Below are 115,343 nucleotides of genomic sequence, written 5' to 3'. Positions count from 1 at the left end.
CGGAATTTTCCCTTCTGCTCCAGTAAATTTTATTCAGAGTACGTTGCATACGCCGTCATCGTCAGGAAATTCTGTCAACCACGGCGGAATGTTGGCTTCATCGGATATTACCGCCAATTATCATATTTATTCGATGAACTGGTCGCCCAATCAAATTACGTTTTTGCTGGACGGTGTAGCTTATTATACTTACAATCCAGCCATTAAAAATGCATCAACCTGGCCTTTTGATAAAGAACAGTACTTGTTACTCAATATTGCAATGGGCGGTGTTGCAGGAACTATTCCTTCCACATTTACCGATGCTTCGATGATTTTTGATTATGTAAGAGTCTATCAGAATACCACTCCAGACACTGTTGCACCTACTAATTTTACCGCAACTGTTGGAGCAGTAACCAGCGATTCCGTAGAATTATTACTAAATGCAACCGATAATTTTGGAGCAATTACCTATCAGATTTCGGGTGGAGCGACGCAAACGGTTTACGGTACATCAGGAATACCGAAATCTGTGATAATTTCAGGTTTGAGTCCAACAACCAGCTATACATTTACGGTTTCAGCAAGCGATGCTGCGGGAAATACCGCTGCCAATAATCCCATCACGGTAAATGCGACCACTCTTTCCAATATCAATACCGCTTGCAGCGGAACATCTACTTTAGCTTCGCAGGGAGCGTTTTCTACCGGATACAAATACGACTTCCAAACCATCGGAACCGATGTGAAAATTACGTTTGAACTTTTAGATGCTGATAAGACAGGTGTTGTAGCTTATTTATGGAAACAAACTCCTTTTACAGAAACTCCAATGACCAATGTTTCCGGAAAGAAGTTTACGCACACGATTGCCGGACAAACCTTGGGTTCTACGATTAATTATGCAGTGAAATTTGCCTACGCAGGAGGAATGTCCGTAACCAAATATTATTCTTACGTAGTTGGCGATGCGTGTATGTCTCTGGGAGTTACAGATTCCTTTAAAGCCAAAGAACTGTTTTATCCCAATCCTGTTGAAAATGTTCTGAGTCTGAAATTACCTGAAAACAAAAATACGGTTACACTTTATGATTTTTCAGGAAAGAAACTTTTTGAAAAAAATGTGGGGACTTCTTTGGAGTTAGATTTTAGCTCCTTTACAGCAGGTACTTATTTAATCAGAATTGAAAATCAGAAAGGAACTAATACTTATAAAATCATAAAAAAATAAAACAAAAAACGATTCGTGATTTTTAAGAACATTATTTCTGAAAATTAACGGTCAGCCATAATACTAATTTTTAAACTTTATAAAGATGAAAAATTTATCTCTTTTTTTAATGCTTTTGGCATTTAGTTTTGGCTTTTCTCAGCCAACAACTAACGCACCGACTCCTACTCAGGCAGCGGCAGATGTAATTTCTATATTCAGTGATGCTTATACGAATGTTGCTACGAACTATAATCCGAACTGGGGACAGTCCGGAAGTGTGAACACTTCTTTTCAGGCGGTTTCTGGATCTGGAAATAATATTTTGGTATATTCTAATTTCAATTATCAGGGAACAGATCTTACCACTCAGAATGCTGCTGCGATGGAATATCTTCATATTGACGTCTGGACAAATACTGCAGGTGCTGTTCTTAAAGTTTCACCCATCAATAACGGAACAGGATCCAGTGAATTTTTGGTGAATGTTCCTCTCACGAATGCGGGATGGAGCAGTGTAGATCTTCCTAAATCTGCATTTACGGGAATGACTTGGAATTCTGTTTTTCAGATAAAATTTGACGGACAGTCTGGAGCAAATCCTTCGACAATTTACCTGGATAATATCTATTTCTGGAAAAATCCCGTGAATCCTGCTGCAGATGCTACTTTAAGCGATTTAAAAGTAAACGGAACCACTGTTTCAGGGTTCAGTTCTGCGATTCTTTCCTATACTTTGGAATATCCGCAAGGTACAACGGCTGTTCCGCAAATTACTGCGGCTACAACCACCAATGCAAGCGCAACAAAAGTCATTACTCAGTCATCGGCAATTCCGGGTACGGCAACTGTTTTGGTAACCTCACAAAACGGATTGGTAACCAAAACATACACGGTAAATTATGTAGTTTCAGGACCTAATGTTGCTGCGCCAACTCCTCCTGCGAGAGCAGCGACGGATGTGATTTCCATGTTCAGTAATGCTTATGCCAATATTCCGATTGATGCATGGTCTGCGGTTTGGGACGATTCTAGTATTTCTGATATTCAGGTAGCGGGAAATGATACTAAAAAAATTATTTTCACCAATTTCCTGGGAGTGGATTTCAGCGGAGCCGGACATCATATTAATGCAACTAATTTTACCCATTTCCATATGGATATCTGGATCGACAATAGTGTGGATCTGGTAGGAAAAGTGTTCAATCTCAAACTTTCACAATGGGGAGGAACTTCGGGAGAGGTTTCTGCACTGGAACTTCCGCTCAATACAGGAAGTACACCGGCTTTGGTAAAAGGGCAATGGCTTTCTATCGATGTTCCGTTGAGCAGCTGGACGAATAATGCTGCAAGAAATGATATAGCCCAGTTTGTGATTACTTCCAATATCGGAACGGTTTATTTTGATAATCTCTATTTTCATAAAGCTACAGTATTGGGAACCAACGAAGCTACCGTTTCCAAAAGCTTGAGAGTTTATCCTAATCCTGCGAATGTCGGTGAAACAATTACGGCAGAAAGTAAAGTGAAAGCCATCGAAGTGTATACTTTATCGGGACAAAAAGTAAAGAGTGAGAACTCAAATACCATATCCACACAAGGATTTGCTAAAGGAATGTATATTTTGAAAACCATGACAGATAAAGGGGAAGTTCAGTCTTCTAAAGTTATTGTGAAATAATTAAAACCATAAATAAATAATTAGACGTCCGTTGAAAAAAACGGACGTTTTTTTCTTAAATTTTATCTATATTTGAGTAGAATGCTGAAATACTTTTTTGTTTACTTTTTACTGTTCCTGAGTTTTTTTTCTAATGCACAGAGCATTTTGGAAAAAGGGATGCCCTTTGTGCAGAATTATCTGCCCGAAAGCTATGGAAATCACGGTAAAATCTGGGATATTAAATCGGCAAAAAACGGCATGATCTACATGGCTTCCGAAGACGGGCTTCTGGAGTTTGATGGTAAAACATGGGGACATTTTAAAAGTTACCGTGGCTATACAAGATCTTTATATGTTGCCAATGATTCTACCATTTACGCTGGAGCAGATATGGATTTCGGTGTCTGGAAAAAAGACAAATTCAGAAAATTCAGCTTTACTTCAATGTATCCTTTCAGAAAGAAAATAGGAGGAGTAAATGAAGAATTTTGGGGAACATATCAGATTAAAAATCAGATGGTTTTTGTATCTCATCAAAACATCTATATACGTTCTGAAAAAAAACTCACCAAATTTTCCGCAAAATCCAGATTTTCCAATAGTTTCTTCGTCAACGGAAGATTGTTTCTTGCTGATGAAAAAAAAGGACTTTTTGAGTACGACGGAGTACAACTGAAACTTCTGTTTTCTTATCCCGATAACAGTTCTCTGGATGTAAGCGGTGTTTTTTTTAACGGAAATTCTCTACGCATCATTACTAAAGATAAAGGAATTTTTGAATGGAATAACGGCAGACTTACCCCGCTTCAGCTTGAAGTTTCTTCAGTGCTTATCAAAAATAAAGTTTTCAGTTTCATTACTTTGGGGAAACAGTATTACGCTTTTGGAACCATATTGGACGGAATATACATTACGGATCTGAACGGAAAAATCATTCAGCATATTAACAAAAGCAAAGGCTTACCTAATAATACCGTTTTGTGCATGAATTACCAGAAAAGCGGTAAACTGTGGCTCGGTCTGGATTATGGGATCTCTTCTGTAGATATTAAAAATGATATTACGTATTTCTACAGTCAGGATGATGATTTCGGGACGGGTTACACAGCAGCTTTTAAAGACGATACTTTCTTTTTAGGTTCTAATCAGGGGCTGTATTTTGCAGACTGGAATGAAATGGGAAATCCCGGTTCCGGCAATTTTTTACGAATGGTAGAGGGATCCGAAGGACAGGTTTGGACGCTTAAAAATATTGACGGAAATCTGTATTGCGGTCACGATAAAGGACTTTTTATTCTGGAGAAAAACAGTTTAAAAAAAATCAACAACGAATATGGCGTTTCTGCAATTACCCCTTTCAGGAAAGATTATATTTTAACAGGAAACTATTCGGGAATTTTCGTTTACAAAAAAGAAAACAATACACTCAAATTCATTAAAAAAATGAATTTAATTGTAGGAGCGGTAAGCCAGATTGAAGTGGAAAATGATCATACGATATGGATTAACATCCCTAATTACGGTATTCTGCGGACAACCGTCGATGCCAATTTTAATGCGGTTAACCGTCAGATCTTTCCCGACAGTAATTTTAAAGGAAACTTGCCGCATCTTTACAAAATCAAGGAGAAAATAAAAATATTCACTTCATCAGAACAGTATGATTTCAATCATCAGAACAATAAATTTTTTCCTGCTTTTGAAAAAGTACAGCTTCCGGTTATTAACGGTAAGCTTCCCGGATTTTATATTCCCCAAAAATTATCTGCGGAATATAACTTTTTCCCTATATACAACGGTTTTGCGTTGGAAAAACTGAATTTTCAGGATAAGAACATGTTCAGTTCCCGGCTTATCTTAACAAAGGCACAAATGTTTAACAATATGGGAAATTTTGATCTGGAAGAAAACCAAAAGCTTCCTTACCGGTTCAATAATCTACGTTTTGTATTTTCGCTTCCCAATGAAGGTGGAGTAGAATATCAGTACTTTCTGGACGGATTTTCAAAAGACTGGTCTGTCTGGAATTCTGAAAATAAAATAGAGTTTCTTGGTCTCAAAGAAGGAACATACAGTTTTTTGGTAAAAGCTAAAATCGGAAACCAGATATCTGACATAAAAACATTTACCTTTAGAATCAATCCGCCTTGGTACAGAAGCCTGTATAGTTATGCAGCTTATCTTCTTATGATAGCGGGCTTTTTTTACTTCCTTAAAAAATATCAGGAAAATAAACTGAAAAAACAAAAACTGGAACTTCTGAAAAAAGAGCAGAATGCACTTCGCGAACAGGCAGAAAAGCACAGACAGGAAATGTTTTTTGAAAAACAGCGACAGCTTGAAAATGAGAAAAATAACCTCAAAGAAGAGATCAAAAACAAAACGATAGAACTTGCCACCAAAGCCAAAGAAGATGAAGATAAAAACCGACTTCTTTCTACCATTAACGAGAAAATACTTGAAATAGAGAATAACCCGAATATTTCTAAAATAAGACTCGGGGAAATCCGCAGAACCCTGAAAACCTATCTGGAAACAGACGATCACACCTTCGAAATCCAGATGGATGAGCTGCATCAGGAATTCTTTAAGGCAATGAGGAAGAAATTTCCCAATCTTTCCATATACGATCTGCGTTTATGCGCTTACCTTAAAATTGGGCTGAATTCTAAAGAAATGGCAGATATTTTTCAGGTATTGCCTTCCAGTATCAATGTAAGCCGATCCAGACTGAGAAAAAAACTCGGGCTGAAACCGGAAGATGATCTGTTTGATTTTCTGAATAATTTTGAATAGATTTCTAAAAATCTGCTTACCTAAATTCTGTCAATTATTAAATTATCTTCTGAATATCACTCAGAGCTTACTTTCTTGTAATAATTTTTGAAATTTTAATGATCTTAAAATCAATTGTTTATAATTTATTTTACAAAATTTAATACTTTTTACAAAAACTTTTCCAACGCTTTTCCTCTTTTCTGCATCTATATAAATAGACATGTTAAAAATATTTCGGATATACCGATAAAATTAAATTAGGCAACCAACAAATTCAGGTGATTGTGGTTTTAAGAATTTGTTCAGGTTTTTTCCGCAGGCGAAGCAGATCGGTATATTTAATTAAGCCTTATAAAACGAATGATCTGAGATTTTAATCAATTAATTGGATAGAAGAATAAACTGTCAGTCTGCGGAATTTTTAGAAAAAAAAGAGGGTAAAGCACAATAAAATGGTATGTGGAGAAGTTAAAATAGTGGTCGATGTATGATGAAGAAGATTGAGTTTGGAGCGTCTGCAGAAATGCGGACGCTTTTTTATTTAACTTTAAAATTAAAAATTAAAAAATCGGCTACTTTCATAAACCAGTCAGAATCTGAAACTAAAAGTCACAATTTTTTGTTAAATCATTAAAATTTTCTCTTCCTGAACAAAAATTATTTTTACTTTTGGAGAATTAACTCAACGGTACAGAATATGTTTACGGTTAAAAAATCAATTCTTGGATTCATTTGCGCAATCGGTTGCATTAATTCATCTTTATTCAACGCACAAACATCTGTTCAGGTGAAAAATAATCTGAATTTTGAAAGAAATGAAGTGGTTGCAGTTCCCGTTTCACAGCTAAGATCTTTTTTAGACAAAAATAAAGAAGAAGAGATAAGGATAAAAAACAGCAAAGGACAATTAATAACCATTCAGTGGATCGACAACGATGGAGACGGAAACAATGATGAATTGCTTTTCATGGCGCACATTGCCGGAAAATCCTCTGAAAAATACACCATTACAGCCGATGGAAAATCTCCGGTTCCTGAAAGTACATTAACCACCTATTCCAGACTGGTTCCTGAAAGAGTGGACGATTATGCATGGGAAAATGAAAAAATTGCATTCAGAATGTACGGTCCGAAAGGGCAGAAAGAAGCTTTAGCCGGAGTAAAAGGAAGTACCCTTTCCAGCGGAGTGGATATTTGGCTGAAAAGAACAGAACAGCCGGTTATCAATAAATGGTATAAAGGCTATTTAACCGATCCGATGTATTACCACAGAGATTCGAGAGGAGAAGGCTACGATCCCTATCACGTCGGAGACAGCCGAGGAACAGGAGGAATCGGAATCTGGAAAGACGGAAAACTACAGGTTTCGCAGAATTTTGTTACCTCTAAAACCATTGCTGAAGGACCTTTAAGAACAGTTTTTGAGCTTACATACAATCCCTGGAGCGATTTTGGAGTAAAAGAAACCAAAAGAATTTCTTTAGATTTAGGTTCAAACTTTTCAAAATTCGAATCCACTTTTGAAGCGGAAAAAAAGGTTCCGAATTATACCATCGGAATTACCCTTCACAAAAACGAAGGAGAAGCAAAGCTTAATGACAAAGAAGGGTATTATCTTCATTGGGAAAAAATTGATGACGCCTTTGTTGGAGAGGGAATTGTGGTAAACCCTGAAACTATTGAAAAATCAATGACTTTTAAATCTGAAACTCCGGATCAGAGCAATTTACTGGTCATCACAAAACCTCAGAGAAAACTTACTTATTACGCAGGATTTGCATGGCAGAAAAGCGGACAGATTCATACTCTGAAGGATTGGGAAGATCTGTTGAAAAAACAGGCGCAGATCATCGCAAACCCTTTGCAGATAACGATTAAATAAGCATCATAAGGATGAAAACAAAACTCTATTTACTGACTTTAGGTTTAGCTGCCGTCAATTTTTCCGCTCAGACAAAAGACACCTTAGCTGAAAAAATGCTGATTTATCAGCTTCCAATCGGAGGTTGGGGAAAACAGCTCGAAGATAAATCTGTCGTAAACTACAATCTTCCTCTCAGCAAAGAACTTTTAAGAAAGATAAAAGCAACAGGAGACGATCATGCAACCATTGACAATAATGCGACCTCAAGAGAGATTAATGCGCTCATCAAAGCATATGCTGCTACCAAAAATCCCGAATATTTAAAATCGGCAGAAAAAGGAATCAATTATCTTTTGCTGATGCAGTATAAAAACAATGGAGGTTTTCCACAGTATTATCCCAACAAAGGACTGTACAGAAAGCAGATTACGTATAACGACAATGCAATGATTAATGCATTAACGGTTTTATATAATGTTTCCGAAGGAAAAAATGGTTTCGATGTGGTGGATGCAAAGCTGAAAGAAAAATCAAAAACCGCCGTTCATAAAGGAATAGAATGTATTTTAAAAACGCAGGTACTGCAAAAAAATATTCCTGCCATCTGGGGCGATCAGTACAACGAAGAAACGTTACAGCCGGATAAAGCAAGAGCTTTTGAACCTGTCTCTTTAGCTACCGCAGAATCTGTGGGAATCGTAAGGTTTTTAATGATGCAGCCTGTAACTCCGGAAATCGAAAAATCTGTAAAATCTGCCATAAAATGGTTCAGGCAAAATAAAATTGAAGGCTACAGCTATGAAGTGGCAAAAGTAAACGGAAAGGCGGTACGAACTTTAGCCGAAGATAAAAATTCTGTGATCTGGGCAAGATTTTATGATATCAACAACAATAAACCCCTTTTCGGAGATCGCGACGGAAGCGTAAAATACAATTATTACGAAGTTTCCGAAGAAAGAAGAAACGGCTATAGTTGGTACGGAGATTATGCCGAAAAACTGCTTGGGAAAGAATATCCGAAGTGGCTTGAAAAAAACAGTATTTCTGATTTATAGTTAGGTGTGGTTCATGGAAAGTTAGATCAGTTTTTATTCCGTGTTCTGCAGAAAAAAGCGGCTGTCCCAATCGGGACAGCCGCTCATTTATATGAATAGTATTAAAAAGTATTACAGATATTTCCGGATAAGGTTGCTCCTGCATTTGCCGTAACATCAGATTTTACGGATGAAAGAGAAAGCGTAGAAATGGTGTAAGGTGGCGTGAAAGCTGTTGAACCGCCTCCCTGCTTATTACCGGTAACGTTGGTGAAAGTATTGTTAGAAGTAACCGTTACTCCTGTATATCCGCTCATTAAGTTAATCGGCTCGTTTACATTTTCAAAAACATTTCCGTCCACACGGATATTAGCCTGAACTCCTGCTGCAATACATTTGTTGCTTACAGAACTGTTAAAATAGCTGTTCAGGATATGGATTTTTCCGTAACGAACTCTTGGCATACGCTCTCTGCATCCCGGAGCCCACCAGCAACGAACAAAAGTTACATTCAGTTTTCCTGCATCTGCTGTTGCGCCATCGCTGGAACCGATCAGGTTGGAGAATCTGTGATCGTCTGTTCCTCCCGATCCTCCTGCTTTCGGAGGTTTCAGATAATGAAATTTCGTGTAGGATACCGTTACAAAATCAGATTTATTTTTAATATCAAAATTTCCGTCTACTCCGTCTCTGAATTCGCAATGATCGATCCATACATTTCGGCAGTCGTCCAGAATAGCATTGTCCCAACCGTCTGTATCGTATGCTCCGGGACCTTCAAAAATCAGGTTTCGGATGACGATATTATTACATCTTTTAACATTAAGAATTCCGGAACCGTCTTTCGTCTGATCTGTAGAAACCAGTTTCGCACCGCTTGTTCCGTAAATTGTTTTCCCTGTCTGATCCTGTAGTGAAAGGCGTGCTGAAACGGTAATCGTTCCGGTTACTTTAATCACTTTTACAGAAGTATTTTCAATAGCAGATTTTAGCTGTGCGTAAGTGGTAACAGTAGTTTCAGCAGCAGTTCCGCCTCCTGTAGTTCCTCCGTTTTGTGAAGCCCATCCCGGTGCAGTACAATTTGCTAACGGAACTACGGCTTTGGAAGCCAGTGCACTTCTCATATTAAGGTCACTGTTGTTTTCAGATAGGTCTGATTTAATGTCTTCCTGTCCGCATCCGGTGAAGGCAAAAACAGAACATAGAGCTACTGTCGCAAAAGCAGCTTTAAATGTTTTTTTCATAGTAAGTATGGTTTTAATTATGATTAGATTGTAAAATTACAAATACGCTAAACAAATAATTTATATTTTAACATATCTATATTTATATAATTATAATGTTATTTATTTTATTTGGTTAATCGGTTGCATTTTATTTAATGTTTAAAATATATTTGATGCTGAATTGTAAATTAAAAATCCCAAAGATGATCCGGTGTAAGAAATTTAAATCTCCTGAACCGGAAAATCTTCGGGAAAAAATATTAGCTGTTTGGTATATGTATTATTTAACTGATAAACAGTTTGTTGTGTTATTTTTAAAAATGGGATTTAAAAAATAAAATGGAGCCTTAAAACTTATCTTTGATGAAATCTTCTCTGAAAGGAGTGAACACATCAATCAGTTTTCCTGCTTCGAGACATTTTACCCCGTGAAAAATATTGGGCTGGGCAAAAAATCCGTCGCCTTTCTGTAAAATTTTCATTTCACCATCAACCGTAACTTCAAATTTTCCTTCTGCAACATAGGTGATCTGAGAATGAAAATGATTATGTAATGCACCGATAGCATTTTTCTCAAATTGTACAATCACCATCATGACCTGAGAGTTATACCCGACAAACTGTCTGGAAACGCCGTCTCCCAAATCTTCCCATTCAGAATTTCCATCGAAGAAAGCCTCTTTTTTGAATTTCATCTTATTACTTTACTTTTTCAATTTTTATTAAACTAATTTTTACATCAAACCTGTCATTTCGACGGAGGAGAAATCTAATGTATTGATTGATTTTATGTTATTCTCGCGCAGATTTTGCTGATTGAGCAGATCTTTAAAATGATTTTAATCTGCAAAATCAACGGGATCTCTATTATTTGATATACTTTTCCAACCCTATTTTTAATGCCTTTAAATTTTTCGCGGCTAATTTAGCAACCGTTTCCGCTCCCAATTTCGATAAATGCGTGTCATCTTCTTTTCCTTTAGGATAATACGGATCTTCGCCTTCTTTGTAATACAGATGAAGTTTTTTTGAATTTTCAGGGCCGTAAGAAATTTCCATCTGTTCCGTTAATAACTGCATATCCACAAAAGGAACTTTCAGATCATTGGCGACCATTCTTACAACCAGAGGATATTCCTTATGTGTATCGATCAACACTCCGTTTTCGTTGAAGTTTCTTCTTACAATGGAAGTCATGAGAACAGGAGTTGCCCCTTTCGCTCTGGCTTCATTCACATATCGTTCAAGATTCGCTCTGTACTGTGTGTAAGGATTGGTAAACTTTGTAGAGTCTTTGATTTTCTGATCGTTATGACCAAACTGTATAATGACGAAATCTCCTTTTTTCAGTTGCTTTTCCACTTTATCCCATCGTCCTTCCGTTCTGAAACTTTTGGAACTTCTTCCGTTCACCGCATGATTCTGTATTTCAATTCCGTTGGTTAAAAACTGAGGCAAAACCTGTCCCCATCCGTGTTCCGGATTTCTGTCCGGATTTTCTTTAGTTGCCATGGTAGAATCCCCGATTAAGAAAAGGGTTGGCTTTTGCTGAGCCAGAAGTAAAGTTGAAACGGCTAGGCTAAAGATTAAAAGTATTTTCTTCATTTTAAATAAATTTTTTAATTTATATTCTTTTGTCTTGGAAACAAAAGAATCAAAAGTTCAAGACCTGGAAACTTCCGCTAAAAATTATTTCTATTCACTAAAAATCCTAGAACTCGCGCGAATTTGATGTTTGTCTTTTTATTCAGTATTTTGGTCGCGCTCAAACAATAGAATTTTCTTAACGTTCACAGAATTAATTTTCTTAACGCTCCATTTTCCTATGTCGATTTAGCGAATGGTAATCATTACTCATTATTAATTACTCATTACTTATGTTGAGGATTCCAGCCATCAAAAATTTTTTCCGGCGTATAATTTTTCAGATCTTTTTTTGTGAGCTGATGCGACCAGTTTACGCGCTTCGAAGTATTTCCGCCTTTTCCTTTGCTTCTGAATTCTGCGTAATAGGCTGTTTTTTCTTTATCAGGAAACATTTTGTCGCCTTTCCACGGATTCCAGCCTTCGGGAAGAATATGTTTTCCCATTTCAGTATTGATGAAAACCGTTTTTGCGTAAGGTCTCCAAGGTCTCCCTAAATACACTTTGGTAATGCCTTCTTTCGCAGTTAATGTACAGTCGAAGAACACGAAACCGTACTTTCTGTCCGCTTCTGTTGCGGCTGCCGTGATGAACGAATCGGCTAAACTTTTAATCGTACAGTTCTTAAAAACAACGGTAGCCTGTCCGAAAATAAAATCAGTGGTTCCTTCGATCAAACAGTTTTCAAAATATTGTCTGCTGTGATTGGTTGCGGCATAAACGGTGTCCTGACAACCTGAAATGATCGAATTTTTAATGATAAAACGGTCACCTTCCACATGAAGTGAAACCGCCTGTCCTTCATTACAGGACGTATTCTGAATCGTTATATTGCTGATTTTTATGTCATCTCCCATCACCAGTAACGTATAAGAATTAAACGTGGTCATCTTTTCATTGAAAGAATCCCGTTTTCCTGAAAAATCATTGTTGGTAATTATGGTATTGTCTTTATTTTCGCCTTCCAACGTAATTTTATGTTTTGAAGAAGGAATCACCACTTTTTCATGGTACGTTCCGGATTTTATCAAGATCAAAGCTTCTTCCGGTCCTAAATCTCGAATGGAATTAATAGCTTTCTGAATTGAGGTGAAATCTCCGCTTCCGTCTTTTGCAACAGTAATTTTGATGTACGGATCATTTGCTGCAAACATAAAATTTGCCATCGAAATGAGAAAGATTAAAAATAATTTTTTCATAGTTTGAATTATTTTTTTGACGCAAAGATTTTTATAAAGCCTCATAATTTTTAGGGAGCAAAGGCAAATAAAATTTGCTTCGCGAAGCTATGACGATAACTTCATCAAATCAACTTGTTGATTCATCTTTGCTCCTTAAAATTTAACATATCTATTAATAAAAACTTTGCGTTTAAGATCACTATTTCAAAACTTTATCTAAAAAATCCAATGTCAAATTCAGTGTTTCCGTAAACCATGGTTCTGCCGACCAAAAGGAGTGTGGCGTATCTTTAATCTCATGAAACTCTGTCGGAATTTTATAACTCTTCAGTTTTTTCATCATATCGTCTCTTCCGGCATGAAATCTTGTCTGCGAACTGTTGATGAAAAGAGTAGGAGGGGTATTTTTATCCACAAATTCCAAGGGAGAAGCGGCTGTCCAGTTTTTTAAATTGCTTTCTCTGTCTCCGTTCAGCCAATACGAGGCGTAAGTGCTTTCTTCCGCTTCGGGATGAATAAAAGAAACAATGCCGTCTACATTTACAATTGCCTGAACTTTATTTTTTGATTTTACACCGACCAAAGTGGCGATCTGCGCTCCGGCAGATTCTCCCAGAACCGCTATTTTCTTTCGGTCTAAAGAATATTTTTTACTGTTTTTCTTCAGCCATTGAATTCCGGTTTCGATGTCTTCCACTCCGGCAGGAAATTTCGCAACATCAGCCAGACGATAACCGATGGCAATTACCACATAACCCTTTGAAGCGAGTTCCATAGCCATGAATTTTTCGTTTTCCTTACTTCCTGAAATCCATCCGCCACCGTGAACCATCGCAATTCCGGGATATTTTTTGTTCTGATCTAAAGGATAATACACATCCGCTTTCAGAGAAATTCCGTTGATGTTTTTATATTCTGCGTCTTTATCTATTCTGATATTTTGAGGAACCGGACGGTCAATCGGAGTTACAAACGAATATTTTTTTTTGAATTTTTCCAATGTTCCTTCGTTGGTATAGGGAGTAGCATTCGGTCGATTTATTTGTCCGAATGCCATTGTCCCCATAAAAAAAATAGAAATATAAGTATGTTTTCTGTTAAAAATCATGTTGTCAAATTTTAAATTTTAAACCATTAAGGAGATTGAAGAGGTTAAGTTTTATTAAGAAAATCAGTATGATTTTATCTTAAAATAAAGCGATCTTACCTGTCTTAACAGCTTAATTGATCTTAATGGTTTAAATTATTGATACACTATTTAACTGCATTTTTCGATACATCCGTTCCGATAGAAAGTGCATTTTTATCAGACGTAATTTCTTTTGGTAATAAGACTGCACCTGTTTTATTTCCTAACACTTTTATAACAGGTTTATTTGCAGAATCAAACTTCACGGTTGAAAGATTGATGTTTTTACTGTTGTAGATCGTTGCTCCCGTTCCTTCGGAATATTTCAGCTTTACATTTTTTAACTGAATTCCGTCTGCATCTACTATGGTTAAAGCTTTTCTGGTATTAAACTGAGAATCTTCAATCACAATATTTTTAAGATTCATTTCAGCTAAACCGAATAAAGTAATCGCTTCATCGGAATTGGCTGCTGTAATGTTTTTAAAGAAAATATTTCTGAAAACTGGTGTTTCTTCCGTTACGGGATATATTTTTTCCGGAGCTTCGTTGCCTTCCTGTTTCTGCCCGTCTTCCAGAACCGGAGATGCACCTTCGTAGAACATATTGAAACCGATTACCTGAGTCGGAATATTAATCATATCAATATTTTTAATGTAAATATTTTCCACAATTCCTCCTCTTCCGCGCGTGGTTTTGAAACGGAGCCCGATATCTGTTCCGATGAAAGTACAGTCTGAAACGTGGATATTTCTTGCTCCACCCGACATTTCACTGCCAATAACGAAACCTCCATGACCGTGGTACACAATATTGTTTTTAATGATGACATTTTCAGTCGGCATTCCTCTTTTTCTTCCGTCTTTGTCTTTTCCGGATTTTATACAGATGGCATCGTCTCCCACATCAAACGTATTGTCGTAGATCAGAACATTTTTGCAGGATTCCAGATCCAGACCGTCTCCATTTTGAGAAAACCATGGGTTTCGGATGGTAAGATTCCTTAAAATGACATTGGAACACATCAAAGGATGAAGATTCCATGCCGGAGAATTCTGAAATGTAGGTCCGTCCAGCAAAACTTTGTCGCATTCCACCAGACTTACCATTACCGGACGGAGAAAATCTTTCACTGTAATCAGTTCCTCTTTGGAAATCTTGTCGGGAACATTGAAGTGGGAGCTGCTTTCCAATCCTTTTTTATAGCTTTCCGAAGGATACCAGTTTTTGCCGTCCGAAGATACAATTCCGCCGGATTTTACAATTTCTTTCCATTCAGATTCAGACACTTTGCTTTTTTTGATGGCTCTCCATGCTTCGCCACTTCCGTCGATTATTCCTTTTCCTGTAATGGCAATATTTGTTGCATTTTTTGCCGAAATAGGAGACTGGCAACGCGTGGTATTCAATCCTTCGAAACTTACATCTACCAACGGATAATCATTTTTATCTTTGCTGAAGATAATCATCGCACCTTCCTCTACGTGAAGATTGATATTGCTTTTCAAGACGATGGGACCGGTAAGCCACATTCCTCGGGGAACGACTAATTTTCCGCCTCCTTTTTTGCTCAGATCTTCGATTGCTTTTTTAAAAGCTTCTGTATTTTTTACATTTCCGCCCGCAATTCCGCCGTATTGTGTGATGGAAACGGTGTTGGATGCAAAAGAAGTTTCTGCAACCTGCGGCATTTTAAACTCAATATTTTTATAAATATCAGAATTCTGAGCACAGATTTGCCCTGAAAATAGCATTGCTGCTGCTAAACCGATCACTTTAAAAGTCTTCTTCATTTTATTATTTTTGAGTTTTAATTATTTTTTTAAATTCCTGATAAACAATGGATGCTACTACTTTTGCTCCTTCTGGCTGAAAATGAGTGTTGTCTTTCTGACCTTTGGGATAGGCTTCGTATACATTTTCCGGAAGATTCATAAAGTAATGAGTTGTGGTAAAATCCTGTCCTTTTCCAGTAAAATATTCCATAGATAATGTATTCAGATCAATATACGGAACGTTCATTTCTTTAGCAATTTCAATAGGAGCTTTGCTGTATTCTCCGTGTACATTTTCCAGTTTTCCGTCTTTCCATGGATAATTTCTGGCAACGGGAGTTAAAATAACAGGATTTGCTCCTTTCTGCTTCGTCTGCGTTACAAATAATCTTAAAAATTCTTTGTATCCCTGAATGTTTACGTACCGTTCCGGATGTTTTTCAGAACTGTCGTTATGTCCAAACTGGATGATGACATAATCACCCGGCTGCAAATGTTCGTAGACATTTCTCCATCTTCCTTCCTGAAAAAACGTTCGTGTACTTCTTCCACCATGCGCTTTGTCAATAATCTCCACAGAGTCCGTTGAAATGGCAGGTTTTAAAAAAGCCAAACTGTCTTTCGCAAAAAACGGCTGAAAAACCTGTCCCCATCCTGTAATGGGATATCTTACTTTCATATAATCTTTTCCGGGTTCGTAGTTTCCGGTGTAATCTGCCACGGTAGAATCTCCGATGAGATAAATATGGGTAATCTTTTTAACGTGTTTTGCTGCTGTAGTGTTCTGAGACTTGCATCCCGACAACAGCAAAACGACGATTAAAAATGAAACTATATTATATATTTTTCTGTTCATGATTTTAACTAAATTTTTATCTACACTGTCATTCTGAACGAAATGAAATGTAGTGAAGAATCTGATTATTATTTTTCGGTAACAGATCTTGCAGATGGCGCAGATTTTTTAAATCAAATAAAAATTAATTCTTGGTGATTCTGAACCAGTCAAAATCGGCGTATCCGCCTCTAGGTGCTTTCGATGTACTGATGCTGTACAGTCCAATTTTGGCTCCGATCCATTTTCCGGGTTTTGCCTGAAAAAGATCACCTGTTTTGATGAAATTTTTTCCGTTTTCGCTGTAGCTGAACTGGCATAAACCATTCGGTTCGTTTACATTTACTTTCAGATAGACTTCGTTGTTTTTTAATTTTGTTTCAAATAAAATCTTTTCTTCGCCGCCTTTATCTGCTTTTTCGGCTCTTCTTAACTGTACATAAAATCCATCAGATTTGTTGGTAATGACGATGGACTGATGATCGAGTCCCATCACTAAAAGTCCTGCAGTTTTTCCTTCTTTGGCATCTTCGGGGGTTAATTTTACTTTTGTGGAAGCTGCAAAATTGGGAGCCGGAAATTTCTGAGTTAACAGATTCGGTACATTCCAAAGGTTGTTTTCGCTTTCGGGAACTTTTATGGAGAATAATCTTAAAAACTTCTGTCCGGGAAGCTTGGAAGACCATACGATATTTTCATTTGCACTCCATTGCCATTGTAATCCTAATTTTTCACCATCAAATTCATCGGTTTCGGGCGGGGTAACGATAGGATAGGATTGTCCTACGTTTGGTTTTTTATACGTTAAAACAGGTTCGCCAATTCCGTTTTTATTATGGTCAATTCCGATGAAAGGCCAGTCTTTTTCCCACTTCACAGGTTGCAGATGGATAATTCTTCCTCCCGCATCCACATCCTGAAAGTGATAAAACCAGTCTTCTCCTGAAGGTGTATCTACCCACGCTCCCTGATGCGGCCCGTTTATTTTTGTGGAACCCTGTTCCAGCACAATTTTTTCTTCGTAAGGTCCGTATATATTTTTTGATCTCAGAACCAATTGCCAACCTGTGGCAACGCCGCCCGCCGGAGCAAAAATATAGTAATAGCCGTTTCTTTTATACATTTTGGGACCTTCAACGGTGGGATGAGCATCGTGACCATCGAAAACATGAACGCCTTTATCCAGTATTTTTGTTCCTTCCGGATTCATTTTATTTAATGTTAAAATGCTTTTTACTCCGGCTCGGCTTCCCGCCCAGCCGTGAACCAGATAGGCATTTCCGTCTTCATCCCAGAATGGACAGGAATCTATCAGTCCTTTTCCTTCCATTACTAAAACGGGTTCGTCCCATTTTCCCAGCGGATCTTTGGTTTTTACCATATAGATTCCGAAATCGGGATCGCCCCAGTAAATATAAAATTCGCCGTTGTGAAATCTCATACTCGGAGCCCAGACTCCGTCGCCTCGTTTTGGGGTTGAAAAATGCTCTTTCGGCAGAATATCCTGAATGGCATAATTCACCAGTTTCCAGTTCACCATATCTTTTGAATGAAGAATCGGCAAACCGGGAGTTTCATTGAAGCTTGAAGCCGTCATGTAATAATCATCTCCCACACGAATCACGTCCGGATCGGAATAATCTGCGTACAGAACAGGGTTTCTGTAGTTTTTTCCCTGATCGGCAGTCCATACTTCGGAAACGTAGTTTTTTTCCTGTGCGCTCAAATAATTTGATGCAAGGGAAAAAATGGCTATTGAAAATATATTTAAAATGTTTTTTGTTTTCATAAATCAGATTTTTAATCTGGTTTAAATTTTAACGCCATGAGCGGAAAGATTTTTTTTTATGGCTTACTTCATATTTTTCGATCGCAAAGGTTCTTCGACAAGCTCAGCATAAACTATTCACTCAGCAAATGATAGTTTTTGAAATTACATAAGAACATTTTTTAACCATTAAGATTTATTAAGGAGTTTAGTGTAGTTAAGATTAGCTATACTTTAAGTTTTCTGTTTTAAAATGATAGATTTAACCTTAATGACTTAATGGTTTTAAGTATTATTTTTCAAACTCCAGACTTGCCAGAATGAATGGCCCTGTTCCTTTGGCATCATTGGAACGGATTTCTTCATTAATGTAATATTCGTAAGAACCGTCACGATAAGGTTTTCCGCCCAAACCTGCAACAGCACAGCATTTATTTAAATTTACCACTCCGTTTTCATCAACAGTGATTAAATTTTTAATAATTCCGTCGTAGCCTTTTTTAGCATACGTTTTATAGGATTTCGGCAAATAACCGTTGTTCACAGATTTGATGATGGTGTAAACAAACATGGATGAGGCGGTTGCTTCGGTGTAATTCCCTTTTTCTCCTGCCTTATTCAAAACCTGATACCACAGTCCGCTGTTTTTATCCTGAACTTTAATGATGGCATCGGTGTAGGATTTGATGTAAGAAATTAATTTGGCTCTTCCGGGATGATCTTTTGGCAGATAATCCAGAACATCTACCATTGCCATTCCGTACCATCCCATTGCTCTTCCCCAGAAATTCTGCGATAGTCCGGTTTCTTTGTCTGCCCAAGCTTCTTTTTTGCTCTCGTCCCATGCGTGATAGAGAAGACCTGTTTTTTTATCGAGAAGATGCTCCTGAACAGAATCGAACTGTAAAAGGATGTCGTCATATGCTTTTGCCGCATCGGCACCTTTCACGAAGTCGTGTGTATAATGCGTGTAGAAAGGCATTCCCATGTATAAACCATCCAGCCAAACCTGATAAGGATAAATTTTTTTGTGCCAGAAAGAGCCTTCTTTCGTTCTTGGCTGTCCGTCTATCTGAAGACGAAGGGTTTGAAGTGCTTTCAGGTATTTTTCTTTTTTTTCTTTTTCGTAAAGATAAAGGAGAACGTTTCCGCTGTTCAGCATATCGATATTATACTTATCAAGCTCATAGGTAATGATGGTTCCGTCTTCCTGAATGAGCTTTTCGCCAAATTCGCTGATGTAGTTGTAATATTCTTTTTTGCCTGTTTTGGCATACAGTTTTTCTGCACCATCCAGAACAATGGCAGTAGGATACGTCCATTTCGGAGTTTTGCTGAAATCCAGCATCCATGCTTCAGGAAAACGGTGCATTTCGGACAGCATCATTCTTTCGGACCATTTCAGATTGAGGGGAACTATTTTTCCGGAATTTGAAGATTGCTTCTGAATTGAAGCGTTAACCGGAGTTTTTGTCTGCGCACAGGCTGAAAAGATTCCTGAACTTAAAGCGACCAGTGTGAATAGTTTGATATGCTGATTAATGAAATTCATGATTGTAAACGTTAAAGTTGATTATTTTTATCTAAAATTTCCAGTTTTTGATCTAAATCCTGATAGAAAGCTTCTTCTGTTTTTAAACCGTTCGGTTCCAGAGACCATGCTCCTAAAAAGTAATAGGAAACGTTTTTTGTCTTCTTGAAAACAACGGTATGCGTAGATTTTGTCTTTATATATTTATCAAAGCTTTCAAGAGAGTAGAAGACTGCCATTCCGAGATTGTCGTCTTTTTTGGTTTCGGTCTGGTTACCGTAAGTTGCGATGTAAGCCCATTTTTTATTTTTACTGATTCCCTGTTTTAACGGAATATTTTTTATGGCAACAATTCCGGTGCATAACCCTGAAATAGAATTACTGAGATTTAAATCCACTTTTACAAAACGATCTTTATTGAAAATGGTAAGTTTTGAAGCAAGATCGATGGCATCACCCCATGTTTTCCAGCCTTTGTATTCGATGGTTGCGTAAGACTGTTCTTTTTCATTCACCACTTTCGCGTCGGTACTTTTTACGATTTTAAATGTTTCAACAAAATCATTCTGCTCATCGTATCTTCCGTAGGAGCCAATTCCGATGGTACGTCCGGATTTCAGAATATCCTGTCCCCAAGCTGCATCGTGATGATACGATTCAAAACCGTCCTGTCCGACTTCCGGTAAAACCAGAGTGTTTACTTTTTTACCAAAAATATCTGTTGCATTTCTCCAGTCGAGATATAAGCGGTATCCGATCTGGTTGTTTTCCAGACCGATGCCTTCGTATCTGATGTAGGTGGAATGATCGGTATGTGATTCCGGAATGGTGAGTTCCTGAACGTTTTTGAAAGTTCCTCCGATGTATTTGTCGCCTTCCCATTTTCCGCCTTCTTTCACTGCAAGTTCTGCATAACAGAACGGAGCTTTAGGATTGCTTCTTATCTTTTGAATAACAGATGTCTGAGCCTGAAAATTTGAGGACACCAATACTGCTGCAGCTATTATTTTAAATACATTCAATTTCATATACATTTTATTAGATCACTGTTTTCAATAAAAGTTTTCATGGTTATTTACTTTTATTGTTGTCCGGTTATATTTTTCACGAGATCATTAAAGTAAACTTCAATATTGTCATAGTTTTTATCCAGATCTTTTCCTTTGGCATTGGCAACTTCAGGATTCAGTATGTTTTTAATTTCCCATTCATTGGGCATTCCGTCATTATAAAAATTGTGGTGTTTAGAATATTTACTTAAAATTTAGTAGCGGATTCCAGTTGTCTTTTCCTTTTAAAACCTGTTCTCTTGTATATTTTTTTGCCTCGGTTTTGGCTAGCTGATACGACCATGATACTCTTTTGGAGTGATCTGAACCGCTTCCTTTGGAGTTAAATTCTGCATAGAACGTGGTCTTTTCTGCATCGGGCTTGTTCCAGTTGTGCCATCCTTCAGGTTGTATGGTGGAATTTATTTCACAATTGAGGTAAACGGTCTTGGCAAAAGGTCTCCACGGTCTTCCTAAATAGACTGAATTTTCCCTTGCGTTTCCTGTTATTTCTGAATTAATAAAAACAAATCCGAATTCGTTTGCCTGTGGAGTAGAAGCTGCGGTAACATAGCTTGCCGATTCTTTGGAATAAATGATGCACTCCTCAAAAACAGCGGTTCCGGCTCCGAAAATATAGTCGGTTGTTCCTTCGATGTAGCAGTTTTTAAAATAATTTCTGGAAGGTTTTGTTTTGTCTGATGAATCCTGAACGCCTTTTAAATACAAGGTGTCCTGATTTCCTAAGAATCTGCAGTTTTCAAAAGCTATTCGGTCGCCCGTCGTTAAAACAGCAACTGCCTGTCCTACTTTTCCTGAACTGTTTTCGAATGAAATGTTTTTTGCCGTAAAATCATTAGAATAAATAAAAACCGTTGAAGAACCTGTAGTTCCGAATTCTTTTCCTTCCGGATTCTTTTTTGATGCAAAATCGTCGTAGGTGATGATGGTTTTTTCAGGATTTTCACCTTCAAGCAAAATAGCGCCTTTTGTTTCCGGAATGGTAATTTTTTCTTTGTAAATTCCTTCTTTTACTACAATTCTCGTTCTTACGGAAGATCCGTTTTCTGCTGCATTGATGGCTTGCTGAATGGTGGGAAAATTTCCTTTTCCGTCTTTTGAAACCACGATGGTTCTATCATTGGCTTTAAAAGAAAGAAAACTGAGCAATACGATCAGAAAAGCAAAAAAAGAATTTAAATTTTTAAGAAAAAAGGAAGCTTTCATTGAAATTTTTTTTGATTAAAATACAGACTCCACTTTGGAGATGAAGCCTGTATTTTTCTGATATGAATGTGAACTATTTTCTAATATCCATAATCCTGCGTAAGATTATAATTGGAGTTGATTACGTCTAAAGCAATCGGCAGTAATTCCTTTCTGTTGGCTTGGAAATAGTAGGCATAACTTTTCACAGGATCTCCACTGATGTAAGGCTGCGTCATCGCCAGTCTCCAGTTTACTTTTGTGTATCCGGAAGGCGTTGCAACACTTTGGTTCGGGCTGTAGAAAATATCTGCTTTGGCAACTCCTGTTGCTGTGTAGAAATCGATATCCGAAACGTTTTGCTGTGCTGTTCTGTCTTTGTTATAGGCTACTTTTTTGTAGAAGATGTATTCCGGAACGTTGGCATAAGCTCCTGTACCGTTCATAAACTGGGTAAGTTTAGCTCTTGTTTCGTTGATTTTCGTTTCTAAAAGATTCCAGCGGATCAGATCATATTTTCTAAGCCCTTCACCTCCGAATTCCAGTTGTCTTTCTTTAACGATATAATTAAAGAATCCTGTTTTGTCGGTCGGAATGGTTCCCACCTGACTTAAATTTCCTGCATAGGCTCTCTGTCTTACGGAAAGAACTGCATTCACTGCCTGTGCAGAAGGTCCGTTATTAAGCTCATTATCGGCTTCGGCAAACATTAACAGAATATCTGCATATCTCAGCAAAGGCCAGTCGATTCCAAGGTTTTGCGAAGTTCCGGTGATGGAAGTCCACGATTTTCTGAATTTTCCGTCGTTCCAGTTGATGGAAGTCTGAAGCTCTTCCTGTTTTGAAGTATTTACCCTGAAGATGGCAATATTTACATCTCTTCTCAGGTCATACTTTGTAAATTCATAAAAATAAACAGGAATTGCGCTGACTCCTCCGGAAGATTTCCAGTCGGTATCATCATGTCTTAAACCATTGTAATATCCTATTTTACTGTCTGTTCTGGAATTTCCCCCGAAAGCTCCGATAGCATAAATTACTTCGTTGGATGTATCTGCGCTGTTGGTATGCAGTGATCTGAATAATCCTTCATAACTCGGATTCAACTGATGCTGCCCGGAATTGATGATGTCTTTACATTCGTCATAAGCAATCTGATAATATTTCTGAGGATTGGAACCCTGCATCATCTGTTGTGGGCTTCTTCTTAATGAATACCCGGCTCTTGCCAATGCAATTCTTGCTCGTAATCCTTTTACCGCTGCTTTCGAAATTCTCTGAGCGGTGGTTCCGCCTTCGGATCTCCAAGGAACTAAACTTTCCGCTTTTAAAAGATCGTCCAGAATTTTATCATAAATAACATCTCTGTCTGTTTTTGGCAGATACACGCTCGGAAGATCAGCAGAAGGAACATCCTGAAAAGGAACGTCGCCCCAGTTTTTGATCAGATCATGATAGAAGTGTGCTCTTAAAGTTAAAGCTTCCCCCAAATATCTGTCCATTAGTTTTTTATCTGCCGCTGAACCCGTCTGATACACAGGAGAAAGCGGAATGTTTTTAATCACCAGATTGGCTCTTTCGATTCCTGCGTACGTATCTAAAAACGGTCTTAAAAGTTCTGTATTTGTTGGAATCGCTCCGAAACAGCTTACCCCTCTTCGGTCGTTTGCGTTATAATCTCCCGAAGTTCTCATGTCGTCTCCGGATTGAGAAAGAATCAGGTTCATTCTCTGTCCGTAGGTATTGTCTCCCATGGTTGCATTATACACTCCGACTAAAGCAGAAAAGGTGTCTGCTGCGGAATCAAACTGCTGTTTTTCTGAAGTATTGGATAAGCTTTCTACATCTAAATATTCTTCGCAGGAATTAAGAGAATTCAGAGAAAATATTCCGATGACAGAAAAAAGAATGGCTAAAAATTTATTTTTCTTCATAATATTAGGTTTAAAAAGTGATATCAACTCCTGATAAAATAAATCTGCTTCGCGGATACGCTGCATAATCTACCCCTGGTGTTAAAGGATTTCTTCTCGTGTTGGCTTCCGGATCATATCCGGAATAACCTGTAATCGTGAACAGGTTGTTCATCGTAAAATACAATCTGAAATTGGATAATCCCAATTGTTTGGTGAAATCTTTTCCTAAAGAATATCCCAGCGTAACGTTGTTCAGTCTTAGGAAAGAACCGTCTTCAATAGCATACGAGTGAAGGAAGTAAGCTCCTGCAGGTGGTGTAAATCCTGTTGTATTGGCGTTTAAGGCGGCAAGAGCGGTAGGATCATTCACTTTATTTCCTGCATCATCAAACCATCTCCATCGGTTGGCAACTTCAGCCAGCATATTGTTGTCCCGGTAAAGATACTGTGTAGAGTATTCTATTTTGTTTGCGTTGTATACTTTATTTCCTACAGAGAAATTGAACATTAGGCTCATATCCCAGTTTTTGTAACGGAAGGTCTGGTTGAAACCTCCGTAAAACTTCGGTTGTGCGCTTCCCAGATCCGTCATATCTTTATTATCGATAATTCCGTCACCGTTAAGGTCTGCAAGTTTAAGATCTCCCGGCTGTACAGCTTTCGCTCCGTTTGCTGCTGCTGCAGAACTCGGAATTCCTGCTTTTAAAGTATAAACCTGAGTGGTAGGATTATAATCGAAATCGCTTACTTCGTATCTTCCTGCGGTAATATACCCCCAATATGTTCCTACCGGTTTTCCGACCTGTACAAGGAAATCGTTCAGGTTATTTTGCCATCCTGAAGGATATAGATAAGAATTTGCACTTGCGGAAGCACTGTTTCCTAAACTTTTAATCACATTTTTGTTGGAAGATAAATTCGCATCAATTTTCCAGTTAAAGTTTTCTTTGTTGATGATCGCAGCGCCTACAGAAAATTCAATTCCTTTATTGGATGTACTTCCCGAGTTTTGATATTGGTATTCATATCCTGAAGTCTGAGGAATTTTAGCCAGCAATAAAAGATTTTTTGTATCGGTCTGATAAACATCTACCGTTCCGTAAACTCTTCCGTTGAATAATCCAAAATCTACCCCGATATTTTTAGAAGCTGCGGATTCCCACTTTACATTAGGATTAGACATAATATTTCCTGTTGTAGCTCCCGGTGTTACATTGTTCCCGAATGCATATCCGTAATCTGACGAGGTTAAGAAAAAGGTATTGTAAAGAAAAGCTGGTATTCTGTTGTTTCCGGATAAACCGTATCCTGCACGAAGTTTTAATTCGCTCACTACTTTACTGTCTTTCAGGAAATTTTCTTCATTTACTTTCCATGCAACTGAAGCCGCCGGAAAATAACCCCATCGGTTTCCGGGTCCGAATACACTGGAACCATCCGCTCTCATGGAAGCAGTAAAGATATATTTGTTGTTAAAAATATAGTTGGCTCTTGCAAAAAATGAAACCAGACGATCCGGTAAAACGTTTGTTTTCGGAATATCCTGAACCTGTCCCGATGGAGGAGAAGCCGCCTGAATATTAGCAAATGCCTCTTCTGCGCTGATAGATTTCGGGAACCATTTGATGTTCATCGTTAAAGATTCTGCATCTGTTTTTACGGTTTCCTGTCCTGCCAATAGATCCAGCTTATGATTTCCGAAAGTTTTTCTGAAATTTAATGTATTGGTATTCGTAATTCTTCTGGATTGCGATTTGCTCAGAAAAACAACAGGCTGATCATTGTTTTGTCTTGCAAGAGAAGTAACCGGTCCGGAAAACTGATTCACCATTTCATCTCTCTGTACATATCCGATCACACTTCTGAAAGTGAAATCTTTATTGATTCTGTATTCGATGATTCCATTTAAAAGGAGGTCGTTTCTTCCGTTTTCTTTCACCTCGCTGTTCGCTAAAAGGATAGGGTTTACAAGGTTGGTTTCGTTGGCAAATAAAGGATCGAACTCATCTACATTTACATTGGAACCGCCTTCAAACGGTTGATATCTCACAGCATTTCTCAGTCTGTTGGTACTTTGCGAACCGGTGGAAGAAGTTCCTGCTCCGTAGATCATCTGGCGGCTGTATCTGGCATTTAATGTGATGCTGATTTTTTTCGAAACATCATAATCATACTTAAAGTTTGCCATATTTCTTTTGAATCCTGAACCGATCATAATTCCGTCTTCCTGAACATTATTTAAGGATAATGAGAAAGAAGAATTATCAGATCCTCCCGTTACGGAAAGATTATGCGTAAAATTGAATGCTTCTCTTCCGAAAACTTCATCCTGCCAATCTCTCTTTTTTACAGATTTGTATTTTTCCAGATCTGCAAAAGTTCCGTATCTCGCTTTGAATGCATCAATATCAGTCTGTACACCGCCCTTATTGTATACTTCATACTGATACAGAACATATTGGTAAGGATCCAGAACATCAATCGTATTCTGAATTTTTCTTACCCCTAAAAATCCGTTGTAATTAATTGATGTTTTTGCTCTCTTACGCCCCCCTTTTGTGGTGATAAGAACCACACCGTTGGCTCCTCTTGCTCCGTAAATACTCGTGGAAGAAGCATCTTTTAAAACTTCGATCGACTGAATTTCCTTCGGAGAAAGAATAGAAAGCGCATTATCCATCTGTACGCCGTCTACAATATATAGCGGAGCGTTGCTCCCTGTAATGGAGTTTCCTCCTCTTACCACAATATCTACATCGGCTCCCGGTGAACCTTCACTCAGAGAAACCTGTACTCCCGCCATTCTTCCCTGTATTGCTTCAGCAGCATTAGTAGAAGGCATATCTTTTATAGCTTCTGCTTTTACAGAAGAAACAGCATTGGTAACGTCTTTTTTAGAAACTTTTGTGTATCCCACCAGAACCACTTCGTCGATTTTGGTTTCTTTTTCCTTCGTTTCTTTTTCTTGAGCCATTGCAAGGACAGGAAGTAGAAAGACAGTTAGATATAACCACTTTACTGATTGTACTTTTTTATCCATTTTGTATCCTTATAGTTTTAATTTTGGTTGAAAGTCTTTTTTCAATCTTTGTCTTCATTGGTGGATCTTGGAAGTATTCTACTGTTTTTTGTGGTTTATATTTTCAGAAAAAATACACTTTCCTTAGTGCAATCGATTGCGTAATTTTTCAATTCAAAATATTATCGCTCCTAAACTAATATTATTTTTGAATATGCAAAGAAAAAAATATTATTTTTTCATTAATTTGAAAAGAATTACTGTAATTTATAATTAATTTTTAAATATTAAATAATTGTTAATCAGTGTATTATTTCGTTTAATAATCTTTTGGTTTGGGTTCGTATTTTTCTGTTCTGATGATGACATAAATTAAAAAAAACTTAAAATATGAGCGATTTTTAAGCTTCAAATTTCCCCAAATTCATCATCAAGAACTACAAAATTTGACATTTTACTGATTTTTATCAGTTTTTTGAGCCTGAATTTACCTATAATTTTTCAGTGATAATTTTTATCTGCATTATATGTATAGAATAAATTGATTTTGAATTATTATTACAAAATCAATATTGTTAAAATCTAACAACTTTTATCTTCAAATTTAATTTTAGATAATTCCTGATGTATACATTTGGTTAAATAATCATTAAATTTTTGATCGTAATTAAGTAACTTATAGATTTAATTTATCATTTAAAGTATTGAAAAATAGTATTTTATAATATTTTATTAAATTTTTATTGATCATTTGAATATTAATTATATATTTATCCCGAAAGTATTTCTACAAGTTTTTAGTGTGATTTATGCAATCGATTACATAATGTTTAACCGGTTTTATCAAAACCGCAAAAATGAATATAAAAGAAGATGACAAAATCTGAGTTTCGTTACGCCCATCATCCCGAAGATGTAAAAAAATATACAACAGAGGATTTAAGAAGGGAATTTCTCATGAATAACTTATTCCATGAAGATCAGATCAATGTAGTGTATTCTATGTACGACAGAATGATTGTCGGAGGTGCAATGCCGGTAAAAAGCCAATTGAAGCTGGAACCGACTGACGATTTAAAGGCTGAAAAATTCCTTGACAGAAGAGAACTGGGAATCATCAACGTAGGGGCAGCCGGAAAGGTAACTGTTGATGGCGAAGTTTTCGAACTGGCAAACAAAGAAGCTCTATACATCGGAAAAGGAGCCAAAGATGTGGTTTTTGAAAACGGAAATGATGGGCAGACTTTATTTTATTTCAATTCTGCGTCCGCTCATCATTCGTATCCTACAAAGAAAATTACAAAGAACGAAGCTGAAATTGTAGAACTGGGCGAAACAAAATACGCAAACAAAAGAACAATTAATAAACTGATTGTGAACAGCGTACTGGAAACCTGCCAATTACAGATGGGAATGACGGAACTGCACGAAGGAAGTGTCTGGAACACGATGCCTTCTCATACACACACCAGAAGAATGGAAGCTTATTTCTATTTTGATCTGGAAGAAGGTCAGGCGGTAAGTCATTTTCTGGGTCAGCCTCATGAAACGCGTCATATCTTTATGAAAAACAACGAAGCCGTACTTTCTCCCGAATGGTCCATTCACTCAGGAGTTGGAACTTCCAATTACACTTTCATTTGGGGAATGGCGGGAGAAAACATGGACTATGGCGATATGGATGCTGTAAAAACTAACGAACTAAAGTAATTTTTCTACATGAAATTATTCGATTTATCCGGTAAAGTTGCCGTTGTTACAGGCGGAACTCACGGATTGGGAATGGCAATGGCAGAAGGTCTTGCCGCAGCGGGAGCCGAACTGGCGATCACAAGTACTACACCGAAAAAATTAGACGAAGCACTGGAATATTATCATTCCAAAGGATACAAAGCAACCGGATATATTTTCGATGTAACCGACGAACGGGAAGCCGCCCAGAAAGTAGCCTTAATGGAAGCTGCTCATGGAAAAATAGACATCCTTGTAAACAATGCAGGAATCATCAAACGCATTCCGGCAATTGATATGGAGGTGGAAGACTTTAGAAAAGTAATCGATGTAGACCTTACCGGACCTTTCATCATGTCTAAATTAGTGGGGAAATACATGATCAAGAGAAAATCCGGAAAAATCATCAACATCTGTTCGATGATGAGTGAGCTGGGACGCGATAACGTCGTTGCTTATGCTTCGGCAAAAGGCGGACTTAAAATGCTCACCAAAAATTTAGCAACAGAATGGGCGAAACATAATATTCAGGTAAACGGAATCGGTCCCGGATATTTTGCAACGTCGCAGACAGAACCCATAAGAGTGGACGGAAATCCGTTCAACGAATTTATCATCAGCAGAACTCCGGAAGGAAGATGGGGAAATCCGGAAGACCTTGCAGGAACGGCTATATTTTTAGCTTCAGATGCAAGTAAGTTCATCAACGGACAGATTATTTACGTTGACGGCGGAATTTTAGCAACCATCGGAAAGCCTGCTAATGAATAACACTAGAACTTTAAGAATGAAATCTTTTATTACAGATACTTTTTTATTACAGAATAAATACGCTGAAGAATTATACTTCAACTACGCAGAAAAGCAGCCGATCATAGATTATCATAATCATTTGATTCCTAAAGATATTGCAGAAAATACCATTTTTGATAATATTTCTAAAGTCTGGATTGCAGGCGATCACTACAAATGGAGAGCAATGCGTACCATGGGAGTGAACGAAAAATTCATTACCGGAGATTCTTCAGATAAAGAAAAATTTGAAGCCTGGGCTAAAACCGTTCCGTATACTTTGAGAAATCCTCTGTATCACTGGACGCATTTAGAACTGAAAAGATATTTCGGAATTGATGAATTGCTGAATGAAAACAACGCTTCAGAAATTTACAATAACATCAACGCTCAGTTGCAGACTCCCGAAAAATCAACAAGAGGTTTACTGGAGATGATGAATGTCGAATCTCTGTGTACAACAGAAGATCCGACTGATATTTTGAATTATCATCAGGATTTGGCAAAAAGCGGCTGGAAAGTAAAAGTAAGCACGGCTTTTCGTCCGGATAAAGCGATTTTAATTGAAAACCACAATTTCGAAGATTATATTGCCAAATTAGGCGAATCGGCAGGAATTGAGATCAATTCTTACCAGACTTTGTGCGATGCATTATTAAAAAGAATCGAATATTTCCACGAAAACGGATGCCGACTGTGCGATCACGGACTGAACAATATTTCATTTGAAGAAGCTACAGAAGCGGAAGTAAGTGCCATTTTCAATGATAAACTTTCAGGAAAAGTAATTGCCGAAAAACAGGTGAATCAGTTTAAAACTGCTATTTTACTGTTCTTAGGAGAAGCGTATCACAAATTTGGCTGGGTTCAGCAGTTCCATTTGGGAGCTTTGAGAAACAATAACGAAAGAATGCACAGAATTCTGGGTCCCGATACAGGATGGGATTCTATCGGTGACTTCGTTCAGGCTGAAACTTTGTCTAAATTATTAAACGCTTTAGACGGAAAAGACAAATTAACGAAGACCATTTTATACAATTTAAATCCTGCCGACAACGAAATTTTCGCAACGATGATCGGAAATTTCAACGATGGAAGCATTAAAGGAAAAGTACAATTTGGTTCAGGATGGTGGTTTTTAGACCAGAAAGACGGAATGATCAAACAGATGAATGCGCTTTCAAACATGGGATTAATAAGCTGTTTTGTTGGAATGTTAACCGATTCAAGAAGCTTCTTATCATTCCCGAGACACGAATATTTCAGAAGAGTGCTTTGTAATCTTTTCGGTGAAGAAATGAAAAACGGCGAATTGCCACAGGATATGGAACACATTGGAAAAATTATTTCCGATATCTGTTACCATAATGCTAAAAATTATTTTGATTTTTAAATTTAAATGAGATTAAATCTCTCGCAGATTGAGCAAATTTTGCAGATTTAAAATGATCTGCGTCATCAGCTAAATCTGCGGGAGACATAAAAAAAAATTTAAACCATTAAGGAGAATTAAGAAGTTAAGTTTTGATTAAGGTAAAATCAAAGATTTTAATTCAGCAAAATCACTTAAAGTGAAGCTCACTTAATTTTTCTAAACTCCTTAATAACATCTTAATGGTTGAAATTAAAAACCTTGTAGATTACGCGGATTTTTATAACATAATTATCTGCCAGATTTGTAAAATCAGCGAGAAATAAAAAATATTTTAAACCATTAAGGACAATTAAGGAGTTAAGGTTTTTTAAGCTTAAAATCTTAGATTTTATTAAGCAGATTGCTTAAAGCGATGCTAAAACTTAACTATTATCAACTCCTTAATAAATTTTAATGGTTTAAATAAACAATAATTACATATCCGCATTTTTTCTAAACTTGAAAAATCATTGTGAGCTTGGCTGAGTAGAACGCCTTTGCGAACTTAAAAATATACATCGAGTTTTAAAAAGAAAATCTTAGCGCACTTTGCGTTAAAATAACAACAGATATTAAACAGAGTATTTATTAAAATATGGCTAGCAAAATACTTACTTTCGGTGAAATCATTATGCGGCTTTCTCCTCCCGGAAACAGAACCATGAAGCAGAGCCATGAAATGGAATTTTTCTTCGGCGGAACAGAGCTTAATGTCGCCTCGTCATTAGCAACCATGGGATGCGAAGTAAAGCATGTAAGTGCAGTTTCGGATGATTTCGTGGGAGAATCGGCTTTATCTTTTGTCAAAAGTTTCGGAATTGACACCAATTTTATTTCTAAAAATGAACATCCTTTAGGTTTGTATTTCTTAGAAGTAGGATCATCAGTTCGGGCAAGCAGAATTTCTTATAACCGTTTAAATGGTTCATTTGCCAACATAGAAGCAGAGAAAATCGACTGGAAAAAAGCTTTGGAAGACTGCGATTATTTTCACTGGACAGGAATCAGCCCCGGAATTTCAAAATCGGCTTATGAAAGTCTCAAAGAAGGTTTACAAACCGCTCGTGAATTAGGAATCGAAATTACCACAGATCCGGCTTACCGTTCCAATCTTTGGAAATATGGAAAAAACGGAAACGAAGTATTGAAAGAACTGGTTTCTCTATCAACTATTTTCATTGGTGGAGTAAACGAAATCAACGAAATCTTAGGAACTCAGTTTTCATCCAATAAAGAAGATTTTTTACAAGCCTGTGAAGAATTAAAAAGAGAATGCCCATCCATTCATAAAATTTTCGATAAGATAAGAATTGGGATTACGGCGAGTTCTCAGCAAACGCAGGGAAGAGCTTTGGTCAACGGAAATTATTTTGAAACCGAATTTTTAGAAATAGACAATGTAGTCGACAGAATCGGAACAGGAGATGCTTTCGCTGCAGGTTTAATTTATGGCTTAAAAAATTTCGACGATGAAAAAGCCCTGAATTTCGCCAACGCAGCTTGTGCCATCAAACACACGATTTTAGGCGACATCAACTATTGCAGTGCAGAAGACATTCTTGAAGTAATAGCAGGAAATTCCGGAGGGCGCATCAAGAGATAAAATTTCTTAGTTTCTGGTTGATAGTTTAAGCAACTTATAATCAAAACTAAAACCTTTGTGGTCTTATTTAAGTGAAACGCCTTTGCGAACTTAAAAATATGCATGAAGTTTTAAAAGAAAATCTTTGCGCACTTCGCGTTAAAAGAATACAGCACACCAAATGATAGACTTAATTCTATTAAAGATTATTTTGAAAAAATAAAACAAAATGACAAAAATTCAAACCGTTACCAACGCCATCGTTAATCAGGGGATTTTACCGCTGTATTATAATGATGATGAAACGGTAACCATAAACATACTGAAATCGCTTTACAAAGCAGGAATTCGCGCAGTAGAATATACAAGCCGCGGAGAATCTGCATTAAGCAATTTTAAAAAAATGATAGAAGTCCGAGATTTAGAAATGCCGGAAATGCTTCTGGGAATAGGAACGATTAAAAACCTACAACAAGCGGAAGAATATTACAAAGTGGGAGCAGATTTCTTTATCAGTCCGGGTTTTGTCGCTGAAGTTGCCGCATTTTTAATTCCGAAAGACGTATTGTACAGTCCGGGTTGTATGACGCCGACTGAAATTATCACTGCTGAAGCAGCAGGAGTAACATTTGTAAAACTGTTCCCCGGAAATGCTTTAGGAGCAGGATTTATGAGTGCCATCAAAGATGTTTTCCCGAATCTGAAATTCATGCCGACCGGTGGAGTAGATACCACGAAAGAAAGCATTGAAAGCTGGTTCAAAGCCGGAGTTTCTGCGGTAGGAATGGGAAGTAAACTCATCAGCAAAGATCTCATGGCTGCTAAAGATTATGCAACCATTGAAAATGAAACGAAGAAAGTTTTGGAAATCATCCAAACTTTAAAGTAATAATGAAAAATAACGCAATACATAGCTTCGCTGAGTGAATAGTTTATGCTGAGCTTGTCGAAGTACCTTTGCGAACTTAAATATACATGAAGTTTAAAAAGAAAATCTTTGCGCTCTCTGCGTTAAAAAAAACGCATCATTAAAAATTAAAACAAAAAATAACTAAATTCTAAACAAGTATGAGTTCGGTTAAATCTCTTAAACCAAGTGCATTCAGATGGACGATATGTTCGTTGCTGTTTATTGCGACGACCATCAATTATCTGGATCGGCAGGTTTTATCATTAACATGGAAAGATTTCATTGCTCCTGAATTTCACTGGAACAATAACGATTACGGAAATATCACTGCGCTGTTTTCCATTTTCTATGCCGTAGGAATGCTTTTCGCAGGAAAATTTGTCGACTGGATGGATACTAAAAAAGGTTTCCTTTGGGCAATCGGAGTTTGGTCAGTCGGTGCAGTTCTACACGCTTTTTGCGGAATTGCTACCTCAGGAATTCTTACCGGAAACTGGTTTGCAGGTTTTCAGGGATCTAAAGAATTGATTTCTACAGTTTCCAATACTTCTGCGATCATCAGTACAAGTGTTACGTTGTTCATTTTTGCACGTTTCGTTTTAGCGATTGGTGAAGCGGGAAATTTTCCGGCAGCTATTAAAACGACAGCAGAATATTTTCCTAAAAAAGACAGAGCTTTTTCTACAAGTATCTGGAATGCAGGAGCAACGGTCGGAGCTTTAGCAGCGCCCGTTACAATTCCTTTCATTGCCAAATCGATGGGTTGGGAATGGGCGTTCATCATCATTGGAGCTTTAGGATTTATATGGATGGGACTTTGGGTATTTTACTACAAAAAACCACATCAGCATCATAAAGTGAATGAACATGAGCTTACGTATATTAATCAGGATCAGGAAGATGCTGCTGTTGAGGGAAATACGGTAACAACAGAAGAACGAAAATTCACATTCAAAGAATGTTTCAGTTACAGACAGACTTGGGCATTTGCTTTTGGAAAATTCATGACGGATGGTGTTTGGTGGTTCTTTTTATTCTGGACTCCTGCTTATTTAAGTTCCGTTTACAAAATGGATTCTACGCAGAGTGCTTTTCCGTTATTTGTATTGTATATGATCACTTTATTCTCCATCATCGGAGGATGGCTCCCAAAATATTTTGTTGAAAAGAAAGGAATGAACGCCTATTCAGGAAGAATGAAAGCCATGTTGATCTTCGCATTTTTTCCGCTTTTGGCACTTTTGGCACAGCCATTAGGTTCGGCAACATACTGGATTCCTGTTTTGATTATCGGAGTTGCCGGAGCAGCGCATCAGGCTTGGTCTGCAAACATTTTCTCGACGGTCGGCGATATGTTCCCTAAAAAAGCCATTGCTACCATTACCGGAATTGGCGGAATGGCAGGCGGAATCGGTTCTTTTTTAATTAATAAGTCTTCAGGTGTTCTGTTCGATCACGCTCACAAAGCTTGGACAACCGTGGACGGAATTCCTTTGCTGGAAAAATATCCTCAATACATCAACGAAAGATTACCGGATGGATTTTTTGAACAATTGGAAAAATCTGGTGCAATCGTTAAGGACGGAATTGATAAAGGTTACATGATTATTTTCTCAATCTGCGCCGTAGCGTACCTTATTGCATGGACAGTAATGAAAATACTGGTTCCGAAATATAAAGTCATTAGTAAATAAAACTAACCTATAAGGTTTCAAAAACCTTATAGGTTTGGCAAAAGTACTCTTATACAAATAAAAACTTTGAGATCTTAGCTGAGTGAAACGCCTTTGCGAACTTAAAAATATACATTAGATAAAAAAAATCTTTGCGGACTTTGTTTTCAAAACCAAAAATCACCGCAAAAAATTAAACCATTAAGAATAGATAAGAAGTTAAGAAGAATTAAGAATTTACAGACAAATTAAATTCAATCTTACGAAATTTATTTCCCTTAACTTTCCTTAAATCCTTAATAAATCTTAATGGTTAAAAGTAAAACTTTAAGTCCTTCGTTGAGTGAAACGCCTGTGCGAACTTAAAAACAGTTATTATTCAAAAAAACTTTGCGCCGTTTGCGTTTAAAACAAACCAAAGCCAGTGCAACAATATTAGAAAAATGGAAAATCAGATAAAACAAAAATTAAATCGTGAATTAAGCAATATTCAGGAAAAACTTCCCATTAAAATCGTCCAGTTTGGCGGCGGAAATTTCATGCGTGGATTCACAGATTATGTAATTGATAAATTAAATAAAGAAACCGACTGGAAAGGGGGTATTGTCAACTTACAGGCAACACCAAACGGCTCTATTCAGAAAATGGAAGAGCAGGATAATTTATACACTCTTTTCACAAGAGGAATTAAAAAAGGAGAAACTATTGATGAAAAGCACATCATTTCTGCCATTCAGAAATCAGTTAATCCATATTCTGATTACGAAGATTTTTTAGCTTTGGCGAAAGAAGAAGAGCTGGAATTTGTATTTTCCAATACCACGGAAACAGGAATTGCTTTTGACGAAACGGAAACCTCTTACCAAGGCCCGCACAAAAATTTCCCTGCAAAAGTAGCGGTTTTACTTTACGAAAGATTTAAACATTTCAACGGGGCGGCTGATAAAGGATTGAGAATTATTCCCTGCGAATTAATTGAAGACAATGCATTTGTTTTAAGAGATATTATCATCAAATATGCTCAACTCTGGAATTTAGAAGATGCATTTGTGGAGTGGATTCATCAAAACAATTATTTCCATAATACACTGGTCGACAGAATTGTTCCGGGTTATCCGAAAGACGATGCGGAATCTTATGAAGACCAGTTGGATTATGAAGATCAGATGATGGTGGTTTCAGAAACATTCCTTCTTTTTGTCATTCAGGAAGCAGGAAATTTAAATGAAAGAATTCCCTTTAACAAAATCAACGAGCAGATTTTGGTGGTGGATGATATTCAGCCATACCGTTTAAGAAAAGTAAGAATTCTGAATGGCGGTCATACTTTAATGTTAGCTCCGGCAATTTTATCCGGAAAAGAAACGGTTAAAGAATCTGTGGATGAACAATTTATCGGAAAGTTTTTGAAGGATGCCATTTTTAATGAAGTGAATCCAACCTTAGGTTTAGATGAGACTGAACTGAAAGAATTCGCGGAAGAAGTTTTCGACCGTTTCAGAAATCCTTTCATTAAGCATCATTTGGCAAGTATTGCTTTATATTTTGTATCTAAATTTAAAGTAAGAGTATTGCCGAGTTTACATACCTATGTTGAAAACAACGGAAAATTGCCGGTAAACCTTACCTTTTCATTGGCAGGTCTCATCCGATTCTATCAGGGAAGTTTTGGTGAAAAAGTCCTTCCATTGAATGATGAAGAAGGAATTATAGCTAAATTCAAAGAAATCTGGTTAAATGAAGAATATGAAAAAGTAGCTGAATTAACACTTTCTGAAACTTCTTTCTGGGATAGAGACCTTACTCAGATTGAAGGTTTGAAAACAGCAGTGGCAAAGGCATTGTATGAAATAGATCATAATGATATGGAAACTGCGTATAACAATTTTGTAGAATTCAATTCTTAAAAAATCATGCAAAAGAAAATCCTGAAAGTAAATCCTAAAGACAACGTAATTGTAGCGCTGCTGGATTTATCTGCCGGAGAATCGGTACATCTTGACGGTGCAGAATATACGTTGGCAAAAGACATTAAGGCTAAACATAAATTTGCTGCCGTAGATTTTCAAGAAGGAGATCAGATCATCATGTATGGTGTCATTGTCGGAAAAGCTAATCAATCCATCAGAAAAGGTGAGGTAATTACAACCGAAAATGTAAAACACCAAAGCGCAAAAGTAGAAGGCAAAACTGAATCTTTAGGCTGGACTCCCCCGAATGTGGACAAATGGAAAGACCGTACTTTCATGGGATACCACCGTGAAGACGGACAGGTGGGAACGGAAAACATCTGGCTGTTTTTTCCTTTGGTATTCTGCGAAAACAAAAATATCGAAACGCTGAAAGATATTTTTGAAAAAGAGCTGTTGCACGAAAAAACGAGTAAGCATCAGCTTTTATTAAGATCATTATTAAATGGTGGCGAAACCTCTTATACAGCAGTGGAAGAGGAAGAAGACACCAGAGTATTTAAAAATATCGATGTAAGATTCATCACGCATCAAGGCGGTTGTGGCGGAATTCGTCAGGATGCGGAAGCATTAGGAAGACTGTTTGCAGGATATGTGAACAACCCTAATGTTGCCGGTGCTACGGTTCTCAGCTTAGGCTGTCAGAATCTTCAGGTGCAGATTTTTATGGATGCGCTTCACGCTTTGGCTCCCGAGAATAAAAAACCGATTGTTGTTTACGAACAGCAAAAATCCGGAACCATTGATGAAATGCTGACCGGCGTGATCAAAGATTCTTATGAAGGAATTAAAGAAGCTAATAATATCGAAAGAAAACCTGCCCCCATCACAAAGCTGAATATCGGTTTGGAATGTGGCGGTTCAGACGGTTTCTCCGGAATTTCTGCAAACCCAGTTTTGGGTGAGGTTTCAGATATTATGGCGGCAGTTGGCGGAACAACGATGCTTGCCGAATTCCCTGAATTATGCGGAGTAGAGCAGGAGTTGGTGAACCGTTGCATCAATGATGAAGACGGTGTGAAATTCCTTCAGCTCATGAAAGATTTTGAAAAATCTGTTGTGGCGGCAGGTTCAGGTTTTGACATGAATCCGTCTCCCGGAAATATCAAAGACGGTTTGATTACTGATGCCATGAAATCCGCGGGAGCGGCTAAAAAGGGTGGTTCTGCTCCGATTGTTGAGGTTCTTGATTTTACAGAATACGCAACAAAACCCGGACTGAATTTGCTTTGTACCCCCGGAAATGACGCCGAATGTACAACAGCTTTGGTTGGTTCCGGAGCAACCGTTGTCCTTTTCACCACAGGCCTCGGAACACCGATGGGAAATCCGATTGCTCCGGTGATTAAAATTTCTTCCAATACTATTCTGGCGGAAAAAATGTCGGATATCATCGATTTCAATGCAGGAACGGTTATCAGCGGAGATAAAACCATTTCGGAAGCAGCAGACGAACTGCTCGAATACATCATTAAAGTGGCAAGCGGCGAAGTGAAAACGAAAGCCGACTTACTGAATCAGAATGATTTCATTCCATGGAGACGAGGGGTCTCTTTGTAATGATTTACTTATATTAAATATTAGGGTTGAAAATGCTTCCTGCTTTGTGTAGGGAGCATTTTCTTTTTTTGTGATAGCATGTTTGTTGATAGCGCGGATTTGCAATCCGTGCTGATTTCATATTTACAATAAAGAACTATAATATTTTAATAGCTTTGCATTGAGCGTAAAGTCACGGATTACAAATCCGCGACATCGGACAAAAAAGAAAGGTATAAGTGATAATATGTAAAAAAATATTCCCATAGCTTCAACAAATAATGAGATGTTTAGGATATGTTTTTGATGTATAGTCTGCAAACCAATAATGCGGATCGTTGCAAAGGGAAAATTCTACTTCATCTTCATCTAAGTTTTTATGTTTTACTATAAATTTTTCACCTAATGTAACGCAGACCGAATGGGGATCTGGATAATCTTCCATAACATCTACAATTCTGTTGCCCGCTTTTATCTCTGCATCCAAAATAGTTTGCATTGAAGGTGGCAATTTTTCTAACAACAACAACAACAACAACAACAACAACTGGAGAATAAATTCGGCATCTAATTTTCGTATGAGCCTTTTAATGTCAAAATCTTTTTCAGAGTATTTCATAAAAATTGTATTTATTCTTCATCATCATTCTTATACTTATTACATTTCATTTCCTACATTTTCTTTGCAATGATATAAAAGCGAAATAATGACAAGAAAAAAATTAAATATATTCATATTGATTGTCTTACAATTCTTAAAAAGGAGCAACAACTTGTTTTTCTAAAAATTTTCCATTTTGAAATACAAAAATTGCAGCATAAGAACCTGCTCCGTCGGAATTCTGCATCGTGAGATAAAGCTTTCCCGATGTCGCGGATTTGCAATCCGTGACTACAACTCGCAACAATTCACCCCATAAAAACCACAAAAACATCCAAAGGACTATCGAAGTCTGCATAATTTCGTGCACTGCTGAAGTAATAATGCTCAGGTTCTGTCACTATTTTCTGTTTTACTGGATTTTGGTGAATGTAATTTATTTTTTCTTTAATCCATTTGTTAGAAAAAACTTCCTCGGCATGATATCCATCTTGCCAAACTTTGAATTTTTGTTCCCGAGATAAATGTTCGCAGGATTTTTTAAAATAATCCAGCATCCATTCTTTTCTGCTTTCAGTTTCAGACTGTATGGTTTCAATGATTTTTTTTGAAGTAAATTTTTTAAAATCACGCATGATTTCAGATAATGTATACTTTCCATCTGCTCTGCAGAAAATATGCAGGTGATTTGACATTAGGCAATAGGCAAAAATAGAAAGTCCTTTTTGAGCCTGACAATATTTTAAAGATTCTATAATGACCATTTTTTGTGATAATCTGGTAAATACATCAACCCATCCGACGGTAGTAATTGTGATAAAGTAAGCCTGATCAATATCTAAAGCTTTGTATTTTGTAGACATTTGTGTTTTTGTTTAAATGTACAAAATATTTTTTTGATAATGCAGATTCGATAGTGTGGATTTGTAATTTGATAGTGGGGGGTTGATAATATGGATTTGATAGCGCGGATTTGTAATCCGTGCTTAAAACACTTATAGTTTTGTTCACGGATTGCAAATCCGCGACATCGTTCACGTTCCCAAACTCAAATTTGCCGTTCCTAGCCTCTCCCGATACGTAAAATATACATCCCGACACGTCCCACGAAAGTACCGACATATTCTTCAAAGGTCTCGATACGTTACCCAACCTATCCAAACACGTTCCTCAAACATCCATTGGGGTTATTGATATTTTCAGCGGGGTAATGTAAGTCTTAAGATAGGTCATGCAACCTATCCGGACAGGTGAAAGATAGATTTGGATAGATAAAAGACCCCTCCGAATCTTTTGTGAAGGTATCTAAGAGGGTAGATGATGTCGTGCGACTATTCAATGACGTATCGAGGTGATTAAATGACCGCTCTGAATCTTTACTGAACGTATGCAGAACAGTAAGTAACGCCTTGACATCATTAAAAAGCGTGTCGGAACAGGTAAAAGATTAAGGCAAAGCATAAAAATACCCCTCCTTAGAATTGGGAGGGGTAATCTGTGTGTTACTGTTTACTTTTTCTCTTCGGATGGAGCTGTAGAAGTTGAATTTTTCACGAAGAACTGTTTCAGATCTTTGTACTTGTCTTCAAATCCCGGAGCTGAAGTTCCCGCTTTGTAGGTGGAGTACGAATAATCCACCAAAGCCGACTGGTAATTGTCGTAATCATGCAGCGTTTTGGAATTTTTAAGTCTCGTAATAATACTTTCAAGCCTGCTGATCATCATTTCCATATTGTTTCGGGAGGTATGATCTCTGTTGAATTCGTCCCAGTCGACTTCGGGAGAACTCAGGTTGGGCTGACTGCTGTTGTAGTCGTAGACTTTGTTCACAAAGAGCTTGTTTTGCTCGTTAATGCTTCCGTAACGTTTACGGTCTTCAGCGGAAAGATTAAAATTAATTTCAGCAAGCGCTGTTTCCAATGCCGTGATGGCATCCTGTGCCGCAGTGATCTTTGCACTGCTCAAATGAACGGAGTTCAGATTCGTTAATCCCATCATTTTTGATTTTAAAGGTTAATACTGTTTATATAAAATCGTGTGTTTTTTTAATGAAAACGAATGTAGTAAAAATTTTTATTCAGACACTAAATTTGTTTATAATAATTATTTGAAAAGTCTTTCTGCTTCTGGAGGGAGCATTTTCTTTTTTGATCAGGCTGAAAACTTTGTATATTTAAAATTCTTACTAATTAGAAATTTATGATATTCAAGGGCATTAACGGTCAAAATGTGGAATTTCGATTAATTCCATTCGATCCCAAAGAGTTTGAACTTATGACTGGTATTGAACTTGAGGACGATTATGAGCCGTATGATGTAGGTTTTAATCTGATAATTGGGAATAGAGATATGTTAGCAAGTATACTTATTTCTGATGTTGTAAAGATTGTTGACTGGTTCGAAGACCTTTTAAATAACAAAGATGTTGATTTAAAGCTTTCCGTTTATCACGGTCAATTAAGTTTTGATTTGTTAAAAAATGATTTTGCTAAAAAGATTATTAGAATAACAAACGACGGTTCAGTACCCATTCCCGGTGTTGGAGGATATTCAGGGAATTTGAATGAAATTTTAAGAGCATACTTTGTTGAATGTGAAATGGATGGAAAAGAACTGGAAACAATTATAATGGATTTAAAAAAAGAATTGTATCATTCTTTAAATAGGAATTAGACTAATTCAGAAGTTTTACAGACCAATTATTTTAAGTATTAGCGTTGAAATGATTTCTGCTTCCGCGGAGAGAATTTTCTTTTCGTTCATAATCTTTAAAATTTCGATTTTATATAAAACACTTGTAAGTGATTTAAAAATTTTATACCTTAGTAATCAGCAAATTAAAAATATTCATTATGAAAAATCTAAAAAAATTAAAAAGAAGCCAGCTCGTACTTATCAGCGGCGGTGACGTTGCTTACGCAGTCTGCGACCTGGATGGAAACTGTCCACCCACTGTAGGATCTTATTACTGTAACGATGGTATATGCTACAGAGTAACCGGCGGCGGTGGAGGTGGCGGCGGATGGTGTAATGAGCCTATTCGTCTTTGTCAGGAATGGGAAACAGGTTGCGGATGTGTTTACTAGCAAATCTTTGGTAAAAGTAAAGCGGTTTTTTCAACCGCTTTTTTTGTTTTTAGAATATTAATAAAAGGATGAGGTGTACATTTTAGATGTTTATCAATTCTAAGTTTTGTTCAATGATCTGCCTTTTCGTCCTTTTTTCGGATTCCTTTAGCGTAATAATATGAGAAAGCTTATCGATTAATCCATTTTCAGAATTTTGTGAGAAAATGACTTTAATTTTGTCTTCACCTTTTCTGCGGTTTTCAGTTTCAGGGATAAAAAATCTGAATAATTCCATTTTCCACGATTCCTCCATATAATCAAACTCTTCCAAAACCAAAAGAGAATTATTTTCGGAAATCCAATCCCGATGAAAATCTAAGATTTGGTTTCCGTTGTATTTTTTTGCTTCATACCACGGTTGATAAAGCTGTTCCTTTTTTACAAAGTCTAAATATTCATGGAATAGTTTCATCCCAGCCGGAAACCTGAAGGCTTCATAATTTGTATTTTCGATAATATAACCGACGAAATTTCGCCTTTCAGTTTCAGATTTTCCTACAACTAAAAGGTGCTTTTTATCTAATATTTTGAGTATTTCATGTTTCATGTTTTCGTTGAATCAACTAATGATTTAATATTTTATTATAATGTCATAAAATTTAAGATATCATTTTTAATATTTCTTTAACTAGAGCTTGCTTTTCTTCGTCATTCAGGTTAAAATTGTTTCCATCACGTGCATATTGAATTAGATGTCCATCCTGTTTACACCATTTTATCATTCTGTTAATTCCGCTTTTGGTAATTATTCCCTGATCATTTTCAAACTTTGGAGGTGAGGAGAGATGAATCAGTTTAACGTAATTTTTCAAAGCAATCACTAATCTGCGATTCTCATCTTTCTGCTGCAAACCATATTTTATAAAATGAGTTTGATCAGCGCATACGGCTTTAATTTGTATTCCGTCAAATTCCGTCTGATCGTACTCATCAAATATCCACCAAAGATATTCTTTACCATCCACAGAAATTCTATTTTTATTTTTTTTACTTATTGCCATTGTAATAAGATTTTTCCAGATTTATTTTCCTAATCAATTTTTATTACAAAAGGAACAAAAGGTCTAAAATACCAAGTTGCATTCTCTAATTTGCTTATAATAGTTTCGAGGTCATTCATATTTTTCCATTAAAAATGAGGCTGTTTTTACGCAATATAAAGCATTTTCATCATATTGAAAAACATTTTGTAAATGTTTTCTGATGAAAATGAACACGAGAATATTTCAGAAAAAATAAAAAACTTACTTTCTCTTCGAAGACTTTCGGATATGAAGTTGAGGAGCCAGTACCACTTTTTTCTCTATGGAAACACCGAAGCTGTTTTCCTTTACACTTTCGATAAAAACCTGTCCTGCCATTTTCCCCATCGTTACCGGAGTCTGGTCTACAGAACTCATCGGAAGCTCCATAAACTGGGTGAAAGGTTCATTGGAAAAACCGATCACGGCAACTTCCTGAGGAATTTTAATCTTTCTTTTCTTAAGTTCCTGACAGGCTCCCAAAGCAGCAAAATCACTGGACGAAAAAATGGCATCGGGAACAGATTTTCTTTCCCACAACTTTTTAATAGCATCGATTCCGGCATCAATAGAACTTCCTGTAGAAATAATATTTTCCTCTTTTACAGAAAAATGATGATCGATGAGTGCCTGTTTATAGCCATTAAGACGGTTGCGGTAAATCTCAAGATTCAGATCTCCCGAAAAATGACAGATGTTTTTATAACCTTCACTGATGAGGTGCTCCGTAGCAATATAACCACCCCGGTAATCATCAATCGTAACCGTACTTATTCCCGGAATATCCTTTTTACGGTCGAAAAATATGATCGGCGTATTTGAAGTATCTAAAATATTCTGGATATGCTCCGTTTCAACAGTTGTTCTGGAAACTGACATGAAAATACCGTCAACCTGCGCATTAAGAAGCGTATTCAGATGTTTTTTTTCAATGGTCACATCTTCATGGCTCTGGCAGATAATCACATGATAACCGAAAGGCGAAAGTTCCTCTTCAATGCCGCGTATAACAGAAGAAAAAAAGTTGGTATTGATATACGGAACAATAATTCCCACATTCTTAGTTTCACCGCTTTTTAAGGCTTTGGCAAGATTGTTCTGCTTATAGTTCATTTCTTTGGCAGTTTTTCTTACCAGTTCCTTCGTTGCCTCACTTATTCTCGGATGATCGTTCAATGCTCTGGAAACCGTTGCCACACTTACATTTAGCTTTTTCGAAATATCGTATATCGTGGCACTTTTTTTATTCATAAAAACTTTTTTCAGGATGATGATGTACTTCAAAAGGAAATACGTTATTGAGGTAAATTTAATCAAATTATGGAGATTAAAAAGCAATTGAAATGATATTATAACAGAGAACTGTTATTATAAAAAAAAAGGTATGCTTAAATTGCTGATTTTATTTGCATTAAAAAGCAGTGCGCTTAAGTTGAAAAGAGTAGATTTGCATAAAATAAAACGTATTTCCGCTATTGTTAGATTTAGTTTTCTTAAGATTTTTCTGTAACAACAGTAAGTATAAATAATTTCAGTTTTGTATTGTTAATTGAGATAGTTTTGTAATTTGTAAAAATATTTTTATAACCATGAATTTGCAGAGGAAAATATCATATACTGTTCTCATTTTACTATTCTTTTCCGGAAGTCTTTTCTCTCAGAATCCACTTTCTGAATTTAAAGATAAAATAGATTTTTACTTGCTGGATAATTTCGTTAGGATGACTGATAATGACACGGTTTTTGTCAGTAATTTATATGATTATTCTGGTGACGGTTCCCATGAATTTTATTTTTATAATAGTAAAACAAGGCAAAAAATATTTCCTTACGGATTTGAAATGGCTTATCCTTTTGTTGGAAAAACGGCTGTTGTAAAGTATAAAAACCGATGGGGATTGATTGATCGAAGTGGTAGATTTATTTTTTACTCTTTATCTTCCTATCCGATTAAATTAACTTCTTACGAAAAATATGCAGTATTCGATAATGTCGTTAAATATGATGTGAGAAATGGAATTTTCCGGGAATCTTCTATTTACTGCGGAGAGCCCGCAACGCCCGATTATTTTATATCGAAAAGCCCAAACGGGAAATATAATTTAATTGAGATGGACAAAGGACCGGTTTTTAAAACAGAAATGGATTCTATTATTTCGCAGCACCGTTTAATTTATAAAGAAAATACAGACTTACTGATTTTAAAAAAGAAAAATAAATATGGTCTTTATCTGCCAGACGGAACTGAGATTCTTAAAATAAAATTTGAAAACGCAAAATTTATAGGGAATTACGTTATGCTATACGAAAACAGTAAGTGGAATTATTATACCTATGAAAATAATAAACTCAATTTAATTCTTTCAACACCATTTGAGTGTGTTACTCCAGCTTATCAAAATAATGTTATTGGCGCATTTAAAAAAGACAACAAATACAATCTGCTAAAAACGGACGGCGAAACTTTGCCTGAAAATTTTGATTATATAAGCGAAAATGCAACTTACGGCATAAAAGAAAATAGCTTAATTATTTTCGATTCCAATGCAAATTATTATACTTACGCTGAAAAATAATTCATTTGGGCATGAGCAACAGAAATCGGGGAAAAAATACAGGAGATGATACCTTATTCGGTTCCGCAAAACAGCTTGAGAAAATGAAATTGGCAGTTCAGGATATGCAGTATTTATTAAGCCGGAATTATGCTGAAAAAGCTTCGTCGGAACTGGTGGGAAATCATTACCGCCTCAAAACAAGACAGATTCAGGCAGTTCGTGGAGCTTCCACTTCAGAAACTCAGCTTCAGAACAGAAAATCTAAACAACTCGAAATTTCTGAATTGAAAACCAAAACAATATATCTTGATGGCTTCAATGTCCTGATTTTACTGGAAAGCCTTCTTTCCGGAGCTTATATTTTCGAAGGAACGGATGGCTGTTTCCGAGATCTTTCCGGTGTTTTCGGAACATACAAAAGAGTAAATCAGACGCAGAAGGCCATTGAACTCGTTGCTTCTTTTTTGCATAAATCTCATGCAGAAAAGCTGATCTGGATTTTCGATAAACCAGTGTCAAACAGCGGAAGAATTAAACAGATGATCATGGATTTTGCCATTGAAAATAACCTCAACTGGAACGTTGAACTGGAATTTAATCCCGATAAATTTTTAGCAGAAAATGCTGAAATTGTAATATCTTCCGATGCATGGATTCTGGATCATTGCAAAAGCTGGTTCAATCTCATCGGGTATTTAATTCAGGAAGAAAATCTTTCGGCTAATGTTATCAAAATGTGTTGATTTAGACACAAATGCTACATCTAAACACAAATGGCACGAATAAAAACACTAAAAATCACAAATAATTTATTGGGCTATCTGTGAAAACATTAGCGTTATTCGAGTTTAAGTAAACACAAATTGCACAAATAAAAACACTAAAAAGCACAAATAATTAATTGTGATATTTGTGAAAAAATTAGTGTTATTCGAGTTTAAGTAAATACAAATTGCACAAATATTAACACTAAAAACACAAATAATTATTGTGCTATTTGTGAAAGACATTAGCGTTATTCGTATTAAAAAAAATAAAAACCCATGCAATCATTTCAAAAATATACATCATTATTTTCTGAGGAATGGAAAGAAAAATATCACGCCATTCTAGCCGAAGAACATCTTGAAAATTTACAGAAAAACATTCAGAAATTTAAAAATCAGGCTTTAGATTGGGATCTGCCCTATTTTAATGAAGAAATTAAAATCGACCGTGATGAAAGTTTTAAATTATTCATCTCTGTTTTTGAATCTGAAAATTCAGATCAAAACAAAGCAAAACAATTGCAAGAAATTCCTTTTGAACATTGGCTGAATATTTTAGGACAACGCCACACTTCGGCAAGTCTTCGTGATGAAAACGCCGTTCCGCCTTTAAGAAGTTTACTGATCGAAGCCTGCGAAAAGCCTTTCAACAGCGAAATTACCATTGCGCAGAGAGCTTGGGAAAAACACGTTGGTCGGCTAAATGACGATTTCTGGGGCGAAGTAAAAGGAAATAATCAGCAGAAACAGCAAAAAGTGATGGAGAAAATCAATTACATTCTCGACCACACCACATGGTGGAATGTTTTCTTTCATTATAAACACGAACTGGTTTTTGAGGTTAGGGAAAAAGAAGGTCACGGAATCCGCTGGAGCCATGGCGGAAAACATTTGATCGGCTTTGTGGAGTTTTTTATTAATGACGAAAATTCTTTACAATAAGTTTTTAAACCATTTAATATGTCATTAAGTCTCTTACTATAAACCTTAAAATCAAAATGATTTAATCTTAACTAATTAAAAAAACTCAGTTCGTGATAAGAAATGAGTTTAAATAATTGATTTGTAGTGTTATATTAATTTATCGCAAAGAAAAACAAAAGATTTTTTTACTTATTGAAAATTTGTAAGCTAAACAAAGGCACTTCGTTTATTTAAAGAAGGCAAAAATAGTATTCCTTTGATGAGTTTTACGCCTTTGTATATCTTAAAAGCGGCATTCTTGATAATTGAATCTCTTTGTTTAACCATTGCGTTTAAGAAGACTTATCCCGAAGTCAGGTTAAAAAAGCTTAATGGTTTAAAAATTTTTATCTCTACGTAAAAACATTGCGCATTACGCAGATAATTTTGTAAGAGTAAAATAAAAAGCAATGGATTTTTCTAACCAAAACTTTACGCAAAACGAATGGGAATCATGTCTCAAGGTATTAAAAGCCCTGAAAGATGAGCCATTTCTAAATCCGGACAATCAAACTTTTTCCGGGTTGATCACAAAAATTCATAAGAACGCCAAAAAACAAAACCGTCTGGAAAGTTATTCTCAGATGAAAACGCACGATCTTGAAATTAATTCAGAATCGGTACTGATGAAAAAAGCTTTGGCGGGAGTTTCTGCTTTTTATGATGATGAAAAAAATGATACCCAACTCACCAGATTACAGATTCCCAAAAACTGCTACTGCTGTAACCAGAGTTATCAGTACGCCCATTCCTTTTACACCAGATTATGCCCGAAATGTGCGGATGAAAATTATGAAAAACGTTTTCTTTTGGCAGATTTAACGGGACGGAATGTCATCTTAACCGGAGGACGTGTAAAGGTAGGTTTCGCAACCGCTTTAAAGCTCCTAAGAAATGGTGCCAATTTGGTTTTGACGACCCGTTTTCCGGCTTTGGCACTGGAAACTTTGCAGCAGGAAGCAGATTATGAAGAATGGAAAGACAGACTTTGGATCTATGGTCTCGATCTCAGAAATTTAAAAGCAATTCAGGAATTTGTAGATTTTTATCAGTCGAAATTTGAAACGCTTGATATTCTCATCAATAATGCGGCACAGACGATTAAATATCCCGATCAGTATTACCTTCCGATCATCAGACGTGAAAACGAAATGCTCGTTGAGTTTAAAAACAATAATAAATTGATTCCGAACGCAACCCCCATTTCCGCAGAGGTCGGAAAACTGGAATATGCGGAAAATGAAGAAACAAATGTTGCTTTAACACGCTTTGGACAACCAGTGGATAATCGTGATAAAACAAGCTGGAACTCCACACTGGAAGAAATTTCGATGTATGAATTGGTTGAGGTGAATTTAATCAATCACATTGCGCCGTATTTTCTGATCAAAGAATTAAAACCTTTAATGAAGGCTTCTTCTTTCAAAGAAAAATTCATCGTTAATGTAACATCCTCAGAAGGTATTTTCAGTTATAACAACAAAACGATGTTTCATCCGCATACCAATATGACGAAAGCAGCTTTGAATATGATGACGCTTACTTCTGCTAAAGAATTTGAAAAAGATCAGATTTATATGACGGCAGTAGATGTAGGATGGATTTCCACAGGTGCGAGGGAAAGTTTAAGAAAGAAACAGTTTGAGCAGGGATACATTCCGCCATTGGATTCTGTGGACGGAGCTGCGAGAATTCTGCATCCTATTGTGGAAGGAATCAACGGAAATTATTTCAGCGGAGTTTTATTGAAAAATTATAAAATTAATGACTGGTAAATATAAAAAGTTAGCTCAGAGGAAGAGCATCTGGTTGACGCCCAGAAGGTCACGGGTTCAAGTCCTGTACTTTTTAGAAAGAAACTCATAGTTATAACTGGAAAAACATTGCATCTACTATGTAAAGTTACAGGTTCGAGTCCTGTTGAGTTTCCAAATAGAAAGCGTTAGTTCAGCTGGAAGAATGCCGCCCTTTCACGGCGGAGGTCGTGAGTTCGAGTCCCACACGCTTTCCAAAACGGAGATAATAGTTTAATCGGAAAAATGTATTCCCTGCACGGAATAGATGCAGGTTCAAATCCTGCTTATCTCCCCAAACAGAAACGGTAGCTCAATGGAAGAGCATTAGTCTTCCTCACTAAGGGTCGCGGGTTCGAGTCCCGCCCGTTTCTAAGAGCGCATCGTCTAAATGGAAGGACACCGGCTTATCGTGCCGGAAATTCAGGTTCAAGTCCTGCTGCGCTCCCAAAATGGAGACAATAGTAATAAAAATGGAAAAATACATTCTTCTAAAATGAGTTGCGGGTTCGAGTCCTGCTTGTCTCCCAAAAAAAGGAAATGGTAGCTCAAGGGAAGAGCGCTGACCTTCCAAGTCAGAGGCTGCAGGTTCGATTCCTGCCCATTTCACAATGAATACATAAGACAAAAGTTGTAGTTTAATCCGGAAAAATATATTCCGACCGAATAAGTTGTCGGTTCGATCCCGGCCTTCTTTTGCTTTATCTTAAAAATAAAAGCCATGTTAAAAAAAGTATTAGTTTTTTTCGGAATTATTGACGAAGTGTATACCCCGGTTCCGATGCAGTGGAAAGAAAGACCGGTTGTTGAAAAGCTTCCTGAAACATCTAAACCTTTGGTACATAAAACAGAAAAAGTCATTTTGGAAACTTTGCCAAAACCTGTTCCCCGATCTGTAGAAAAAACGTTGGAAAAGCCTGAAAAAAAAGAAAAAGAATTAACCAGAACTGAAAGAAAAAGACCGGTTAATAATCAGGATCCAATTGAAAACTTCTCAGAATTCACCAAAGATTTTAAAACTTACTGTCTTGAAAAAACAAGCAACCAGCATATGCTGAAAGCTAAAAATTACAGTATTTATGATAAAAACGGAGTAACGGAAACATTCATTACTTCAGAGGATTCTTTTATCACGCATAACGAACACAAAACGCTCCGCATCCAAAGCGAATGTTTTGTAAAATATATTCAGCAGGAATATAACCCCATAACAAGACTCATAGAAAATGCATACGACTAAACCCATACAACGATATAAAATATTTTCCGTAAAAGACTTCACGGAAGCTGTTTTTGATGAGAATGCATCCATAGAAATTTATGCTAAAAACACAGCCTTTGATTGTACTGAAATTAAAGGAAATCTCGTGTTGAGAGGGGAAGGCTGCAATTTTCCGAATCTTGAGACTGTAAAAGGGAATCTCTCCATAGATGCTCCTAACTGTTCTTTTCCGGAGCTGAAAATGGTAGAAGAAAATTTTACGATGCATTGCCATGCAATGTTGGATCGGTTGGAAAAAGTAAGAGGTAATTTTAAATGTATTGTTGATTTCAGCTTTAAAAACTTAGCAGCAATAGGAGGAAGCATTGAACTGAAAAACGCTGCCGTGTACGCAAAAAGTAAAAAGTTGGTACAGGGAAGAGTCGTTATCCCGATAAACCATCAGTATGAAGTTAAAAACCTTCCGAAAGACGGCATCTTTAATATTGATATTTTCGGAGACCATATTATGATACCGCATCAGGAAATCCGCGGAAGAATCAACATTTTTGGTAAAGAAATTTCCTTTCCGAATCTGGAATTCGTTCATGGAGGGCTTAAAATAGAAATCAATGATTCTTTAGCCGATGAATGTACCCATGATTTCCCTGTGCTGAAAAAAATGACAGGTAATCTTCGCTTTGTGCGGGCAAAACTTTCCTTTCCTGAACTTCAGGAAATGACGGGCACCATTCATCTTGAAAATGGTTCGTATGTTAACTTTTCTGCTTTGGAAATCTCTGGCGGAATTATGATCAATCATCGATCCGGAGCTTCTTTTCCCGTATTGAAAGAAATAAACGGAGCATTGAAAAATCATGGTTCGGGAACCTGTTACTTAAATGCACTGGAAAAAATAAAAAATACATTTTGTACCTATCAGATTTCAGCCCCGAATATTGTTGAAATTGGCGGAGATTTAGACATTCATGCCTATACTCATAATAGATTTGATCATTTAAAGAAAGTCAACGGAAGAATATTGGGTTCTTCAAAAGTTCAGCTTAAATCTCTGGAATATGTAGGAATTTTAGATAATGCCAGTTTAGCAGGCTATGAGTTTCCTTCTTTGAAGGAGGTTACGCATTATTTTTACGGAACGCATACCGGACTGGAGAATGTGGCAAAAAATATTTATTTTAGAGTTACGGACAGCCTTTGCATTACAAAAGATCAGTTTATTGTCGGAAGGTCAAATTTTACTTTTGTTTTGAATTTGCAACGTCATTATTTTAAAAAGCTGATTTCTATTTTAAAACTGAGACATAGCAGCTTTCAGAATTTTAAAACACGGGAATTTGAAAGAGAGTGGACGCATTACAATACTCCGGTTTTTAATGATGTTTTAAATAGAATCGAAAAATTATGGGATAAAGTAGAGCCGATCGGTTTTGATGAATTTTTCAATGACAAAGACCGAAACTTTAAGCTTTTCTGTTTCAGTTATTTCGGAGTCGGGAATTTAATGAAAAACCTGAAAGCTGAAAAGATCAATCAGGCAGAAATTGAGGTTAATTATTTTGGATATGATGATAATGGAAATGAATATATAACAAAAAAAATCAATCAGTATGAAGTTCATCAGGTTGAAAATGAAAAACTCGGAATATTTGTCTGGGGTTCTGTAAACCGCTATTCTTATGCTGTAAAATGCTGGTGTCCCTCTACGGAAAAAGAACATTGGCTGTGGATTGAAGAAGCGTATAAAGACAATGCTTTAACGGCAATTGCATCCACTTTCAGAATTCATGAAAACATCATCCCGCACATCAGATGTTTAAAAAGACAGGGAGATCTGCTGATTTGCGAACTGAATAAAAAAATTCCGCCGCGTGGTGCTGTAAGAGCTTTAACCGCTTCAGAATATTTTGGTCTTCTGGAAGCTGAAACCTAATTATAAGAAACAGTAGTTTAATCTGGAAAAGCACTCCGAGCACAGGAGGGTTGCAGGTTCGAATCCTGCCTGTTTCTGTTTTTTTAAAATTTAAAAAGCATTTTAGGATTAATCTTTTTCTCTTGCAGATTTTGCGGATGACGCAGATTTTTTTTCATTAATCCGACATAGGAAGCTGAAGCGTTAAGAAAATTCTACTGTTTGAGCGCGGTGAAAAATATTAAATCAAAAAACAAATACCAAATTCGCACGAGTTTTAGAATTTTTAGAGAACATTATTAATTTTTAGCGTAAGATTCCAAGTCTTGAACTTTTGTTTCTTTTGCTTCAAGGCAAAAGAAAATTAAAATGAAAATCATGAAAGAATTACAAACCATATTAAATACCATCCTCAAAGAAAAACAAGGATACATTACTTTCCTTACCGGAGCCGGAATTTCTGCGGAAAGCGGACTTCCGACTTACCGCTCGATCGACGGAATCTGGATTAAAGGAACAAAATATCACCGTCCGGAAGAATTCGGGACGTATAAATATTTCAGCCAGAATCAGGAAGAAGTATGGCAGTACAATCTGTTCTGGAAGAAAATGATTGCCGAAGCAAAACCTAATCCGGGACATTTGGCGATTACTGAAATTGAAAAACTTTTAGGTGAAAGATTTAAGCTAATTACTCAAAATGTTGACGGGCTTCACCAAAGATCGGGAACGCAGAACGTATATGAAATTCATGGAAGCAAGCAGAAAGTACGCTGTTCAAAAGAATGCAGCGAACCTTTCGATTTTCCTGAAAATATTAAATTTAAAGAGTATACCGAAGATTTAACGGCAGATGATATCGACGATCTGAAATGTAAAAAGTGCGGAAACTGGCTTCGTCCTCATACTTTATGGTTTGATGAAAGTTATAATGAAAAATACTATCATTTCGATACAGCGTACAACATTGCAGACCATACAGATATTTTATTTGTAGTCGGAACCTCGGGATCAACGGCTTTGCCTGTAAATATTGTGGAAACAGTAAAAATCCGTGCAAAATGGATCGTCCTGATCAATCCTGAAAGCGATACGTATTTTGATTATATTTTAAAAGGAAGCAAAACATTATTTTCGGTACAGGAAAGCAGTTCAAAAGCACTTCCAGAATTAAAGGAGATGATTGAAGATATTATAAACGCTTAAATTTTCATACGGAAGCAGTAGTTTAACGGAAAAGCGCATCATTCTAAGATGAGTTGCAGGTTCAATTCCTGCCTGTTTCCCTTTTTTTAAATTTTAAAAACATTTTATGATTAATCTTTTTCTCTCGCAGATTTTGCGGATGACGCAGATTTTATTTCATTAAGCCGACATAGGAAGCTGAAGCGTTAAGAAAATTAATCATGTGAACGTTAAAAAAATTCTACTGTTTGAGCGCGGGAGCTATTTAGAACCGAAGGACAAATGTGAAATTCGCGCGAGTTTAGAATTTTTAGAGAACATTATTAATTTTTAGCATTCAGATTCCAGGTCTTGAATTTTTGTTTCTTTTGCTTCAAGGCAAAAGAAATATGTCCAATAAAACTAAATTTAATAAAAAAAATGAACACATTAATCGACATTGGTATAAACTTAACCAATAAACAATTTTATGACGAACAGGAAGAAATAATCAACCGCGCACTCGACAATGGAGTAGAGCAGATGATCCTCACGGGAACGAGCGTTCGCGGAAGCCAAGAATCTGCGGAAATTGCAGAAGATTATCCCGAAATTCTGTTTTCAACGGCGGGAATTCATCCTCACGATGCAAAATCTTTCAACAGCGAAAGCATTCCTGCATTAAAAATATTATTAAAACAAGACCACGTTGTTTCCGTAGGAGAATGCGGACTGGATTTCGACAGGGATTTTTCGCCAAGACCTGTTCAGGAAAAATGTTATCGCGCCCAGCTTGAATTATCCATAGAAGTCAGGAAACCGCTTTTTCTTCATGAAAGATCTGCTTTCAGAAGATTTAATGAAATAACGGATGAATATTTGTCTCAACTTCCAAAAGCTGTGGTTCATTGTTTCACAGGAACTTTACAGGAAGCCAAAATATATCTGGATAAAGGCTTTTACTTAGGATTTACCGGAGCCATCAGCGATCAGAACAGGTTTAAACATTTGGAAGAAGTGATAAAATACGTTCCGCTCGACCGAATGATGATTGAAACCGATGCGCCTTTTATGCTTCCGAAAAATATGCCGAGAATGCAGAACCGCAGAAATGAACCTTCCTTTTTACCGTATGTAGCACAGACGATTGCCCATCTGAAGAAAATCAGCATAGCAGAAGTTGCAGATGAAACCACGGAAGTCGCCCGTAATTTTTTCAGGATATAAAAAAAGAGTTCTACAGATGATGTAAAACTCTTTTTTTTGTTATAAATTATTGTAGTTGTTTTATTATTTTCTAGTCATTAGTGTAGTCTCAATGTAATGTCATATCAATATATTTGTAAAAAATAGTTAAAATGAATGATCGTTATTCCAGAAACCGCTTATATGTAACTGAAGAAGAACAAAATCAGATTAAGGATATTCCGATTCTTCTTGCAGGCAGCGGAATTGGGAGTAATATTGCCGAATGTGCTTTAAGATTTGGCTTTGAAAACATAACTATTATTGATGGGGATGTGGTAGAGAACTCAAACCTTAACAGGCAAAACTATACATTTTATGACATTTCGGAATATAAAGCAGAGACTTTATACAACAGATTAAAAAGTATAAATCCGGAGGCGAAACTTCAATTTTATAATGAATTTATTACTGAAGATAATTTGCAGAAAATTATCGGGAAAAATAAAATTGCCATCAATGCTTTGGATTTTACCAGCGATATTCCTTTACGTTTTGATAAAATATGTCAAAAGAAAAAACTTCATATTTTGCATCCTTATAATCTTGGTTGGGGAGGGTTGGTGACTGTTATTGCTCCGAATGGTCTTCCCATAAGCAGTCTTACAAATGATAAAAATTTTAATGAGCTGAAGATGGTAGAATATGTTGCTGGATATTTAAGATTTTGGAAGCAGCCGCACGAATGGTTGGAAAACATCATCGAGGATTACAAAAACGAAAAAGAAAGTCTGCCACCACCACAATTATCAATTGCTTCGTGGACGGTCGCGGCAATGTGTACACATATTATGTTCAATATTGCAACTCATAAATCTTTTAAAGTATTTCCTGAATTTTACTTAAATACCATTATGCAGAGCGTTTAAGCTTACAGAAGTTTATTATTCGTAACATAAGCCAAAGCTTCTGTAATGTTAGATACACCCAATTTTTCGAATAATTTTCTTCTGTGGAATTTTACGGTATCTGCAGATATAAAAATCCTTTGCGCTATTTCATTAATCGTTAAACCCTGAGCATACAGCCTAAGAATTTCCAGTTCTCTTTCGGAAAGTCTTAGTTTTTTTCTTAAAGTCCATTTTTCTGCAACAAGATTGTATTCCCAAATGTCATCTGTTCCCTGTTTGTATATATTAATATTACCTGAAGAGCTGTTTGGCGATAATGATACAATACACATCGCTTTCCACATTTTACCGTCTTTCGATAAAAATAATGGTGTAAGCTTATGATTGATAAGAATTGCTGATTTATTTTCAGTTACCAGATGAAAGTCATAAGATATAGTATGCAGCTTTCTTTCTTCTACGGGAAGTTTATCAAAAAAATTGAACCCCGCTTCATTTATTTTAAAAAGTAGTTCCAGATCATCTTTTGTTACGTTCTTGAAATAAAAAAGATATCCAAGATTCTGTACTTCTTCGGGTGTGCAGTTGCATAGAAACAAAGGATTATCTGAGACGTATTCAAAAATTTTCTTTTCATAATCTATTACATATAAACTTTGATATGTAAGCCTTGAAAAAGCTTTGATCACTTCAAGATAATTTTCTGTTTCAAAGGCTTCAGCACCCAAATTATTTTCTATTCTATTCTTATAAGAGAAGAACTTATTTACTTCATCCATTATTTACAGTGTTTTTATCTACACACTAAGGTGTGATTTAATTGTTTGTAGCAAATCTACACAAAAGTGTAGTAAATAATGCAATTCGCTACAATATTTTTACAAAAGAAAACAAAACGATGCATAATTTAAATTTTAACTCTATGGATAATATTACTTTATACAGCCTGGCAAAATTTGTTGTTACTGAAAATTTTCAGCACCATGAAGAGCACTATAATTTAAATAATGTTGAAGAAGAAACCAACACTTTATACAGAGAAGAAATCAACTATCATAATTCTAAAGTTTTTGTTTCTAAAGATCATTTCGGAGACATTATAGGATCAATAAGAACCATTAAATGGAACTATAGTGATGTCTTACCAATACAAAAATTATTTTCTATAAATCCTTTGTGCTTTACATCTAATAAAGTGCTTGACATTTGGCACATAGGAAGATTTGCAATAAAACATGAGTGTGATAAAAGAAGTTTCCGACTTTTTAAGACATTAATGGTTTTTGCTTTAAATGAAGTTTGCAAAAGTGAAAGCTCTATCGCGGTTGCGGAATGTGATTCAAAATTATTAAGAACATTGAAGGCTTTAGGAATTGAAGCAGAAATTTTAGCCGACCCGATTCATTATCTGGGATCAGAAACTATTCCTGTATTGTTTAAATATGATACTCTAAAAGAGTTTCTTAATAAAAATTATTATTTGCTATCCGATACGAATGTTTTTGAAGATATTTCTTCTATAGTGAAACAGTCAGCTTAAAAAAGATATAAATAAAATGAGAGCTCTGGTTTATATAATTTTATTGGTAAGTAATGTATTCTATTCGCAGAATATGCACTTTGCATATCTGGAGAAGAATATTGATACATTATATTATACGAAATCAGATTACATAAACTACAACATTCCTAGCGTGAATGATTTTAATATAAAAGGAAGCACTTTTAATATTAATAAAGATAAAAGGATTTTATTAATAAAAAAATACTCTGTTGAGCATGATTCTTCTGATGCAAGTGTAATCTTTCAGCTTTTTTCAAAAAATATAGAAACATTAAGTATAAAAGATCCGGCTACACAAAAAGTAATTTTTAACATAAATCCAGAAAATGGATATAAAGAAATTGAAACAATACTTCAAGGTTTAGACAGAAAATTACTGTCAGAAATTAAAGAAATTGATTTTGAGATTGTAAAGAAAGATCCGGATAGAGAATCGGTGTGTGAAATAAAAAATCTTATTATAGGAAATATAAAGATTCAGAAAAAAGACTTTCTGCCAAACTCTTTATCAGGAAAGATGTCCGGAACAGGGTATGATTCTTATGGTCTTTATAAATCTTATCCGAAGTTCGATAAAGAAGAAGACAATAAAGGGACACTATACTTTAGATTACAGAATAATAAATCTGAGTATAAAAGTATAGACAGCCTCATTAGCATTATAGAAAAAAATTATCCTTTTGATTTTGCGAGGCCAGTAAGTAGAGTTGCAAAAATAAAAGCAGATACACTTAGCGGAATGTGTAATTATATTTCCGGAGTCGACAGCTATATCAGACAGAAATATAATGATCCTCATTTTTCCATTAAAATGAATGGTTGTAAAACAAAAAACAAATCAACAGGTGTATTATTGTATAGATTGAAAGAGGGTTACAAAGTATCCGCGATTTTGGATGATAGCTTAAAGAATAAACTCTATTTAGGAGAATCCATTGTCAGAATCGATGGAACAGAAATTCAAAAACTTTCTTCAGAAAGAGCAAACGAATTGCTCTTGAAAGAACCAAACGGAGTCTCAAAACTTGAATTAAAAAATTCAAAAGGAGAAGTAAGAACTGTTGAATATACACATAAAGATTCATATAAAATACCTTCGAATTTTGTACAGAAAACTGAATTTTCAACAATAAATGATGAGATAGTTTATCTGAAAATAAAACATATTGACAAGGATGCATTGTATATTTTTCTTGAAAATCTGCCTGAGATCAAAAGCAAAAAAAAGTTGGTTATAGATCTTAGAAACAATGGAGGAGGAGACTTTTTGATAGGAGCACAAATACTTTCATTATTTATCCCGGACGAGTTTAAATACTATCAGTTGAGAGATAAATTTTCAGGGAAAAATGAAGACGTAATTGTGAATAAAAATCTTTCTGATAACATTATCAGCAACAAACTGGAACTTCGTGTTTTAGTAAATAAAAATACTTCGTGTGTATCTGAGCTTCTTGCTTATAACCTGAAAAAATACTTTAAAAATACAAAAGTAATCGGGATAGAACATACGGCGGGTGCTTTAGCTACACTTTACGAAGTCCTACTGGAAAACAACAACAACGTAAAGTTCAGAACAAACGCCTTTGCCAGAAGCATCATCATGCTGGACGGAAAAAGTATAGAAGGTAAAGGGATCTCGCCGGATATTCATGTGAACATCAGGAAGATCGAAGACTTACAGCCTTATAATGATAAGGTTTTAATAATGGCTATTTCGAAATAAGCATAAACAAACAAATTATTAATCATTTAAAAAATTTAACAAAATGAAAACAGAAATCAACAACCCAGAAACTGTTCAAATCGAATTAGAAAAAACTGAATTAGTAAAGCCAACTCCAATTGATGATATGTTATCAAACGAAGTAGAAGCTTTATGCGAATCTTTCGGATGTGGTTACAACGCTGGTAAAGCGTCTGGAGACACTACAGAAGATACAGACATCTTATTCTAATTAAAAGGTATATAGGCATTCAGCAAATGCTGAGTGCCTATTTCTTACAAAAATTTTAAACTGGAAAAAATGGAATCAAAAGTAAATCCTGAAACCGAAGAATCTGAATTTGAAAAATCAGAACTGGTAAAACCGCAACCTATCGAAAATAAGTTGGTAGATGAAGCAGAAGCTCTGTGTGAATCATTTAACTGTAGTTATTTTACAGGGAAAGCATCGGGCGACACTTCCAATGATGACGATATTCTTTTCTAACCGTAAATGTCGTTGATAAACGGTCTATTTAATCTTTAATCCTAATAATTATGATTTTAAAACTTAAAGCCAATCCATATAACTTTCTTATTCCTGTAGAAGAAGAAAATCAATTTATTCTTTATAATTCTCTTACCAGCGGATTGGAAGTATTAAATTTTGAAAATGGACAATTTCTTTTGGAGAAGAGTCAGTATTCTTTTTTTATACACGATGAAAGCGAAGGACGGTTTAATGATCTTGTAAAATATTTGTATGATAAGGAATACATTATAGAATCGGATAAAGATGTAAGATCATTATTTTCCAGATATACCGATGAAAACCAGTACAAATTTGCGAAAACAATCAATCTTACTATTGGAACTACCATTACATGTAATATGGGATGTTCTTATTGTTTTGAATTTGTAAAACCCAATCATACATTAAAAGAAGATAAAGTAAAACAGGGAATAAAAGATTATATAGAGGATCTTGTTTTAAAATCAGGAAAAGAGATTGAGACCCTTTCTATAACTTGGTATGGTGGTGAACCGCTGATTAATGTAAAAGCAATTCAGGATCTCACGGTAAGTCTAACAGAAATCGCAAGGAAGTATAATCTAAAGTACGTGTCGAATATCATTACGAACGGAATTTACCTTAGCGAAAAAAACGTAAAAATTCTTGAAGACTGCAATGTGCACAGCGTACAGATTACCATAGACGGTGCAAAAGAAACTCATGATAAGAAAAGACCTTTAAAGCAGATCAACAAAAAAAACTATGAGGTTATTCTTGAAAATCTTTCTAAAGTTCCTAAAGATTCTAAAATACAATTCTTAATAAGAATAAATGTAGACAAAGAGGTTGCCGGAACAATAGATACATTTTTAGATGATCTTAAAAATATGAATATCTGGCCGGAAAAATTTAAGCAGGTTTCATTTGATCCTTCATGGTTACGTACTTATGAAGAGATCGAAACTTCAGAAGAAGAACTGGAAAAAAGAATGAATCTTGATGAATTCTTCGATTTTAAAATGAGCTTCAGAAAAAATATTATGAACAGATTCAATGCATGGAGTGATGAAACCAATCTGAAAATAAAATCCAAACTGAAATGGGATCTTCCTAATTACCAGACAACATGTGCAACATGGGCTTCACCGATTAGTATGACGATTGATCCGAACGGTTATATTCACAAATGCTGGGAAACAATTCATGATGATTCTCATGCTCCTGCTTCAGTATTTGAAGGATATAACGCAGAGAAATTTACAAAACATTCTTCATTCAACAGGTTCAAGCATAATGAAATATGTACCAACTGTAAGGTTTTACCTATCTGCGACACAATTACATGTTCGCACGAAGCCATAAAAGCGAATGTGCCGATCTGCAGTTCATGGAAATATAAGTTGGAAGATTACTTAAAAGAACAATACATCAATATGCTTTATTCTCCGGAAACCATCTCAAGACCGCAGATTAATGTATTGGAAAATACAGGGCATTCTGCAAAATAAAATTGAAGTTATGATTATAGGAATTATTGATACAGGAGTAGACCATACCCATCAGAGACTTAAAGAATGTGATATTAAAGGTATTACATTGTTTAAAGATTTTTCAGGAAATATCATCACTAAAGAAAATGAATTTAGTGATCATAAAGGTCATGGTACAGGAATCGCCTCAATTATCAATTCGCACCTGAAATCATGCAATTTATATGTTATAAAGCTCGATTCTCATAATCATGTTATATCAGAAGATCTTTTAACAGAAGCTATCTCCAGAATGGTAGATTGTAATGTGAATATCATCAACATAAGTATGGGGATAAATTCCGAGATCACGCCTGCTAAAATGCAGCATGCAATCAACAGATCCTATGAAAAAGGAATTCCCGTTTTTGCAGCCAATTATTATGATGCTTCGAAACAATGTTTTCCTGCTAATTTTACACAGACATTTTCTATAGGAACAGGTTATATTAAAGAAAAACAAAGTTTCAAAGTACTGAATGACAATTACGACATTATTGCCAAGGGAGGCTTTCAGAGAGTTGCCGTTCCCAATCGTTCTTTTGCTTTCAGTGTAGGAACCAGTCTTGCAACAGCACATATTACAGGAATTGTAAGCAATGCTTATAGGAACGAAGAATGGAAAACTATTCCGGATCTTAAAAAGTGGCTCGAAGAAAATTCTGATAAGAGTATTTTCAGCCTTACAAAGCATGATACGGAAATCAGTCGGAATATCATAAACATCAGAGAATACATTAAAGAAGATATTACAGCTCTTACGAAAGTTTTAAAGCCATCTCAAAACTTCAGAAAGCTGGCTCTCTTTCCTTTTGATGAAAAAGAAATACAATCAATTATCGAAAATAGAGAACAGTCTGAATACGACATTTCTTTAATCATAGACACACCAAGAAACATCATTCATAAAGAGAAAAATACAAATAAAATTCCCTTAACAAAGAAACTTGAAGATGAGGATTTTCTTTTATTTGATACTTTGGTTGTAGGATATTTTAATGATCTGAAAGATGAGATCAACACATTATTCGGATTAAAGCTAATTACGGAATGTCTCATGAGAAATAAAAATTTTATTCTTTGGGATGCTTCAGTAAAATCGATCATTAAAAACATTATTAAAAATGAAAAGATCCATTACAAAGGAGAGATTTTTTTAACACATATTGACCGCTCAATGAAGAAAGATATTTACATGAACATTTCTTCTTCATTCGAAACAACGATCCCTTCAATTTGTGTTATAGGAACCAAGAGCAAACAGGGAAAATTTACGACCCAGCTAAAAATTAAAAAAGTTCTGGAAAAAAGCAATTATAAAGTTTCCTTTATCTCAACAGAACCGCAAGGCTGTGTTTTGGGTGCAGATTCTGTTTTCCCTTTCGGGCACAAAAGTTCTGTAAAAGTTGAAGCTGAAGAATGGTATCATATCATTAACGGATTAAAAAATTATTCAAAGCAAAAGAAAAATCCGGATATAATTATTACGGGAATTCAAAGCGGAATTTTGCCCAAACATCCTGTATACGTTAATAAATTACCGGAAAAACTTATTTATACAAATGCTTTTTATCCTGATGCAATTATATGTACAATCAGTCCCGATGATACAATAGATTTTATAAAGAGAACGGTTGAAGCCGTAAAATCTTTTAATTATTGCGATGTACTGTTCTACTGCCTTACTCCGTGGATTATAAAACATGAAAAGGGAATTACTTTAAAAACCAGACTTACAGACAAGGAATATGATGAAAAACTGTCTTTCTACTCCGAAAATCTTGATAAGCCGGTGATTGATATAAAGAATGATAAAAATGAAACGGTAATAATAAAACAAATTCAAAATTATTTTAAAAAATAAACACCATGGATTATAATAAAGTTTTTGATCAGATAAAAGACAGACTTCCTTCGATAGAGATTAATGATTTTTCTGATCTTACGGCAAAAGATTTCAAAGCAAAATATGGTTATCCGGAAGTTCCGGTACTTTTGAAATCAAGATTTAAAAACCTGTATGAAAGTATTGATTTTGAAGAACTGGAAAAAACTTTCCATTCAAAAGAATGGGAATTTGAATCTACTGAAGAGAAAGAAGCCTGTAAAATGAGCTTTAAAAGCTATTCCGAGAGTGGCAGTACTGCATATTATCTGAGATTAAATATGAAAAGCATCGATTTTCAAATACATGCTCCACAGATTTTTGAGTGTTGGTACAAATCTTATCCTACTGAAAAAGAAAAAAAAGAACTTACATGGCTTTATTACGGAAATAAAAATACATTCACAAATATTCATACCGATGTCTGGAAGTTTAATTCTTGGCTTCTTCTATTGAAAGGTAAGAAACTATGGTTTATTTATCCCAAAGCATATAATTCTATCATTAAAAAAGAAAAAGAAAAATTCGGTATTGAAAATATTCAAAATTTACTGAATAGTAATATAAAACCATTAATGGTAGTTCAGAATCCCGGGGAAATGATGTATGTACCAAGTGATACTTTTCATTTTGTGATCAATCTTGAAACCTCACTCGCATACACAGGAAATTTCATGAATGAAACCAATTATGAGAACGTAAAACAGTTTTTTGCAAAATCTGACAATAAAAACAATAAGAAGTTCATCAATAATATTATCGCGACCGGAATGACCAACTTTAAAATAAGAAACTTATGAAACTGAGACAGGAAACCATAGAAGATAAAAATGTCTACATTGTGGATGATGTTCTTACACAGACAGAAGTAGAATCATTTTACAAGTTTGCAAGTTCGCTGAGCTATGCCAGAACGGAAAAAAGTAATCATGCAGATCAGTTCCCCAAGTATGTAGTTAATTTTGATACAGAAAAATTTGAAAATAATACATTTTTAGGAAAAAAATCCAAAGAACTTCTTAATCAGTTTGTCAAGGATTCAGAGGATTACAAACTTTTCAGAGCCTATATCAATCTGTCTCTTTACGGAGACGTAGAATTTCCTCACAGAGATTGCCCGAAAGACAGAGGAGATATTACCATACTTTACTACATCAATGAGTATTGGGAGAAAAATTATGACGGAGAAACCATTTTCTATGCAGAAGGAGATTCACAATTCTGTGTACTTCCAAAACCAGGAAGATTCGTGGTTTTTAACGGAGATATAGAACACAAAGGAGGATTACCTTCCAGAATCTGTAAAACACCCAGATATACCTTAGCGGTAAAATATTGTTATAAAAACTTAGAACTATGATAAGTACAGAACAAAGAATTGTTGCTATTTTGGATACGATTACCTCCCAAAACAGCATTTTTAGTGAGATGACCACCGAGGAAAAAATACAGACTTTACCTTCAGAATCAATGCTTACATTACAGTTTATTACCTATCTGGAAGAAGAGTTTGATATTGAATTTGAAGATGATGAGCTTGATATTTCTTTTTTTGAATCTATCGGAAAAATTACTGCAGCAGTAATGAAACATACAAATGAAAAAACTGTTTAATATATATAATTTTTATTTTCTTTTTTTAGGAATATTTCTTCATGCGCAATATTCTGTAGAAGGAACGGTATCTGGTAATTCTTTACCTGTAAGAGATATACAGGTATTGCTTCGTGCCGAAAAAGACTCAGCTGTAGTTGCCAATTCTTCTACCGAAAAGGATGGGAAATATCTCTTCAGAAATGTTCCGAAAGGAGGATATATTCTTCAGTTATTATATCCAAATAAGGAAAAATTTAGAAATATTTTCGTAGATAAAAATATTAAACAGGATTTCACACTAAACTCCGAAAAAGAAAGTGTAATTGAAGGTATTGTGATAACCGCGGCTCCAAAATTAATCACAAGAGAACTTAATAAAACCACAATTAATATCTCCAGATCTATATACAAATCCGGAGATAATGGATATACATTGATGAATATTGTTCCCGGAGTTAATGCAAATATTGCCAATGGAATACAGTATCGTGGTCAGCAAGGAGTTTCGGTTTATGTTAATGGAAAAAAAATAAGAATGTCTGGAGCACAGCTTCAGAATTATCTGAAGTCTATTTCTTCTGTATCCATTGAAAAAATAGAATTTACTTCAGAAACGGGATCAGAATATGAAGGGGACGAAAAAAATGCAGTCATTAATATTATCTTAAAGAAAAATTATAACTACGGACTGAGTGGATATATCTATGAAAATATTCAGCAACACAGATATACGAGCTTTTCTTCCGGATTTGGACTCAATTATAAAACGAATAAAGTAAATTATTTTTTAGGATACAATAATTATACAGGTAAAAGCTATTCTGATAACGATGAAATTCAGAAATATACCCAGTCCAACTTTTCGACCATTCAGAAAGAAAAATATGTAGAGTCTCCTAGATATAACGAATTAAAAGCAGGAATTGATTACGAGATCACATCCAGACATATTCTGACTGCCGATTATACTTTTTCTGTAAATAATATAAAATCTACAGGAAAAACCAATCTGGAATACTTCAGAAATACGAGAGACTCTTTAGACTTTATTAATAATTCAAAAAAAATTAGATTAGAAAACCATTTATTAAATATAAGCTACAAATACAAGATCGATTCTTTAGGAAGTAAACTGGAGACAGGGTATAATTATATTGGCTATTTTAATAATTATGCTTCCAATGTAGATTCGTTTTTTTATCTGAATGATGATTTACAAAGAAGAGCTCCGGATTTTCTCCAAATACAAAATCCTCTTTCTGTTGATATGCACATTGGTTATGCAGATCTTTATTATGTCTTTAATCAAAATAATAAATTGAGACTGGGAACAAAGTTTATCTCTTCTTTAAGTAAAAATGAAATAGATTACTCGCAGACTTATCAAAGCTCGGATTACAGATACAAAGAAGATATATTATCTTTTTACAGCAGTTATCAGAGTAAAATAGGTTCCGTTTCATTTAATATTGGAGGCAGGGTTGAGCGTACTGCATATCATGGAGAAGATTCTTTCTCGCAATATCAGATTGATGCAGACAGGTGGAATTTTTTTCCGTCAGTATTTTTACAGAAAGATCTGGGAAAAGGGAATATCAACTTTTCTTACAACAGAAAAATAACAAGACCATCTTTCCAGTTGCTGAATCCTTTTAAAGATATAGAAGATACAAGATTCATTAATGTAGGAAATCCTTCATTAATGCCATTTTTCCAGAACAATTTTAAGATGTCTTATTTGCTGAAAGATAAATACTCTTTCGAAGCAGGATTCAATACAACAAAAGGTATGATCAGCGAAGTATATTATTTGGATAACCTTGAAAATATTACTTACAAAACCTATGCAAACCTGAATAAGGAAAACGAAATGTATTGGAATGTTTTTATCCCGGTCGATATTACAAAATGGTTTAAGCTGAATATTTTTACAAGCAATAGCTATAAACAGGTAACTTTTGATAGCGAAAAGGTAAGTGTGTTTTGTCCCTATTATTCATTATCTGCAAAATTGACACTTCCGCACAAATATTATTTGGATATCAATTACGATTATAAAGGCAAATCGTTATGGAACAAATATTTTCTGGACAGTCAGCAAAGTCTGAACTTTACGCTAAGAAAATCTTTCTTTAAAGACGCCTTGTCACTAAGCTTTGATGCAGTAGATCCTTTCCGGCTGAGAAAGATTAAAATAAATATTGATGAAAATGATTTCACAAGGAGTATTGTTAACAGACTTCCTACAAGATTTTATTCTTTGGGACTTACTTACAACTTCAATGCAGGTAAAAAAAATACTCAAAGAGAATCATTTGATAACAGCAATGCCGAACAACAAAATAGATTAAACAAATGAAAAAATTAACAGTTTTTACAGTACTAATGATGTTCTGTCTTACAACAACATCATTTCTTTATCAGAAAGAATGGGAAAATGAAATCTCGGAATGCGGAATCAGGATGAAATTCGTAAAGCTGCATAAAAAAGTGAAGTTTGATATTCCGTGCCAGTCTCAAAGCAAAAACTTCGTGATAGAACATCATTTAAAAGATCAGTCCGTGAAGTTGGAATTTTTCAAAAAAAATAAAGAACTGATAAAAAGTATTGAGCTCTCCGGAGAATCTAAAAAAGAGATTTCACTAGCTGGGTATGAAAAGTCTTTTACGGTACAGATAAGCTCCGTTGGAAGCTCAGGATCTGTTTTGATAAGACCTAATTAAAACAAACTTCTTGAATCATGAAAAAGCAAATATTAATACTTCTGGATCACCATTGTCTTTTTAAAGAAGATGAATGGGATCCTGATGTTATCCGTCAGCTCATCGCTGTGCTTACGATTTTTCATCATGAAGAAATAATTTTTGCAGACCGGGATCAAAAAGTAAAGAATTTGTTTTTGCCGGAAGAATTGATGAAGAATGTATCATTTAAAAATGATTTTAATAAAAATGAAACAGATGAATATGATGTCGTGATCGCTCATTATCATTCAGAAGCCGACTTTTTTAACAGTCAGAAGGAAGGCAGATCTTTTGAAAATGTTTATTTCTTTAATAATAAAAGCAATCCTAATTTAAGTTTTCCAGGTATTGCAGAATATATCAAACAACAAAAATTACAGTTTGACATCAAATCAATTAATGAAAAACTTGAGAATTTTTTGACACTTAATATTCTTCCGGCTGAAAGTGAGCAATATGAAATAAATATAACAAAGTCTGGAAAGATCTGTATTGTATGCGATTTCAATCAGAATTTCTTCATCGGAGACAGTTGCTTTTGGTATTATGATCTTAACTATAAGCTGTTTGTTCTTAACGAGAAACAGCCTTCTAAAAAGATTGATATTTATGTTACCGGTGTAAGAAATTATCATCATATCGAAAGGATTTATTCGTCATCTTTTCCTGAAAATGTAAGACTGCTTAATTCTTCTGTTAGTAGTATAGATTTTAAGAAATATGATCTTGTTATTGCAGAATTTCTGTTGTATTATAATGTTAAAAACAAAATTGAGAACAACTCTCAACCGGTTTTAACCTATACATTTCCGGTAGATCATGAGAAAAATAAGAGATTTCATTCTATTGCTTTCGGAAAATATTTTATGCTTGATGATCTCAAAAGGCAGCTTTTGTACAACAAAAAGCACTATAATAAAATTGAAATAAAAAAAGAAGAAATAAATGATGCAGATCTTTGGCTCGAATCTCACGGAATAGAAAAAGAAGATAAAATATTTGCTTTAATTAATGAGGCATCCCAAGCTGAGAAAATAATAGATCAAAAAGTCTTTCTGCAAATCATACAATGGCTTGTAAAAGAGAAAAAATATAAAATACTATTGTTCAGCCAAAGTAACGACCTGAAGAATATTTTGAAAAAAGATTTAAAGCCTGATATTTTAAATAAAATTATTTTTCCGGGAAAACTGGGGATAAGAAAAGAAATGTCTTTAATGGCATCAGATTATGTAGACGGAATGTTGTCGCCTTGTACAGGTCTTGCACATTTATTCAACGGCATTAATTATTATCTGCACAACATCCTCGAAAAAGAAAGAAAAAAATGCATCGTCTATACAGGGAAACAAACCTATGTTGATGATTATCATCCCTTGCTGTGGTGGAATTTTAAATATGTAAACTGTCTTTCTTACATTACTAAAAATGGAGAGGCATTTCTTGCCGAAAAAAAAGACATTCTTACAATCAGAAATTTTGATGAGGTATCACTTTTTCCTAACAAAATTCCGCATAAAATTTTGTGCGATAAAATAGAAGAAATACTAGAAAACTAAATGTTCAGATTTTATTTTCATATCATTAAAAAATATATCAGGCACTATATTTTGCTTATTGTATTGTTTGTTATTACCAATGCTTTGTCACTGGTAACTCCTTATGCTTTGAAAATTATCATAGATAAAACCATTCCTCAGGGAACCTATGAAGATCTTGTAAAAATCGTTCTGCTGCTTTTGGGATGTTATATTATAAGAATCGGGTTTTCATTCTATTCCGGGATCTTGTATGTAAATGTAAGCCGAAAGATCATTGCAGACATCCGAAGAGTTTTATATAAAAATTTGCTTAAAAAAGATACGTCATTTTTCAAAGAAAGTAAAACAGGCGAACTGATATATCTTTTAACCAATGATGTGGATAAAGTACAGAACTTTTTTTCTTCGACATTGCTTAATTATATCAACAACAGTATGGTTGTGCTCGGGGTTCTGGGAGTTATGTTTTATTTTAACGTAAGTCTTACTTTGGTAAGTTTAGTGGTTTTACCTTTTTTGATCATCAATACATTTGCCTTGAAAGGAAAAATTAAGAAAACGTATTTGAAATTAGTAGACATCGAAGGAAATATCTATAATTATTTCTTAGAAAGAATAAGAAACATACGGGTTCTTAAAAGTAACAATGTTCTCTCCGAAGAAATACAAACTCTCAATAATTATCACAATACATGGTGCGAAAATGCAGTTGAAAATACATACTGGAATGGGATAAGCTCAAATATTACAACCTTCTTAATTGCCATTGGTCCGCTTATCATTCTTTTGTACGGAGGAAAGCTTGTATACTCCGATTTAATGACAATAGGTACCCTTATCGCTTTTATACAATACCTAAACAGGATTTACGCACCTATTATCGGGCTTGCAGCGGGAGCCAACGAATTTTTTCAGTCAAAAGTTTCAATGAAAAGAATCTACGATAACATTACCGAAGAAGAAAATACGGATGATTTAAAAGAAGAAGTCCTTGAAGTTTCAACGATTACATTAAAAAATATAACAGTTAAATATCATGAAAAATATATATTGAAAGACTTTTCATACACTTTTGACAGTGGGAAAACATATGGAATAAAAGGCAAAAGCGGAATTGGGAAAAGCACTATGGTCAATCTCATTATGAATTTTATCAATCCGGATTCGGGGCATATCAATATCAATAATATTTCTATTGATAAGGTTAAAAATCTCACCTCTCTTATTGGTCTGATTGAAAAGGAAAATCAGCTTTTTCATGATACGGTAATTAATAACATCAAATACGGAGCAGAAAAAGAAAACATCATGGAATTTCGTGAAATTATCAGGATTATCTGTCTTTCTGATGTTATTGATCGTCTGGAATATCATGAAAATACGACCATCACTTTTAGCGGAAGTACTCTATCCGACGGAGAAAAGCAGAGAATAGCCATTGCGAGAGTATTTTACAAACAGCCCGAAATCATCATCTTCGATGAAGCTACAGCATCGCTGGATGTAGGTTTGGAAAGGATTATTCTTAAAAATATCAGAGAAAAATTACCCAATGCGATCATTCTGATCATTTCCCATAGAAATAATCTCCATGAATTTTGCGACGAAATAATCGATTTTGAAAAACTAGCCTATGAAAATAATACAAAGTTATTGGTCACATCCTGACTTATCCACAAGAAATCAGAGAGAATTTATTAAACTAAACCTTAATAAGTACATGACTTTTGCTCTGAGTGTTTTAAGAGCAAAAAAGTTTTACGAAAATGTAGAATTATATACCGACAAAGTTGGAAAAAACCTTCTTATAGATCTATTGGAACTTCCTTATACCAAAGTTCATGTCTGTCTTGATGATCTTACTAAAAAGTACGGAGAATACAATCATGTTTGGGCATTAGGGAAAATTTATACTTATTCATTACAAGATGAGCCTTTTTTTCATGTTGATAATGATGCCTTTATTTGCAAACCACTTAAGGATTTCCATAATGCGCCTTTAGTTGCCCAGTCTTTTGAAATGGATAACGGACATCACAAATACAACCTGCGAAAATTAAAAAGACAGCTTGCATTTTTTCCTGAATTTTTAAATACAGATTCAGAAATGTTAAAAGACGGATCCCAGTATAATGCAGGAATTATAGGAGGAAACGATCTGGATTTTTTTAAGAATTTTTGCAGAGAATCATTTCAGTTTGTAGATAAAAATTTACATATCCTAAATGATCTTCAGGGTGAGAATATATGTTTCCCGTGTATTTTTGAGCAGTATTTATTTTCGTGTTTTGCACACCATCAAAAACGAGAAATAAAGACATTGTTGCCGATGCCTAAAACACCCTTGGATAATTTTAATAGTTTACTGGATTTTCATGACAGACAAAATACATTGTTTATACACCTTATCGGAGATCATAAAAAAGAGGCCCACAATATGTGTATTGTCGCAGAAACCCTTTGGCAGGAATTCCCGGAATATTACAACAGAATAATCAAAAAATACAATACTCATGAAGTTACTTTCTAACGAACTTACGACTGCATGGATAAATAATAATCTGTCTCATGTGGAAATACAGGAAGAGATCAGAAAAATAGAGAATCATATCCAAATAAATAATATTTACAGGATAAGTAAAGAGCAATTGCTGGAATTTGAAGAAAATCACTTGTTGGAAACCAACAGAATTCTCAGTTTATCGAAAAATAAATTTCTGGATGTAAAACTTCAGTGTAATCCCTTTGTTTCCGTGTTTAACAGTCAATATACCTATACCTCTCACAGTAAAGAAAAAACAATTGCTTTAATTCCTAAGTATATAGCATTTGCAGAGCCTAGAATACTTCCGTTATACCTTATGTACGAAAGACGGTTTTTTACACAATTCCTTTCTTTACCCAAAGTATTTTCAGGCGTTGAATTGGTTGAGAAAAGCTCTTTGAAAAACGGAAGAGATCAGCAGTCATACTGGGAAGATTTCTATGAATATATGCTAAAACGGTTTTTATCAGTTTTTTTGGTTACACCCGCTTAATTTTATAAAACCATGGAAATTAAATATCATTATCCTTTTATCCGACAGATTAAGGATTTTTACAGGTATCAAGCTCAGGGAAATATTTTTCTGGAAGTTGATATCAATTTTAGAAGAATAGATTTAAATAAAATTAATAGCGCAATAAGGAAACTGCATCAAAAATATACACTTCTGAATTGCAGATTTATACTGGAAAATGATATAATCTATTTGAAAGAGTTGCCGCAAAATAATATCGATTATTTTAGAACATTACCGGAGGAATCTGAAACAAAAAATCCCAATGAATATTTTCATCCGATACGCATCGAAAATCAATCATTAAGCATTTACGATGCTCCTTTAATGTATTTTCATATTTTCAGGCATAAAGAAATGCTTATTTTCAAAATATTTGCACACCATATGATCTGTGATGCCAATGGTCTGCAGAAAATTAAAAATGATCTGATTGATTATTACGGAGGGGCAGAAGTTACAGAAGTTTTTGATTTTGGTCAGTATGCTGTGAAAAGAAATAGTAAATTATTTAAGACGTTGGAATCGGATCAAAAATATTGGATAAATATTCTTAAGGAATACGATGGTACAATAATTAAAGATATTGATTACGAGTGTTTTAATGATTTAAATTATGATGATAAAATAAAAAGTTTAGTTAAAGATAAGTATTATACACCTGTGGATGACTATTCAAAAAAAGGACAGTCATATTTCCACGCTTTTACAATTCAAAACTTTGCTGAAATTCAGAATATCATTAAGAAAAAAGGAATCAGTTGGGTGAGTATATTCATGCATGTTTTTGCTAAAACGATTTATCCTTATCAGGGAAAATCTCTCATAGGTCTTTTAGTTTCAGGAAAAAATGATATTTTTTCGATTAACAGTATTGGAGAATATTCCGGAGAATGTTTTTATCCAGCAGCAGATTACCCTTTAAGTACTGATGAAATCATTAAAACAGCAAAGAATTTCATGACTTTATCAAAACATCTTGTGTATAATTACGCCTTGCTCAAATGGGATGAAGAAAAATTTTTCAGAAAAATATGTAAATCTTTCATCAATCTTTCTGTTATCGATTTTAATGTCCATGAAGAAGAGAAAATAAATACTTTTGAAAATATTGATCTGATTTTTCTTGAGCTTGAGCCGCTTTTCTTCTTGTCAAAGTCAGATGGATCAGTATATGTTAACTGGAGGTTTAATACTTCTGTAACTAGTACGGAGCAGATGAAACAAATTGCTGATGACTTTTCAAATACTTTCAATGAATGCTCAAAAACGATCTGCCAAGAAAATATAATGATCGATGAAAAAGTATGATTTTAGAAATAAAAAAAGTTGCACAGATCTGTGCAACTTTTTTACAAACTCTTAATCCCCGCTTCCAAAGCAAGCTCAATCATTGGTTTCAAAGCCTTTTCTCTCTGGTCTGCCGAAATATTTTCGTGGGTAGGAATAATATCCGAAACCGTAAGAATCGTTGCCGCATTTTTTCCTAAATGCTTAGCATTGGCAAACAATCCGAAAGCTTCCATTTCTACCGCCGGACAGTTATATTTTGTAGCAATGGCAGGAATTGCAGGATCTTTTCTGTAAAAAATATCGCTGCTGTGGATGTTCGTCGCTTTTGCCGTTAAAGACATTTCTTTTGCCGTTTCGTTGATGGTATTGAAGATATTTCCCTGATGAGAAATGCTTTCCTCTTCAATTCCCCATGCGAATTTTGCGTAGGTGCTTTCACTCGCTGCATTTTCCACATTCAGGAGGTCATACACTTTCAGGTCTGTGGTATACGCACCGCAGGTTCCGATTCTGATGATCGTATCTACATCATACTCTGTAAAAAGTTCAAAAGAGTAAATTCCGATGCTTGGAAAGCCCATTCCGCTTGCTCCTACAGAGATTTCTTTCCCTTTATATAACCCTGTGTAATATAAAATTCCTCTGGTCTGGCTTACCAGTTTAGCATCTTCCAAAAAGTTTTCCGCAATGTATTTGGCACGCAGCGGATCTCCGGGTTGTAAAACAACTTTAGCAATTTCTCCTTTTTTTGCACTGATGTGGATACTCATAATTTTTTATTTGAAAGGGCAAAGATATAAAATTGTGATTTCTTAATCCTTGACCAATGATTTTTTAATTAAAGATTTATAATCAACTTACCTTCAAAATTTTCAATTCGAAAAGAATATTTTTTATTTTTGTTAAATGATGGAAAAAAAATCAGCTTTTTTAGACACTTTATTTCTGCTTCGAAAAGAAGAATGCATTACCATTTTTTCAGATATTCATGAAATTTCTAAAAAAGAAGAACAGGATGCCGCAGATTATTTTCAGGCTGAATTTGAGAAAGAAAGGCTTGAATTTTTATCCGACACACTTGTCTGCGATACAGAAACAGCAGTATGGGCTGCCAAAATAGTCTATTACAGTGCGCAGCTTCATTTAATAAGAGAAAATACGGCTAAAGATTTAAACAAATTAATTCCGTCTTTCAAAGGGAAAAAAGACATTTCAGCCATGTTATCTGCGGATTTATCACTTCGGTTTTTACCACAGATTGTTTCTGCTTTACAGGTTTCAGATCCGGAAGATCCTTTGGTGAAAATGCTGGAAAATATTCTGAAACAATTTCACTATTCAGCAGTAGGATTTGATCTCGATCTCGAAGATATCAACTGGGAAGAAGAATTAAAGGACAAAACCTACCGGAAATTATATCTGGAAAGAATTGTAGAAAAGAAATCCTATCAGCTTGCAGAAATTCCTTACCTCAATAATCTGTTGACTGCCGAATTTGGCTTGCATAAAGACGTATTTTGGAAAGAATTAAAAACAATAGATCATTAAAATTTTACGAATTCTGCGTTTAAAAAGAAACGATAAACCAGAAGCTCTTTAGAAAAAACTAAAAACAATAACCTAAGAGAATGAGAGAAAAGACTGTATTTGATTTTGTGGCAGATCCTACAAAAGAAAATTTTTTAAAACACAGAGAATTGATTATCACTAATCCTGATTACGATCCTGATTCTGATGATTTGGAAATCATGAAAAAACTATATGAAAATAAGGAATATGATAAACTGAATTATTACGTTACCATTAATGTTTTATTAAGTCCAAGAGCACATTTTTTAAAATTTATTTCTTTAAATGAGATAGGAAATACAAAAGCCGCAGAAAGTATAGTATTTATCTGTCATAATATTCTGAATTGTATAGAAAAAACAGGAGACGGAACTATAGAAAATCCTTATATTGTTATCAGGGCTTCCGATGAAGATGACCTTCTGGAGCTTCGTTTAAGCAAAAAATATCTTCAGAAAAGATTAATTCAGCATGAAGATAAATATTTAGATGTATTAACTCTTGAAAACGGTTCTGAATTGTATTTTGATGTTACTGATGCTTATAAGAGATCTAAATTTCTCTTGGATAAAGAAAAATCGGAAGGAAAAAAAGCAGAAAAGCCAAAAAAGAAAAGCTGGTGGAATTTTTTAAGTAAAAACTAATTATGGAAATAAATACAGCTTTCACTCTCGGCATTATTTTTTCGACTTACGGTTTTCTGTTCTGCATTTTTGCTTATTATTTGAGCAGCAGATTTTTAAAGCTGAAAGTAGATGAAGTGCACGTATTTTCAACATTCGGTAAACCTCTTTATTCCTACAGCCTAAAAAACGGAGTAAAAATAAACTTTGGTTATATTCCTTTTAATTATGGTCTTAAATTCCATCTGGAAGATTTTTCATTAGATTCTCCTGAAGGAAAAAGATATTTCAGAAATTTTGCTAAAAATATATCTTTGTTGCAGGTGGTCACAATGGTTTTAATTATTGTAGTCGGAAGCTTTGTAAGCCTCATGTATGGATATAACCCGATAACTATTTTCAGAGATTTGGTAGAAAGTTTTTATGATCTTATAGCAGGAAAGCACAGTTTCTCAGAATTTAAAGCAATGGTAAACAGCCAATATATAACATATGGAAAGTATTTTTATCTTTTTTTTGCGGCAATTACGTATTTTGTTTTTATATCCTTTCTTTTGGCATTAGCACCATTTTCGGTCTTTACCAATATACTTGTGATGTTTTTGATTTTAGGATCTTATGTTATAATGGGTCTCAAATATTTTGAACTGCCGATTAGCTTTTATATAGATTTACTGATATCACTTACCGTAAGCGGGTTTTTATATTTTTTATCATTAAGATTTTTCATTAAATAAATTAATTATAAATCTTTATTTACTTTGTTAAGTGAAATGCCTTTGCGAACTTAAAAACAGTAAATAATTAAAAGAAACTTTGCAGACTTTGCGTTAAAAACCTAAAATCACGCAAAAAATTAAACAATTAAGAATAGGTAAGCAAATTAAAGGCAAGCTTAAGAAATTTATTTCTCTTAACTAATCTTAAACCCTTAATCAATCTTAATGGTTAAAATATATAGAAAGTAAATAAAAACTTTGTTTCCTTCGTTAAGTGAATAGTTTATACTGAGCTTGTCGAAGTACCTTTGTGAACTTAAAAACAGTTAGTTGATAAAAAAACTTTGTGGACTTTGCGTTAAAAACAATGTTTTTTCATAAAAAGACAAAAAAACAATAACCAATAAATGGAAACCTACGAAAAAGTATTTGAATTTTTAAGCGATCCTACCAGAGAAACTTTTCTGAAGTGTAGAGAACTCGTAATCAACGATCCGGAATATGATCCTTATTCTGAAGATACAGGAAATGTTCAGAAATTATTAAATGAAGGAAAATTTCAGGAGGTCGTAAAATATGTAAACGTGAATATTTTGCTCAGTCCGGGTGTTCATATCTTTAAATTTTTCGCCTATAAAGAACTGTGCGACGAAAAAGCAATGAATATTGAAATGACCATTGCAAAGATCATTTTTGAATGTATCGAAAAGACCGGTGACGGCACAGAAGATTCACCTTACATTGTTACGAGAATTTCTGATGAAAGAGATCTCATAAGGTATCACTTCAATAAAGAAGATACGATGCAGAGGCTCGTTAAAGGAGAAGATAAAATAATGGATGTTCTCACGCTGAACGACGGTTCCGAAGTTTACTTCGATATTTCTGTTCCTTACCGCAGAATTGCTTTCCCATTCAACAAAAGAAATGCAGAGACAGAAAAAGAAGAAAAAACAGAAAAGCCAAAAAAGAAAAGCTGGTGGAATTTTTTAAGTAAAAACTAATTATGGAAATAAACTCGGCACTTATAACAGGAATTCTTATTGCATCCTACATGTTTCTATTTTGTATTATTCCTTATTATATCAATAAACTTTTATTGAAGGAAGACATACAAGGGATCTCTATGTTGATGCATTTTGGTAAACCTTTATACAGTTACACCTTAAAGAATGGCATTAAAATTAATTTCGGATACATTCCCGGAAGTTCGATAGAATTTAAAGATGAAGAGAATCTGGATGATGAAGAGATCTTAAAAAATGCCCGGAAAAGGTCAAATAAACTTAATTATATCTATCATGCTTTACTTGTTTTTGTACTTTTTTCGGTAGCTTTAATTTTGGGATATAATCCTGTTAAAATTTGCAGAGAGATTTTAGTAATTGCTTATGAACTGATTACGAAAAAGATAGATTATAATCAACTGATTCCTGTTATTGCAAAAAATTATCAGATGTATGGAAGAGTATTCTTTCTGTGCTTTGTTGTCTTATTGCTGATGATTATTTCTTTGCTGTCAAATTCAATATCGTCACTTTGGAAATATTTGGGATTTATAACTATGGGTATTCTGATTGTGCTTTATTTTGTATATGATCTGACTTTTTTTATGTTTCCGTTATCATTTTATATTGATATTTTACTTACAATGACGATAAGTCAGTTTATCTACTTTTTCCTGCTAAGATTTTTTATTAAATAAAACTAAAACTTTTAATTTGAAGAAAAATAACAATAAATTTAGACCTTTGCTCGCTTTGTTAAGTGAATAGTTTATGCTGAGCTTGTCGAAGTACCTTTGCGAAGTTAAAAACAGTGAGTAATTAAAAAAAACTTTGTGGTCTTTGCGTTCAAAACCTAAAATCACGCAAAAATTAAACAATTAAGAATAGGTAAGAAGTTAAGACGAATTAAGAATTTGCAAGCAAATTAAAGGCAAGCTTAAGAAATTTATTTCTCTTAACTAATCTTAAACCCTTAATAAATCTTAATGGTTAAAATATATAGAAAGTAAATAAAAACTTTGTGGACTTTGTGTTAAAAAAACAGTTCAAAAAAACAATAATTTTCGTCAAAAAAGAAAAATAACAATAAATTTAGACCTTTGCTCGCTTTGTTAAGTGAATAGTTTATGCTGAGCTTGTCGAAGTACCTTTGCGAACTTAAAAACAGTTAGTAGTTAAAAGAAACTTTGCGGACTTTTCGTTAAAAAAACAGTTCAAAAAAAATAATAATTTCCATCAAGAAAAATTATAACATAAAAACAAATGACTCAAAATATAGAAAAATTAAACACCGTTCTTAACCACGTCAAAGACACATTTGTCGGAAAAAACGATGTCGTCGATTTATTGGGAATCTGTCTTCTGGCAAGAGAAAACGCCTTTTTATACGGACCTCCCGGAACCGCAAAATCTGCCATTGTAAGGACGTTGGCAAAAACAGTGAAAGACGGAAAAAACTTCGAATATTTATTAACCCGTTTTACCGAACCGAACGAAATTTTCGGTCCTTTTGATATTCGAAAATTAAAAGAAGGAGAATTATTAACCAATACCGAAGGAATGATGCCTGAAGCATCGATGGTTTTTCTGGATGAGATTTTCAATGCCAATTCAGCCATTCTGAATTCCCTTTTGATGGCTTTAAATGAAAAGATTTTTAAAAGAGGAAAAGAAACCAAACATCTTCCTGCGCTCATGTTCGTGGGAGCGAGTAACGTTCTTCCCGAAGACGAAGCATTGAACGCCTTGTTCGACCGTTTTCTCATCAGAATTAATGTAGATTATGTTCATCCCGACCTTCTTCATCAGGTGCTTTTAGCAGGAAGAAAACTGGAAAATAATACCGAAACAGAAACTCCCGAAATTCTTTCCCACGAAATAAAAGAACTTCAGAATTTGTGTAAAACAGTCGATTTAAGACCCATTTACGAAGTCTATTTAAACACCATCATCAGTCTCCGAAATACAGGAATTGCCATTTCCGACCGTAGAGCCGTTAAATTGCAGAACCTTATCGCGGCAAGTGCTTTAATTTGTGGCAGAAACGAAGCGATTTTATCAGACTTATGGGTATTGAAACACATTTGGGATACCGAAGAACAGATTGAAATTCTGGAAGGAATCATCAACAGAACGATTGAAAAAGATGACCATCCGAAATCTCATCCGCAGGCATTGCAAAACAAAACGCCGAACCCTGAAGAAGTGATGAAAGACGTAAAAATCTTAGTCGAAAAATGGAATCAGGGATCTTTGAGTTTTGAAGAGCAGAACGTCATCAAAGATAAATTGAGATATCTTCAGACGAGATGCGAGTGGATCAGAAATCCTGAGCAGAAACAGTACATTCAACAGGAAATTGAAAATCTATGGCAAAAGATTCTTCAAACGGTCTAAAAGAATTCTGGGCAGAAATTCCACGTGCAGATGAAGATGTTCTGGGCTCCATCCGCGACTGGAAAAATGTTCAGATTGCTTTAGAAGAAGATGTGGTCTGGCTGAAAGGTTTTACAGATGAACAGGCGGTTTCATCGGAAATTCAACAGTTACCGAATTTTCTGCTTTATGAATTAAGAGACGGACTTTTATTCAGAAAAGAGGCTCTGGTTCCGAGCAGAAAAATGAGAACGGCTTTGCTTTGGACTCCCATTGATAAAGCTTTGCGATTAACTTTCCCGTCATTCAATAATAATTTTTTCGGAATTGACGGAAAAATTGAAATTAAACTGAAACCGAGCGAAGAAGAGCATCCCGCAACAGCGTTGTTATGCTCAATAAAAGAAATCAGGGAAACCTTAATCACACTGCCGAAATTTAAGCTGGAGAAAATCAACTGGATGGTAATTAATGACAATGCTTTGTTTATCGGAAAACCTTTATTAAGTTTTCCGGGAAAAACATTTTGGTCAAAAGACGGACATCTTTTACCGACAGGTTGCGATTTTGAATTTAAAAACATGAGCTCTTTATTACAGAGAAAATATAACGCAGGTCGCGATCAGTGGCTTTTATGGAACGAAAACGGAAATGTTCTTTACCTAAATAAAGAAGATTTCCGCAAATTATCCGTAAGCTCTTTCCGACTGACTGAAAAATCACAGGAATGGATATAATTGCATATTTCCAATCATATATCAATTATTTCTGGGAGTGGACAACCGACGAAGATGTTCCGGACGACACCCGATATAATGAAAACAACCTTATTTCGATCCCGAATGTAGGCGCAATTGCGTACAGACCCTACGTAATGGAAATTCTTAAGGAACTTAAAGAACAGGGTCTTCCGCCTTTCGGTTCTTTATTGCTTGTTTTGTATGCGCTTCATGATGGCTACTTAAATTTAGACGGCGTTTTTTATTATCTGAACAGACAGAAAGATAATTTTGCGGAAAATGAATCCGATGTAGATCTTGTCATTAAATTTTTAGAAAATCTGAGCAGTATCGGAAGTTCTTTAAAGCGGGGACAGAATAAAATCATTCTTTTACAGACCATTTTTAAAGACAGTCACAATCGGGTTTCCTCTGTAAATTCAGGGTTAATCTTAAAAATATTTGAGACCAAACCTCATATCATCGGCGAAGCTGCTGTTAAAAAGCCTCTGACTTCAATTGCGGTTAACAGAGATATTAAAACTTTAGCGCTTCTTCAGAATAAATTTCCGACTAGAAAATCCATTATCAATGCCATGAAAGGTTTCACAGATATTTCGGAATTGGAAGATGAAGTGGTGGAAGAAGAAACCACCGTTGAAACCGATAAAGATTTTATTCAGGAACTTATTGAAGAGCCGAAAACGTTTCAGGTCGGAAGTTTGATTAAAAGGATCTGGAGCGGTCTGAAAATCCCGATGCGTCATCTTTCGCCCGGAGAACAGCCGATTGGAGGAATCTCGGATATGACGAATAAAGGCGAACTTCACAGAATGCTTTTGTCTGAATTTGCCAATGAAGACGACATTTTCATGAACCGTGTTGCAAACAATGAAGCGTTGTTTATCCAAAGAGAAATTCCGCCCGAAGAAAATATTTTTGAAAGAATTATTTTAATTGATACTTCCCTGAAAAACTGGGGAACCCCGAAAGTTTTGGGGTTTGCATCGGCAATTGCGGTCATCAAACATCCGAAAGCACTTTCAGAATGCAAAGTTTTTGCATTGGGACAGAATATCATCCCGATGTCTCTGGATAATGTGGATGAAGTAGTGGAAAATCTCAATCATGTAAGTCCGGTTCTGGAAGTTTCAGGCGCACTTGAAAAGTTTTTTAATAAAGAACATAAAGAAAAAGATCTGGAAGTTTTTTTCATCACGAATCAGGAAAACTTAAGCCATCAAAATCTTCAGAAAATCATTCAAGAAAACAGAGACCGCCTGAAATTTTTGGTGACGACTTCTGCAAACGGTGAGCTGAACTTTTACAAATATCATAAAGGAACAAGAAAGCACATCCAGAAAATTATGCTTCCGTTGCAGGAACTGTGGGCAAACCCGCCGGAAAGAAGACAGAGAAGGGAAAGTAAATTTTCAGGGAACGGCAAAAAAGCAAATGTTCCGTTCAATTATCCGATTTTGTTTCCTGCGCCGATCAATAAAATCGCAACCTTTCTCTATGAAGGGGAATTTTTTATTTTAAGCAATAAAAAACAGTTGCTGAGAACCTATCTTTCAGACAATTATTACAACCGCAATTATTATGACACGTATAAAACGCATCATGGCTGCGAAATTTTAATTGATGATATTTCCGTAAAGCCAAAAGGTCAGTTTGCGTTGGCAAAAAATAAGCAGGGAGACTTTATTTTATGCCAGTATCAACCCGATAAAAAGCTGATTTCCAAATTAAATTTAAATACTAAAGAATATTCTGAGCTGAATTTGACAGGAAGAAATATACCTATTAAAAGTCAACTTATATACTTTAATAAAAGTTTTTATTTGCATTTGGATGATATTCCTTACAGCAATAAAATTGCTATAGATGGAAATGTTAGTTTTGAAGAGGCATTTGTGAATGAGAAAGAAATTTATAAAAATAATTTAAGAGTTGGATCTGAACTTAACAAATTAATCCACAGTGGATTAAAAATCCTGAATAATTTCCACAATATCGGAATCAATACAGAAAAAAAGCTAGTCATTTCAAATAACGAATTAAACAAATTATATAACGAAGATTCCATCACGTTTTACAGAAATAATGATCCGCTGGAAATCTGTGCGGAGCAGAATAAAAACAAATTTACCTTTTCAGACGGAAGCGAAATTATTACGGACAATCGCGGAATGCTGACTTTTAAAAGCAGCAACAAAAATATCCCCGAATTTTATATTCCTTCCACAGAATATGGAAATCTGGCGTTGGCAACCAACACGGAATTCGGAGGCTCAGAATATTATCTGCCACAGAATACACTTTTGAAAGTGCGAACAATGAAAGAAATGTATGTTGAATATATGGAACGGTTTATAGATCAAATTTGGGAATATGGAACTTAGAATTAAACCCTTTCCGAAAAATAATTACCCCAAAAAAGGACTTTTAATCAAAGGTTCTTCGCCGCTTGTATGGCTTAACGAGATGGAAATATTAGGAATAGATTTACATCAAATTCAGTCGTTCCCGATTCCTTCCACAGAACCGAATATTTTATACGGATGTTTTTTGGTATTTAAAAATCCGGCTCCGAATGAAATTGGCAGAAATTCTTACTTTCAATGTGTAGACAATAGATTTTTTATTCCGGAAAATACGGTCTTTTATCCGAAAGTAAATCCTGAAGAGTGGCAGAATATCGATGCGGAATATCTCATCATGCATCCTGAATTTGGTCTGGTTAAATTAAATGAAGAAATCGACTGGATTTCCATTATTCAGAATCCGGAGATCTCTGAAGATAAAGTAAGAAAACCCTCGAAAGGAGTACAGATTCCTCAGAAAATCGAAAGTTTTACCGTTGAAATGGACGATGAAAAAGTTCTGGAATCTCTCGAAAAGCCGCAAACCGAAGAAGAGTGGATGAAAAATCTTCCGTTTGACATGAAAAAGGTAATGGTGGGAAATAAAAAGGAAATAGAAAAATATTTAAAATATATCGAAAAATATCCGGACAGAGCTGTAGAACTTGGCGTTCCGTTGGATATTATGGGAACTTCGAGAGGAGATGGTTTCGGAATTTTCAAATTTAAAAATTCATGGCTCGAAAAACTGTTTGGTAAAAAAGAGGAAGACAATTTGGATGGAAAATCTTCCGGTAGAAATTACCGTTGGATATTCTGGGTTGTCCTTTTAATGATCGGCTTAGCAAGAGTTTTTATGAATCTTAATAAAGATGGAGCGAAAGAATCTCAATCCATTTCTTCAGGCAAAGTCCAGACTCGGGATAAAACAATGATGGCTCCTGTAGTGGCGTACAAATCAGGAGTTACCGATATTGATATGAAAATCGACTCCATGTACGGAAAAAAGCGGAGAGAACTGATGAAAGAACATATGAGTGCCTCTCTAAGCATGAGCAAACCGGGTGAAAAAAGTTATCAGGAATATCTCAAAAACGGTGGAAGACCGCTTGATAAAATTCAGAATGATATTTTTAAGCTGAATGACAAAACAGATGCGGCAACCGATTCATTAAAAAGAGTATATCGAAAGAAAATTGTAAAATATCTGGCTCAGAATGAAGGGAAAATCAGAGAGAAAATTAAAGATTCCATTCAGAAATCAGGTTCAGGGAAACCTGCCGATGAAGGAGTTGTAAAAACCATTATGAAAAAGAAAGCCATTTTGGTGGAAGATTCATTGGGAAGGCTGTACGGAACGAAAGAACTTCCACAGACTCCGCCTGCTATTTCGACATTGAACGCTGAAAAAAGTAATCCGGAAGAAAAAAGCACCTCTTTTACAGAAATTTTCTGGCTGATTGTTGCGATGACGGGAGCGGTAGGATTGTATTCTTTCTTCGTTAAAAGAAAATCGCTGAATGTAGGCGGTGAAAATGTTCCGGCGGGAACCAAGATTTTCCTAATGATTATTCTGATGGCGATGTTGGCGTACATTTTCTATCCGCTGATCGAAATGTTCGGGTACAACTGGTTTGTATGGATTCTTATTATCGGCATTGTATTGCTTCTTTACCGTCTTTTCAGCGAAGATGAAACCATTTTAAAATCTGATAAGGATGAATAGACAGAAATTTACAGACAAATTTATGGCGGCTTTTTTCATTCTCGCCATCATCAAAATAATCGGAATTCTGGCGCAGCTTTTCCATCAGAGTTTTTGGAGTGTGGTGGGAACTCTAGTGATTTTTGCCATTGTTGCGTTCATCATTTTTGTGGTACTCATGCAGTTGGAAAAAAAGGAAAAAGAAAACAACTCTTCGGGAAAAGGCAGAAACGGAGGAGGAAATTTTTATCTGGAAGCATCCCTTTTCGATAAGATCAGGAATAAATACGAAGAACTGGCTCAGAAATACATCAGTGAAAAAGATTATAAAAGAGCGGCAAAAGTATACATGAACTTGATGAAAGATTACTATCGCGGAGCAAAAACACTGGAAGACGGAGGCTTATACAATGAAGCCGCAGTAATTTTTCTTAAAAAACTGAAAAATAAATCGGAAGCCGCAAACTGCTACGAAAAAGCAAAGCAGTATAAAAAAGCAATCGATTTGTACAAAGAACTCGAACAGAAAGAAAAAGTAGGCGATCTCTACAGGAAAATGAATGATGCCAAAAATGCCAATATCTATTATCAGATGGTGGTGGACGATTATGTAAACAACAGTCAGATGGTAAAAGGTTCTTTAATTTACCGTAAAAAAATGGAATTGCCCGATGAGGCACAGAAAATTCTGCTGAAAGGATGGGAAGAAGACCGTGATGCCTTCAACTGTCTCAATAATTATTTTGCCAATATTTTTGATGTGAAAAAACTCGATCAGCAGATTCAGGAACTTTATCAGAAAACGCCTTCAGAGAAGAAGATTACCTATCTTGAAGCCATGAAGCATGAATTTAAAAAAGATCCGAAACTTCAATCGACCACAAGAAATATTGCCTATGAAATCATCGCCGAAAAAGTAGCAACCCGCTCAGAAATCGTAAATGAACTGAAGCATTTCAATCCGGATGATGAAGTGATCTTGAAAGATATTTCCAGGTATAAGACGGGAAGGAACAGGATATTCAGGAATTGATTTGTTTGTCATTGCGAGGAGCAAGGCGACGAAGCAATCTCAAAGTAAAATGATATAATATAGATTGCTTCACTTTCAGTTCGCAAAGACAAAATAAAAAACTTTTAAGAAAAAGATTTATCTTTGCAACCATAAAATAATGACAATACAAAGAGCACATATCAGTTTAAATCTATGCGATCGCCCTGTACTAAAGGGGTCGTTTGGGTATGAATGGATGATATCTTATGAGGCGAAATGTGCTTGCTTTGAAAATTATTTACTGTAAAACCGTAAAAATTTTATCAAAATACTGCAAAAACGCCTCGATTACCGAGGCGTTTTTTGTGTTTTTAGAGCAGAAATTATTTAGAATGAAAAAAAATAACCATAAAAATGAAAATTATTTAATAACAAATGAACAATTAATAAGAAAATAGAGCGTGATCAGTAACCCGATGAGAGACAGTCATTTAGGTATTTAAGACATCTGCAAAGTATTGCGGACGGAAATTCTCTATTCTAAAATTATTACATAATTAATTGATTTTCAAATATTTAAATGAAAAATAAATTTGCGAGTTAAAAAAAATCATATTTACTTTGCAACCGAAAATTGAAAGCAACAGGTTTTCAAGCCTTTCAAAAAAACATTTTTAAAACAACAAGAATAAAATGAAACAATTACATAACATATCTAATTTATATTCAGGACAACGCGGTACAGAACCGATGGGGCAAAGATATGCTTGTGTTATTCTTCTTGATAGTGAATTTGTGGGAAAAAGGTGCTTATATACATGGGTCAGCTAATGAACTGACACGTCCAGAAATATAAAGCGCCTCCCGAAAAGAGGCGCTTTTTTTATGGTATATGGTTTCTCTAGCTTATTTGGTAAAGCGTCGGTTTGTGGCACCGGAGAACAGGGTTCGATCCCCGGAGATACCCCAAAAATGTGAATAGTTAATAGTGAATTTTACTTCGTAAGTGAATTTAAAAATTGACGAGCAAGACGAATTGACGATTAACAATTCACAAATTAAAAACAATCTCATGGCTCAATTGGATAGAGCATCGACCTGATACGTCGAAGGTTGAAGGTTCGAGTCCTTCTGGGATTACAAAAAGGTTCCGTAATTCAACAGGATAGAATGTTGGTCTTCTAAACCAAATATAGAGGTTCGAATCCTCTCGGAATCACAAAAGGTCTATTGAGGTAATGGTTAACCTTCCCGACTGTCTCTCGGGCACTGCGAGTTCGATTCTCGCATAGACCGCAAAGATTCACGGAAAATTTCGGCTTCGGCTGTCTCCCGGAAAAGAAAATGGAAGTGAATCTGCAAAACTGGAAAGATAACGGTGGTTGTTTACCCGCCTTGGACGCGGGAGGTCGCAGGTTCGAACCCTGCTTTCCAGACAGTTTGCTCCATTAGCATAGAGGTTAGTGCATTCGGCTTTCTACCGAACGACAAGGGTTCGATTCCCTTATGGAGTGCAAAAAGTGAATAGTCAATGGTGAATTTACTTCGTAAGTGAATTTAAAAATTGACAAGCAAAGCGAATTGACAATTGACTATTCACCAAATTAAAAACGATTTCGTAGCTCAATAGGTTAGAGTATCGGTTTCATAAGCCGAAGGTTGAAGGTTCGAGTCCTTCCGAAATTACAGAAAAGTGAATAGTCAATGGTGAACTTTACTTCGTAAGTGAATTTAAAAATTGACAAGCAAAGCAAATTGATAATTGACTATTCACAATTCAAACTAAGTTAATTGTTTCAAAAAGAAAAAAGAAAAGGCTTGTCGAGAGCAGAAGATCTTTAGCCAAAAACACGATATAATATAGACAGGCTTTTTCTTAACTCATTTTGAAGCGAGATAATGAAATTTTTAAACATATTATAAATTTTAGATCAAATAAAGTTTGTCAAAGCGCAGAAGTTCTTACATCAAACAAAAATTAAGACAGACTTTATTTTTAATGAAAATTTAAATAAAAAAGAATAATCAGAATATTGGGAAATTACTCATTACCCATTACTGATTACTCATAAAAACGATGGTTCGCCGAAGTGGAAGAGTCGGGGCGGTCTGCAAAACCGTTGCGTAAGCTGAGTGGGTTTGAAATGTGAAACATTCGTGAATTCAGATAAAAAGAATAAAAATGGTTATGAACAATCCCATAACCATCTCAAATAACTAAAATGAGATTAGTTCCGAAGAAAGAAAAAGTTTGTCGAGCGCAGAAGTTCTTACATCAAACTAAAAATTAAGACAGGCTTTGTTTTTCTTCAAAAATTAAAGATTAAAAAAGTTAGTTGGAAAATATTACTCATTACCAATTACTTATTACTCATGAAAAAAGGGAAGTACGCCGAAGCTGGAGAGTCGGGGCAGACTGTAAATCTATTGCTTCATTGCTGAGTAGGTTCGAATCCTACTACTTCCACCATACCGCTGATAATGTAATGGCAGCATGCAGGAAATGTACTCTTGTTGTTCAGGTTCGACTCCTGGTCAGATGGTCAAAAAAAGTGAATGGTAAATAGTCAATTGTCAATTTAAAAAAATGACTGCAAAGAAATTGGCTATTAACAATTCACAACAAAAACGCTCTATTCGTCTAACGGTTCAGGACGCCTGCCTTTCGAGCAGAAAACAAGGGTTCGATTCCCTTATAGAGTACAGGAAAGTGAAAAGGTGAATGGTGAATTTTGCTCCGCAAGTGAATTTAATAATTGACTACGAAGTAAATTGACGATTGACAATTCACAAAGAAATAGGTTAAATGGAAAGAGAAAGGTCTGTCGAGCGCAGAAGATCTTTAAAAAACATTACAGGCATAGTTTATAAATATAGACAGGCTTTTCTCGAACCTAAAAATATAAGTAATAAGTAATGAGCAATGAATAATTATTGAAGGTTAATACGAATTATAAATTTATAGAAGATAATTTTTATTACTGATTATCAATTACTCATTACTAATGAAATCCGCGGGAATGGTGGAAATGGCAGACACACTTGATTTAGGCTCAAGGTTTTGGGGGTTCGAATCCCTCTTCCCGTACAGAATATAAGTAATCGGTAATAAGCAATGGGTAATAAATTGCAGGCAAAAAATATTACTGATTACCAATTACTCATTACCTATAAAATTGGAAGAGTGGTGTAGCAGGTCTGCACGTTAGTCTGAAAAACTAAAGGTACAGGTTCGATTCCTGTCTGTTCCACGAGATATAAGTAATAAGTAGTGTGCAATAAGTAATGAATTATGCGCAAAAAAATTACTAATTACCTATTACTCATTACTTATAAAACTGATTCATAGTGTAATTGGTCAGCACACAAGACTTTGACTCTTGTTGTTCAGGTTCGAGTCCTGATGAATCAACAAAAACTACTCCGATAGTGTAATGGCAGCATCTCAGTCTCCAAAACTGATGGTATTGGTTCGAGTCCGGTTCGGAGTGCAGGAATGTTAATAGTCAATGGTCAATTTGCTTCGCAAGTGAATTTAAAAAAGCTTTGTGTTCTTAGCTGAGTGAAACGCCTTTGCGAACTTAAAAACAAATAGTAGATAAAAAAACTTAGCGCACTTTGCGTTAAAACAAATATTAAAACAAATACAAAACATGTAGAAAAAATGGAAACGCAACAACAAGTATGGCAGAACATGACAGGAAAAATTTTCCAAAACTCTATCACCCAACTGGTAGAAGAAGCCATCATCCGCGAACAGGCAAATGGACACCGACTGAAGGTTTGTGTAGGTTCAGATTCCCATGTATATGGGGATGCCATTAATTATGCTACGGCAGTAGTATTTATTCGTGAGGGAAAAGGAGCGTTTACCTTTATCAGAAAAGAAAGAGAAATACAGACTATCAGTATCAAAGAACGTATGCTGAACGAGGTGAACAAATCCGTAGAAATTGCTTACGCTATTTGCGCTGTTCTGGATGCTTATGGAGTGGAAATGGAGGTACACGCAGACATTAACACCGATCCGGATTTCAAATCCAATGTTGCCTTAAGAGACGCAATGGGATATATTCTGGGAATGGGATATGTGTTTAAAGCAAAACCTTACGCCTTCGCAAGTTCCAATTGTGCTGATATGATGGTGTAAAATAGCTGGAAGTGGGATGATGGGAGATGGAAGTTTAAAACGCTTCGATTACTTCCCTCATCCAGCTTCTAGCTTCCATCCAAGAAATAAAAACCTTAAAAAATTAATAACCATGTATTTTTTAGTTCAGGCTAATGTATATTTAGATCCCGATCATTACAAAATTTTTGATGCTTTGGAAGAATTAAATATTGATTACAGCGTAATTAATATTCCTCCAACCGCACAAAAAATTGACTTCGAAACAGACCGAAAAGATGTTTTCGTATATGGTTCGGTGACGATTGCAAGATTGGCAAAGCAAAATACAGATTGGTTTCCCGGTTCTTTTTACGGAGGCAATCATTTGTATGAAGTGTATTCCAAATATTATGGTGAAAACCTTCTCAACCACAAAGTTTCCGTACATAAAATTTCAGAAGAATTGATTTGGAAAAAAGATGAACTCAAATTCATTAAACCATACAATGAAGCTAAAATTTTTACAGGAAAAGTTTTCACAGAAACAGAATGGAAAGATTTTGCTTTTGAAGCATTGCAAGATCAAACCAACAGAATTACAGAAGATTCTTTGGTTCAGATTTCTGAAGCAAAACGAACGATCAAAGAAGCAAGACTTTGGATTGTTGGCGGACAGATTATCGATGCAGGATATTATAAATTCAATTATCATGCTCCTTTTGAGGAAAAAGTTTCAGAAGACGGATTGAGTTTCGCCAATGAAATGATCAAACTTTTCAATTTGGAAGAAGCTTTTGTAATGGATATTTGTTTAACCGATAAAGGCTGGAAAATTGTTGAAATCAACTGTATCAACAGTTCAGGATTTTATCCGAATACAAATGTGAAAAGTATTATCAAAGCTTTGAATATTTACTTTTCAAATTAAAAAAATAAGCAATGGAACTAACAAAAAGATTACTGTTTCTGGATGATATACGATATCCTGTTGAAGCGGATCATTATACCAAACAGGATATTTTCCTCAGAAAAGACTGGCATATCGTTCGGAATTACGAACAGTTTGTCAACAGGATTTTGGAAAAAGGACTTCCGGAAATGATCTCTTTTGACAACGATCTTGCCGATGAACATTATTTGAAACCCGATTCTCAGGAATTTGTGGAAAAAACAGGCTACGATTGTGCAAAATGGCTGGTAGAATATTGCATGGATAATTATTTGGATTTGCCACAGTTCTATTGCCATTCCATGAATCCTGTCGGAAAGGAAAATATTGAAAGCCTTTTAAAAAACTTTAAAAAATGGTAATGGATATTTTTAGGCTGATAGATACAGTAATGAAACCTCACAGGTTTTCAAAACCTGTGAGGTTTAAGTAAAAACAAATCAAAAAATTAAAAAAAATGATTTTCAAAACATATAACTCAATAGAAAACGCTTACCAGACCCGCGTAATCGATCAGATCAGGATTCAGGGTTTTTGGGATGAGGTTTTCATCGTGCAGGAGAAGGTTCACGGAGCTAATTTCTCTTTCTTTACCGACGGAAAGGAAATTAAAATCGGCAAAAGAACTGCTTTCATCGAAAAGGATGAAAAATTCTTCAACGCACATCAGATTTTAGAACGTTACAGAAAAAACGTCATCGAAGTATTCGAAAAAGTGAAAAATATTCATCCCGATGTTGAAACGGTTGTGATCTACGGTGAATTGTTCGGCGGAGGTTACAAACACAAAGAAGTGGAACCTGTAAAAGATGCGGTAAAAGTGCAGAAAGGTATTGAATATGCTCCGCACAACGAATTTTACGCATTCGACATTAAGCTGAACGGAACTACTTATCTGGATACCGATGTGGTGAATGAAATTTTCGAAGAAACCGGATTTTTCTATGCAAAAATTCTTTTTCAGGGAACTTTGGAAGATGCTTTGAAGTTTCCGAATGTTTTCGATTCTAAAATTCCGGGCTGGCTTGGACTTCCTGAAATCGAGAACAATAGGTGTGAAGGAACCATTGTGAAAACTTTAAAAACCAGATATTTTGGAAACGGCTCAAGAGTCATTTTGAAAAATAAAAATGAAAAATGGATTGAAAAATCTAAAGTGGTAAGAAAACAGGAAAAAACCGCTCAAAAGCAAATCAGCTTTAGTGAAAAAGCTCAGAATATCTGGGAAGAAATCCAAAAATATGCAACTGTAAACAGGCTAAACAATGTGGTCAGCAAAATTGGTGAATTCGAACCCAAAATGATTGGGAAAGTGATCGGCATTTTTGCTCAGGATATTTTAGAAGATTTTGAAAAAGATTTCCCGAAAGTTTTTACCACCATAGAAAAAGAAGAACAGAAAAGAATCAATAAAAAACTGAATTCTTTGGTCATTGATGTGATAAAAGAAGAGTTAATGACTCTAAAAGTGTAGTTTCGGTAATATATTTACCGGAACTTTTTATGTGTTAAATTGAACCATAAAAGTTAAAATATTTTATTATTAAACGCACTCTTTGTCATTCCGTAGGAATCTAAGCAAAGTTTGTAGAAATAATAAAAAATTATACGCTTAGATTCCTACGGAATGACAAACTGAGTGTAAACTTTATAGTTTATAAAAAATTAGAAAAAATGGTACAGGCAGAAATAAAAAGTCTATTAAAAGAAGACATCAGTATATTAATAAAAGTCCCGAATTCAGCAAAGCATTATCTGTGTGATTGCGGTGAAGCGAGTTTGCTGACGGTGAAAGAAGTACAATCCGTTTCGGCGATATTCATCAGTCATACTCATATCGACCATTTTTCCAATTTCGACGGAATTTTCAGACATCAGATTGGAAGCGGAGAAAAAATAGTGATTTGCGGACCGAAAAATATTCATCAGCAAATTGAAGCAAGATTAAAATCTTACACTTGGAATTTAATTGATGAAAATGCGATTGAATATGAGATTAGAGAAATCGTTTCTAAAGAAGAAATTAATGTCTATAAAATTCGTCCTCCACATTGGAATCTGGAATTGATAGAAACTCAGCATTTCCTTTTTGAAGACGAATATGTGAATGTTGATTTTGCAATTTTAGATCACAAAACAGATTCCATTGCGTATTTATTCAGAGAAAAAGATTCGGTTGCTTTTAATGAAAACGGTTTAGAATTCAAAAAAGGAAAATGGATCAGCGAACTGAAGAAAGCCTTTGAAAACAACGATTCCAAAAAAGAAATTGAAATTGAAGGAACGGTTTATAAAGCCTCCGATTTATTTCACTTTCTGACTCGAAACAAAGGATATAAATTAGGCGTAATCATGGATCACGCAGTCTGCGAGGACAATTATGAAAAGATCAAAACAGTTTTCAGGGAAGCGGATATGGTGTACATCGAAACTTTTTACAAAGATGAAGATCAGGAATTTGCAAAGATCAACCATCACAGTTTTGCTTCTGCATCCGGTAAAATCATGAAAGAATGTGAAGTAAAAGAAGCCGTTCCTATTCACTTTTCAAGACGATATGTCGAAAGCGATCAACTGGAAATTGAAACCGCTTTTTATAAAGCATTTCAGGGAAATTAATTAACCTGAGTTCGTGATAAGTCTTCTTAAACGCAAGGTAAAACAAAGAGTTTCAATTATTAAGAATTCAGCTTTTAAGATATACAAAGGCGTAAAATTGATCAAAGTAATACCATTTTTGTCTTTTTTAAATAAACGAAGTGCCTTTGTTTAGCTTACCAACTTTCAATAAGTAAAAAAATCTTTTGTTTTTCTTTGCGATAAATTAATATGATTTTATAAATCAATTAATTAAAATTATTTATTCAATTAAAATTAAAAAAACTAAAAATAATCATGCAAAATAAATTACCTTTTCATTTCGATATGGAAACGGCTGATCCTGATGATTCGATGACGTTGGCTGTTTTGGCAACGCATCCCAAGGTTCATCTCGCAAGCGTATCCGTACATCCGGGAGGAAAAGATCAGATAGGATTTGTAAAACGTGTTCTGCAAATTCTGGACAGAGAAGATGTCCGCGTCGGTGCAGGAACTCCAAAATCTTCGGCGAGCCGTGTTTCGGGTTTTTACCAAGACTGGATCGGAAAATTTGAAGATTCAGAAGCGGATGATACGGCAGCAAACATTATGGCTGAAACACTCCATCAATTTCCCGATTGTACTTTACTGACGGGAGCAGCACTTACAAATCCGCATTCATTGTGGGAAACCGGAGTTTTCTTCGATCGCTGGTTTTGTCAGGGTGGTTTTGCAGGCGACAATATTGTCCCAAAAGAACATCGACTGGAAAAATTTGACGGAAAAATTACCTGTGCGACATTCAATCTGAATGGAAATCCATTGGCTGCAGAAAAGCTGCTTTCAATACCAATGACTGAGAGACGGATGATCAGCAAAAATGTTTGTCACGCTGCTGTTTTTACAAAGAAAGATGCAGAAATCCTGATCTCCTTTCGAAATGAAAATAAAGGATTGAAGCTATTTCTTAAAGCTGTTGAACTCAAAGAAAAGGCACTTCATGATACTGTGGCAGCTTTATTGGCGATAGATCCATCAAAAGCAGTCTGGGCAGAAGTAATTCCTTACAGACAGCGTGGTGAATGGGGTTCCCGTGAAGTAAAAGAAAGCTCTGGATACAATTCATCATTGATTACAACTCACATTCCGGATTTCAAAGATCTGTGGATGGTGATGAAACCTTAACGAATTAATATTATTAAACTAAAACTGCAATTTTAATCAGCAAGTTTGTCATTCTGACACAGCCTGAAAGGATGCGAACGAAGTTCAGAGAATCTCAACATCAATTATTAGAGATTCTTCACTCCAGTTCGCTCCGTTCAGAATGATAGAGGAAATAGTGAAATATTGTAGTTAAAAACAAACAATTAAAAAAATGAAACCAAACATATTTTTCACAGCAGACCATCATTTTGGTCACGAAAATATTATAAAATTCTCCGAAAGACCTTTTGAGTCTTTAGAACACATGAACGAAGAACTCATCAAAAGATGGAATGAGAAGATCGGTAAAGATGACACCGTTTATCATTTAGGTGATATGAGTTTAGGCAAACCGGATTTCACGAAAGAAATTCTGGACCGGTTAAATGGAAACATTCATTTGATAAAAGGCAACCATGAAGGTGCAGCGTTGACCTATCCAAAACGATTTGCTTCCATCAGAGATTATCACGAACTGAAAATTGATGAGCCTGAAAACAGCAACGGCAAACAGAAAATTATCCTTTTTCATTACTCCATGAGAACATGGAACGGCTCACACCGCGGCGTTTGGCAGCTTTACGGTCATTCGCACGGAACATTACCCGACGATGAAATGGCTCTGAGCTTCGATGTAGGAGTTGATTGTCATAATTTTTATCCGGTTTCTTACGAAGAAGTAAAGGAAATCATGAAAAGGAAAAAATGGACACCGCCGTTTGCACCGAGAAATTAAAAGTTGGGAGTCTGAAGCTTGAGGCTGGAAGTATTTTCATAGTGTGAAACTTCCATCTTCCTGCTCGCATCTTCCAACCTAAAATCAAAATCATGAAAACAACAAACGAAATCGTAATTATCGATTTGGAAGCCACGTGTTGGGAAAACGACAGAATTCCCGCCGGCCAAAAAACCGATATTATAGAAATAGGAATTTGCGAATTAAACAGAACAACGCAGGAAATTTCCAAAAAACAAAGCATTTATGTAATTCCCGAAAGATCTAAAATCAATAAATTTTGTACAGAACTTACAGGAATTACACCGCAGCTCATCGAAGAAAAAGGAATCTATTTCGAAGAAGCCTGCGAAAAAATCAAAGATGAATATCACTCAGCTCAGCTTACTTGGGCAGGTTTCGGAAACTTTGACAAAGAGCAGATCATGGAACAGTGCGATTATCTCGGTATCGAAAATCCTTTTTCCGAAAACTACATCAATATTATGTATCAGTTCAAAAAATACAATGGACTGTTTAAAATGATGGGTTTAAAAAGAGCCTTACATTTTATGAACATGGATTTTGAAGGAAATCATCACAGCGGAGCAGACGATGCTTACAACGCCGCCAGAATTTTAAGAGAAATTTTGAGGTGAATTTGGGTTGAAAGTCTGAAGGTGGAGGCAGGAAGTAAATTACACGCTGTAAAAACTTCTATCTTCCCGCATCCACCTTCCAACCTTTAACAATTAAATAATACAACAATGAAAACAACAGACAACATATTAATTATAGACCTCGAAGCCACATGTTGGGAAGACCGACCGCCGAGAGGTCAGGAAAGCGAAATCATAGAAATCGGAGTGTGCATCATGGATGCAAAAACCGGAAAAATTTCCAAAAATGAGGGAATTTTAGTAAAACCCCAATATTCGAAAGTAAGTCCGTTCTGTACGGAACTGACATCCATTACACAACAAATGCTTGATGACGAAGGCGTTTTGTTAGAAGACGCATTAGATATTCTGAGAGCAGAATACTATTCCGAAGATCTGACCTGGGCAAGTTACGGAAATTATGATCTTAATATGCTTCAAAATCAGGCAAGAAGATTTAATGTAGATTATCCTTTGAGCGATGACCACATCAATGTGAAAACTTTATTCGGAGAACTGCATCCCACGATTCGTAAAAGTGTAGGTATGGCAAGAGCTTTAGGCGAACTGAATCTTACACTTGAAGGGACACATCACAGAGGCGTGGATGATGCTAAAAATATTGCAAAAATTTTGCATTGGTGTTTGCAACAATACTAATATAACAATTCAGTAATCTGAAAAATGTAACGAGGACTTCCTTTCAAAAAGGGAGTTTTTTTATTTCCTTTCCATCCACTCCTCATAAGAAAGCACGCCCAACTCCGGTTTTCCGTCACCATCCAAAACCGAGATAAACTCCAGTTGATTTCCATCCGGATCATTAAAATAAATGGCTAAAGCAGGCATCCATGCAAAAACCATCGGTTTTTCAATGCCGTCTTTCAGAAAATTATAAGGTTTCAGGTTTTTAGTTCTTAAAAACTCAACTGAGTAATTTAAAATATCTTCTTTATCAGCAGTAAAAGCAAAATGCCTTGTTTGAAGATTTTCCTTCTGCTCCCATAATCCCAACATGAATTCCTTGTTTTTTCCGATCCACAAAAAAGCAATTCTTCGGTTTTCTTCTTTATGGGCAAATTCCAATCCCAAGACTTCAGTATAGAATTTTATTGCATTTTCCAGATCACTCACCTGAACATGAGTCTCGTACAATCCTTTAATCATAAGTTTAAAATTTTAATGAAACAAATCTATAAAAACGTATTTCCATAAACCCCCAATTATTAATTCCTTTATATAAAATGAATAATAGATTTTTTCTTTTGGCTGATTGTTAATGGTTATTGGTTGCCTGTTAATTGTCTATTGTTGTTGGTTCAGCGTTATGTTTGTCATTCTGAATGAAGTAAGGCGGAATGAAGAATCTATTTTAAAACGAGTTCTGAGATTTCAGAATAAAAAATCTGTTTTATTAGTGCAAAAATCCGTGCAATTAGTGTTTAAATAAAAATTTTTTTCAAAAAAAATATACTACGCAAAAACACTGCGCAATAGCATTCTTACTTTGCATCAGAAATCAGGGAGAAAGTGATAATCCTGAAATGTTTAACAAAAAAACAGTAACCATGAAATTTAATTTTTTAAGAAAAGAGAATAAAGTAGTAACGAACTACGAAGGTGCAAAAGCTTATACGATGACACCTGCAGAAGAATTGTACAGTGCTGTTGTTACAACAGGATTGTCCAATACCACTTATGAAAAAGGAAATGAAAGACTCACAAGAATTCAGTCCCTGATTCAGAAAAATGATCCTGAATTCGTAGCAAAACTGGCGGTTTACGCAAGAAAAGATATGTATCTGCGTTCCATTCCGTTGGTTTTGACGACCGAATTGGCGAAGCAGACTTCAGGTACAGACTTAGTAAGCAGAACCATCGACGGAGTTATTCAGAGAGCAGATGAAATTACTGAACTTTTGGCGTATTACCAATTGGCAAACGAAAGAACAGATCTTAAAAAACTCAACAAACTGTCAAAGCAAATTCAGAAAGGTCTGGTAAAATCATTCAATAAATTTGATGAATACCAGTTCGCCAAATACAACAGAAAAGCGGAAGTAACTCTGAAAGACGCCCTGTTTCTGGTTCACCCGAAAGCAAAAGATGAAAACCAACAGGCAATTTTCAATAAAATCGTCAACGATTCGTTGGAAACACCTTATACTTGGGAAGTAGAACTTTCCGTTTTGGGACAGACAAAATTTGCCGATGATGCAGAAAGAAAAGCAGCCTTCAAAAACAAATGGGAAGAACTGATTTTCAGTAACAAACTGGGTTATATGGCAACTTTGCGAAACCTCAGAAATATTCTGGAGGCCAACGTTTCTTCGGATGCGATGCAGAAAGTTTGCAGCTATCTTTCGGATGAAAAAGCCGTGAGAAATTCAAAACAACTGCCTTTCAGATTCTTGTCGGCGTACAGAGAACTGAAAAGTATGAAATCACCTTATCTGTCATCAATTCTCGAAGCATTGGAAGATGCGGTTTTGGTGAGTGCCAAAAATATCAAAGGTTTTGGATTCGATACTTCGGTGGTGATCGCGGCAGACGTTTCCGCTTCAATGCAAAAGTCGGTTTCTCCAAGATCTAAAGTTTTGCTGTACGATATCGGTTTGTTGATGTCGATGATGCTGCAGTCACAGTGCAAAAATGTGATTTCAGGAATATTCGGTGACACTTGGAAAAGAGTTCCGATGCCTAAAAACGGTATTCTGAGAAACGTGGATGCATTCTATAAAAGAGAAGGCGAAGTGGGGTATTCCACCAACGGTTATCTGGTTATCGAAGATTTGCTGAACAGACGCGAAAAAGTGGATAAAGTGATGATTTTCACTGATACTCAGCTTTGGAACAGCAACGGAACCCGAAATTCTTTTGAAAATTCATGGAATCAATACAAAAGGTTCCACCCAAATGCAAAATTGTATATTTTTGACTTGGCGGGTTACGGAAGACAGCCTTTGGATATCAAACAAAACGATGTATACCTTATCGCAGGTTGGTCCGATAAAATTTTCGACGTACTGAATGCTTTGGAAGACAAAAAATCTGCCGTAGAAATGATTAAAAAAGTAGTGCTGTAAAAGGCACTGCTTTTAAAATAAAACTAATAAACATTATTTTCAGGAGCTTAATCCCGCTCTCCGCACTCGCTATTTTTAGGATTTCGGCTGTGGCGGCTTTGCCGCCACAGCCGAAATCCTAAAAATGAGCTCAGACAAATGCTGCGATCGGGGCTAAAAAATGCTAAAAATGATACAACTTTTTAACGTTATTGAAATCAATCCCTTTAAATATTCTCAGGAAGACTATGAGATTCCTGAATTATCAGACTCTTCAAGTTCTGAAGAACGGGATGATAGATGGCGAAAAGCTATATCTACTTTAGATCTTAATCTAAAATTAATCGAGGAAGATTCTTATTTCGTAGATATTGAAACAATTGACGATGAAAATCTGAAGATTATTTTAAAAATAATTTTCGATGATAAAGATATAGATATTGAAGAAGAAAATTACTTGATGCTTTTTGATGGAGGAATTCTTTTAAAGAAAGACAATGAACTTCTCCTTGAGCCACAATGTTGTGCAGATCTTGAGGATATCAAAAATTGGGAATATATTTTCGAAAATAGTTCATCAGATTGGTCACAGTTATGGATTGGGCATCCGTGGATTTTCTACAAAAAAGAAAATGGTAAAATTCAATTTTCCGATTATACCGAGGACTTGTTAAATGAATGGGAAAATAGACAATCTGTTTTTGAAGTCGATGAATTAGATTTGCAAATTGAAATTAATAAAATAAAAGAACGGCAAATACATTTCAATGATAGAGTTATTAAGCTTTTGACAGAAATATAAATTTAAAAACCGACGTATGAAATGAAGGTGTTAAGAAAATTAAGCTGTACGAACGTTAAGAAGATTCTACTGTTTGAAATAGGAACAAATTCAAAACGAACAAATGAATAATTATAAATAATGGGAACTATTTTTTACAGAATTGAACAGGATCTTAAAGCGGGAAGAAAGAAAAAAGCCTGCGACAGACTTCGAAATCTGATTAATGAATTTCCCGACGATCTTTCTTTGAGAGACAAACTGGCGCAGATTTACTATGATTCAGGGTTTAAAGATGAAGCCGGAAAGTTTTGGATTTTATCTGAACCTCAGAATTTCGAAATGAAAGAAGCAATTGAAATCTACAGAAATTCATTAAGCAATTCAGGAAATGCTATTTTAAAAGATATCGTTTTTCGGGGAGATAAAACTCAGCTTTCAGATTACGCAAAAAATATTCTGAAACAATTGGAAACAGACAGCTTTAAGAAAACAAAACATATTCCTGATTTTAAAAGAAAGCAAAGAGAAAAAGGAAATTATACGGAATCTAAAGATAGCTTTTTTAGTAATGTAGGATTTTATTTGCTCATTGGAGGAATTATTTTACTTCCATTTTTAGGACTTGTTAAGCTGGGAGAGATTATCGGGTCAATATTTTCAAAATAAATTTTAACTGCGTAAAAAGAATGCGCACTAAGACAATAACTTTGCATCAACAAAAACAGATAACCATGAATTACTATAAAAAATGGCTTAAAGGAACACTGTATTGAGGTTAAATACTCAATACTTATGAAAAAAATTAAAACATTAAAGAAGTCTTTCGGAAGCAATGAATTTGGATTAATTGATTTTCCGAAGAAAATTTCGAATGTGCAGATTTCCAGAATTTTATATGGAAATGAAATGGGGTGTTCTTATTGTTTTCCACATGGTTATGAAACCATTAATTCAAAAGAAATTAAGTTTCAGAGAAACTGGAAAAAATATAGAAAAACCCAATGGAAAACCAAAAAGTGAGTGTCGTAAAACAGAATTACTTCGTACTGAGCAAAGTTGTATTGCAGGTAAAAATCCTGCTTCCGGAATTCGGAATGGTGTAAAAAGAAACACGCAACAATAAAAAATTCTGTTTGATTTTTTACCTTACTTAAAAAAAATTAGCGGTGCCGTAAGAAAAGAATTCCTTCGATTTCCACTTGAACAAGAGTCTTTTCGTTACATTGCCCGGTTTTAAACAACCAATGTCGTCATCATAAGAGATCCATCGTCTTACTTAAAATTTGAATTGATATCAAAAACTCTTATACCATGTTACTTGGTTTTTTTTAAAATAATTTTAACTGCGTAAAAAGATTGCGTACCAATGGAGTAATTTTGCAGTAACAAAAAACAATAATCATAAAAACTTAAAAATAATCGATGCCGTAAGAAAGAGTTCCTTCGAATCCAAACTGAAAAAGTCTCTTTCAAAATTTTGCTCGATTTTAAAATTACTTACAAGTGCCGTAGATAAAAGTTACTTCGATTTGTACAGAGGTTCGAATCCTTTCGCCGAAAGGTGTGGTCGAGTGGTTAAACGGTTTTTAAGACAGCTTTTATCACTGTTTGCCTTGTAATTTTTAAGAAAACTATTTAAAAAACATAAAAAATCAAGTGTCGTTTCAGAATCATACTTCGATATTTAATCTTTGGGTCGCAGGTTCGATTCCTGCCTTCTCTGTTGTAAACGAGATGTAGCTCAGACGGTAGAGCAAAAGCACTGAAAGATTCTCACATTATTACCTTGATTTAAAAAACAAAAGAGTGCCGTAGAAAAGGCTTACTTCGAACAGCAATTATTTAGACCAAAAAAATCTAAAAAACAAGTGCAATTTCCTGAATAACAGTAGGGATCAGGTGCATGTCTGTCTTTTCGCCTTTTGCCTCTTTTTATTGAAAATTTAAAAATATCGGGTGTCGTAGTACAGAAATACTTCGTTCCAAACCGGAAATGCAGGTTCGATGCCTGTCAGTAACTAAAAAACTGTCGTCTAATTTGAGTAAAGACGCCGGAGAAATATCTGTACGAAATTTACCTTGATAAAATAAAGAGTGCCGTTAGAGAAAACTTACTTCGGTTAATCTTAATGATGTTGGTTCGACTCCAGAATAAATCTGAAAATGATTTATAATAAAGAGTTTTCTCGTCTTTTGCCTCTTTTTTAATTTTAAAAACTTACAGATAAGTGTCGTAGAGAAAGGTTACTTCGTAACTATAACGGTCCTAAGGTAGCGTAATTCGGGCGACCGAACTGGTGAGGTTGGGTTGAAAACCAACTGGGCAAAAGTTTTCGAAAGAAAGCGCAAGTCTCTCGCAGATGTAGAATTGCCGGCTCCCTGCCCAAATCGGGTAAGAGCGGCGCTCATAAGAGCAAAAATACCTTTTTCGCCTTTTACCTTATCTGTTTTTATAATATACAAGTGCCGTAGAATAGTGTTACTTCGCTCATTACGACGGGGTCGCGGGTTCGAGTCCCGCCTTTTCCACAGTTTAAAAAACACAAAATCAAATAGGAAAAGTAGCTCAGTTGGTTAGAGCACGACATTGCACTTTCTGGTTGTTGCCTTGTTTTAAAATATAAAGTGTCGTAGAGAAAAGATACCTCGTCACCAATCGAAGGGGAGGAATAATGAAGTCGGCTGTTCCGACAAGATTATCCGGTTCGACTCCGGCAGAACGATGCCCCGCTTTTCTTTTCCCGTTGGTAATCTTTATATTAAAAATCCGAAAACAAAACGTTTTCGGATTTTTTTTATTTTGAAATCAGTTTTTTGAAGTAATTTTTTCGTATTCTTCTTCAAACGTTTTTTTCCATTTTGCAATGGTAGTTCTGCTGATTTTATACTTTTTCGACATATAATTCGTAGAAAAATTATGCTTGTTTTGGTATTGTAAAAGTTTTAGCATCGTTTTCTTATCATAAGTCTTCAGTTTCTGATTTTTCTCAAGGCTTTCTTTTGATTGCTTGAAAACCAATTCATTAAAATTCAAAACATCTTCAGTGGTTTTTAAATTTTTTATCAGACGCTGAACTTTGGGATCGTTCAGTTTATCAGGATCTTTTTCTTTAAGCATATCCTGATAAATCTTCGTATAATTTGGACGCATGGGATGTTTTTTTAAATTTTTTGCAGCCATCGGTGAAGCGTACTTTTAGGGATTGAATACTCCTGGATGATTTCATTATGAGTCATCTCTCCGGATTGTATTTTTCCGATGATGAATTCTTTGATCTCCTGAGTATAAATATTTTTTCGGAAATATGGGATTTTATCCGATTTCGGATTTTTTACCTTGTCAACAGCAGAAGGAGGCGCATATAAAATAAGGTGCGAACTGTAAATTCTGAAGAAATCATACTCCAGAAGTTTAGAGCATCTTAATAAAAGATCTGTTTCTACCGATGCACTTTCGAAGATTTTATCGATAGCTTCCTCATCTTTTTTAAGAAAACTGCACATTCTTTCTTTACTAACTTCCAGTTCGTTAGCTCTTTCTTTAATAAATTGTCCTATATGTATGTCTTTGTATAGCATAGGTTTTTTTAAGCCTTAGTGATTAATAAGCAATTTGCAGTCCGAAATTATAAAATAATGAAAAAATATGAAAACTTTAGCACGATTTATTACGTTATGCCCGTTTTAATAATTGGCGCAATACTTATTTACACAAAAAAATTTGGATAGAATTTACTTGTAAATAGCAGATGTAGAAATGTAAAACCAAGAATTTATGCTTTATTTTGCAGTACCCTCATGTATTTCAGATCCTCATTACTTTGTTCAGTAAACTTTAATTATCCCGACTTTTTGTAAGCACCAATACTAATTTCCATTACTTTATCATCTACTTTATCATCATGTAAACGCCTTTTTTTATAATGTAAGATAATTTTCTTTCTGTAATTAATTAATCATCAATAATTGAATTAAATATTTAGAAAAAATACTAACTTCTCTGAAATCAAATATAGAAAAAATTGGATTCAGTCCAAAAGAATGAGGGATAAAATTTCATGAAATACTATTTTTAGTTAAAGTTTAATGAAATATGTGGTATGTGTTGTGAAATATTACATTCTGAAATAATTGTAGAGAACATAATTTTACAGGAAACATATTGTGAAATATTTAAAGTAAATAAGGTAAAAATTGTCTGAGAAATTTTTAGTCAATATCTTTGCAGATAATATGCAAATAAAAACAAAAACTTCATCCGAAGTTACACCGCCTTAAGGATTTGATAAATTTAATAAAACTGTTTTCTAAAAAAGAAAACAGCAATTTCTGTTTTTAAAATATTATTAAATCCTTAAACATTACTTTTCCAATGGAAAATTCTCTTAAACTTTTCGATTTTTCTCAAAAAATAAATTTCAAAAACGAACTTCTTGCCGGATTCACGGTGGCAATGACGATGATTCCCGAATCTCTTTCCTTTGCCATTCTTGCCGGGCTTTCTCCTTTAACAGGATTATACGCCGCCTTTATGATGGGATTGATAACTGCTATTTTCGGAGGACGTCCCGGAATGGTTTCCGGTGGAGCAGGAGCAACCATCGTTGTTTTAATTGCATTGATAAAAACCCACGGAGTAGAATATTTATTTGCAACTGTAGCTTTAGCCGGAGTTTTTCAGATGCTGGTCGGCGTTTTCAGACTCGGAAAATTCGTAAGATTAATTCCGCAGCCCGTAATGTACGGTTTCCTGAACGGTCTTGCTGTTATCATTTTCATGGCACAGGTAGAACAGTTTAAAATTACCGATGCAAACGGTGTTGTAAGCTGGCTTCAGGGTTCTTCCTTATATATTATGTTAGGTTTAACTGCTTTAACGATTGCTATCGTTTACTTTTCCCCGAAAATTACTAAAGCCCTTCCAAGTTCTTTAATCGCAATTTTAATTGTTTTTGCTGTGGTTTTAGGCTTTGGAATCCATACAAAAACGGTTTCGGATATTGCCAGTATCAGCGGAAGCTTACCCGTTTTTCATATTCCGGCAATACCATTTTCATTAGAAACTTTACAGATTATTTTTCCTTACGCCTTAATTATGGCAGGAGTTGGCTTAATTGAATCTTTGCTTACTTTATCTATGGTAGATGAAATTACCAATTCAAAAGGAAACACCAATAAAGAAGCCGTAGCGCAAGGTTTAGCCAACGTTACCAATGGTTTTTTCGGAGGAATGGGAGGCTGTGCAATGGTTGCCCAGACTTTGGTGAATCTTAATGCAGGTTCCAAATCCAGACTTTCCGGAATCATTGCTTCCATTACAATCTTGATTATTATCTTAGTCGGAGCGCCTTTTATTGAAAAAATCCCGATGGCGGCTTTGGTTGGTGTGATGATGATGGTCGCGATCAGTACTTTTCAGTGGGTTTCCATAAGTATCATTAACAAGATGCCGAAATCCGATATTTTTGTGGGAATTACGGTGGCTTTAATTACCATTATTCTTCACAATCTGGCTTTGGCGGTTTTGGTAGGGGTAATCATTTCTGCCCTTGTTTTTGCGTGGGACAATGCGAAAAGAATACGTGCCAGAAAATTGATGGATGAAAATGGGGTGAAATATTATCAGATTTCAGGACCGCTGTTCTTTGGTTCTGTAACTACTTTTATTGATAAGTTTGATCCTGTAAATGATCCGGATCAGGTAGTCATCGATTTTAAAGAAAGCCGCATTGTAGATATGAGTGCAATTGATGCTCTTGATAAACTCTCCAAAAAATACACACAACAAAATAAAAAACTCCATTTAAGACACTTAAGCGAAGACTGCCGCCAAATGCTGAAAAATGCAGAAGCGGTGATTGAAGTGAATATTCAGGATGATCCAACGTATAAAGTGATGCCGGAGAAGTAAGAGGGTTTTTGAGTTGGAGAGTTTGAGAGTTTGAGTGGCTGGAAGATGGAAGTTAGAGGATGGAAGTTTAGAAATACTCTGCAAACATCTGAAAAAATCTGGGTAATCTGTGGGAAATAAAATTTTGAATAAACTGGATGTTGGTGATGGAAGTTTAAAATTCATGCAAATCTTCGTGTAATCTATAGAAAATAAAAAATCTGCAAAATCAGCGGAAGAAAAAAACAATTCATCATTGATAGTTCATCAATAACCCAAACAAGGACTGCAAAAATAAATTTACAGCCCTTGTCTTTTAGGTTACTAATGTATTCGCGATGAAATCAGGCACCAAAGCATAGTGCGACAACTTCATGCTGATCGAAGCTCTACCGCTCGTTAACGTTCTCAGATCAGAAATATATCCGAAAGTAGAAGCTAAAGGAACTTCTGCCGTGAAAATTTTTCTTCCCGATTTTTCATCAATTGAGATGATGATTCCTCTTCGTTTATTGATATCCGCAGTCACCGCTCCGGTATAATCCTCAATCGTCTGAATCTCAACTTTCATGATCGGTTCCATTAATTTAGGCTTACAGGATTTTCCTATTTCCCGGAAACCGTCTCTCGCAGCCATTTCAAAATCCTGTGCATGAGAATCATTACTGTGAGTCGATCCGTCCAGAAGTGTAACTTTCATACTTTCCAGAGGATATCCTTGTAATGCTCCGTTTTCCATTGCCTCACGGAAACCTTTTTCAACAGACGGAATAAATTCATTCGGAATCACTCCGCCTTTGATCTGATTGATGAATTCCAAACCGATTCCATCATCATTTCTCGGTCCGATTTCAAACGTGATGTCTGCAAACTGTCCGCTTCCGCCATTCTGTTTCACAAGTTTTTCACGATGCGTTCTGGTTTCCGTTAAAATTTCTTTATACGAAACTTTAGGTTTTCCCTGATTGATTTCAATTCCGTGATTCAACCTGATCTTTTCTAAAGTAACTTCAAGATGTAACTCTCCCAAACCGCTCAGTAAAGTTTCTCCTGTTTGTCGGTCTCTTTCAACAACCAACGATGGATCTTCTTCCTGAATTTTCGCTAAAACCAATCCGAAAGATTTTTCATCCGCATTTGTTTTCGGTTCAATAGAAACCCTGATTACCGGAGCAGGAATTGTGATGGATTCAAGCAAAACAGCCTGTTCAAGACCAGATAAAGAATCTCCGGTTTTCGCATCTTTTATTCCGGTTAAAGCCACAATATCTCCTGCTTTTCCTTCTTCAACCGTTATCGTTTTATCCGACTGCATCTGCAAAATCCTTGAAATTCTGAAACTTTCACCCGTTCTTACATTCTGAACCGTATCACCGGATTGTATACTTCCCGAATAAATTCTCAACATCGAAAGTTTACCCATATGCTTATCAATCACCACTTTGAAAACCAATCCTGAAAACATTTCCTCTTCATTTCTTTCCAGTTCCACCGTTTCTTCCGTTTTCGCATCTTTTCCTTTCACGGAAGGCAACTGATCCGGTGAAGGAAGATAACTTACAATCGCATCAAGCAAAGGTTGTACTCCCTTGTTTTTGAATGCAGAACCACATAAAACGGGAACTAAATTTCTTGCCTGACAAGCTCTTTTTATAGCTTCAGTGATCATTTCCTCAGAAATTTTTGTTTCAGAATCCAGGAAATATTCAAAAAACTGTTCGTCAGATTCCGCCAAAGTTTCCATTAATTTCTGTCTCCATTCATCGGCTTCAGTTTTGTAAAGTTCCGGAATTTCCTTTTCAATAATGGTTTCTCCGTTTTCATCCATCCAGTACAGCGCTTTTTGCTTAATTAAATCGATAACACCTTCGAAACGGTCTTCAGAACCCATCGGAATTTGTAAAGCTAAAGGAACCGCATTCAGTTTTGTTTTAATTTCATTTAAAACAGCAAAAAAATCTGCCCCGATTCTGTCCATTTTATTAATGAAACAAATCTTTGAAATTCCATGTTTCTCGGCCTGAAACCAAACGTTTTCCGTTTGCGGCTGAACTCCCGAAGAAGCACAGAAAACTGCTACGACGCTGTCCAGAACGCGTAAAGAGCGTTCAACTTCCACCGCAAAATCAATGTGTCCCGGAGTATCAATAATATTGATATTGAAGACTTTTTCATCTTTTTTCCACTGGGTAGAAATTGCAGCCGAAGAAATCGTAATTCCCCTGTTTTTCTCTTGGATGTCTTTATCCATTGTGGTATTTCCTTCGTCCACATTTCCGATTTTATGGATCATTCCCGTGTAATAAAGAAGTCTTTCAGTGAGTGTGGTTTTTCCTGCATCAACGTGTGCTATAATCCCTATATTTCGTGTGTTATATTTCATTTTGTTAAATTTAAATTGTTGATTTTTAAACTTCTGAAATAATGTTGATGATGTTTTTGAACTTTTTTGACGCAAAGATTTATTAATACTTTATCTAAGTTCAAGCTGGCAAAGATTAAATCAATAAAATTGATTTTAAGAAGCATGCTTCATCAGCGACCTTGTCGCCATTCTTTGCTCACTAAAAATATTCAGTTTAATTATAAAAACTTTGCGTTTAAAAGAAAATTTCCAATACTTTATCATCGAACAACAGAAGTTTTCCGAATGTAAAAGCTGAAAAGTAGGGTAGCAAAAAAGACCTATCTGAAACAGACAGGCCTTCGTTTTATTTTAGTTTTATAAGGTCGGTCGTTATTCAGATAAATATTTAGTGCTACCAAAGTACACAGCTCTGATAGGATTGCTTAAAGTAATTATATTTATCATTTTTGTTGACATTGTTGATTGTTAATCGGTTGCAAAGCTAGAAAAAATATTTTAACAGCAAAAATTTTTTTTTAATTTTTTTAAACGACTGAAAAATTGAAAATTTAAAGACATTATTTGCTAAATTATTTTTAACGCGAGGATCGCCAGGTTTTGTTCAATCCTTTGAAGACATTTTCGTTCGCCAAGGCACTTCGTTCAGCAAATGATAGCATCAAGTCTTGGCTGAGTGAAACGCCTTTGCGAACGAAAAATACCCACAATAATTATAAAAAAATCTTTGAGGACTTTGTGTTTAAAAAAAAGAATTTTTCAATAACAAATTTTACGGAAAATCATAAAAATTTCTTAAAACATCAAACTACATTTACACATTAATTTAAAAATTCTATCTTTGAAAGGAATTGTATTTTGAACACGAACAGATGAAAGAAAATAATAACCATTTAAAACATCTTTTTCAGGAAAAAGCTAAATAAAAATTTTAACTAAACCATTTTGAAAACAGATATAGACATCCACAATCACTCCCATTTTTCCTTTGATTTGTGGCTTACTTTAATAAAATCTCATCCTGAATTTAAAGCAAAAAGAGTTGAGCTGTTCTCCTCATTTTTTGACGTAAAAAAACCGATTAACGAAGTTGCGAAAGTCGTAAAATATTATGATGATCTTTGCAATTCTATCAATGAGGTAATTGGAGGAAATGTTGACACTTTTGAAATTTATTTATTAATTTTAAATGCACTGGAAGTAGATGTAAAACAATTGAATAAAGATCAGTTAAATCAGTTTTATCAGAAAAGTGAAGATCTGTTTCTGGAATATAAACCTATTGTGATTTTTGAAAATTTGCATCAGTTTTTTGATGAAATTAAAAATCAGGGAAAAACAATCAATATTCTAAGCAATACAGGTTTTATTAAAGGAAAAACCATGAGAAAATTCCTGATCAGTGAAAACCTCAATCAGTATATTGATTTCCACATTTATTCTGATGAAATGAACTGCTCAAAACCCGATCCGAAAATATTTCAGGAAGTGAAAAATTTACTGCCCAATCAGGATTTAGATGTAAAACAGGTTTTACATATCGGGGATAATCCTGTCGCGGATTATAAAGGCGCAAAGGATTTTGGTTTCAATGCACACTTACTTACACCCAATATATAACTATGAACAAGAGGTACAGCTTACACCACATTCATTCGGCGGATGAATTTACATTTTCACCCGAAGAATACAGCTATTTCAAATATGGCGATAAGTCGTATGCTGAAAAATTTGCAAAAGAACTGTTCGAAGGATTTATTTCCGGCCATGAAGATATTTTAAACACAGATAAAGAAATTGTGGTATTGCCAAGTCCTTACATGGCAATTCCTACAGCGTCTAATTTCTTATGTTTTTACTTTAAAAAGCATCTGGATTTTTATTTGTTTCAGAAAGGAAAAAAATCAAGCATTTTATCGAAAATTAACAGAAATCATACCTACACGACGGATTATGGAAATTTAAGTTTTGAAGACCGTAAAAATCTTATTGCTAACGACACCTATTATCTGGATAAAGATTTTCTTAGAGGAAAACTTTGTATTTTTATAGATGATATTAAAATAACAGGAAGCCATGAGTTTACAGTGAATAAAATTCTTGATGAATATAATGTAGAGGCAGATTTTTTATTCATGTATTATGCTGAGCTGATGAATTTTGATCTCGATCCTAAGATTGAAAATTACTTTAATTATTATGCGGTAAAAAATGTAAAAGATATCGCAGAAGTAATGGGGAAGCCTAGTTTTCAGTTTAATACACGAATTGTAAAATATATTTTAGGCTTAGATTCAGGTAATTTTGAGTATCTTTCGTCTAAAGTAAAAAAGGAACTAATGGATAATCTGCTGGAACTGGCAATCAGCAATAATTATCATTTAATAAAAGAATACGAAAACAATATAAACACTTTAACACAAACCGAATTATATTATGGCTATTAACTTACAGAAAGGACAGAGAGAAAATATAAACGCACCGAAATTTACGGTTGGTCTTGGATGGGATATTAACAATACATCTACCGGAACCGCTTTCGATTTGGATGCTTCTTTATTTTTATTAGGTGAAAACAAAAAGTTAATTTCAGATAATCACTTCATCTTTTACAACAATCTGGAATCTCCGGACAAAGCAGTGATTCACTCTGGTGATAACTTGACAGGTGACGGAACAGGAGATGATGAGCAGATTAAAATTGATTTAACTAAAATTGATGATGCTGTGAAAGAAATTACTGTTGTAGTAACCATTCACGAAGCAGATTCAAGAAGACAGAACTTCGGACAGGTAAGAAATTCTTTCATCAGAATTTTCAATACAGATACCAACGAAGAAATTTTAAAATATGAATTGGACGAAGATTTCTCTATCGAAACCGCAGTAGAATTTGGAAGAATCTACAACAGAAACGGCGAATGGAAATTTGAAGCGGTAGGAAGCGGACAGAGAGAAGGTCTAGAAAAATTTGTATCAATCTATCAATAATCTATTATGGACAATCAGGAAAATCAACCTATAGATCCGCTTGGATCGATCGAACCTTTAAAGACATTCGAACCTACTCCGATGGCGCCGCCGCCGAGTATGGCAACACCAAGTACGCCTCCTGCACCTTTAGTAGACAGGGATGGAAATGTAAATCTTACGCAGTTACAGGCAGAAGAACGCCAGAAATATGAAGCTCTTGCAGATTCTATCGACGAAACTAACCCGGGATCGATCGTTAATTTCGGGGCAGATCTTCAGAGAACATTATCCAACCAGAGTGACAGTTTCCTTGGAAATGTAAGGAGATCAAATTCAGGTGAAGTAGGTGAATTGATTAATAATTTATTAGTCGAGCTGAATTATGTAGATGTTGAAGAACTCAATCAGAATAAATTCAAAAGTTTTTTAAGCAAATTGCCTTTCATGAAAAGTGTCATGACGCAGATTGAGAATTTATTTGCCAAATACGATAAAATCATCAACAATATCGATCAGATTGCTTATAAAGTAAATGCAGGAATCATTACTTCAACGAAAGATAATGCGGTTTTACAGACGATTTTCGAAAGTAATGTCAACGCGATCAAACAAATTGAAGAACTGGTGATTGTCGGAAACCTGAGAATGGAAAAAGCGGGAGCTGAATTAGCGCACATGGAAGCCAATACGCAGGAATTTCAGGATTATCAGATTGCCGATAAGAGAGATTTTATCGCAAGATTAGACAGAAGATTAGCTGATCTGAAAGTGGTTCGATTAATCATGATGCAGTCGCTTCCGCAGATCAGACTCGTTCAGAACAACAACGTTTCTATTGCAGAAAAAGCGCAGACGATTTTAACAACAACGTTGCCGCTTTGGAAAAATCAGCTTTCACTGGCGGTGGCGATGTACAGACAGCAGCAAAGTATTGAAATTCAGCAGAAAGTTTCGGCTACTACAGAAGAAATTTTAAGAAAAAATGCAGAACGTCTTGGGCAGAACTCCATTAATGTAGCAAGAGCTAATGAACAGACGATCGTTTCTGTGGAAACACTGAGAGAAACAACTTCAAAATTAATCAATACATTAAACGAAGTGAAGCAGATCCAAAAACAGGGTGCGGAAGGAAGAAGAAAGCTGGATCAGGATTTAATGACTCTGGAACACGAATTAAAAGCAAACGTAAGAGGATAATAACGGAAGATGAAAAGTGAATGATGATGCTGTAAACATATTGTCGCAAAGCAAAAGAAGATTAACCAAACTTAAACTTCTTGCAAATTTTTTTGAAAATGTTGATATAATTTCGATCTACATTAAGACCGATATTATCCATAATCTTTTTCAGGAAAATAACGGACTCGATTACAGCAAACTGGAACTTTTTCATCTTCAGTATACCGACAGTCTTATTGAGCTTTTAACCAAAATTAAAAGGCAGAAGGAAAATGAGATGTTGGCGGTGCTTAATGAAATTGATGTTAACAGCAAATACATTTCAGGTTTTGAAGAAAAGCGGGTAGACGGTTTCGAAACAGACCGTAAAATGTACAGCGGGATCTTTTCCAATCAACTGAAAAGTCTGTATAATGATCTTACGGAAGATAAATTTCGGGCAAACTGGGATAATGTTCTGTATTTCTACAAAAAATATGCGGCAGAATTCTACCGTTCGAATGTTGATGAAGAATTGCTGAAATCCGGTTCTTTTCCTGCCTATCAGTATCAGGATTATCAGATTGAAAGGAAATTACTGGGAAGGATTAATATTCAGAACTTTAAGGTTCGTTTTGTATGCGGATATGTCATCACGGGAAACGAATATGAATTATTTAAAATCTTCCAGTCCGACGATCACTTCATTTTTGATATCGAAGGCAGAAAAATGTATTTAATTGATCCTAAAAAACTGGAGAAACTAGATACAATGCCCAATGAATCGAATCAGGGAACAATTGTTTATCAGTTAAAAAGAAAAAACGAACAATTGGAAGAGACAATGAACGAAAGGAAAAAAACATTACCGGAGCAGGTTATTTCAGTATTGAAAGATTATCTTAAAAATCTTGAAAATACCGACGTGATGAGTAAAATGTTCGACATCAATGAAGAAACCAATATTCTTCGCGCAATGCTTAATTTAAATTTAAATAATTAGTAAAAAGTAAAAAGTAAAAAGTAAAAAGTAAAAAGTAAAAAGTAAAAAGTAAAAAGTAAAAAGTTTTAATAAAATCAATTCTTTACGAACTTTTTCACTGTACTGCTATCATTTGCTGAGTGAAACGCCCTTTGCGAACAAAAATATGCAGAATAAATTTAAAAAAAATCTTTGCGAGTCTTTGCGTTTAAACTAAGCGCAGCAAAAAAAAATTAAAATTAGAACTAAAACAAAATATAACAATGGCTATTAACTTACAAAAGGGTCAAAGAATAAACCTAACGAAGGAAAACGGAACCACGCTTACACAGGCTTGTGTGGGAATTAACTGGGGAGCAATCGAGAAGAAAGGATTCTTCGGAGGCGTTACAAAAGAAGCGGTAGATTTGGATGGAAGCTGTATTTTATACGATTCCAATAAAAACGCGACTGAAGTAATCTATTTCGGGAATCTGAAGTCTAAAAACGGTTCGGTAAGACACAGCGGAGACGATTTAACAGGAGACGTAAATGGAGATGACGGTCTTGACAATGAGGTGATTACTGTGGATTTCAGCAATCTGGATTCCAATGTAGAACACGTTGCTTTGGTTCTGAACAGTTATAAAGGTCAGGATTTCGGGACTATTCCTTTCGCATCCATCAGAATTTATGAAGGAACGCCAACCAACGTAAGAGAAGTTTTTGCAAAATATGATATTGCGAATGATGCATCTTTCAAAGGTCATGTTGCCATGGTAATGGGCGTTTTCTACAAAAGAAACGGAGAATGGAAATTCAACGCGATCGGAGATCCTACAGCAGACAGAAAATTACAGGAAACAATAGAAACTGTAAAGCAGAAATATTTGTAAAATATAAGCACTTAAAATGATCATCAATAGGAACGGGCTTTAGCCCGTTTGCATTAAAAATAAGTTTCCAATCCGGCTTTAGCCAAAACTTATTAACTGTTGAATGAAATTTTAAAATAAAATAAAATTTAGCAATACTTGTACCCGTACAAATATTGCTTTTATCGTATAATAAGCACATTTAAAAGTGGACAAACATCAAGGTATTTTAGATCTTCATCCCGGTCTGGTTTGGGGATTTGCGGTAACGGTAGTTATCATGTTGCTTCTGGATTTAGGAGTTTTCAACAAAAAAAGTCATGAAGTTTCTTCCAAAGAAGCTACAATCTGGTCAATCGTATGGATCTCACTGTCTATGGTATTCTCTGGTGTGGTTTATTGGGTTTTCAATACAGACGGTAGTCCCGAAAGTCATGCTTTGGCAGTAGAGAAATTCACGCAGTATCAGGCGGCTTACTGGATTGAGAAGGCACTTTCGGTGGATAACTTATTTGTATTCATTCTGGTTTTCGGATTTTTTAAAGTTCCGAAATACCTCCACCACAAAGTTCTTTTCTGGGGAATTATCGGAGCATTGATTTTCAGGGCGATCTTTATTTTTGCGGGTGTAGGATTAATCAACCTTACTTACCTTCCTGAAATGAATATTTTCGGGCATCCGGTAAAAATCAATATTGTAATGACTTTATTCGGGTTGTTCCTTGTGTATGCAGGAATAAAATCGTGGGGCGACGGAGATGATGATGACGAAGAAGATTACAGCAATACAGCAGGAGCACGACTGATTAAGAGATTCTGGAAAGTTTCAGACAATTACGTGGGCGACAAATTCTTTACGGTACAGAACGGAATAAAAATGGCAACTCCGCTTTTGGTTGTTGTAGCCGTAATTGAGTTTACGGATGTACTTTTTGCAGTAGATTCCATTCCGGCAATCTTCGCGATTTCCAATGATCCGTTTATCCTTTACACATCGAATATTTTCGCAATTTTAGGATTAAGATCGTTGTATTTCCTGTTGGCGAATTTCATTCATATGTTCAGCAAATTGCCTTACGGTTTGGCAGTTATTTTATCGTTCATCGGAGTAAAAATGCTGATTGCACCGTGGATTCATATTCCGTCTCCGGTTTCTTTGGGAATCGTTGGAGGAGTTTTGGTAATTTCAGTGATTTTATCCCTGATTTTCCCCGATAAAAAGGATGACGAAGACAAAGAGAAAATTGAAGAATAAGATCAGTTCTTATTAAAAATAGAAAGGCTTTACACAATTTGTAGAGCCTTTTTTATTATTTTATTTTTAGGAGCTGTTTTGCGCTTTCCGCACTCGCTATTTTTAAGCTTTTTGGCGGCGCGGCAAAGCCGCGCCGCCAAAAAGCTTAAAAATGAGCTCAAACAATTGCTTCAATCGCGGCTAGGAAAATAGTCTGTGTTTCAATATTTGAATTACCCAGTACAGTTTGTCATCCTTTAGAAATCTAAACAGAATTAAAAAAAATGCGTGGCAAACACGATTTTAGTCGTAATAATTATCATTCACTGAATGAAATCGAAGATTCGACGAAGTCAAATACCTTCGCGAACAAAAATACCCACTACAATGTAAAACAAAATTTAGTGAACCTTGCGTTAAAATCAATAAAAATAAATTTCTCCTAAAATCAAGAGCCGAATAATCAAAGTTGTTATCATTTGCTGAGTGAAACGCCCTTGCGAACAAAAAATACCCACTACAATGCAAAACAAAACCTAGCGAACCTTGCGTTAAAATCAATCAAAATAGATTTCTCCTAAAATCAAGCGCCGAATAATCAAAGTTGCTATCATTTGCTGAGTGAAACGCCATTGCGAACAAAAAATACCCACTATAATGTA

The 115,343-nt window shown here is 35.2% G+C and carries 97 protein-coding genes and 22 tRNA genes (1 of these 119 only partly in view); 93 read left to right on the top strand and 26 right to left on the bottom strand.

Features of this window, described 5'->3' with window-relative positions; translation table 11 throughout:
* The 5 genes from H6W53_RS11285 to pelA all read left to right on the top strand — a co-directional run.
* A protein-coding gene (locus H6W53_RS11285) for a family 16 glycosylhydrolase (RefSeq protein ID WP_185206872.1) crosses the window boundary here: on the top strand, positions 1-1,213 show its 3' portion. The gene continues 488 nt to the left of window position 1, outside the view; 1,213 of the gene's 1,701 nt are visible here — the last part of the coding sequence; its start codon lies off the left edge, out of view; it ends in the stop codon at positions 1,211-1,213.
* An 85-nt stretch (positions 1,214-1,298) separates the two neighbouring features.
* On the top strand, positions 1,299-2,873 hold the full coding sequence (locus tag H6W53_RS11280) for a T9SS type A sorting domain-containing protein (RefSeq protein ID WP_185206870.1): 1,575 nt from the start codon (positions 1,299-1,301) through the stop codon (positions 2,871-2,873).
* Between the two features lie 81 nt (positions 2,874-2,954).
* Positions 2,955-5,651, top strand: a complete 2,697-nt coding sequence (locus tag H6W53_RS11275; protein ID WP_185206868.1) for a triple tyrosine motif-containing protein — start codon at positions 2,955-2,957, stop codon at positions 5,649-5,651.
* A gap of 769 nt (positions 5,652-6,420) precedes the next feature.
* Positions 6,421-7,515: a DUF4861 domain-containing protein gene (locus H6W53_RS11270; protein WP_317169747.1), complete on the top strand. Its 1,095-nt coding sequence runs from the start codon at positions 6,421-6,423 to the stop codon at positions 7,513-7,515.
* Between the two features lie 11 nt (positions 7,516-7,526).
* Entirely contained in the window at positions 7,527-8,552 is a 1,026-nt protein-coding gene (gene pelA, locus H6W53_RS11265; protein WP_185206864.1) for a pectate lyase, read from the top strand.
* 101 nt (positions 8,553-8,653) lie between these two features.
* Here the strand turns inward: pelA and H6W53_RS11260 are convergent, their stop codons facing one another.
* The 14 genes from H6W53_RS11260 to H6W53_RS11195 form a co-directional block, all read right to left on the bottom strand.
* Entirely contained in the window at positions 8,654-9,775 is a 1,122-nt protein-coding gene (locus tag H6W53_RS11260; RefSeq protein WP_185206862.1) for a polysaccharide lyase family 1 protein, read from the bottom strand.
* 329 nt (positions 9,776-10,104) lie between these two features.
* Positions 10,105-10,452 carry a cupin domain-containing protein gene (locus H6W53_RS11255; RefSeq protein WP_185206860.1) on the bottom strand — a complete coding sequence of 116 codons (348 nt, stop codon included), beginning with the start codon at positions 10,450-10,452 and terminating at the stop codon, positions 10,105-10,107.
* A 172-nt stretch (positions 10,453-10,624) separates the two neighbouring features.
* A complete protein-coding gene (locus H6W53_RS11250) occupies positions 10,625-11,362 on the bottom strand; it encodes a rhamnogalacturonan acetylesterase (protein ID WP_185206858.1) in 738 nt (245 codons plus the stop codon).
* 266 nt (positions 11,363-11,628) lie between these two features.
* A complete protein-coding gene (locus tag H6W53_RS11245; RefSeq protein ID WP_185206856.1) occupies positions 11,629-12,600 on the bottom strand; it encodes a pectinesterase family protein in 972 nt (323 codons plus the stop codon).
* 181 nt (positions 12,601-12,781) lie between these two features.
* A complete protein-coding gene (locus tag H6W53_RS11240; RefSeq protein ID WP_185206853.1) occupies positions 12,782-13,690 on the bottom strand; it encodes an alpha/beta hydrolase in 909 nt (302 codons plus the stop codon).
* A 146-nt stretch (positions 13,691-13,836) separates the two neighbouring features.
* Positions 13,837-15,504 (bottom strand): glycoside hydrolase family 28 protein, encoded by a 1,668-nt coding sequence (locus H6W53_RS11235; RefSeq protein WP_185206850.1) that lies wholly within the window; start codon positions 15,502-15,504, stop codon positions 13,837-13,839.
* 4 nt (positions 15,505-15,508) lie between these two features.
* Positions 15,509-16,342, bottom strand: coding sequence for a rhamnogalacturonan acetylesterase (locus H6W53_RS11230; protein ID WP_185206848.1), 834 nt, complete (start codon positions 16,340-16,342; stop codon positions 15,509-15,511).
* A 124-nt stretch (positions 16,343-16,466) separates the two neighbouring features.
* Complete coding sequence (locus H6W53_RS11225; protein WP_185206846.1) at positions 16,467-18,110, bottom strand: glycoside hydrolase 43 family protein; 1,644 nt, start codon at positions 18,108-18,110, stop codon at positions 16,467-16,469.
* A gap of 271 nt (positions 18,111-18,381) precedes the next feature.
* Complete coding sequence (locus H6W53_RS11220) at positions 18,382-19,641, bottom strand: glycoside hydrolase family 105 protein (RefSeq protein ID WP_185206844.1); 1,260 nt, start codon at positions 19,639-19,641, stop codon at positions 18,382-18,384.
* A gap of 11 nt (positions 19,642-19,652) precedes the next feature.
* Entirely contained in the window at positions 19,653-20,648 is a 996-nt protein-coding gene (locus H6W53_RS11215; protein ID WP_185206842.1) for a DUF4861 family protein, read from the bottom strand.
* A 53-nt stretch (positions 20,649-20,701) separates the two neighbouring features.
* The gene (locus H6W53_RS11210; RefSeq protein WP_185206840.1) at positions 20,702-20,839 is read right to left on the bottom strand and encodes a hypothetical protein; all 138 of its coding nucleotides are present in this window, start codon (positions 20,837-20,839) and stop codon (positions 20,702-20,704) included.
* A gap of 34 nt (positions 20,840-20,873) precedes the next feature.
* Positions 20,874-21,896, bottom strand: coding sequence for a pectinesterase family protein (locus H6W53_RS11205; protein WP_185206838.1), 1,023 nt, complete (start codon positions 21,894-21,896; stop codon positions 20,874-20,876).
* Between the two features lie 80 nt (positions 21,897-21,976).
* Positions 21,977-23,809 carry a RagB/SusD family nutrient uptake outer membrane protein gene (locus H6W53_RS11200; RefSeq protein ID WP_185206835.1) on the bottom strand — a complete coding sequence of 611 codons (1,833 nt, stop codon included), beginning with the start codon at positions 23,807-23,809 and terminating at the stop codon, positions 21,977-21,979.
* Between the two features lie 10 nt (positions 23,810-23,819).
* On the bottom strand, positions 23,820-26,831 hold the full coding sequence (locus H6W53_RS11195; RefSeq protein ID WP_185206833.1) for a SusC/RagA family TonB-linked outer membrane protein: 3,012 nt from the start codon (positions 26,829-26,831) through the stop codon (positions 23,820-23,822).
* A gap of 852 nt (positions 26,832-27,683) precedes the next feature.
* On the opposite strand from H6W53_RS11195, the gene kduI reads away from it, so the two are divergent.
* From kduI to H6W53_RS11155, 8 genes are all read left to right on the top strand, one after another.
* Positions 27,684-28,520 carry a 5-dehydro-4-deoxy-D-glucuronate isomerase gene (gene kduI, locus H6W53_RS11190; RefSeq protein WP_185206831.1) on the top strand — a complete coding sequence of 279 codons (837 nt, stop codon included), beginning with the start codon at positions 27,684-27,686 and terminating at the stop codon, positions 28,518-28,520.
* 9 nt (positions 28,521-28,529) lie between these two features.
* A complete protein-coding gene (locus H6W53_RS11185; RefSeq protein WP_087708877.1) occupies positions 28,530-29,312 on the top strand; it encodes a gluconate 5-dehydrogenase in 783 nt (260 codons plus the stop codon).
* 16 nt (positions 29,313-29,328) lie between these two features.
* Complete coding sequence (uxaC, locus tag H6W53_RS11180; protein ID WP_185206829.1) at positions 29,329-30,726, top strand: glucuronate isomerase; 1,398 nt, start codon at positions 29,329-29,331, stop codon at positions 30,724-30,726.
* A 616-nt stretch (positions 30,727-31,342) separates the two neighbouring features.
* A complete protein-coding gene (locus H6W53_RS11175; RefSeq protein WP_185206827.1) occupies positions 31,343-32,350 on the top strand; it encodes a sugar kinase in 1,008 nt (335 codons plus the stop codon).
* Positions 32,351-32,558: 208 nt separating this feature from the next.
* Positions 32,559-33,218 carry a bifunctional 4-hydroxy-2-oxoglutarate aldolase/2-dehydro-3-deoxy-phosphogluconate aldolase gene (locus tag H6W53_RS11170; RefSeq protein ID WP_185206825.1) on the top strand — a complete coding sequence of 220 codons (660 nt, stop codon included), beginning with the start codon at positions 32,559-32,561 and terminating at the stop codon, positions 33,216-33,218.
* A 179-nt stretch (positions 33,219-33,397) separates the two neighbouring features.
* A complete protein-coding gene (locus tag H6W53_RS11165; RefSeq protein WP_185206823.1) occupies positions 33,398-34,933 on the top strand; it encodes an MFS transporter in 1,536 nt (511 codons plus the stop codon).
* A gap of 422 nt (positions 34,934-35,355) precedes the next feature.
* A complete protein-coding gene (locus H6W53_RS11160) occupies positions 35,356-36,819 on the top strand; it encodes a tagaturonate reductase (protein ID WP_185206821.1) in 1,464 nt (487 codons plus the stop codon).
* A 6-nt stretch (positions 36,820-36,825) separates the two neighbouring features.
* On the top strand, positions 36,826-38,442 hold the full coding sequence (locus tag H6W53_RS11155; protein WP_185206819.1) for a UxaA family hydrolase: 1,617 nt from the start codon (positions 36,826-36,828) through the stop codon (positions 38,440-38,442).
* A 250-nt stretch (positions 38,443-38,692) separates the two neighbouring features.
* Here H6W53_RS11155 and H6W53_RS11150 read toward each other — a convergent pair whose 3' ends face one another.
* From H6W53_RS11150 to H6W53_RS11140, 3 genes are all read right to left on the bottom strand, one after another.
* The gene (locus tag H6W53_RS11150) at positions 38,693-39,040 is read right to left on the bottom strand and encodes a hypothetical protein (protein WP_185206817.1); all 348 of its coding nucleotides are present in this window, start codon (positions 39,038-39,040) and stop codon (positions 38,693-38,695) included.
* 290 nt (positions 39,041-39,330) lie between these two features.
* The gene (locus H6W53_RS11145; protein ID WP_185206815.1) at positions 39,331-39,885 is read right to left on the bottom strand and encodes an REP-associated tyrosine transposase; all 555 of its coding nucleotides are present in this window, start codon (positions 39,883-39,885) and stop codon (positions 39,331-39,333) included.
* Between the two features lie 646 nt (positions 39,886-40,531).
* On the bottom strand, positions 40,532-41,017 hold the full coding sequence (locus H6W53_RS11140) for a hypothetical protein (protein ID WP_185207059.1): 486 nt from the start codon (positions 41,015-41,017) through the stop codon (positions 40,532-40,534).
* 204 nt (positions 41,018-41,221) lie between these two features.
* On the opposite strand from H6W53_RS11140, the gene H6W53_RS11135 reads away from it, so the two are divergent.
* Both H6W53_RS11135 and H6W53_RS11130 read left to right on the top strand, forming a co-directional pair.
* Positions 41,222-41,695 (top strand): hypothetical protein, encoded by a 474-nt coding sequence (locus H6W53_RS11135; protein WP_185206813.1) that lies wholly within the window; start codon positions 41,222-41,224, stop codon positions 41,693-41,695.
* Positions 41,696-41,874: 179 nt separating this feature from the next.
* A complete protein-coding gene (locus tag H6W53_RS11130; RefSeq protein WP_076392864.1) occupies positions 41,875-42,108 on the top strand; it encodes a hypothetical protein in 234 nt (77 codons plus the stop codon).
* 82 nt (positions 42,109-42,190) lie between these two features.
* Here the strand turns inward: H6W53_RS11130 and H6W53_RS11125 are convergent, their stop codons facing one another.
* The 3 genes from H6W53_RS11125 to H6W53_RS11115 form a co-directional block, all read right to left on the bottom strand.
* Positions 42,191-42,697: a hypothetical protein gene (locus H6W53_RS11125; RefSeq protein ID WP_185206811.1), complete on the bottom strand. Its 507-nt coding sequence runs from the start codon at positions 42,695-42,697 to the stop codon at positions 42,191-42,193.
* A gap of 52 nt (positions 42,698-42,749) precedes the next feature.
* Positions 42,750-43,151: a hypothetical protein gene (locus H6W53_RS11120; RefSeq protein WP_185206808.1), complete on the bottom strand. Its 402-nt coding sequence runs from the start codon at positions 43,149-43,151 to the stop codon at positions 42,750-42,752.
* 243 nt (positions 43,152-43,394) lie between these two features.
* The gene (locus tag H6W53_RS11115; protein ID WP_076392860.1) at positions 43,395-44,423 is read right to left on the bottom strand and encodes a LacI family DNA-binding transcriptional regulator; all 1,029 of its coding nucleotides are present in this window, start codon (positions 44,421-44,423) and stop codon (positions 43,395-43,397) included.
* Between the two features lie 338 nt (positions 44,424-44,761).
* On the opposite strand from H6W53_RS11115, the gene H6W53_RS11110 reads away from it, so the two are divergent.
* From H6W53_RS11110 to H6W53_RS11025, 18 genes are all read left to right on the top strand, one after another.
* Positions 44,762-45,748, top strand: a complete 987-nt coding sequence (locus H6W53_RS11110; RefSeq protein WP_087708894.1) for a hypothetical protein — start codon at positions 44,762-44,764, stop codon at positions 45,746-45,748.
* Positions 45,749-45,759: 11 nt separating this feature from the next.
* Positions 45,760-46,473, top strand: a complete 714-nt coding sequence (locus H6W53_RS11105) for a DUF434 domain-containing protein (RefSeq protein ID WP_185206806.1) — start codon at positions 45,760-45,762, stop codon at positions 46,471-46,473.
* 300 nt (positions 46,474-46,773) lie between these two features.
* Positions 46,774-47,439 carry a hypothetical protein gene (locus H6W53_RS11100; RefSeq protein WP_185206804.1) on the top strand — a complete coding sequence of 222 codons (666 nt, stop codon included), beginning with the start codon at positions 46,774-46,776 and terminating at the stop codon, positions 47,437-47,439.
* Positions 47,440-47,870: 431 nt separating this feature from the next.
* Positions 47,871-49,235: an SDR family NAD(P)-dependent oxidoreductase gene (locus H6W53_RS11095; RefSeq protein WP_185206802.1), complete on the top strand. Its 1,365-nt coding sequence runs from the start codon at positions 47,871-47,873 to the stop codon at positions 49,233-49,235.
* A gap of 4 nt (positions 49,236-49,239) precedes the next feature.
* Positions 49,240-49,311, top strand: a tRNA-Val gene (locus H6W53_RS11090).
* Between the two features lie 85 nt (positions 49,312-49,396).
* Positions 49,397-49,467 (top strand) — tRNA-Glu (locus H6W53_RS11085).
* A gap of 9 nt (positions 49,468-49,476) precedes the next feature.
* A tRNA-Ala gene (locus H6W53_RS11080) sits at positions 49,477-49,551 on the top strand.
* A 4-nt stretch (positions 49,552-49,555) separates the two neighbouring features.
* Positions 49,556-49,627: transfer RNA gene (locus H6W53_RS11075), tRNA-Gly, on the top strand.
* Positions 49,628-49,629: 2 nt separating this feature from the next.
* Positions 49,630-49,701 (top strand) — tRNA-Asp (locus H6W53_RS11070).
* A 7-nt stretch (positions 49,702-49,708) separates the two neighbouring features.
* Positions 49,709-49,781: transfer RNA gene (locus H6W53_RS11065), tRNA-Arg, on the top strand.
* 9 nt (positions 49,782-49,790) lie between these two features.
* Positions 49,791-49,862, top strand: a tRNA-Gly gene (locus H6W53_RS11060).
* Between the two features lie 112 nt (positions 49,863-49,974).
* Positions 49,975-50,493 (top strand): hypothetical protein, encoded by a 519-nt coding sequence (locus tag H6W53_RS11055; RefSeq protein WP_185206800.1) that lies wholly within the window; start codon positions 49,975-49,977, stop codon positions 50,491-50,493.
* Positions 50,480-52,408: a hypothetical protein gene (locus H6W53_RS11050; protein WP_185206798.1), complete on the top strand. Its 1,929-nt coding sequence runs from the start codon at positions 50,480-50,482 to the stop codon at positions 52,406-52,408. Before H6W53_RS11055 ends, H6W53_RS11050 begins: the two co-directional genes overlap by 14 nt.
* Positions 52,409-52,414: 6 nt before the next feature.
* Positions 52,415-52,485: transfer RNA gene (locus H6W53_RS11045), tRNA-Cys, on the top strand.
* A 280-nt stretch (positions 52,486-52,765) separates the two neighbouring features.
* Positions 52,766-53,593 carry an SIR2 family NAD-dependent protein deacylase gene (locus H6W53_RS11040; protein WP_185206796.1) on the top strand — a complete coding sequence of 276 codons (828 nt, stop codon included), beginning with the start codon at positions 52,766-52,768 and terminating at the stop codon, positions 53,591-53,593.
* An 11-nt stretch (positions 53,594-53,604) separates the two neighbouring features.
* Positions 53,605-53,673, top strand: a tRNA-Arg gene (locus H6W53_RS11035).
* Positions 53,674-53,992: 319 nt separating this feature from the next.
* Entirely contained in the window at positions 53,993-54,778 is a 786-nt protein-coding gene (locus H6W53_RS11030; protein ID WP_185206794.1) for a TatD family hydrolase, read from the top strand.
* A 131-nt stretch (positions 54,779-54,909) separates the two neighbouring features.
* Positions 54,910-55,665, top strand: coding sequence for a ThiF family adenylyltransferase (locus tag H6W53_RS11025; RefSeq protein WP_185206791.1), 756 nt, complete (start codon positions 54,910-54,912; stop codon positions 55,663-55,665).
* Positions 55,666-55,667: 2 nt separating this feature from the next.
* On the opposite strand, the gene H6W53_RS11020 is transcribed toward H6W53_RS11025, so the two are convergent.
* A complete protein-coding gene (locus H6W53_RS11020) occupies positions 55,668-56,426 on the bottom strand; it encodes a response regulator transcription factor (protein WP_108411076.1) in 759 nt (252 codons plus the stop codon).
* Between the two features lie 143 nt (positions 56,427-56,569).
* Between H6W53_RS11020 and H6W53_RS11015 the strand changes: the two genes are divergently transcribed.
* From H6W53_RS11015 to H6W53_RS10940, 16 genes are all read left to right on the top strand, one after another.
* Positions 56,570-57,187: a hypothetical protein gene (locus tag H6W53_RS11015; protein WP_123906943.1), complete on the top strand. Its 618-nt coding sequence runs from the start codon at positions 56,570-56,572 to the stop codon at positions 57,185-57,187.
* 16 nt (positions 57,188-57,203) lie between these two features.
* Complete coding sequence (locus H6W53_RS11010) at positions 57,204-58,937, top strand: S41 family peptidase (protein WP_185206789.1); 1,734 nt, start codon at positions 57,204-57,206, stop codon at positions 58,935-58,937.
* 43 nt (positions 58,938-58,980) lie between these two features.
* Positions 58,981-59,169 carry a hypothetical protein gene (locus tag H6W53_RS11005; protein WP_108411243.1) on the top strand — a complete coding sequence of 63 codons (189 nt, stop codon included), beginning with the start codon at positions 58,981-58,983 and terminating at the stop codon, positions 59,167-59,169.
* A gap of 69 nt (positions 59,170-59,238) precedes the next feature.
* Positions 59,239-59,424 (top strand): hypothetical protein, encoded by a 186-nt coding sequence (locus tag H6W53_RS11000; protein WP_123906942.1) that lies wholly within the window; start codon positions 59,239-59,241, stop codon positions 59,422-59,424.
* A gap of 50 nt (positions 59,425-59,474) precedes the next feature.
* Positions 59,475-60,938, top strand: a complete 1,464-nt coding sequence (locus H6W53_RS10995; protein ID WP_185206787.1) for a radical SAM/SPASM domain-containing protein — start codon at positions 59,475-59,477, stop codon at positions 60,936-60,938.
* A 10-nt stretch (positions 60,939-60,948) separates the two neighbouring features.
* Positions 60,949-62,823, top strand: a complete 1,875-nt coding sequence (locus H6W53_RS10990; protein ID WP_185206785.1) for a S8 family peptidase — start codon at positions 60,949-60,951, stop codon at positions 62,821-62,823.
* Positions 62,824-62,828: 5 nt separating this feature from the next.
* Positions 62,829-63,644, top strand: a complete 816-nt coding sequence (locus H6W53_RS10985; protein ID WP_185206783.1) for a JmjC domain-containing protein — start codon at positions 62,829-62,831, stop codon at positions 63,642-63,644.
* Positions 63,641-64,204 carry a 2OG-Fe(II) oxygenase gene (locus tag H6W53_RS10980; RefSeq protein WP_185206781.1) on the top strand — a complete coding sequence of 188 codons (564 nt, stop codon included), beginning with the start codon at positions 63,641-63,643 and terminating at the stop codon, positions 64,202-64,204. Before H6W53_RS10985 ends, H6W53_RS10980 begins: the two co-directional genes overlap by 4 nt.
* Positions 64,201-64,458 (top strand): hypothetical protein, encoded by a 258-nt coding sequence (locus H6W53_RS10975; protein WP_108410325.1) that lies wholly within the window; start codon positions 64,201-64,203, stop codon positions 64,456-64,458. Before H6W53_RS10980 ends, H6W53_RS10975 begins: the two co-directional genes overlap by 4 nt.
* The gene (locus H6W53_RS10970) at positions 64,442-66,799 is read left to right on the top strand and encodes an outer membrane beta-barrel protein (protein WP_185206779.1); all 2,358 of its coding nucleotides are present in this window, start codon (positions 64,442-64,444) and stop codon (positions 66,797-66,799) included. Before H6W53_RS10975 ends, H6W53_RS10970 begins: the two co-directional genes overlap by 17 nt.
* On the top strand, positions 66,796-67,164 hold the full coding sequence (locus H6W53_RS10965) for a hypothetical protein (RefSeq protein WP_185206777.1): 369 nt from the start codon (positions 66,796-66,798) through the stop codon (positions 67,162-67,164). Before H6W53_RS10970 ends, H6W53_RS10965 begins: the two co-directional genes overlap by 4 nt.
* A 17-nt stretch (positions 67,165-67,181) precedes the next feature.
* Entirely contained in the window at positions 67,182-68,744 is a 1,563-nt protein-coding gene (locus H6W53_RS10960; protein WP_185206774.1) for a hypothetical protein, read from the top strand.
* Positions 68,745-70,394 carry an ABC transporter ATP-binding protein gene (locus H6W53_RS10955; RefSeq protein ID WP_185206772.1) on the top strand — a complete coding sequence of 550 codons (1,650 nt, stop codon included), beginning with the start codon at positions 68,745-68,747 and terminating at the stop codon, positions 70,392-70,394. It abuts the gene before it with no gap.
* Positions 70,360-71,256, top strand: coding sequence for a DUF6734 family protein (locus tag H6W53_RS10950; RefSeq protein WP_185206770.1), 897 nt, complete (start codon positions 70,360-70,362; stop codon positions 71,254-71,256). The genes H6W53_RS10955 and H6W53_RS10950 overlap by 35 nt, the downstream gene beginning before the upstream one ends.
* Positions 71,240-71,764, top strand: a complete 525-nt coding sequence (locus H6W53_RS10945) for a hypothetical protein (RefSeq protein ID WP_185206768.1) — start codon at positions 71,240-71,242, stop codon at positions 71,762-71,764. Before H6W53_RS10950 ends, H6W53_RS10945 begins: the two co-directional genes overlap by 17 nt.
* A 12-nt stretch (positions 71,765-71,776) precedes the next feature.
* Positions 71,777-73,096 (top strand): condensation domain-containing protein, encoded by a 1,320-nt coding sequence (locus tag H6W53_RS10940; RefSeq protein WP_185206766.1) that lies wholly within the window; start codon positions 71,777-71,779, stop codon positions 73,094-73,096.
* Between the two features lie 41 nt (positions 73,097-73,137).
* On the opposite strand, the gene deoD is transcribed toward H6W53_RS10940, so the two are convergent.
* Entirely contained in the window at positions 73,138-73,848 is a 711-nt protein-coding gene (deoD, locus tag H6W53_RS10935) for a purine-nucleoside phosphorylase (protein WP_087708910.1), read from the bottom strand.
* A gap of 139 nt (positions 73,849-73,987) precedes the next feature.
* On the opposite strand from deoD, the gene H6W53_RS10930 reads away from it, so the two are divergent.
* The 32 genes from H6W53_RS10930 to H6W53_RS10775 all read left to right on the top strand — a co-directional run bounded on the left by H6W53_RS10930 (position 73,988) and on the right by H6W53_RS10775 (position 96,036).
* On the top strand, positions 73,988-74,626 hold the full coding sequence (locus tag H6W53_RS10930; RefSeq protein ID WP_185206764.1) for a hypothetical protein: 639 nt from the start codon (positions 73,988-73,990) through the stop codon (positions 74,624-74,626).
* An 80-nt stretch (positions 74,627-74,706) separates the two neighbouring features.
* Positions 74,707-75,291 (top strand): DUF4919 domain-containing protein, encoded by a 585-nt coding sequence (locus H6W53_RS10925; RefSeq protein ID WP_185206762.1) that lies wholly within the window; start codon positions 74,707-74,709, stop codon positions 75,289-75,291.
* A gap of 2 nt (positions 75,292-75,293) precedes the next feature.
* Complete coding sequence (locus H6W53_RS10920) at positions 75,294-76,007, top strand: hypothetical protein (protein ID WP_185206760.1); 714 nt, start codon at positions 75,294-75,296, stop codon at positions 76,005-76,007.
* Positions 76,008-76,396: 389 nt separating this feature from the next.
* Positions 76,397-76,993: a DUF4919 domain-containing protein gene (locus tag H6W53_RS10915; RefSeq protein WP_185206758.1), complete on the top strand. Its 597-nt coding sequence runs from the start codon at positions 76,397-76,399 to the stop codon at positions 76,991-76,993.
* Positions 76,994-76,995: 2 nt separating this feature from the next.
* Positions 76,996-77,694, top strand: coding sequence for a hypothetical protein (locus H6W53_RS10910; RefSeq protein ID WP_185206756.1), 699 nt, complete (start codon positions 76,996-76,998; stop codon positions 77,692-77,694).
* A 565-nt stretch (positions 77,695-78,259) separates the two neighbouring features.
* A complete protein-coding gene (locus H6W53_RS10905) occupies positions 78,260-79,393 on the top strand; it encodes an AAA family ATPase (protein ID WP_185206754.1) in 1,134 nt (377 codons plus the stop codon).
* A complete protein-coding gene (locus H6W53_RS10900; RefSeq protein WP_185206752.1) occupies positions 79,366-80,109 on the top strand; it encodes a hypothetical protein in 744 nt (247 codons plus the stop codon). The genes H6W53_RS10905 and H6W53_RS10900 overlap by 28 nt, the downstream gene beginning before the upstream one ends.
* On the top strand, positions 80,100-82,496 hold the full coding sequence (locus H6W53_RS10895) for a hypothetical protein (RefSeq protein ID WP_185206750.1): 2,397 nt from the start codon (positions 80,100-80,102) through the stop codon (positions 82,494-82,496). Before H6W53_RS10900 ends, H6W53_RS10895 begins: the two co-directional genes overlap by 10 nt.
* Entirely contained in the window at positions 82,486-84,183 is a 1,698-nt protein-coding gene (locus H6W53_RS10890) for an APC family permease (protein WP_185206738.1), read from the top strand. Before H6W53_RS10895 ends, H6W53_RS10890 begins: the two co-directional genes overlap by 11 nt.
* Positions 84,176-85,195: a tetratricopeptide repeat protein gene (locus tag H6W53_RS10885; RefSeq protein WP_185206736.1), complete on the top strand. Its 1,020-nt coding sequence runs from the start codon at positions 84,176-84,178 to the stop codon at positions 85,193-85,195. The genes H6W53_RS10890 and H6W53_RS10885 overlap by 8 nt, the downstream gene beginning before the upstream one ends.
* A gap of 856 nt (positions 85,196-86,051) precedes the next feature.
* Positions 86,052-86,125 (top strand) — tRNA-His (locus H6W53_RS10880).
* 97 nt (positions 86,126-86,222) lie between these two features.
* A tRNA-Ile gene (locus H6W53_RS10875) sits at positions 86,223-86,296 on the top strand.
* A 6-nt stretch (positions 86,297-86,302) separates the two neighbouring features.
* Positions 86,303-86,375, top strand: a tRNA-Arg gene (locus H6W53_RS10870).
* Between the two features lie 5 nt (positions 86,376-86,380).
* Positions 86,381-86,452: transfer RNA gene (locus H6W53_RS10865), tRNA-Asp, on the top strand.
* Between the two features lie 68 nt (positions 86,453-86,520).
* Positions 86,521-86,592 (top strand) — tRNA-Pro (locus H6W53_RS10860).
* A gap of 6 nt (positions 86,593-86,598) precedes the next feature.
* Positions 86,599-86,670 (top strand) — tRNA-Glu (locus tag H6W53_RS10855).
* A 98-nt stretch (positions 86,671-86,768) separates the two neighbouring features.
* Positions 86,769-86,842 (top strand) — tRNA-Met (locus H6W53_RS10850).
* Positions 86,843-87,539: 697 nt separating this feature from the next.
* Positions 87,540-87,626: transfer RNA gene (locus H6W53_RS10845), tRNA-Tyr, on the top strand.
* Between the two features lie 160 nt (positions 87,627-87,786).
* A tRNA-Glu gene (locus tag H6W53_RS10840) sits at positions 87,787-87,859 on the top strand.
* A 311-nt stretch (positions 87,860-88,170) separates the two neighbouring features.
* Positions 88,171-88,244: transfer RNA gene (locus H6W53_RS10835), tRNA-Leu, on the top strand.
* Positions 88,245-88,334: 90 nt separating this feature from the next.
* Positions 88,335-88,407: transfer RNA gene (locus H6W53_RS10830), tRNA-Phe, on the top strand.
* Between the two features lie 88 nt (positions 88,408-88,495).
* Positions 88,496-88,568 (top strand) — tRNA-Gln (locus H6W53_RS10825).
* Between the two features lie 8 nt (positions 88,569-88,576).
* Positions 88,577-88,647: transfer RNA gene (locus tag H6W53_RS10820), tRNA-Trp, on the top strand.
* 173 nt (positions 88,648-88,820) lie between these two features.
* On the top strand, positions 88,821-89,306 hold the full coding sequence (locus tag H6W53_RS10815; protein ID WP_029298559.1) for a ribonuclease H-like YkuK family protein: 486 nt from the start codon (positions 88,821-88,823) through the stop codon (positions 89,304-89,306).
* A 112-nt stretch (positions 89,307-89,418) separates the two neighbouring features.
* Positions 89,419-90,195 carry an ATP-grasp domain-containing protein gene (locus H6W53_RS10810; protein WP_185206734.1) on the top strand — a complete coding sequence of 259 codons (777 nt, stop codon included), beginning with the start codon at positions 89,419-89,421 and terminating at the stop codon, positions 90,193-90,195.
* 11 nt (positions 90,196-90,206) lie between these two features.
* Positions 90,207-90,578, top strand: coding sequence for a cyclic-phosphate processing receiver domain-containing protein (locus H6W53_RS10805; RefSeq protein ID WP_185206732.1), 372 nt, complete (start codon positions 90,207-90,209; stop codon positions 90,576-90,578).
* 95 nt (positions 90,579-90,673) lie between these two features.
* A complete protein-coding gene (locus H6W53_RS10800; RefSeq protein ID WP_185206730.1) occupies positions 90,674-91,690 on the top strand; it encodes an RNA ligase, Rnl2 family in 1,017 nt (338 codons plus the stop codon).
* Between the two features lie 200 nt (positions 91,691-91,890).
* Entirely contained in the window at positions 91,891-92,835 is a 945-nt protein-coding gene (locus H6W53_RS10795; RefSeq protein ID WP_185206728.1) for an MBL fold metallo-hydrolase, read from the top strand.
* 276 nt (positions 92,836-93,111) lie between these two features.
* Positions 93,112-93,981, top strand: a complete 870-nt coding sequence (locus H6W53_RS10790) for a nucleoside hydrolase (protein WP_185206726.1) — start codon at positions 93,112-93,114, stop codon at positions 93,979-93,981.
* A 193-nt stretch (positions 93,982-94,174) separates the two neighbouring features.
* Entirely contained in the window at positions 94,175-94,738 is a 564-nt protein-coding gene (locus tag H6W53_RS10785) for a metallophosphoesterase family protein (protein ID WP_185206724.1), read from the top strand.
* Positions 94,739-94,830: 92 nt separating this feature from the next.
* Positions 94,831-95,376, top strand: coding sequence for a 3'-5' exonuclease (locus tag H6W53_RS10780; protein WP_185206721.1), 546 nt, complete (start codon positions 94,831-94,833; stop codon positions 95,374-95,376).
* Positions 95,377-95,484: 108 nt separating this feature from the next.
* On the top strand, positions 95,485-96,036 hold the full coding sequence (locus H6W53_RS10775; protein ID WP_185206719.1) for a 3'-5' exonuclease: 552 nt from the start codon (positions 95,485-95,487) through the stop codon (positions 96,034-96,036).
* A gap of 60 nt (positions 96,037-96,096) precedes the next feature.
* On the opposite strand, the gene H6W53_RS10770 is transcribed toward H6W53_RS10775, so the two are convergent.
* Entirely contained in the window at positions 96,097-96,543 is a 447-nt protein-coding gene (locus tag H6W53_RS10770; protein ID WP_185206717.1) for a VOC family protein, read from the bottom strand.
* 401 nt (positions 96,544-96,944) lie between these two features.
* Between H6W53_RS10770 and H6W53_RS10765 the strand changes: the two genes are divergently transcribed.
* The 4 genes from H6W53_RS10765 (at position 96,945) to H6W53_RS10750 (ending at position 100,245) form a co-directional block, all read left to right on the top strand.
* The gene (locus tag H6W53_RS10765) at positions 96,945-98,462 is read left to right on the top strand and encodes a TROVE domain-containing protein (protein WP_185206715.1); all 1,518 of its coding nucleotides are present in this window, start codon (positions 96,945-96,947) and stop codon (positions 98,460-98,462) included.
* 169 nt (positions 98,463-98,631) lie between these two features.
* Positions 98,632-99,243 (top strand): hypothetical protein, encoded by a 612-nt coding sequence (locus H6W53_RS10760; RefSeq protein ID WP_123956596.1) that lies wholly within the window; start codon positions 98,632-98,634, stop codon positions 99,241-99,243.
* A 120-nt stretch (positions 99,244-99,363) separates the two neighbouring features.
* Positions 99,364-99,891 carry a DUF6584 family protein gene (locus H6W53_RS10755; RefSeq protein ID WP_087708952.1) on the top strand — a complete coding sequence of 176 codons (528 nt, stop codon included), beginning with the start codon at positions 99,364-99,366 and terminating at the stop codon, positions 99,889-99,891.
* Positions 99,892-100,017: 126 nt separating this feature from the next.
* Positions 100,018-100,245 (top strand): phosphate ABC transporter substrate-binding protein, encoded by a 228-nt coding sequence (locus tag H6W53_RS10750; protein WP_087708954.1) that lies wholly within the window; start codon positions 100,018-100,020, stop codon positions 100,243-100,245.
* A 1,786-nt stretch (positions 100,246-102,031) separates the two neighbouring features.
* On the opposite strand, the gene H6W53_RS10745 is transcribed toward H6W53_RS10750, so the two are convergent.
* Together H6W53_RS10745 and H6W53_RS10740 are read right to left on the bottom strand one after the other, a co-directional pair.
* A complete protein-coding gene (locus tag H6W53_RS10745; protein WP_076393123.1) occupies positions 102,032-102,376 on the bottom strand; it encodes a hypothetical protein in 345 nt (114 codons plus the stop codon).
* 11 nt (positions 102,377-102,387) lie between these two features.
* Positions 102,388-102,804, bottom strand: coding sequence for a transposase (locus H6W53_RS10740; protein ID WP_076392800.1), 417 nt, complete (start codon positions 102,802-102,804; stop codon positions 102,388-102,390).
* A 793-nt stretch (positions 102,805-103,597) separates the two neighbouring features.
* Here H6W53_RS10740 and H6W53_RS10735 point away from each other — a divergent pair.
* On the top strand, positions 103,598-105,136 hold the full coding sequence (locus H6W53_RS10735) for a SulP family inorganic anion transporter (protein ID WP_185206713.1): 1,539 nt from the start codon (positions 103,598-103,600) through the stop codon (positions 105,134-105,136).
* A 295-nt stretch (positions 105,137-105,431) separates the two neighbouring features.
* Here the strand turns inward: H6W53_RS10735 and fusA are convergent, their stop codons facing one another.
* Positions 105,432-107,498, bottom strand: a complete 2,067-nt coding sequence (fusA, locus tag H6W53_RS10730; RefSeq protein WP_185206711.1) for an elongation factor G — start codon at positions 107,496-107,498, stop codon at positions 105,432-105,434.
* Positions 107,499-108,425: 927 nt separating this feature from the next.
* On the opposite strand from fusA, the gene H6W53_RS10725 reads away from it, so the two are divergent.
* The 7 genes from H6W53_RS10725 (at position 108,426) to H6W53_RS10695 (ending at position 114,702) form a co-directional block, all read left to right on the top strand.
* Positions 108,426-109,100 (top strand): HAD family hydrolase, encoded by a 675-nt coding sequence (locus tag H6W53_RS10725; RefSeq protein WP_185206709.1) that lies wholly within the window; start codon positions 108,426-108,428, stop codon positions 109,098-109,100.
* A 2-nt stretch (positions 109,101-109,102) separates the two neighbouring features.
* Complete coding sequence (locus H6W53_RS10720) at positions 109,103-109,927, top strand: phosphoribosyltransferase family protein (protein ID WP_185206707.1); 825 nt, start codon at positions 109,103-109,105, stop codon at positions 109,925-109,927.
* Positions 109,917-110,471 (top strand): TerD family protein, encoded by a 555-nt coding sequence (locus tag H6W53_RS10715; RefSeq protein ID WP_076392789.1) that lies wholly within the window; start codon positions 109,917-109,919, stop codon positions 110,469-110,471. The genes H6W53_RS10720 and H6W53_RS10715 overlap by 11 nt, the downstream gene beginning before the upstream one ends.
* A 6-nt stretch (positions 110,472-110,477) precedes the next feature.
* Entirely contained in the window at positions 110,478-111,650 is a 1,173-nt protein-coding gene (locus tag H6W53_RS10710) for a toxic anion resistance protein (RefSeq protein WP_185206705.1), read from the top strand.
* Between the two features lie 16 nt (positions 111,651-111,666).
* A complete protein-coding gene (locus tag H6W53_RS10705; RefSeq protein ID WP_185206703.1) occupies positions 111,667-112,614 on the top strand; it encodes a hypothetical protein in 948 nt (315 codons plus the stop codon).
* A gap of 242 nt (positions 112,615-112,856) precedes the next feature.
* The gene (locus H6W53_RS10700) at positions 112,857-113,468 is read left to right on the top strand and encodes a TerD family protein (RefSeq protein WP_076392787.1); all 612 of its coding nucleotides are present in this window, start codon (positions 112,857-112,859) and stop codon (positions 113,466-113,468) included.
* A gap of 187 nt (positions 113,469-113,655) precedes the next feature.
* Positions 113,656-114,702 (top strand): TerC/Alx family metal homeostasis membrane protein, encoded by a 1,047-nt coding sequence (locus H6W53_RS10695; protein WP_087708963.1) that lies wholly within the window; start codon positions 113,656-113,658, stop codon positions 114,700-114,702.
* Positions 114,703-115,343 lie beyond the last annotated feature (641 nt).

The sequence above is a fragment of the Chryseobacterium sp. C3 genome, from assembly GCF_014218905.1.
Classification (GTDB): Bacteria; Bacteroidota; Bacteroidia; order Flavobacteriales; family Weeksellaceae; genus Chryseobacterium; species Chryseobacterium mucoviscidosis.
Note: the sequence above shows the minus strand (reverse complement) of the source record. Positions and strands in the feature narration are given on the sequence as shown.

Excerpts from the sequence above, each read along its gene's own strand:
- H6W53_RS10940 (WP_185206766.1), top strand. The coding sequence starts at position 71,777 with ATGGAAATTAAATATCATTATCCTTTTATCCGACAGATTAAGGATTTT.
- H6W53_RS10805 (WP_185206732.1), top strand. The coding sequence starts at position 90,207 with ATGGAACTAACAAAAAGATTACTGTTTCTGGATGATATACGATATCCT.
- H6W53_RS10980 (WP_185206781.1), top strand. The coding sequence starts at position 63,641 with ATGAAACTGAGACAGGAAACCATAGAAGATAAAAATGTCTACATTGTG.
- uxaC (WP_185206829.1), top strand. The coding sequence starts at position 29,329 with ATGAAATCTTTTATTACAGATACTTTTTTATTACAGAATAAATACGCT.
- H6W53_RS10770 (WP_185206717.1), bottom strand. The coding sequence starts at position 96,543 with ATGATTAAAGGATTGTACGAGACTCATGTTCAGGTGAGTGATCTGGAA.
- H6W53_RS10710 (WP_185206705.1), top strand. The coding sequence starts at position 110,478 with ATGGACAATCAGGAAAATCAACCTATAGATCCGCTTGGATCGATCGAA.
- H6W53_RS11145 (WP_185206815.1), bottom strand. The coding sequence starts at position 39,885 with ATGTCTACAAAATACAAAGCTTTAGATATTGATCAGGCTTACTTTATC.
- H6W53_RS11185 (WP_087708877.1), top strand. The coding sequence starts at position 28,530 with ATGAAATTATTCGATTTATCCGGTAAAGTTGCCGTTGTTACAGGCGGA.
- H6W53_RS11155 (WP_185206819.1), top strand. The coding sequence starts at position 36,826 with ATGCAAAAGAAAATCCTGAAAGTAAATCCTAAAGACAACGTAATTGTA.
- H6W53_RS11250 (WP_185206858.1), bottom strand. The coding sequence starts at position 11,362 with ATGAAGAAAATACTTTTAATCTTTAGCCTAGCCGTTTCAACTTTACTT.
- H6W53_RS10895 (WP_185206750.1), top strand. The coding sequence starts at position 80,100 with ATGGATATAATTGCATATTTCCAATCATATATCAATTATTTCTGGGAG.
- H6W53_RS10920 (WP_185206760.1), top strand. The coding sequence starts at position 75,294 with ATGGAAATAAATACAGCTTTCACTCTCGGCATTATTTTTTCGACTTAC.
- H6W53_RS10950 (WP_185206770.1), top strand. The coding sequence starts at position 70,360 with ATGAAAATAATACAAAGTTATTGGTCACATCCTGACTTATCCACAAGA.
- H6W53_RS10745 (WP_076393123.1), bottom strand. The coding sequence starts at position 102,376 with ATGCGTCCAAATTATACGAAGATTTATCAGGATATGCTTAAAGAAAAA.
- H6W53_RS11030 (WP_185206794.1), top strand. The coding sequence starts at position 53,993 with ATGAACACATTAATCGACATTGGTATAAACTTAACCAATAAACAATTT.
- H6W53_RS11150 (WP_185206817.1), bottom strand. The coding sequence starts at position 39,040 with ATGAAATACTCTGAAAAAGATTTTGACATTAAAAGGCTCATACGAAAA.
- H6W53_RS11260 (WP_185206862.1), bottom strand. The coding sequence starts at position 9,775 with ATGAAAAAAACATTTAAAGCTGCTTTTGCGACAGTAGCTCTATGTTCT.
- H6W53_RS11275 (WP_185206868.1), top strand. The coding sequence starts at position 2,955 with ATGCTGAAATACTTTTTTGTTTACTTTTTACTGTTCCTGAGTTTTTTT.
- H6W53_RS11165 (WP_185206823.1), top strand. The coding sequence starts at position 33,398 with ATGAGTTCGGTTAAATCTCTTAAACCAAGTGCATTCAGATGGACGATA.
- H6W53_RS10985 (WP_185206783.1), top strand. The coding sequence starts at position 62,829 with ATGGATTATAATAAAGTTTTTGATCAGATAAAAGACAGACTTCCTTCG.
- H6W53_RS11095 (WP_185206802.1), top strand. The coding sequence starts at position 47,871 with ATGGATTTTTCTAACCAAAACTTTACGCAAAACGAATGGGAATCATGT.
- H6W53_RS10955 (WP_185206772.1), top strand. The coding sequence starts at position 68,745 with ATGTTCAGATTTTATTTTCATATCATTAAAAAATATATCAGGCACTAT.
- H6W53_RS10970 (WP_185206779.1), top strand. The coding sequence starts at position 64,442 with ATGAAAAAACTGTTTAATATATATAATTTTTATTTTCTTTTTTTAGGA.
- H6W53_RS10795 (WP_185206728.1), top strand. The coding sequence starts at position 91,891 with ATGGTACAGGCAGAAATAAAAAGTCTATTAAAAGAAGACATCAGTATA.
- H6W53_RS10965 (WP_185206777.1), top strand. The coding sequence starts at position 66,796 with ATGAAAAAATTAACAGTTTTTACAGTACTAATGATGTTCTGTCTTACA.
- H6W53_RS11050 (WP_185206798.1), top strand. The coding sequence starts at position 50,480 with ATGCATACGACTAAACCCATACAACGATATAAAATATTTTCCGTAAAA.
- H6W53_RS11015 (WP_123906943.1), top strand. The coding sequence starts at position 56,570 with ATGGATAATATTACTTTATACAGCCTGGCAAAATTTGTTGTTACTGAA.
- H6W53_RS10720 (WP_185206707.1), top strand. The coding sequence starts at position 109,103 with ATGAACAAGAGGTACAGCTTACACCACATTCATTCGGCGGATGAATTT.
- H6W53_RS11025 (WP_185206791.1), top strand. The coding sequence starts at position 54,910 with ATGAATGATCGTTATTCCAGAAACCGCTTATATGTAACTGAAGAAGAA.
- H6W53_RS11215 (WP_185206842.1), bottom strand. The coding sequence starts at position 20,648 with ATGAAATTGAATGTATTTAAAATAATAGCTGCAGCAGTATTGGTGTCC.
- H6W53_RS10780 (WP_185206721.1), top strand. The coding sequence starts at position 94,831 with ATGAAAACAACAAACGAAATCGTAATTATCGATTTGGAAGCCACGTGT.
- H6W53_RS10735 (WP_185206713.1), top strand. The coding sequence starts at position 103,598 with ATGGAAAATTCTCTTAAACTTTTCGATTTTTCTCAAAAAATAAATTTC.
- H6W53_RS11040 (WP_185206796.1), top strand. The coding sequence starts at position 52,766 with ATGAAAGAATTACAAACCATATTAAATACCATCCTCAAAGAAAAACAA.
- H6W53_RS11000 (WP_123906942.1), top strand. The coding sequence starts at position 59,239 with ATGGAATCAAAAGTAAATCCTGAAACCGAAGAATCTGAATTTGAAAAA.
- H6W53_RS10975 (WP_108410325.1), top strand. The coding sequence starts at position 64,201 with ATGATAAGTACAGAACAAAGAATTGTTGCTATTTTGGATACGATTACC.
- H6W53_RS10765 (WP_185206715.1), top strand. The coding sequence starts at position 96,945 with ATGAAATTTAATTTTTTAAGAAAAGAGAATAAAGTAGTAACGAACTAC.
- H6W53_RS11210 (WP_185206840.1), bottom strand. The coding sequence starts at position 20,839 with ATGCCCAATGAATGGGAAATTAAAAACATACTGAATCCTGAAGTTGCC.
- H6W53_RS11205 (WP_185206838.1), bottom strand. The coding sequence starts at position 21,896 with ATGAAAGCTTCCTTTTTTCTTAAAAATTTAAATTCTTTTTTTGCTTTT.
- H6W53_RS10815 (WP_029298559.1), top strand. The coding sequence starts at position 88,821 with ATGGAAACGCAACAACAAGTATGGCAGAACATGACAGGAAAAATTTTC.
- H6W53_RS11230 (WP_185206848.1), bottom strand. The coding sequence starts at position 16,342 with ATGAACAGAAAAATATATAATATAGTTTCATTTTTAATCGTCGTTTTG.
- H6W53_RS11235 (WP_185206850.1), bottom strand. The coding sequence starts at position 15,504 with ATGAAGAAGACTTTTAAAGTGATCGGTTTAGCAGCAGCAATGCTATTT.
- pelA (WP_185206864.1), top strand. The coding sequence starts at position 7,527 with ATGAAAACAAAACTCTATTTACTGACTTTAGGTTTAGCTGCCGTCAAT.
- H6W53_RS10960 (WP_185206774.1), top strand. The coding sequence starts at position 67,182 with ATGAAAAAGCAAATATTAATACTTCTGGATCACCATTGTCTTTTTAAA.
- H6W53_RS10990 (WP_185206785.1), top strand. The coding sequence starts at position 60,949 with ATGATTATAGGAATTATTGATACAGGAGTAGACCATACCCATCAGAGA.
- H6W53_RS11225 (WP_185206846.1), bottom strand. The coding sequence starts at position 18,110 with ATGAAAACAAAAAACATTTTAAATATATTTTCAATAGCCATTTTTTCC.
- H6W53_RS11010 (WP_185206789.1), top strand. The coding sequence starts at position 57,204 with ATGAGAGCTCTGGTTTATATAATTTTATTGGTAAGTAATGTATTCTAT.
- H6W53_RS11220 (WP_185206844.1), bottom strand. The coding sequence starts at position 19,641 with ATGAATTTCATTAATCAGCATATCAAACTATTCACACTGGTCGCTTTA.
- H6W53_RS11255 (WP_185206860.1), bottom strand. The coding sequence starts at position 10,452 with ATGAAATTCAAAAAAGAGGCTTTCTTCGATGGAAATTCTGAATGGGAA.
- H6W53_RS11245 (WP_185206856.1), bottom strand. The coding sequence starts at position 12,600 with ATGAAAAAATTATTTTTAATCTTTCTCATTTCGATGGCAAATTTTATG.
- H6W53_RS10900 (WP_185206752.1), top strand. The coding sequence starts at position 79,366 with ATGGCAAAAGATTCTTCAAACGGTCTAAAAGAATTCTGGGCAGAAATT.
- H6W53_RS10800 (WP_185206730.1), top strand. The coding sequence starts at position 90,674 with ATGATTTTCAAAACATATAACTCAATAGAAAACGCTTACCAGACCCGC.
- H6W53_RS10905 (WP_185206754.1), top strand. The coding sequence starts at position 78,260 with ATGACTCAAAATATAGAAAAATTAAACACCGTTCTTAACCACGTCAAA.
- H6W53_RS10760 (WP_123956596.1), top strand. The coding sequence starts at position 98,632 with ATGATACAACTTTTTAACGTTATTGAAATCAATCCCTTTAAATATTCT.
- H6W53_RS10885 (WP_185206736.1), top strand. The coding sequence starts at position 84,176 with ATGAATAGACAGAAATTTACAGACAAATTTATGGCGGCTTTTTTCATT.
- H6W53_RS10810 (WP_185206734.1), top strand. The coding sequence starts at position 89,419 with ATGTATTTTTTAGTTCAGGCTAATGTATATTTAGATCCCGATCATTAC.
- H6W53_RS10755 (WP_087708952.1), top strand. The coding sequence starts at position 99,364 with ATGGGAACTATTTTTTACAGAATTGAACAGGATCTTAAAGCGGGAAGA.
- H6W53_RS11105 (WP_185206806.1), top strand. The coding sequence starts at position 45,760 with ATGAGCAACAGAAATCGGGGAAAAAATACAGGAGATGATACCTTATTC.
- H6W53_RS11195 (WP_185206833.1), bottom strand. The coding sequence starts at position 26,831 with ATGGATAAAAAAGTACAATCAGTAAAGTGGTTATATCTAACTGTCTTT.
- H6W53_RS11200 (WP_185206835.1), bottom strand. The coding sequence starts at position 23,809 with ATGAAGAAAAATAAATTTTTAGCCATTCTTTTTTCTGTCATCGGAATA.
- H6W53_RS10790 (WP_185206726.1), top strand. The coding sequence starts at position 93,112 with ATGCAAAATAAATTACCTTTTCATTTCGATATGGAAACGGCTGATCCT.
- H6W53_RS10700 (WP_076392787.1), top strand. The coding sequence starts at position 112,857 with ATGGCTATTAACTTACAAAAGGGTCAAAGAATAAACCTAACGAAGGAA.
- H6W53_RS10915 (WP_185206758.1), top strand. The coding sequence starts at position 76,397 with ATGGAAACCTACGAAAAAGTATTTGAATTTTTAAGCGATCCTACCAGA.
- H6W53_RS11020 (WP_108411076.1), bottom strand. The coding sequence starts at position 56,426 with ATGGATGAAGTAAATAAGTTCTTCTCTTATAAGAATAGAATAGAAAAT.
- H6W53_RS10785 (WP_185206724.1), top strand. The coding sequence starts at position 94,175 with ATGAAACCAAACATATTTTTCACAGCAGACCATCATTTTGGTCACGAA.
- H6W53_RS11130 (WP_076392864.1), top strand. The coding sequence starts at position 41,875 with ATGAAAAATCTAAAAAAATTAAAAAGAAGCCAGCTCGTACTTATCAGC.
- H6W53_RS10715 (WP_076392789.1), top strand. The coding sequence starts at position 109,917 with ATGGCTATTAACTTACAGAAAGGACAGAGAGAAAATATAAACGCACCG.
- H6W53_RS10910 (WP_185206756.1), top strand. The coding sequence starts at position 76,996 with ATGGAAATAAACTCGGCACTTATAACAGGAATTCTTATTGCATCCTAC.
- kduI (WP_185206831.1), top strand. The coding sequence starts at position 27,684 with ATGACAAAATCTGAGTTTCGTTACGCCCATCATCCCGAAGATGTAAAA.
- H6W53_RS11280 (WP_185206870.1), top strand. The coding sequence starts at position 1,299 with ATGAAAAATTTATCTCTTTTTTTAATGCTTTTGGCATTTAGTTTTGGC.
- H6W53_RS11170 (WP_185206825.1), top strand. The coding sequence starts at position 32,559 with ATGACAAAAATTCAAACCGTTACCAACGCCATCGTTAATCAGGGGATT.
- H6W53_RS11115 (WP_076392860.1), bottom strand. The coding sequence starts at position 44,423 with ATGAATAAAAAAAGTGCCACGATATACGATATTTCGAAAAAGCTAAAT.
- H6W53_RS10945 (WP_185206768.1), top strand. The coding sequence starts at position 71,240 with ATGAAGTTACTTTCTAACGAACTTACGACTGCATGGATAAATAATAAT.
- H6W53_RS11160 (WP_185206821.1), top strand. The coding sequence starts at position 35,356 with ATGGAAAATCAGATAAAACAAAAATTAAATCGTGAATTAAGCAATATT.
- H6W53_RS11005 (WP_108411243.1), top strand. The coding sequence starts at position 58,981 with ATGAAAACAGAAATCAACAACCCAGAAACTGTTCAAATCGAATTAGAA.
- H6W53_RS11175 (WP_185206827.1), top strand. The coding sequence starts at position 31,343 with ATGGCTAGCAAAATACTTACTTTCGGTGAAATCATTATGCGGCTTTCT.
- H6W53_RS11120 (WP_185206808.1), bottom strand. The coding sequence starts at position 43,151 with ATGGCAATAAGTAAAAAAAATAAAAATAGAATTTCTGTGGATGGTAAA.
- H6W53_RS10995 (WP_185206787.1), top strand. The coding sequence starts at position 59,475 with ATGATTTTAAAACTTAAAGCCAATCCATATAACTTTCTTATTCCTGTA.
- H6W53_RS10930 (WP_185206764.1), top strand. The coding sequence starts at position 73,988 with ATGGAAAAAAAATCAGCTTTTTTAGACACTTTATTTCTGCTTCGAAAA.
- fusA (WP_185206711.1), bottom strand. The coding sequence starts at position 107,498 with ATGAAATATAACACACGAAATATAGGGATTATAGCACACGTTGATGCA.
- H6W53_RS10750 (WP_087708954.1), top strand. The coding sequence starts at position 100,018 with ATGAAAAAAATTAAAACATTAAAGAAGTCTTTCGGAAGCAATGAATTT.
- H6W53_RS10775 (WP_185206719.1), top strand. The coding sequence starts at position 95,485 with ATGAAAACAACAGACAACATATTAATTATAGACCTCGAAGCCACATGT.
- H6W53_RS11135 (WP_185206813.1), top strand. The coding sequence starts at position 41,222 with ATGATATTCAAGGGCATTAACGGTCAAAATGTGGAATTTCGATTAATT.
- H6W53_RS11125 (WP_185206811.1), bottom strand. The coding sequence starts at position 42,697 with ATGAAACATGAAATACTCAAAATATTAGATAAAAAGCACCTTTTAGTT.
- H6W53_RS10890 (WP_185206738.1), top strand. The coding sequence starts at position 82,486 with ATGGAACTTAGAATTAAACCCTTTCCGAAAAATAATTACCCCAAAAAA.
- H6W53_RS11110 (WP_087708894.1), top strand. The coding sequence starts at position 44,762 with ATGAATTTGCAGAGGAAAATATCATATACTGTTCTCATTTTACTATTC.
- deoD (WP_087708910.1), bottom strand. The coding sequence starts at position 73,848 with ATGAGTATCCACATCAGTGCAAAAAAAGGAGAAATTGCTAAAGTTGTT.
- H6W53_RS10740 (WP_076392800.1), bottom strand. The coding sequence starts at position 102,804 with ATGCTATACAAAGACATACATATAGGACAATTTATTAAAGAAAGAGCT.
- H6W53_RS11100 (WP_185206804.1), top strand. The coding sequence starts at position 46,774 with ATGCAATCATTTCAAAAATATACATCATTATTTTCTGAGGAATGGAAA.
- H6W53_RS11240 (WP_185206853.1), bottom strand. The coding sequence starts at position 13,690 with ATGATTTTTAACAGAAAACATACTTATATTTCTATTTTTTTTATGGGG.
- H6W53_RS11140 (WP_185207059.1), bottom strand. The coding sequence starts at position 41,017 with ATGGGATTAACGAATCTGAACTCCGTTCATTTGAGCAGTGCAAAGATC.
- H6W53_RS11055 (WP_185206800.1), top strand. The coding sequence starts at position 49,975 with ATGTTAAAAAAAGTATTAGTTTTTTTCGGAATTATTGACGAAGTGTAT.
- H6W53_RS10925 (WP_185206762.1), top strand. The coding sequence starts at position 74,707 with ATGAGAGAAAAGACTGTATTTGATTTTGTGGCAGATCCTACAAAAGAA.